Raw genomic sequence first — 112,982 nt, 5'->3', positions numbered from 1 at the left:
AACGCCTCTAGAGACAATTCTGCCCTAATGCCTAAGGGTGGCCATGCTCTCCAGATTGCTTTGTCTTGATGATCTTTCCTTACGGCATGAGCCTTGCGCAATTAGCTCAAGCTGGCTGTTACTGCATCATTACAGCTTTCTTTCTGCGGACGCTTTTGCAAATGAGTCATCCAGGCTGATGGTGTGGCATTCCTGGCGGCGGCCATGCTTCTGGGCCTCTCGATAGTCAGCGATAAGGTTCAGGATCTATTGCCCATTGGCTACGCCACGGTGCAGTTGTTTGAAGAGGGCTTTAAGTTTGTTGGGATTGCTTGCTGGCTTGCATTTTGGTGGCAGGCTTCTTTGCGAGGAGCCAAGCTTCAGCCTAGTGACTGATCTGCTGAGGATCTCAATGAGAGTTCTCTGATGCTTGGGCCATTGGTATTCCCTATCTGGTTGCGGCTCAGTCTGCTTTTGCCTCTGTTCGCCCTCAATCTTTGGGTGCTGCGTCAGTTACTAGTGCCTTTGGCTCCGTTCCCAGGGCTGTTTGTCACGGCAGCGCTGATTGCATTTTTGCTAGATATCCCCAGTCGCTGGATTAATCAGCGTCTGGGGTTGCCCCGTTGGCTGGCCATCGGTGTGGTGGCAGTTTTGGCGGTTGGCTTGTTGGTGTTAGCGGGCGTTGCGTTGGTGCCCCGTCTGATTGATCAGCTTGGCCAGCTGATCAATGAATTACCCGGTTGGCTTGTGGCTGCAGAAGGTTGGGTGAGTCGGCTGCAGGAATGGGCTTCGGGTCGGGGATTGCCTAGTGAATTTGGAGACTTCAGTAGTGATCTACTGACACGACTGAGCGGCGTGGCGACTCAGTTGAGTCAGCAATTACTCGGCATTCTTGGAGCCACTCTTGGCATCACCATCAACACGTTGTTGGTGCTGGTCTTGGCAGTGTTTCTTTTGCTGGGGGGTGATCCAATCACTGCTGGGCTGGCTCGTTGGCTGCCAGATCAATGGAGGGAGCTTGTGGTCGATACGATCACGGGCACATTCCGTGGTTATTTTGCCGGGCAGGTTTTGCTTGCGTTGATTCTCAGCGGTGGCCAAATCGCTGTTTTTACGCTGCTAGATATTCCCTTTGGAGTGTTATTTGCGGTCTTAATTGGTTTTACGACGTTGATCCCCTACGCCAGTGCGCTCACGATTGTTGGTGTGAGTGCACTGCTCGCATTACAGGACCCCCGCATGGGTCTAGAGATTCTGGCCGCTGCGATCGCTGTTGGTCAGATTGTGGATCAAGTGATCCAACCGCGCCTGATGGGAAGCATCGTTGGCTTGCAGCCTGCTTGGTTGCTGATTGCCTTGCCGATTGGTGCCAGAACAGGAGCATTATTTGGTTTTGGGCAGCTCTTGGGGTTATTGCTGGCCGTTCCCGTGGCGAGTTGTATTAAGACACTGGTTGATGCTTGGCGGGAATTACCTTTCGATTCAGCAGAGTCTTGAGCACGATCTCAACGCAACTGTCCAGGCTTTGCTCACCGGTATTGATCTTTAGTTCGGGTGACGCAGGCTCTTCATAGGGGCTGGAAATACCGGTGAAATCTTTGATTTCGCCTGCCCTGGCTTTGGCATAAAGCCCTTTGGTGTCTCGCTCTTCGCAAATGCTTAGGTCCGCTGCACAGTGGATTTCGATGAAATCATCAACATCTACAAGCTTGCGGGCTTTGTCACGGTCGGCTCGAAAGGGGGAGACGAAAGCGGTGAGCACGATGACACCGGCATCGAGGAAGAGCTTGGCGACCTCGCCGATGCGGCGAATGTTCTCCTCTCGATCTGAGTCGGAGAAGCCGAGGTCTTTGCAAAGGCTATGGCGAATGTTGTCGCCATCTAAGACATAGGTGGCAAGACCTTGCTCAAAAAGTGCCGCATTCACTGCATTGGCAAGGGTGCTTTTGCCAGAACCGGATAGGCCAGTGAACCAGAGGATTGCACTGCGGTGGCCGCGTTGTTGTGCTCGCGATTGACGGTCTACGGAGGCTTCATGCCAGACAATGTTCGTGCCCTTGGGGTTTGTGTCTCCTTGCGGGGCAGAGCTCATGGTCTTGATGTTGATTGGGCTGCCATTCTCCATTCCGCCTAGCTGATCTGTCAGCTCCTTTCAGCCACCAGCTTGTTTGGGACGGAAGCCCTCGCTTTGCAGGACGTCCATCACCAGGGTCACCTGGTCGCCCTGTAGCTCGAGTAGATCGTCTTTGACTGTTCCGCCTGTGCCAGCGCGGGCCTTAAGGCGCTTGAGCAAAGCCTTGGCTTCTGTCGCGGTGAGTGCCAGCCCAGTGATCTGGGTCACTGTTTTGCCACGTTTGCCTCCGCGTGTGCGTTGCACCCGCACAGCTTGCTGCTCCTTGGGATTGGCTTGGCTGATATCGGGGCGTTCCAGCGCGCTGGATTGCCCTGAAAAACCACCTGGGTCTGTGAATTCTTGCCAGCCACCTCGGGGCATTGTTTGATCGCCAATGTTGTGAATGTACGGGGGTTGGTGTTTTTGCATGCCATCTTCGCGGTGATCAGATGCAACTCCGCGATCCGATGGCTGCTGGTGATGCTCTGCTGGATGGTTGCTGCAACAACGATTGCAGCGCGAACGCGAATGAATTGAGCTTGAGTAGAGAGCGGATTCCTATTGCAGCGGCTGCCAGCCTTTTCGTTGTTGGTCTGGCTTGGGCAGGGCCCATGGGGCGGATGGTTGAGTTGGCTGGCAAAGACTCCCTCTAACTTTGCGGCTTCAAACGAAAGCACTCTTTGCTGCTTGGGGTGATTCTTTCGATTCCTAGGCTGGTGTTGTTCTTGCCTGGCGTACCGGTGACCAGCACTCTGCCCTCTCAGCCCAAAGATGCGGACCTCGCTGTGAGTGCGCGACCTTCTGCCCAGGGGCGTTTCGGCAGATATGGGGGCCAGTACGTGCCCGAAACCTTGATGCCTGCCTTGGCTGAACTGGAGCAAGCAGCTGCGCTGGCATGGAAAGATCCTGCCTTCACTGCTGAGTTGGATCGGTTGCTGCGTAGCTATGTGGGTCGGGCGACGCCGCTTTATGAGGCTGAGCGCCTCACAGCTCATTACTGCCGTTCAGACGGAGGACCCAGGATCTGGCTTAAGCGTGAGGATCTCAATCACACAGGCGCCCACAAAATCAATAACGCTTTGGGTCAGGCTCTGTTGGCGTTACGCATGGGTAAAAAGCGGATCATTGCCGAAACAGGTGCGGGTCAACACGGTGTGGCCACGGCCACGGTGTGTGCCCGTTTTGGTCTTGAGTGTGTCGTCTACATGGGGGCTGAGGACATGCGCCGTCAGGCGTTGAATGTGTTCCGCATGCGTCTGCTGGGAGCCACAGTGCAGCCTGTCACCGCAGGCACGGCCACGCTGAAGGACGCGACGAGTGAGGCGATTCGTGATTGGGTCACCAATGTGGAAACCACCCATTACATCCTTGGTTCGGTGGCTGGTCCCCATCCCTATCCGATGCTTGTTCGCGACTTTCATGCCGTGATCGGTCAGGAGGCCAGGCAGCAGTGTGCTGAGGCTTTCGGTCGCTTGCCTGATGTTCTTTTGGCGTGCGTTGGTGGTGGGTCCAATGCCATGGGTTTGTTTCATCCCTTCGTGCAGGACCGCTCTGTGCGCATGATTGGAGTGGAAGCTGCTGGTGATGGTGTTGAAACTGGTCGTCATGCGGCAACAATCACCGAAGGTCGAGTAGGCGTCTTGCATGGAGCGATGAGTTTGTTGCTTCAGGATGATGAAGGTCAGGTGCAAGAGGCGCATTCGATTAGTGCCGGCCTCGACTACCCAGGAGTGGGTCCAGAACACAGCTACCTGTGTGAGATTGGTCGGGCGGAGTATGCCGCGGTTAGCGATCAGCAGGCTTTGGATGCATTGCGCTTGGTGAGTGAACTAGAAGGAATTATTCCTGCATTAGAGACGGCCCATGCCTTTGCTTGGTTAGAGACGCTTTGCCCCACTCTTGCCGCTGGAACAGAAGTGGTAATCAATTGCTCTGGCCGCGGCGATAAGGACGTCAACACCGTGGCAGAGAAACTGGGCAATCAGCTTTGAATGAAAACTGCAGCCATGCGGTAATAGGCGTTTTGCTTGAGCCATGGCCTTGCGGGATCAGAGCTCGATCATTAGCAAGGGGTTAACGAGTAACTGATCACGAGAACGAATGATGCAAGGATCAATCAGTGCATGGGCCTCATTTCCAGCTTTTGTTGAACCGCTTATTTCGCCGATAACCAAGTCGCCGAACATCGGTAGTCGTATTAAAAAAGGTTGCTACTAATAGCTAGCTGTCTCGCTTAGCAGAGCAACCTTTCAAGGTGATTCGCCACGCTGCTCACGGCTGCCTTGGCTGTGGCATAAGCCATGCGCATCGGGCCAACGAGAGCAACTTGTCCGATGCCTTCCCCGGAGCTGTGATAGGGCGCTTGCACCACGGAACAGGCTTCCAGGGCGCTCTTGGGGTGCTCTGCGCCGATCCACACGCCTCCAAGCTGCTCACTGCCAACTGGCACCACTGCAGCTGGCTGGGTATCCATCAGTTCAAGTAAGGGTTGGAGGCTGGCGCTACTGCTGAATTCTGGCTGCGCAAGCAGCCTTGACATCCCATGGAACACTGCATCTGATTCAGCCGGTGTTTGAGCTTGGCTGTGGCTGTGAATCGCCTCTCGCAGTAAAGATCCGCTCAGATTGAGCTGCGGTGGCAGGCTCGACCAGTCGAGGCTGCCGTTGCCCGTTGTGGCCAGTTGATCGCGGGTCCACTCCTCGATGGCTTCGAGTTCGTTGCTGGCTTCATGGGGCAGGCGCAGATTGAGATGACTGGCTTGGTTGGAGCTTTCAACCAGCATCACCAGCAGCCGGTCGCCACTGCGCACCAGGCGTACGGCTTGAAGCGTTGGCTTTGGCCGTGCGGGCCTGGTAATCAAGCTCATCAGGCCGGTGAAATCGGTGAGGCGACGGGCCAATTGCCACATCAAGTCATCGAGAGCTGCCCAGCGCAGACTGAGGTTTGTCAGTTCCCGTTCCAAGTGCTGCGCCGCCGATCCTGGAGGCGGCAGCAAGCAGTCCACATAGTGGCGATAGCCCTGCGGGCTCGGCACTCTTCCCGCCGAGGTATGAGGTTGGGTGAGCAGGCCACGCTGTTCAAGGGCTCCCATTGCCGAACGAACTGTTGCGGCGCTGGCTTTGAGGCCAAAGCGTTGCACCAGGGTTTTGCTGCCAACAGGCTCAATCGTGTCCACGTAGTGGTGCACCGTTGCTTGAAGCACCTGCTGTTGTCGTGCCGGTAGCGACTCCAAAGCGGTGACGTCGGGATCTTGATGGTACGGGGGGGTTGCCCTTCTTTTGTGCTCTGTCACGAACTCACTAAGCCGGTCTCAGTGTTGGCGCAGCGCTTGCTTGCAACCCAGCATCACCAAGTCTCGATGCTTCTTCCCAGATTGCAGCTGTTGTGTTTCTCGTCGTGTAGCTCGACAAGATTTTGTGGCGGAAAGTGTGTGGCTGTTCGCGATTCAGTTGGCTTGCACAAAGAGACCTGTCAATCGACTCATTGATGTTGCCTTTGTGAGCGCTTCATACTGGGCGCAAGACGATCAGATGATTAATGGATAAAGATGATCTAAAGAGTCCCATTGCCGGCCCATGAAGGCCCGCCCGTTTTTGATTGCCGTGCTAGCCACGGTGTTTGTCCTGTTCTCATTGGTGGCGGGGCTTGGATGGGCTATGGCCCGCCAAAACCCTCTGCGTTTGGTTGATCAGCCACTGGAGTTGCCACGTGCTGCAAGGTTTGTGCCTCGAGATGCTGCTCTTGCCGTTCATTGGTTGATGGATCCAGTGCGTGTGCCGGCCTATGCCCAGGCTGTAGCTCCGGCACGCAACCGTCGCAAGGCTCGCGATGGTGCTCAGCAGATTCGTGATGGTGCTTTCGCACTCGCTGGTTTGGATTTTGAGTCGGAGTTGGTCGATTGGCTTGGTCCGCAAGTGAGCATGGCTCTGTTGGAACCCGACGGGCCAGAGGCATCCATGGGTTGGCTTTTGGTTCTAGAGAGTCGAGATCAGGATGGTGCGAGGCGGTTTTTGCAGCGCTTTTGGCAAGCCCGCAGCTTGGCTGGCACAGATCTGCAGATCAGCCGCTATCGGGGGATGGGAGTGATTAGTGGCAAAGGGGCTCTGAGGGGGCGCAATCCACAGCCTTTAGCAACAGCATTGATCGACGATGACCTGTTGTTGCTTGCCTCCGGCCGGGGGGTATTGGAACAGGCTCTTGATGTTTCCCAGTTGGCTGATCAGCATCAACTTGGCGATCATGAGCTTGTCGAGATCGTGCGCCAGCTTGGTGATGGTGTGGCGCTGATGGTTGCCTCGCCGCCCGCTCTTCACTCTTGGTTAGGCCTGCCTAAGCCGCTCAGCCAGCGTGAGGATCTGTTGGGTTTGGTGGCTGCCTTGAAGCCTGAAGGGTCCGATTTGGCGATGGAAGGGCTGTTGCGTTTCCAGCAACCCTTGGAAGCCGTTGCGAGTGAGGTTGGAGCAGCTGATGGACTTGCTCAGCTCACTACCTCGGCTGGTGGTCAGGCGGAGGCCCTCGCTTTGCTGAGTTCACCTTCTCGATTACTTGATCCCTCAGATCAGGATCCTCTGGTGCAGTGGTTAGGTCCCTTACTGCGTCAGCAGTTGACGGCAAATGAAGTGTCTTCGGCTGCCACGATTGCTGGTTTGGACGATGGACCGTTGTTGTGGCTTCAGCAGCCCGAAGGCTGGCTGGTTGCGACCAAGCAGGACTATCCAGCTGTCTCGGTGGTGGATGATGCGCTGACTGAGCAGGGTTTTATTCGTTCGGATTTGCCGTTTGATGACAAATCTCTGCAGGTGTGGACGCGCTTGGCACGTCAACAAAGCTCCACTAAGAACTTGCTTGAGGCTCAGTTGGGCGTTGCTTTGGCCCAAGAGCCAGACCAGGCCTGGTGGGGGCAGACCCTTGCGGCTCTGCAGCAGCGCAAGCAGGGTAAGGCGTTACAGCCTCGTCTTCGTCAGCTGAACAATCTCAATCGAGATGATCGTCCGCTTACTCAACAGCTGGTTCTTGGTGCAAGTCCTGGTCGGGTGCAGCTTCAGCATTGGCGTCCCTGGACGTTGATGCAAACGCTTGCTGATGGTTCATTGCAGCCCAGTGTGCAGGGGTTGGCCATGGCTGTGGGGCCTGATCAAGATGAACAAAGCTCTTCTCTTCGCATGCGTGCCCGCCTCAACCTCGGTTGATCTTTTCTTATTGCGCCATGGCATCGCTGAGCAGCGTTGCTATGGCGTTGATGATTCGCGACGCCCACTTACAGAGCAAGGAATTCTGCGCACGATGGAGGTCGCTCGTCGCTTGCGAAGCCTTGGCTTTGCTGCTGATCGTCTGCTGAGTAGTCCTTATCTGCGTGCGGCTCAGACGGCCGAACTTGCGCAGTAGGCAGGTCTGGCGGGGCGTGTGGAATTCGAGAGTGGTTTGCTGCCTGGCAGGGATCCTTGGCCTTTGCTTGAAGGATTGCTTGGGCGCTGCCTTTTGGTGGGTCATCAACCTGATTTGACCCATCTAGCCGCAAGGTTGATTGGCATGCCTACGGGCTGCCTGGTGTTGAAGAAGGCTGGTTTTGCACATCTCAGATGGTCGCAGCAGAAACGAAGCCCTGCTGGCAGGGCAACGCTGCAGGTGTTGTTGAGGCCGTCGGTGTTGTTGCCCTGTTCCGCTTAGGTTGCCAAGGAGTTGTCGAGATGCGGTGGGGCAGGAGCAGGTTGGGGAGATTCGCCACGATCGCAGTGGCATCAGCTTTCGTCCGGGGCTGGAGGGAGTGCCAGTAACCCAATCCGCCATCTGTGATATCGATGGACTGCAGGGGCGGCTTGCTTATCGGGGTTATCCAATTGCGGAGCTCTCAGCGCATAGCAGCTTTTTGGAAACCACCTATCTGTTGATCTGGGGCGATCTGCCAAGCCCACAGCAACTTCGTGATTTCGAAGCTGAGGTTCAGATGCACCGTCGCGTGAGTTTCCGGGTACGCGACATGATGAAGTGCTTCCCAGCTTCGGGGCACCCGATGGATGCACTTCAGTCGAGTGCGGCATCCCTGGGGCTGTTCTATTCCCGTCGAGCCATCGATGACCCGAAGTACGTCTATAACGCCGTGGTGAGGCTGATCGCCAAGATTCCCACGATGGTGGCGGCCTTCAAGTTGATTCGCAAAGGGCAAGATCCCATTCAGCCTCGTGACGACCTGGCCTACTCAGCCAATTTCCTCTACATGCTCACCGAGCGTGAACCGGACCCTTTGGCGGCAAGGGTTCTTGATCGCTGCTTGATCCTGCATGCGGAACACAGTCTTAATGCCAGTACTTTTAGTGCTCGAGTGACCGCCAGTACGCTCACAGATCCTTATGCAGTGGTGGCTTCCGCAGTGGGCACCCTTGCAGGACCCCTACATGGTGGTGCCAATGAGGATGTTTTGGCGATGCTTGAAGAGATCGGCAGCCCAGAGCATGCTGGTGATTACTTGGATGAAGCGATTGCTTCTAAGCGCAAGGTGATGGGCTTTGGTCATAGGGAATATCGGGTCAAGGATCCTCGCGCTGTGATCCTTCAGGGTCTTGCAGAGGAGTTGTTTGCCCGATTCGGTACCGATGAGATGTACGACGTGGCCAAGGCGTTGGAGCAGGCGGCTGCCACCCGTTTAGGCCCTAAAGGGATCTATCCGAATGTGGACTTCTATTCCGGTCTTGTGTATCGCAAGCTTGGAATTCCACGTGATCTTTTTACTCCTGTGTTTGCTATCTCAAGGGTGGCTGGTTGGCTAGCTCATTGGCGAGAGCAACTTGGCGCGAATCGGATTTTCAGACCTTCGCAGATTTACACCGGTCCCCAGAACAGAACTTGGATCCCTAGTGATGAGCGTTTCTCTTCTACGGGCGCTTAAGTTGCAGCCAGCTCAGCCATCACCATGGTGACCACCTTTGCCACTACAACCTCAGGCTTGGTGAGTTCTGGCCTTGATCTGGAGTTGAGCTTTAGTCAGTCATTACAAGGGCTGGGGCTTTCCCCTCAGGTGGCCCATCTCATTTGGCTGCCGCTACCGATGCTGTTGGTGTTGACAGCGGCGATGGTTGGCGTTTTGGTCACCGTGTGGCTGGAGCGGAAGATTTCGGCGGCTGTTCAGCAGCGGATCGGACCGGAATACGCAGGAGCTCTAGGCGTGTTGCAGCCGATGGCCGATGGCTTGAAGTTGCTGGTGAAGGAAGACGTGATCCCTGTCAGGGCTGATGGCCTGCTGTTCACTCTAGGTCCGGTCCTGGTGCTTGTGCCTGTGATCCTCTCCTGGCTGATCGTGCCCTTTGGTCAAAATCTGCTGATCAGCAATGTGGGGATAGGGATTTTCCTCTGGATCTCCCTCAGCAGCATTCAGCCCATTGGCCTATTGATGAGTGGCTATGCCTCCAATAACAAGTACTCACTCTTGGGTGGGCTGAGGGCTGCTGCTCAATCGATCAGTTACGAAATCCCTCTTGCCTTGGCTGTTCTGGCAGTGGTGATGATGAGCAATTCGCTCAGCACGGTCGACATTGTTGCCCAACAAAATGGTGCTGGCTTGCTTAGCTGGAATGTGTGGCGGCAGCCTGTGGGCTTTTTGATCTTTTGGATCTGTGCGCTGGCCGAGTGCGAACGACTTCCTTTCGATCTCCCTGAAGCTGAGGAAGAGCTGGTGGCGGGTTATCAGACCGAGTACGCAGGGATGAAGTTTGCCCTGTTTTATCTCGGTAGTTACATCAACCTTGTGCTTTCGTCCTTGTTGGTCGCAGTGCTCTACCTAGGGGGATGGGGCTTCCCCATCCCCGTGGAATGGCTGGCTGGTTGGCTTGGTCAGTCGGTTGATGCTCCCTTGGTGCAGGTGATCACTGGCTCGGTTGGCATTGTGATGACAGTGCTGAAGGCTTATCTACTGGTGTTCTTAGCCATCTTGTTGCGCTGGACTACTCCACGCGTACGCATTGATCAATTGCTTGATTTGGGCTGGAAGTTTCTTTTGCCGATCGCTCTTGGAAATCTGCTGATTACCGCTGCTCTTAAGTTGGCTTTCCCTGTTGCCTTTGGTGGTTGATGCAGCCAAAGCGCTTGAAGGTGCTGGATCTCGCTCCGGCAGGGCTAAGCACTTTTACTTATCCTGGCTAAAAAGCTTGTAGGATTTCTTGAATGCTCCTAGTGGGCCTCTTAGAGGTTCCTTTCGCATGTTCGGGTTCCTCAAAAAAGTTGTTGACTACACCCGCGACGCTGCGGATGCAGCGAACTATCTGATCCAGGGCCTTGCGGTCACATTCGATCACCTGCGCCGGCGTCCGATCACGGTGCAGTATCCATACGAGAAGCTCATCCCTTCAGAGCGTTATCGCGGTCGTATCCACTACGAGTTTGATAAATGCATTGCTTGTGAGGTTTGCGTCAGGGTTTGTCCCATCAACTTGCCTGTTGTGGACTGGGTGATGAATAAGGAGACGAAGAAAAAGGAGCTGCGCAATTATTCCATTGATTTCGGTGTCTGCATCTTTTGTGGCAACTGTGTGGAGTACTGCCCCACCAATTGCTTATCGATGACAGAGGAATATGAGCTGGCTGCGTACGATCGCCATAGCCTCAACTACGACAATGTTGCATTGGGTCGTTTGCCAACCAGTGTGACGACAGACCCATCTGTGCAGCCTTTACGAGAGCTGGCTTATCTGCCTAAAGGGGTTATGGATCCCCATGATGTCCCTGCAAATCAACCTCGAGCCGGACAGCTCCCGGCAGAGGCGCTCAAGAGTCTGAGCTTGCAACAAGAGTCTGTGCAAGGGGATGAGGGAGAATCCTTGCAGGATGCTTCTGATCAAGACCAGCCCAGCGGATGACGATTGCTACTTCCACAGAATTAATCTGTTTCCTGGTACTAGGCGCCGTGGTGGTTCTCGGCAGCCTTGGTGTCGTCTTGCTGGGCAATATCGTCTACTCCGCCTTTTTGCTTGGTGGAGTATTTATGGCTGTGGCTGGTCTCTATCTGCTCCTCAATGCAAGTTTTGTTGCAGCAGCACAGGTGCTGGTTTATGTGGGTGCAGTCAACGTGCTGATTCTCTTCGCGATCATGCTGGTCAACAAGCGCGAAGATTTGAAGCCTATCGAGGGATTGCCTATTCGAAGGCTGCTCTCTGGTGGAGTTTGTGCAGGGTTGTTTGTTCTTTTCTTTCGTGTGGTGATCACCACACCTTGGGCAGTGCCAGGCCCCGCAGCGATTGGAGTAGGGGCCACTGAGCGAATTGGTGAACACCTATTTACTGACTACCTTTTGCCTTTTGAGCTGGCGTCTGTGCTTCTACTGATGGCAATGATCGGTGCAATTGTGTTGGCCCGCAGAGATGTGCTGGAGACTGATGTTGGTACAGGTGATGCTGTCAATCAGGGTCTGATCGAGAAGGCTCAAACGCCTTTGCTTGTCGATAAGTCCACGCCCTGATCAGTTCAGGTCACTTTGCTTTTTCCCCTGATTGATCCCATGCTCGAGTCCTCGTCCGGTCTTGTTCCTCTTCAGGCCTATCTCTTGCTTGCTGCGATGCTTTTCTGTATCGGCGTGTGGGGGTTGATCAATAGCCGTAATGCTGTTCGGGTTTTGATGAGTATTGAGCTGATGCTCAATGCGGTGAATATCAATCTGATGGCATTCTCTTCATATATTGATGGTGATCTGATCCGCGGTCAGGTCTTTGCTGTGTTTGTGATTACTGTTGCTGCTGCAGAGGCAGCTGTGGGTCTTGCGATCCTCCTTTCCTTGTATCGCAATCGCGTCACTGTGGATATGGAGCGCTTCAATCTGCTGCGCTGGTAAGGAGACCCAGGCATGCGTCTCGATTTGGTCTGGGTGATCTATCGGGCGGGAAGTCATTCTGCGCATCGTGAAGCCTGTTGTTGTGTTGACGAGCTCCAAGCGCTTGGAGTGAAAGTGGTGATGGCCATGAGTGGAGTGACGGCCAACCCTTTCCCCGATTTATTGGCCTCAGAAGCCGGCCTGCCTGATTTGGCTGTTGTGCTTGGGGGCGATGGCACGGTGCTCGGTGCGGCCCGTCATCTTGCCGTTCATGATGTACCAATCCTTAGTTTCAACGTCGGAGGGCATCTAGGTTTTCTGACGCATGAACGCTGTTTGCTTGATGGCGGTCAGCTATGGCAGCGATTGTTGCAGGACAACTTTGCTTTGGAGCGCAGGATGATGTTGCAGGCTGCCGTGGACAGCCGCTCCCCTGCTGAACGAACTGCTCGACCTACTGCTTCGCTCCAGGATTTGAATGGGACTAAGGCACTGCATTGGGCCCTGAATGATTTTTATATGCGTCCTTATCGCGATGATGTGTCGCCTACCTGCACCCTTGAACTAGAGATCGATGGTGAGGTGGTGGATCATTACCGTGGCGATGGTTTGATCTTGGCGACACCCACAGGGTCTACCGGCTACTCGATGGCGTCTGGAGGACCGATTCTTCACCCTGGCATTGATGCCATCATCGTGAGTCCAATTTGTCCGATGAGTCTCTCTAGTCGTCCCGTCATCGTGCCTCCAGCTTCACGGCTCGTGATTGGGCTTCTGGGAGAAAACACTCGCCGGGTGAAGCTCTGGAAAGATGGGGCGAGTGGTGCCCTGCTTGAACCAGGCCAGTGTTGTGTTGTTCAGAGGGCTCGGCACCATGCATTGATGGTGGTTCTTGAACAGAGCCCCTCTTATTACAGAACTCTCACGCACAAGCTGCATTGGGCGGGAAGTCTGCTCAACAATCAACCATCTCCCAGCTGAAGCTCATGGGCCTCGAGATCGAACGGAGGTTTTTGGTGGTGGGAGAAGAGTGGCGAGCTTTAGCAGGACCCGCCTTGCCTTTGCGTCAGGGTTACCTGGCCGGGTCTCCTCAAGGGTTCACTGTCAGGATGAGAATCATGGCGATGGAGCAGGCTTGGCTCACCCTCAAGGCTCCTGCTGAGGGTATTGCTCGTCATGAGTTCGAATATCGGATCCCTTTAATCGATGCAGAGGCTCTCTGGGGTTTGGCGCCTGATCGTCTGATCAAGACACGTTATGAACTAAGCCTTAAAGGTGGTGATTGGGTGGTCGATTGCTTCGAAGGAGCGAATGCTCCTCTTGTGCTAGCGGAGGTGGAACTTGTCTCTGCGGAGGAGCTGCTAGAGATTCCCGCGTGGTGTTGGCAGGAGGTGACTGGTGCATCTGAGTGGAACAATGCTGCTTTGGCACGCACCCCGATTCAGCAATGGTCCGATCAGAGGCGCCGAGATTACGATCTGGCTTGACTAAAGCGCCCCAAGGGCCTTTATAATCTCTTAACAGTTCCGATCGAGTGAACTGGTTGTTCGGGCAGCAGAGGCTGCGGGAAGGCAACTTGTGTTTGGTTTGTACGATACCGATGGCATCCTCCGCTTTACATGCCGGGATCGTGAGGCTTGTATGGCCTATGTCGAGTTGTTTGATCTCGAGTCCGAAGGATGTTCTTTGATGTCCATCCCAGAGCCCGCTGTGCTTGGGTTTAGGAGTCAGAGTCGGAGTCGTCTGGCAAGGAGCAGCAATTGAAACCATCGCGGCAGATCTTGCCGTGATCCATGGCCCAGTTCAGAAGGGCTACACGATTTTTTGAGCCTGTTTTGGTGAACATGTTGCTGACATGATTGTCGACAGTTCGCTTGCTGATGGTTAGCTTTTCAGCGATTTCTTGGTTGGTTAGCCCGTCTGCGACAAGGTCAATGATTTCCATTTCCCTTGAAGAGAGTGAGATATGAACGGAATTGGGGATTTTGCCTGTGGCCATTTCCTCCCCATTGATTATCTCCGGTCATCTTACGCAGACTTTGGGCTAGCGATCCCTCATAGTTGGTGAGTGAGTGAAGGACATCGTGATTTGAGTTCAGCCTTGCAGCGCTCCATCGAGGCCGGAGCAGTGACGATCACTGCTGAGGTCATGCCTCCTCGTGGTGCAGATCCTGTTCATTCCTTGACGATGGCTCAAGGTTTGAAAGGTTTTGTTCATGCCATCAATGTGACTGATGGCAGCCGTGCAGTGATGCGGATGAGCAGCCTTGCTCTCTGTCGCTTGCTGTTAGATGAGGGGCTTGAACCGATTTTGCAGCTCGCTTGCCGTGATCGCAATCGGATCGCCCTTCAATCAGATTTACTTGGAGCTCATGCTCTGGGTATTCGCAACTTGCTCTGCCTTACAGGTGATCCGGTTCGGGTTGGTGATCAACCTGAGGCGAGACCTGTTCATGACTACGAGTCGGTGAAATTGCTGCATCAGGTCTCTGCCTTCAACCGTGCTGAGGACCCTGTTTCGGGATTACTCCCTGATGGAGCGACTGCTTTTTTTGCTGGGGCCGCTGCTGATCCCAATTGCCAGAGCTTGAGTGGTTTGCGTCGTCGCCTCGAACGAAAGAAGGAAGCCGGCGCTCGCTTTCTTCAGACTCAGATGGTGATGAAACCCGCTGTGCTTGAACACTTTTGCAATGAGGTGGCCAATCCCCTTGGGTTGCCTGTGCTTGCTGGGGTGTTTTTGCTGAAATCAGCTCGTAATGCAAGCTTCATTAATAGGGTTGTGCCTGGAGCATGCATTCCTGAATCACTTGTGGTTCGGCTGGAGCAAGCATCTGATCCAATGGCTGAGGGAATCGCTATTGCTGCTGAGCAGGTCAGGAGTTACTTGTCTCTTACCCAGGGCGTCCATCTGATGGCCGTGAAAGCAGAAGAGCGCATCCCCGAGATTCTTGATCAGGCTGGAATCAGCTTGGTGCCGGTGTGAGGTCTGTGCCAAGGAGTTCGGCCATGGCCTTCTGCTGAGGAGATGGTTCAACCAGGTCTTGGCGCCTTGCATCGGTGATCAGCCAATCAAGGGCTGCTTCTTGAAGGTCAAAGTGATCGCCGTTTTTGCCAACGCAGTAACGGCCAAACACCAGCTTTTCCACCAGCTGCACACCAGCTCCAATACGGGAATAGTCAAAGATGATCGAGTTGTCCACGGTTGCCCCTTCGCAGATGCAACAGCTAGGGCCGATCATTGATGGCCCAATAATTGTTGCTCCATCTTCGATGCGGGTCATGCCACCCACATAAATTGGCCCTTGCACATTGATCTTGTCCCAGTTCGCGGCAACGTTCAAGCCTGTGTAGATCCCAGGACGCACTTCCTTACCAGGAATGCCTACTTGGCGAACCTCTCCTTGCAGCACGCTGCGAATGGCTCTCCAATAATCAGGAACCTTGCCAATGTCCACCCATTCAAAATCCATGGGTAGGGCAAAGAATGGTAAGCCCATCTCCACCAGCTTGGGGAATAGGTCAGAGCCGATATCGAAGGGTTGGTCGGAAGGAATGTGCTCGAAAATCTCTGGTTCAAAGAGATAGATGCCTGTGTTGATTGTGTCGCTCAGCGCTGCATCAGTGGAGGGTTTCTCTTGGAATGCCTGAACACAATCATTCTCGTCTGTGACCACCACGCCATAGCTGCTGACTTGATCTTTGGGGACTCGTTTGGTCACCAAGCTCGCCAGAGCGCCTTTGGCTCGATGGCGTTTTACGGCTTCTGAGAGGTCGAGATCAATGAGGGCGTCGCCACAGAGCACCACAAAGGTGTCATCAAAGAATTGTTGAAAATCCTGGATTTTTTTGAGGCCGCCAGCGGAACCAAGGGCATCACCAATCAGTTCTCCCTCTTCGATGCGTCCCTCGAAGCTGTAGGCGATTTCTACGCCAAAGCGCTGGCCATCGCGGAAGTAGTTTTCAATTTCCTCAGCTAGGTGAGACACATTCACCATTACTTCTTTGAATCCGTGCTCCTTCAGCAGTTCGAGCAGAAACTCCATCACGGGTTTCTGAAGGATGGGAATCATCGGCTTGGGGATCACGTGGGTGATCGGCTGGACGCGCGTCCCTTTGCCGGCCGCCAAAATCATCGCCTTCATTGGCGTTGTTAGGCCTCAGCTCGATTAAACAACATAGACCTCCATTCAAGCGGCATTCACGACCTCGGCCGGAGTGGCAGCTGGCACGTTAAGGCTGGTAAGCGGGAGCTGAGCAATGGTTCCTGGGGCCAGCAGTCGCTTCAGTCGTAGGGGGGCATAGAGAGATCCTTCCTGTGCCAGCTCCACTTTTCCCTGTGAGCATAGAAATAACAGAGCCCAGAACACGCCCACCCGATCCGTGTCCAGGTCTGCTGTTGAGACTTGTTCCCACTGACCAACCAACTGCTCGAAATCAACCCAGTGCAGGGCCTGCTCCCAATCGTTGAGGAAAACTCCTAAGGCCGCAGTCGTTTCAGGAAGTTTTTCCCGGTGCGCTAGAGCGGTGACTTGGGCAATGGCCTCACGCTCACTCAAACGTTTATTGCGTTTGCGGCGTCGCTGTTGCAGTTCGTCGGATTCGAGTTGTTCGGCGATGGATTCCAGTTGTTCGATGAGCTCGCCAAGAGTCACTGGCCTGCGAAGGGGTGGTGGTGCTGCCGGACGTCGTAAGAGGTGGCGCTCTGGGCGCCTGGGAAGCGCAAAACTTGGATCTAGCCAGCCTTGCTCTCCAAGCTCTGCTTCGAAGCCTTCTTCAAATAGAGGTTCCGGCGGAAAGGTTTGGGCTTCGAGAACCTCTGCTTTGAGACTAACCAGGACTGATGCGGCCAAAAAGGCTTCGCTGCTGTCTGCTAAATCCTGTTCATAACTGCCACCTTGCCGTTGAACTTGTGCGGCCACTTGCTGGGGCACCTCAATTCGCTGGCGTAGTTGATCGAGGAAACCATCAACCACAGCGATCACGTCGACATCCCAGGGATCTAACTCACCTCGCTCTGCGGCATCTTGCAGCAGGCGGATTGCAAGGCGTGCGCCTGAATCAGCCCCCCTGTTCAGTCCATCATCCTGCAAGGTAAAGATCACGCTTGAAATAAGTTATCGATCTTGTTAGGCGCGCGCTAGGGGGATTCCATAGATCATCATGCCTTTAAAGAGTTATATGAATTGGGTTAGCAGGAAGCTGATGAGGTGGTTTCTAGTCAGCTTTCGTCTCAAAGTTTGATCGTTTTGCTTGGTCTTGGTCGGTTGAGTTGGTGGCTTAGAGGCTGAGGTCGGGATTGCTTGGCATGGTTGTATATCAGATACTCCCGGCAGTGAATAAGCATCTATTGTTAGCCCTTAGACCTGCAATAACATCCAAAAGGGCTCGAGAGAATTGTGAATCGCTTTGTTGAGCTCGAGGCACAAGATCAAGATGAAACTGATCTGGCGAATCCCTTAAAAAAGCAACTAGCTCATCATTAATGCTGGAGACTTCAGGGTGGGTCGCTGTGCAAAGAAAGGCTGCAGATCTTATTTCCTAGTGAGCTGCTCCGATCGCGTTTGAGTGATCGGCAGCCTTGGGGATGAGACCACAGCAGGCGTCATGGTGGTGTTTCGAATCATCAATGCTGAGGGTTTTTTGATGCGTTGCAGGGCTAAATCATCTCGCTTTACTAATTCTTGGATGGATGCGGTATAGCTATCGGTCATGAGTCGGGGGTAGAGGCCAATGCCAATGATCGGCACGAGTAAGCAGCTAATGATGTAGACCTCTCTTGGTTCCGCATCCACCAGGTTGGTATGGGAGACAAGTTGGTCATTCTCTTTGCCGAAGAAGATTTCTCTGAGCATTGAGAGTAGATAGATGGGGGTAAGGATGACGCCGATTGCCGCAAGCCCCGCAATCACAATTCGGAATGTCAGCGTGTAGGCCTCATCGGTAGCAAATCCCACGAACACCATTAATTCAGAAACGAAACCACTCATGCCAGGCAGAGCGAGAGAGGCGAGTGCACAGACAGTCCATAGGGCGAACATGATTCGCATCTTTTGACCCACCCCTCCCATCTCCTCAAGTTGCAAGGTATGGGTGCGGTCGTAGGTGGCTCCTACAAGGAAGAACAGACTGGCGCCGATTAGACCATGACTGATCATCTGCAGCATGGCGCCACTCGTTCCTAGGGCACTGAAGCTGCCAATGCCGATCAGTACAAAGCCCATGTGGCTAATTGAGCTATAGGCGATCTTGCGTTTGAGGTTGCGCTGGGCGAAGGAGGTGAGAGCGGCATAGATGATGTTGACTACCCCAAGCACGATGAGAAGTGGGGCGAACTGGGCATGGGCTTCAGGTAGCAGTTGAGCGTTAAAGCGCATCAAGGCATAGCCGCCCATCTTCAGCAGGATGCCTGCAAGCAGCATGTGAACTGGCGCTGTTGCTTCTCCATGGGCATCTGGTAGCCAGGTGTGTAGAGGCACAATTGGCAGCTTGACGCCGAATGCAATGAGCAGTCCGGCGTAACAGAGCAACTGGAAACCTGTCCCAAAGCTTTGTTGGGCGAGGTTGGTGTATTCGAAGTTGGGTGTGCCTCCGCCAAAGAACCCCATGGCTAGGGCCACCAGCAGAATGAACAGCGAACTGCCAGCGGTATAAATGATGAATTTTGTGGCTGCATATTGCCTTTTTTTGCCACCCCAGATCGCTAGCAGCAGGTAGACCGGCAACAATTCCAGTTCCCAGGCCAGGAAGAACAGCAGCATGTCTTGAACGGCAAAAACTGCGATCTGGCCGCCATCCATTGCCAGTATCAGGAAAAAGAACAGCTTGGGTTTGAACGTCACTGGCCAGGCTGCCAGGACTGCCAGTGCTGTGATGAAACTGGTGAGCAGAATGAGTGGCATCGAGATGCCATCTGCTCCGACGGCCCAGGTGAGGCCCAGATCAGGTAGCCAGCTCACCCGTTCGGATAGTTGTAAGCCGCTCAGACTGGGGTCATAGCCGTATAGGTAGGCAGCCACGGTGATCAGAAAGGTCACCAGGGCGATGCCGAGTGCAAACCAACGAACCTGCTTACCCTCCCCTTCATCAGGGATGAACGGCACCAGAAAGGCCCCCACAATCGGGAACAGAATTGAGAGGCTCAGCCAGGGGAAGTTAGCGCTCACTTGATCACTCAGCAGCTCGGCACCTGTGTCCAAGGGTGCGCTTATGGCAAACTCCAGCACGGACAGGCCTTTTCAGCACTGGTCGGAGTGTAGAAATGCTTGGCGTTCTGACACTGCATCGATAGGCGATAACACACAATTTGGTTTATCAGCTAACAGGACTGCCTAGGACGCCGAAAAGCACGACCAAGGCGATGACACCACCGAAAACGATGAGGGCGTAAAACTGAGCGCGGCCAGTTTCAAAGTACTTAAGACCTTCGCCACTTCCAAGCGTGAGTAGGCCGGTAAGATTCACCACGCCGTCAACCACCTTGGCATCCACTTCAAGCACTTCACGAGCCAGTTTGCGGCTGCCGCGTACGAAGATCTTTTCATTGATGTCATCCAAATACCACTTGTTGGCCAGGAAGGTATTGATGACAGGGAAACGATTGGCAAATAGTTCTTCGAGATCGAGGCGGTGCAGTGCATAAGCTAAGACAGCCAAGCTGATGCCTGCTGTTGAGATCGCCACTGAAGCACCTGCGAGTGGCAGGAATTCACTCCAGTTGAATGTTGCGGCCATTTCAAGAGCCTCCTCTGGGTTGAGCAGGCCTGCAAAGCGGCTGTTCCAGGGGGTGCCGAGTAGACCAATCAGCATCGAGGGCACTGCCAAGACTGCTAATGGCAGAGTCATGGACCAGGGCGACTCATGCAGGACCCCGCCTTGATGAGGATGCTCGTCTTCACTGCCTTTGCCCGCAGCAGCAATCAAATTTGCCTGAAGGGTTTTGTCGTCTCCGCGGAATGGCCCTTCAAATGTGAGGAAGTAGAGGCGGAACATGTAGAAGGCCGTCATCCCTGCTGTCAGAAAGCCCACAACCCAGAGCAATGGGAAGGTGGTGAATGCTTGTCCAAGAATTTCGTCCTTGCTCCAGAAGCCTGCTAGAGGCGGAATACCGCTTATGGCAATGCAGCCGATCAGGAAGGTGATGGCTGTGATCGGCATTTTTTGGCGCAGGCCGCCCATCAGCCTCATGTCTTGGGCCAGGATGGGCTCGTGACCAACAACGTCTTCCATGGCGTGGATTACTGAACCTGAGCCAAGGAAAAGCATGGCCTTGAAAAAGGCATGGGTCACCAGGTGGAACATTCCTGCTACGGGAGCGCCGCAGCCCATCGCCAGCATCATGTATCCAAGTTGAGACACCGTGCTGTAAGCCAGTCCCTTCTTGAGGTCCATCTGGGTGAGCGCGATGGACGCTCCCAGAAAACAAGTGATCGTGCCGATCACGGCGATCACCAAACCCACCATGGGGAACTGGCTGTAGAGAGGTTCTAGCCTGGCAACGAGGAAGACACCTGCTGCCACCATGGTTGCCGCATGGATGAGAGCTGAAATTGGTGTGGGCCCTTCCATGGCATCGGGAAGCCAAACATGAAGGGGGAATTGAGCTGACTTGGCCATCGGCCCCATGAAGATCAATAGACATAAGGTCAATGCCGCCCAGCCTGGAACGGTGCCGTTCGCGATGGCATCTGACAAGCCATTAGCAATGCCATGGAAATCAAAACTGCCCGTTGCCCAGAAGACTCCGAGAATGCCAAGGAGCAAGCCAAAATCACCCACACGGTTGACGACAAAAGCCTTTTGAGCTGCATGGGCGGCACCATCTCGGTCGTACCAGAAGCCCACCAGGAGATAGGAGCACATCCCTACCAGCTCCCAAAACACGTAGATTTCGAGAAGGTTGGGGCTGATAATCAAGCCCAGCATCGAGCTGCTGAATAGGGCTAGATAGGTAAAGAAACGCACGTAGCCCTTGTCGTGGGCCATGTAGCCGTGGGAGTAGATCATCACCAGCAGAGCGATGGTGGTGACCAGGGCAAGCATCACTGCTCCAAGGGGATCAATCACATAACCCATTGGCAGACTGAAACTGCCGGCGCTGGCCCAGATGAAGAGATGTTCGACAGGTGCAGCACCGGTCAGCTGCTCTGCGAGGACTGCATAGCTCAAGACGGCGGCAGCACCTAGAGAGGTGAGCAGCAGCACAGCTACCGGCTTACGTAGGCGGTTAATGGTGCGATTGAAACTGATTAGTCCCAGGCCTGTGGCGATCGCTCCCAGTAGGGGGAACACCGGGATTAACCAGGCGAGGTCGGCGGCCGAGTTCATCCGGTCCAGGCAGGATCATGGGAGTGTAGGCAATTCAGCTCAGCAGGCCTTCCAGCTTGGAGGAGAGGAAGGCCGCGCTGCCGATGGGGATGAAGCGATGGGCATACCAGAACACTCCCACAGCGATAGCGATGCCGAGCTGGGAAGGTCTCAAAGCTTCTTGCCATAGCAATTGTTGTCGTCCATCGATCACCGCCCTGAAGGGGATTACGGAGGTGTTTTGACGCAGTTCTTCAAAAGCATCGCCGAAGCGGGCTCGCAATCTGCGGTCCCCATGCCAAACAGCAAATAAGTGATGGCCGATCAGGCCTAAACAAGTCACCAGCATGAAGCTGCTGCCAATCCAGAGCGCATGGGAGAAACACCAGAGGATTTGGCCAATGGCTTGGGGATGTCTACTGATGCGGATGATCCCCGTGGCATAAAGCCGTACTTTCGGCTTGAGCAAGGCTGGGATTTCCAGCAGGTTGTAGGTGGCGGGATAGAGGAAGAGGAAACTGATGGCCGTGAGGGCCCAGATCATTGGCACCATGCCTGGCACTCCTTGCAGATTCCAGAGCCGCACCCCGTCATAGCGATGTGAGAGGAAGTAACCGATCACCACCACAGCGGAGGGAATGCTTGTTGCGGCAAAAATCAATCGCCATGCCCTAGCCCCGATCCTGGTTTCGGCATGGCTACGTAGGGCTGCTCCGCCGCTGTGGATCACAGCGAAGAGAAACAACAGAACAAGCATCACAAGGGTGCTGTGATGGAGCCCAGTGGATGACAATTGTGCCAAGTGGCAGTGGCAATGATTATCGATTCTGGCGTCCAGGCTTTTCCGCTTACAGTTTTTCTGTTGTTACTGCCGGGTTGGCAGGTCCTCCATGGCCGATCTGCCGTTCACACTCGATCAGTTGCGCATCCTCCACGCCATCGTGAGTGAGGGCAGCTTTAAGAAAGCAGCCGATAGCCTTTATGTCACTCAGCCGGCGGTGAGCCTGCAGATTCAGAACCTGGAGAAGCAGTTAGAGGTCTCCTTGTTTGATCGTGGGGGCCGCAAGGCTCAGCTAACCGAAGCGGGCCGACTTCTGTTGAGCTACTGCGAGCGGATTCTTAGTCAGTGTCAGGAAGCCTGCCGAGCTCTTGATGATCTTCATGACCTCAAAGGTGGATCATTAGTGATTGGGGCTAGCCAGACGACTGGCACCTATTTGATGCCGCGCATGATTGGCTTATTTCGCCAAAAGTACCCGGACGTGGCTGTGCAATTGCAAGTGCACAGCACTCGACGCACCGGCTGGAGCATTGCCAATGGTCAAATTGATCTAGCGATCATTGGAGGCGAGCTGCCATCGGAGCTCAACGATCTTCTTCAGGTTGTGCCATACGCCAGCGATGAACTGGCCCTGGTTCTTCCGGTGAAACATCCTTTGTCGAGGCTTGTTGAACTCACCAAGGAAGACCTCTATCGCTTGGGTTTTATCAGTCTTGATTCCCAGTCCACCACTCGCAAGATGCTGGACCAGCTTCTAGCTCGATCTGGCTTGGATGTGCAGCGCTTGCGGATAGAGATGGAGCTCAATTCTCTTGAGGCGATCAAGAATGCAGTTCAATCTGGTCTTGGGGCAGCCTTTTTGCCTGTGGTATCGATTGAACGTGAACTCACCGCCGGCACAGTGCACAAACCGTTGGTGGTTGATCTGCAGGTGCGTCGTCAGCTGAAGTTGATCAGCCATCCTGCGCGTTACTGTTCCCGCGCAGCAGAAGCCTTTAGGCGTGATGTGCTGCCAGTGTTTGCTAGTGCCGACAGCCCCATTCGTCAGAACAGGGCCGTTCTTGCAGATGTCAATGGTTAAGAGTCGACTCAGAATTGATCTGCTTCCGGTGTTACGCCCACGGAATCGTCAGCAACTCCTTTAGTAATAAATTTATTCTCTCTGATATCTGTCTGGTAGACGCAGCGGACGATGGGTTTATCGCGGATTGAACCGATATAAGCGAAGGTGTTCATGCGTTGCTTGCACTCTCTAACCTGGCTATTGGTGACTGCACCTTGTTTTTCCAGCACCGTCCAGTTTTCCCGACGAATGACACAGCCAGGCTGCAGGCTGGGCTGTGTGACAAAACTGCTGGAAGGATTAAGCGTGGTGTACATCTCAACGTCGATGACGAAGGCGCTGGCCCCCCACTGTCGACAGAATTCAGGGTCAGGCACAGCCATGTCCAGCTGCTGACTGCTGGCAATGTTGCCTTGGTCGCCTTGGGTGGTGCTAGTGACAGCACTGCCGATCCCGATCCCAACGATCAGAACCCCTGCGAGTACAGCCAGGCTGGCTGTATTTAAGCGGATGCCATTGCCTCCTGGTGGGGTGGGAGGGCCAGAACGACTTGAAGGGGAACGGTCATAGCTGGAGTCATCGCTTTCATAGCGGTTGCGGCGCGAGTAGCGGTCCCCGCGGCCTCCCTCTTGGCCATAGCTCTCAGGAGGTGATTGGCGGTTGTAACGGGAGCGATTCACAACAGCTCAGGGGTACGCGGGAGCCCCATGGAGTAATTCAGCACGCGGCACTCTGGGTTGTAGCTTAATTTTCCAGCCTGAAGCAGCTTTCGGATTGTTCCTTCGAGTTCTGAGCCAATTCTGCGCAGGTTGTAGTCGCTAAGTTCGCCTCCGGCATGCGAGGCCACCAACTCTGCGAAGCGTTGCTGGATCTCTTTTGTGACGGATTCTGTCCAAAGAAACTCGTTGTCAGGATCGAGATCAAGCGTGAGCTGGTTGGGGTCTGGAACGAGATCATTGTTTTCAACCCTGGCCGTGAAGATCCTGACGTGACGGGTCGTGCACTTCAATAGGGTCTCGTTCATGGCATGGACCGGTCCCGCAATGGGGCCCGCTAGAGCAAGTGAAGGGACTCTAGGAAGAGAATGGGGGAGGGCTCCTTTTAGGGTTGATGTTTACTTGTCGTGAGAAGCATGCGCGTTGCCATCGCAGGAGCAGGTCTGGCTGGACTCTCATGTGCCAAATATCTAGTTGATGCGGGACACATTCCAGTTGTTTATGAGTCCCGCGATGTGCTTGGCGGCAAAGTTGCGGCTTGGAAGGATGATGATGGTGACTGGTATGAGACTGGTTTACATATCTTTTTTGGGGCTTATCCAAATATGCTCCAGTTGTTCAAAGAATTGGGCATCGAGGAGCGTTTGCAGTGGAAAAGTCACTCGATGATCTTCAACCAGCTTGAGGAGCCTGGAACATACAGCCGCTTTGACTTTCCGGATCTTCCAGCTCCATTCAATGGAGTGGCTGCAATTTTAGGGAATAACGATTTGCTCAGCTGGCCAGAGAAGGTTGCCTTCGGCTTGGGTCTCGTACCGGCAATGTTGCGAGGCCAGGATTACGTGGAGGAGTGTGATCAATATTCTTGGACTGAATGGCTGAGGCTCCACAACATCCCTGAGCGGGTGAATGAGGAGGTTTTCATCGCCATGAGTAAGGCATTGAACTTTATTGACCCTGATGAGATTTCAGCCACTGTCATCCTCACGGCGCTCAATCGATTTCTTCAGGAAAAGAATGGTTCCAAGATGGCCTTCCTTGATGGGGCCCCTCCTGAGCGGCTTTGTCAACCGATGGTGGAGCATATTCAGTCTCATGGTGGCGAGGTTTATCTCAACAGCCCCTTGCGGGAGATCAAGCTCAGTGAAGACAGCAGTGTGGAGAGCTTTCTGATTGGAGGTGAGCCGGGCAGTGAACCTAGGAATGTTCAAGCCGATGCTTATGTCAGTGCTCTTCCTGTGGATCCGCTCAAATTGCTTTTGCCGGCCCCTTGGAAGCAGATGGAGGTGTTTCGCAAACTCGATGGACTGCGCGGTGTTCCAGTGATCAACATTCATCTCTGGTTCGACCGCAAGCTCACGGATATCGATCACCTGCTCTTCAGTCGTTCCCCTCTTTTGAGTGTCTACGCCGATATGAGCATTACCTGCAAGGAGTACGAAGATCCAGATCGCTCTATGTTGGAACTGGTCTTTGCTCCAGCCAAAGATTGGATCGGCCGTAGCGATGAGGACATCATCGAAGCCACATTGGCTGAGCTAAAGAAGCTTTTCCCGATGCACTTCACAGGCGAAAAACAGGCCAAACTGCGCAAGTACAAGGTCATTAAGACACCCCTGTCGGTTTATAAGACCACCCCTGGGTGTCAGAAGCTTCGCCCGAGCCAGGAGACTCCGATTGCCAACTTTTTTCTCGCTGGTGACTTCACAATGCAGCGATACCTTGCGTCGATGGAGGGTGCGGTGCTCAGCGGCAAGTTGTGTGCAAATGCCGTGGATAGCTGTGGGGAGAAGTTATCCACGGCCCAGTCTGTTAGCAAGCCTCTCCAGGCCTGAAGAATGACTCAGCTAGCGCCGGATTCGTCGATTATCAATGCTCAGGCTTGCTTGAGTCTTGATGAGGCTTATGAGGCTTGTCGGAAGGAAACAGCTCAGTGGGCGAAAACCTTCTATCTCGGCACCATGTTGCTTCCTTCGATCAAACGCAGAGCGATTTGGGCCATCTATGTGTGGTGTCGGCGAACTGATGAGCTGATGGATAGCGCAGAGGCTCAGACGCGTCCTGTTTCAGAATTAGCGAATCGGCTTGATCAATGGGAAGAACGCACTCGAGCCATGTTCGCTGGCCAGGTGCTGGATGGCCTCGATGCGGTCATGGCAGACACTCTTGAACGTTTCCCTCAGTCCATACAGCCTTATCTGGACATGATTGAGGGGCAGCGCATGGATCTGAATCAGCATCGATACGCCACCTTTCAGCAGCTAGAGCTCTATTGCTATCGAGTGGCAGGCACTGTGGGTTTGATGACCCAGCACGTCATGGGTCTTGACCCTGCATACACAACAGCCCCTTGGAGTTCTTCTCCAGAGACATCAGATGCTGCTATCGCTCTGGGAATTGCCAATCAACTGACCAACATTCTTCGTGATGTCGGAGAGGACCGTGGTCGTGGCCGTATTTACATTCCCCAGGAAGATCTCGACCGATTTGGTTATTCAGAAGCTGATTTGATGGCTGGACGTTTGAATAGTGCTTGGAAGGATTTGATGGCTTTCCAATTGGAGCGTGCTCGCGAGTGGTTTGCCCGGTCGGAAGCTGGAGTGCGCTGGCTATCTCAAGATGCCCGTTGGCCAGTATGGGCTTCATTGCGGCTTTATAGAGGGATCCTCGATTCCATCGAACGCTTGGACTATGATGTTTTTAATAATCGGGCTTATGTGAGTCGCTGGATGAAGTTGGTTGATCTTCCTCTGTCATATCTGATGGCCCAAGCACGCTGAGGCTAGACAAACCTCTTTTGAAAGAGGAGTAACGGTTCAGTTCAAACAGTTGTCTTTTGATTGGCGAGGAGATCCTTCAGTTTTGAAAGTTCTCCAGCCCAGCGTGGGTCGGGTGCTTCTTCAGCAGGCGCATCACTGTGTACAACTTTGTTGGCCGATTTTCTGGCTGATCCTGGGGCATTGCCGCTTGAATTTGTACCGTTGCGGCGTGAACCACCACCGGATCCTTCGTTTGTATTGCGGCGTTCAGAACGCTCAACCCGCAAGTTGTTTCCGTTGAATTCTCGGCCATTGAACTGTTCAATTACCGCATTGGCAATTTTCTCATCATTGACATTGGCGAAGCCGAATCCACGACAACCTCCAGTTTCTCGGTCGAGAACTGCCTTGAAGCGAATCCCATCTCCAACGCTGGCCAGCTGCGTTTCCAGCTCTTTGCTTTCAAAAGTTTGCGGCAGGTTGCCGATGTAAAGGCGAACGCTCATGAAAAAGAGAGGGGAATGAGAAAAGGATGTGGATCAGGCCGATCGATGTCCTTATTGCCAGTGCAGTTAATCACAGCAAGGTTTGTTTTTGTTCCCACCAGTAAGTTGCCGCCTTAAAAGCTTGCTTTCGATTCTGTACCCGACCAAAGGCTTTTTCTTGGCAGAGATGGCGAAGCAGCTCACCTAGAGCTTGTCCTTTGGGGAGTTTGAGGGTCTTTTGCAGTGCATAGCCGTCCACAGGTGGTGACGGGTGGAACAGAGGATCATCCGCGTTCCGCCAACGCTCTAGCCACTGCACCTGGCTGATGTGCGGGAGCTGCAGGATGAGGGCTGGAAGGTCTGTTTCTAGATCGAGGTGCAATTGCAGCCGATCCAATTCGCTGAGGCTTGCAAACGCCATACCGTCGTTGCGTTCTTCCCAGTGACGAAGGAGTTGGCATCGTTGACATTGTCGTCGGCTGAAGCGCAATGCGCTCAGCCCGTCATTGCTGAGCAGATGAGTGAGACGAGCCAAGGGAAGGGCAACGGCTTGCTCTTCAGGTTTGAGGGATTTGGCAACCTTTAAACATGGTGCTGGTCGGCTGATTCTTTCAATGGTGTTTTGCCAACAATCCAGTAGGCCAGTGCGCAGCAGCAGCGGCAGCACGTCATCGGCCCAAGGCGCAGCCACGATCCGTTGTAGTTCTGCCTGAATTCGTTCAGGAGCTGCTTGGGGCAGAAGTCTGTGGTGGCAATTGATCCATGCCAAGGTTTGCTTTCCCAGGCTGAGCTGCAGTTCGGCCATCAGTCGCAGACCGCGCAGCAACCTCAGGGGATCGTCGAGCAGGTTTTGCTCACGTACCGCAACAAGTTTTTTTTGCTCCAGATCACTTAGCCCTCCCGTTGGGTCCACGAGCTGAGGGGTGGCCTCGAGGGTGAGGGCAATGGCGTTGAGACGGAAGTCCCGCCGCCAAAGGTCCTCGTCAAGGTTGGATCCCTCTTGGGCGGCGATGTCGATGGTCCAGCCTTTGATGACCAATCGCGCCATGTCCCTTTCGGCGTCCAGCACCACACATGTGCCTCCCAGTGTCTTGGCCAGGCTGCGGGTGATCTCTAGCGCCTTGTTTGGCACAATGAAGTCGAGATCTGGTTGCTGCTGAAGTCGGCCAAGCAGGCCATCACGAACGGCACCTCCTACTAAGACCGTTCCAGCAGGAAGGTCTTGAATCGATAGTGGCCAGTGATCAGGATGTAATTGTTCCCAAAGGGCCTGGACCCGGATGGTGGGATCACCCTCCAGAATGGGTGCAGCAGAGCGAAGGGAGGGCATGTGTATTTGTGTCGACTGCCGCTGGGTTGATCGTTGCCAGGCCTATCACGCGGTGGAGCGGCAGCACGGGGTTGCCCATCTCAATGCGGCACCGGATCTGGAGCCTCAGAACCCACGCATCCATATCAGTGTGATTGATTTGCCTGAAGGAGTGACAGGGGTGGAATGGGATGTACGGAACTGCGGTAGTTTTCTTTTAGATCATGGGCGCTGGAAGCGATTGTGCCCTGGTCAGGAGCTGCCTCGATGAGCTGTCAGCCCGGTTCATCCTTGGAAGAAGATAAGGCTTTTTTGCTTTTGGCACTCCACAGTTCTTCAGAAACGCTTGGTGTCGCTGTTCAAGATTGCCGCGATCCCAAGACCAGTCGGCGAACTGCAACTTTCCCACTGGGCCGCGGGCTCTCAAATAGTTTGCTCAATTGTGTAGAGGAGCTTTTGCCAGCAGCCTCTTGGCCTCAGTTGGCTCGCTTGGCCGTGGCCATTGGTCCTGGCGGATTTACCGGGACTCGTTTAACCGTCGTGATGGCAAGAACTCTGGCCCAGCAGCTTGGTTGTTCCCTCGATGGGGTAAGCAGTTTTGCTTTGATGGCTCCTCGCTTGGCGGTTGCGTTAAGCCATGAGCAAATGGAGCAGCCATTTTGGATCGTGAAATCCCTGCCGCGGCGAGGAACTGTGGCCGGTCGTTATCAGTTGCAAATGGCTGCAGACGTTGGCGCTGCAAAGGCTGTTGTGGAGTTGGAATCGCCCCATTTGTTAGCAGAGGATTTCAAGGCCTTCCCTGCCCTTGATGCCCAAGATGATGTGGCTAAGGATGTGGAGCATTTGCTTGAACTGTGCGCTGTGGCGCACAGTTTGGGCCAGGAGGTCGCCTGGACTGATGTGCTGCCTGTTTATCCCACATCTCCGGTGGTGGTCTCGTCTTGAGGAGTTGGTGCCGTCCTGGGCCGATTGTTGTTGTAGGCCTCTTGTTCTGGCTGATTGCTGCCGGACCTTTGCGTCCTTATCGGCAAGCGCTGACGAATGGGAAACCTCCTCAGTTGATCTTGGTACTAGGAGGTGATGTTGACCGTGAGCATCTTGGAATCCGATTAGCGAGGGATTTGAATTTGCCTCTGGTGGTTAGCGGTGGTAGCAACCTGGAATATGCCCAGTGGTTGGTTAGTGAGGTGGGGATTCCTCTGAGTCAGGTTCAGCTCGACTACCGCGCTAAGGACACCCTGGGTAACTTCACGTCTCTTGTGGATGAACTGCGGTTAAAGGGCATCCAACATGTCTTATTGGTGACTAGTGAGGATCATTTGCCCCGTTCCATGGCCGTCGGTCATGTTGTGGCTGGTAGCAGAGGGATCCGCCTGACAGGCATTTCTGTCTCTTGCGCTAATCAATGTCGGGAGGAGGGGTTGCGCAAGCGGATCAGCGATTGGTTAAGGGCTTGGGCTTGGGTGGCTACAGGCAGTGATCTTAAGGAGTGGGCGCAGCGGCGCTGGCCAGAGGCACTCAGCGCTGGCGGCGGAGACGCTCTTCTGCCGAACTCAAAAGTCCTTGATCCAGCAGCGCATTGATTCTTTTTTGAAGTTCTGCGCTGGTGGCTTCCAAGTCGTGTTTACGACGGCTGGAAGGTGGGGGGATCGGTTTGCCGATTCGAAGTTGTATTGGTATGAGTCGGGGTAATTGTCCACGTTTACCAAGGGCACGGTGGCTATTGATGATCGCTACTGGAAGTAGGGGCGCATCGCTGCGAGCCGCTAGCAGTGCGGCCCCAGGCATGGGGGCATTGACGCGGCCGTTGGCTTGGCGAGTGCCATCAAGGAAGACCCCTATGGCCCAGCCTTCGTTCAGGCGGGCAGTGGCCATGCGAATGGCTTCCCTGTCACTGGCGCCGCGTTTCACCGGGTAAGCACCACAGGCACGGATGATTGCTCCTAAGAAGGGGATCCGGAACAGTTCTGCTTTGGCCATGAAGGCCACAGGCCGCCCAAGAGCATGGCCAAGGAGGGGCGGGTCAAGGTGAGAGCCGTGGTTGGCGACGACCACAACAGCACCTTGACGCGGAACATTTTCGTTGCCAAAGGTGCATCCCCTAAATAGAACCCGGAAGATGGGAAACACCAGTAGATAGCTCACGAGTCGATAGGTGAGACTTGGCTGCGGTGTCATTAGCACCGGCATGCTTGAGCTCAGGCGGGGTTTGGTTTGGGTCAAAGTTCAATTCCCCAGGTCTGCAGCACAGCTCAGCTGGATGGTCGCAACTCCTGGAAGAGATCGCTTGACCAGACCACTCAGCACATTGCCAGGGCCGATTTCGACCACTGTGTTGACGCCTTGGCTGGCCATGGTATCCATCGTTTCGCGCCAACGGACGCCTGTTGTCATTTGATCTTTTAGCCGTTGCTTAAGCAAGTTGGCATCGCAGGTTGGGATTGGATCGGCATTGCAGAGAACGGGGACACGGGCGTCTTTGAAAGTCACTTGATCCAGTTCAGCTGCAAATTCAGTGGCCGCTGTGGCCATGAAAGGCGAATGGAAGGCTCCCGAGACTGGCAACGGAATCGCTCGCTTGCAGGTCAGCTGGCTGCTGACCTTGCTAACAGCCTCTGGGGTGCCGGATAAAACCACCTGGGCAGCACTGTTGTCATTGGCGATCACGACTCCTTCTGTGTCTGCTACCAGAGCTTTTAGCTGTGTGCGGTCAAAGCCCAAGATGGCTGTCATGGCCCCACCACCGGCTGAGGCCATCAGTTCTGAGCGGCGTCGCAGAAGCAGCAGGGCGGTGTTTACGTCAAAAACCTCAGCCGCATAGAGGGCTACAAGTTCACCCAGGCTGTGCCCTGCGATGAGCGATGCCTCACGACCCTGCCTGCGCAGTTCATCCACCAGTAATGATTCAACGACAAAAAGTGCGGGTTGGGTATTGCGGGTGTCATTAAGGTCGGCCGGGTCATGATTGGTTTGGTCGCTACCACGGCAAATCGCAAGGAGATCACGTCCCAGTAGTCGAGAGGCGAGGGCAAAGCGCTCTTCGGCATCGGGCAGGCTGATGATCGGGTCAGCCATGCCCAGCTTTTGTGAGCCCTGACCAGGGAACACCCAAGCGATCGACATCAGAATGGTCTAGCGATTTAGCGCGAGCCTAGATGGGCCCATGCCAGCGGATTAATGCTGCACCCCAACTGAGACCAGCTCCAAAACCGCTGCTTGCGATCAGTTGACCAGGTTTAATTCTTCCGTCTTGTACGGCTTCATCAAGCATGAGTGGGATGGTTGCTGCCGATGTGTTGCCGTACTCAGCCAGGTTGCTGAGCACCTTGGCCTGCGGAATGGCGAAGCGATTTGCTACTGCATCGAGGATGCGTTGATTGGCTTGATGAAGCAGGAGCCAGTCCAGTGACTCCGGGGCTGTGTTGGTGGCTTTGAGAAGGGTTTGGAGGATGGCAGGTACTTCTCGGACGGCGAATTTGTAGACCTCCTGTCCGTTCATCTGAATTGGCTTAAAACCGCCTTGCTGATGGCTATTACCCGCTACCAGGGATAGATGGTTTTGAACTTGCGGCAGGTTGAGGCAGTCGCCGCGGCTGCCGTCAGATTTCAGCTGAAAGCCCAGCAGCCCGTTCTGAGCAGCACTCGTTGCTTCCAGAGCAACAGCTCCGGCTCCATCGCCAAACAGCACACAACTGCGACGATCGTCCCAGTCGACCCAGCGGCTTAGTTGGTCCGCACCGATCACGAGTGCTCGCCGCATTGCACCAGTGCGAAGGAACTGGGCGGCAGTGATCAGGGCGAATAGAAAACCACTACAAGCGGCTGTGAGATCAAAAGCCACTGCTTGGCGAGCTCCCAAAATGGCTTGCAGTTGCGGGGCTGAACCAAAGAGATCATCAGGGGTTGATGTGGCCAGGATGATCAGATCAACACTTTCGGGTTCCCAGCCAGCCATTGTTAGGGCGTTGGCTGCAGCTTGATGGCTTAGGCCTGTCAGCGTTTCATCCGGTCCGATAACACGTCGGGCACTGATTCCAGTGCGGCTACGGATCCATGCATCGCTGGTGTCAACCCTTTGTCCGAGTTGGTCGTTGCTAATCCGTTGGGATGGTGTGGCACTGCCGCAGCCCACCAGAGCTACTCCACTACCGATTGTGGACGTTTCAGCCAAGGGGCAAGTGGTCCAAGGTGGCGTCAGTCAATCACAGCGTTTCGGCAGAGCGCCTTTAGGCGCTTTCAACAGGTGCCTTTTGCAGTTCGGCTAAATCGTCCATGACACCATGGCTCGCTGCGGAGTGGGCTAGTCGTAGTGCACTGACCACCGATAGCGCCTTGCTGCTGCCATGGCCGATCACACAGATGCCATTCACACCCAGCAATAGTGCCCCACCATGTTCTGCATGGTCGAGGCGTTTCTTAATTCGTTTGAGGTTGCTGCGTAGGAACGCAGAACCCACCTTGCCGCGTCTGCCTCGTGGCAGTTCGGCTCGTAATACATCAAGCAGCACGCTGCCGACAGACTCCAGGAATTTGAGGAGCACATTGCCGGTGAAGCCATCACATACCACCACGTCGAAAGCCCCTGAAAGAACATCACGACCTTCGCAGTTGCCCGCGAATTGAAGCCGATGCTCTTCGCTGAGTAGCTCATGAGTGCGAATGGCTAGATCGTTGCCCTTGCACTCCTCTTCGCCAATATTCAGAAGCCCGATGCGTGGGCGAGCCACCTGGAGAACGTCGCGGGAATAGATATTGCCAAGTAGGGCAAATTGGTGGAGGTAGATGGGCTTGCAATCCATGTTGGCGCCCACATCCAGTACTAGCACTGGTTGTGTTGGATCTTTTGTTGGGAATAGAGCACCGATGGCCGGACGGTCTATCCCTGCTAGACGCCCCAGTCGGAAGATGGCTGAGGCCATCATGGCTCCGGAATTTCCAGCTGAATACATTGCTAGAGCTTCGCCCTTTTTGACCAGGTCCATGGTCAGGTTGATGCTGGCGTCGCGTTTGCGGCGCACCACAGTGGCCTCTTCATCCATGCCCACAGAGGGACCGCTTGCGACAAGCTCCAGATGACCAGCGGCTGTGGCTTGGTTGAAGAGTTCGGTGAGACCCATGGCTTGGACAGCGCCTAACACTTTTTCGGTCTCTCCGACGAACTTGATGCGGAGGGGAAGTCTTTGAATCGCTTTTAGACAGCCATCAAGAATGGGGCCAGGAGCCTCGTCTCCACCCATGCCATCGACGGCAACCCAGAGCCGATCGCTATTTTTGATGTCCTCCGCTTCTGGGTTGTTTTCGCTGCTTTGTAGTCGCCGCAGGGGATCAAAAACGAGTGGCTGAAGCATGCTTCCTGCCATTGATCCAGCATTCGACACCACGGATCCAGCACTGGAAACAACTGTTCCGGCTACGTTTCCAGCGGCGGAAGCTGAGTTTGTGGCACTTCCTACCAGGCTGGTAACGGCAGCATTGCGGCGATACCAGATCACCAGACGCCTAATGGCTCTGGGGCGGGTGGTCTTGCTCCGGGGCCCGGAGGCCGTGGAGGAATCAGAGTCCTTCGGGGGCAAGGGAGTCGATGATGCGCTGGAACAGGTAGCCGGTACCTCGAGCGGTGAGGATCAGCTCGGGATTGGCGGGATCGTCTTCGAGTTTGGAGCGAAGACGTGAAATATGAACATCCACGACTCTGGTGTCTACATGTCGTTCAGGTGTATAACCCCATACCTCCTTGAGGATTTCGCCGCGACTGAAAGGCTCCCCTGAGCGGCTGACCAGTAGCTCAAGCAGGCTGAATTCCATACCGGTAAGGCGAATCCGCTCATCTCCTCGGAAAACCTGTCGCTTGTTGGTGTCGACTCTTAGTTCAGCCACTTGAATCACCCCTGAGTTAGGGATGCCGGCAACGTGCTCTTTCTCGACTCGTCGAAGCACGCAGCGTATGCGCGCTTCAAGTTCCTTAGGGCTGAAGGGTTTGACGACGTAGTCGTCTGCACCCAGCTCAAGCCCCGTGATTCTGTCAGCGACATCTCCAAGGGCCGTGAGCATCACGATCGGCACATCCGATTCTTTGCGAAGCTCTTGACAAACGCCATAGCCATCAAGCTTTGGCATCATCACGTCGAGCACAACAAGATCAGGCTCACAGTTGTGGAAGATATCGAGAGCTTCGTTGCCGTCACATGCCGTGAACACTTGATAGCCGATCATCGAGAGACGGGTTTCGAGGATCCGACGAATGCTGGCCTCATCGTCGACCACGAGGATCGTCTCTTTAGATGGGCTGGTGGCCGTCATTTTTTTCTTTGGCGGCTGCAATCAATGAATCTTAGATAAGAGCTGTTAAGGCGTACCGGCCTTTTGGTTCATTTAAAGCCAACTTTCTTTACCTATCTTAGTAAGTGCGCACTGCTTCCGTCTACGTCTGTCAGAGCTGTGGCGCTAAGACCAGCCAGTTTTTTGGTCGCTGCGCCAGTTGCGGGACTTGGAATTCTTTGGTCGAACAGGTCGCTCATTCAACCGATGGCCGCCGCCGCAGTAACAGTTTTGATCCGGCCGTGGAACCAGTGGCGCGGCGCTCGATGGCGATGGCTTCTCTCGGGGATCAACCCGTTCGCCGTCTTGCCAGTGGCTACGAAGAGTTGGATCGAGTCCTGGGCGGCGGGCTGGTGCCTGGATCAATGGTGTTAGTTGGAGGTGATCCTGGGATTGGCAAGAGCACGTTGCTGTTGCAGAGCGCCACGGCTATGGCACTGCAACACTCTGTGCTTTACGTGAGTGCTGAGGAGTCTGCCCAGCAGGTGAAGTTGCGTTGGCTGCGCCTTGAGGGGGTTACGTCGGACCTGCAGCTTTTGGCGGAAACGGACTTGGAATTGGTGCTTGAGGAATTGGAAGCACTGCGGCCTGCGGTGGCAATTATCGACAGCATTCAGGCTTTGCATGATGGGTCGCTTTCCAGTGCGCCTGGCTCTGTCGCTCAGGTGCGCGAGTGTGCAGCAGCTTTACAGCGTTTGGCTAAGCGTCAGGAAACAGCCTTGGTTTTGGTGGGCCATGTCACCAAGGAGGGGATGCTGGCGGGCCCCAAGGTGCTTGAGCATTTGGTCGATGCAGTACTCACTTTTGAGGGCGATCGATTTGCCAGTCATCGCCTTCTGAGGGCTGTAAAAAATCGCTTTGGAGCCACCCATGAGCTTGGGGTGTTCGAGATGCAGGGGAAGGGCTTAGCTGAAGTCGGGAATCCAAGCGAGCTCTTTCTCAAGGGTGAGTCTGCTTCTGGGGTGGCCACCATCGTGGCCTTTGAAGGCACCCGTTCATTGGTGGTGGATCTGCAGGCTTTGGTGGGTGTAACCAGCTATGCCAGTCCTCGCCGTACCGCTACAGGATTAGGCACCAACCGCTTGCACCAAATTCTGGCCGTATTGGAGAAGCACATGGGCTTGCCATTGTCACGCTATGACTGTTATCTGGCTGTTGCTGGCGGATTAGAAGTCGAAGAGCCTGCTGCTGATTTGGGTGTCGCCGCTGCCGTTGTTTCCAGTTATCGAGATCTCATGCTGCCAAAAGGCACAGTTTTGCTTGGGGAGTTGGGCTTAGGGGGGCAATTGAGGCCAGTGGGGCAGCTTGGGCAGCGTCTTAAGGAAGCAGTTCGCTTAGGTTTTCATCGTGCAGTAGTGCCGCAGGGCAGTGGCCTAGGACCCATCGGCAAGGAGCTGGAGTTGGAACTACTTGAGGCTGCGAGTGTGACTGAGGCTTTGGTCATGGCCCTCGGTGTGAATCCAGCTGATGATGGCTGCTGAAGGATGTTTTCGCTTTAGAAATAGACGTCTATGTTGCTTCGGCCTGTTGTTTTCAGCCAGTTCTCAATATCTAGGTAGCCGCCGGGATAGAGCCTTACCGCTTGGGTCCACACGTCTGCAGCTCTGTCGAACAACCGATCAGCTTCGTCTTGCAGACCAGCTTCTTGCGCTGTGCGGCCGCGTTTTTCGTAAATCAAGCCCATGTTCTTTAGGCAGGAGGGCTGATTTGAGTTTTGGTCAAGGGCCCTCTGATAGGTATCAAGAGCGAGGTCCTCGTCCCCGTTGCTCATATAGATGATCGCCATGTTCTTGAGGGTTTCACTCCGGTCGAAGGGGCTTTCCTCAAGCTTGAGACTCTCTTCATAGTTTTCCAGTGCCTCTGCATAGTCGCCTGCGTTCTGGGCTGATAGGCCATCGCGGTAATACACATAGGCTCTTTTCGCCTTATCGTTGATTGGCATCATCTTCACGATTAGATCGGCCATCACCGTGAAGGTCTTGTCAATGAAGTTGTCTTTGTTTTGGGTGCGTGGCACGGCGTGAATAAAGGAATCACACCATTATCCTCGTCTTATTCTGAAAAGACTGTTTTGAGTCTCTGGTGAGATCTTTGGGCTGCTGTTATGGGATGGGCTATGCGTAACGATTGTCATTAGCGTGCGGGAACATTTCACCGATCTGTGAGCCGCAACGACCGTCCATTGGCTCATCCATCCGTCGCACTCGATATCGAGGGGATGAAATGCGGCGGCTGCGTTCAATCGGTAGAGCGTATTTTGCTTGAGCAGCCCAGTGTTGCTCGTGCCAGTGTCAACTTGGTAGCCCGCACTGCGTGGCTGGATCTCAACGATCCAGGCCAGTCTCTTGAGCCGATCCTTGCTGCTCTGGCAACCCGGGGTTTCTCTGCTCAGCCAAGAAATACGGGCTCATTAGAACAGCTAACGCCTTCAACGCGTGACTCCCTAGGGGCTTGGTGGAGTCAGTGGCGTCAGTTAATGGTGGCCTTGGTGTTGCTGTTGCTGTCTGTTCTTGGCCACCTTGCTGCCGGTGGACATCTTGAGCTGGTGATTGTAGGGGCCTTGCCCTTCCATGCCGGATTGGCCACGGTGGCTTTGTTGGGCCCTGGTCGGCCGATTCTTGTTGGCGGAGCGCGGGCGGCTCTTGCCTTAACCCCCACCATGGACACCTTGGTGGGATTGGGCGTTAGCAGTGCCTATCTGGCGAGCCTGGTTGCTTTGCTTTGGCCTCAGGTGGGTTGGCCTTGCTTCTTCAATGAACCCGTGATGTTGCTCGGCTTTGTTTTGTTGGGAAGGTTCCTTGAGGAGCGTGCTCGTTTCCGCACTGGGCGGGCCCTCCAACAGCTGGCTCAATTGCAGCCAGATACTGCCAGGTTGCTGGCAGGTGATGGGACTATCCGTGAGGTAAGAGTCGGTGCTCTCAGGCCTGGGGAGAGGGTTCAGTTGTTAGCAGGGGATCGCATTCCTGTTGATGGCATGGTGCTGGAGGGACATTCCGCTGTCGACGTGTCATGCATTACTGGTGAGCCATTGCCGTTGGAGGCAGCTCCAGGAATCGAGCTGACTTCAGGCAGCCTCAATCTTGAAGCCACCTTGTTGCTAGAAGTGCGACATGTGGGAGCTGAGACAGCTCTGGCAAGAATCATTAGTTTGGTGGAACAGGCCCAGGCGCGTAAGGCTCCTATTCAAGGCCTGGCTGATCGGGTTGCAGGTCGCTTTTGCTATGGCGTTGTCAGCCTGGCACTGCTGACTTTTCTGTTTTGGTGGCAACTGGGTGCACGTCTTTGGCCAGAGGTGTTGCACGCTTCGGGTCAGGGGTTGGTGCATGGATATGGTCATCATGTCCCGCTTGGAGGCGTCGCTGAAACCTCCTTAGGATTGGCTTTACAGCTTGCCATCGCTGTTCTAGTCGTGGCCTGTCCCTGTGCATTGGGATTGGCAACGCCCACAGTGATCACAGTGGCCTCTGGTCAGGCGGCCCGCCGGGGGTGGTTATTTCGCGGTGGGGATGTGATTGAAATGGCAGCCTCGCTGAGGCAAGTTGTCTTCGACAAAACTGGCACTCTTACCCTTGGCCGCCCTTTGGTGGCAGGGGTTGTTGGCACAAAAAAACCTGATCAATTGTTGCAGCTAGCTGCAAGTCTTGAGCAAAACAGTCGCCATCCCTTGGCCCATGCTGTTTTGCAAGAGGCTCAACGGCATCGGCTTTCGCTTCTGTCCACTTTGGCAACCCGTACCTATCCAGGCTCCGGCCTGGCCGGTGAGCTTGAAGGTGTAGAAGGAACGGTTCGAGTAGGTACACCGGAATGGCTTCAGGCTGAAGGGGTTCATTGGACAGCTGAACTTCAGGCTGATGTTGAGCTGTCGTCTCTTCAGGGGCAATCGGTGGTAGCCGTGGCTCTGGGGGAAGAGCCTTTGGGCCTTGTGGCCATTGATGATCGGCTTCGACCTGATGTGTCTGTTGCTTTGGATCGATTACGAGAGCAGGGGATGACTCTGGCCATGCTTAGTGGTGATAGACGTCAGGCGGTGGAACGCCTGGGGCAGCAGTTGGGTTTTCAACCCCATCAACTGGGCTGGCAGTTGTTGCCTGATCAGAAGCTGGAGCGCTTGCAACGTCTTCGCAAGGCTGGACTGTTGGCAATGGTTGGCGATGGCATTAATGATGCCCCAGCTCTGGCGGCAGCAGATCTTGGTATCGCTGTGGGTACCGGCACGCAGATAGCCCAGGATTCTGCTGATCTGGTGTTGCTTGGGGATCGCCTGGAGGGTTTGCCGGAAGCCCTTTTGTTGGCTCGCCGCACCATGGCAAAAGTGCGTCAAAACCTGACTTGGGCCTTTGGCTACAACCTCATTGCTTTGCCAATTGCTGCAGGATTGTTGTTGCCGGGCTTTGGGTTATTGCTCTCCCCACCCATCGCAGCTCTATTGATGGCCCTTAGTTCAATCACGGTGGTCGTGAACGCTTTGGCACTGCGTACTACATGAGTGGTCGCTTTCTTGTTCTGGAGGGTATTGACGGCTGTGGCAAGACCACTCAGCTTCGTCACCTTGCCAACTGGCTGCCACGCAGCGGTTTGATGCCTGAGGGTGCAAGGTTGCATCTCACCCGTGAGCCCGGTGGTACGGCTTTGGGTATTGCCTTGCGCAAGTTGGTTCTTCACCCGCCTGGGGATGCCTCCCCAGAACCCCTTGCGGAACTGTTGTTGTATGCGGCTGATCGAGCCCAGCACGTGGCTCAGTTGATCCGACCGGCGCTTGAGCAGGGGCACTGGGTTCTCAGTGATCGTTTTAGTGGCTCTACCCTTGCTTATCAGGGTTATGGAAGAGAGTTGGATCTGGATTTGATTCAGCAACTCGAGCAGATCGCCACGGCTGGACTTGTCCCGGACCTAACTTTTTGGTTGGAGTTGCCTGTAGAAGAAAGTCTGCTTCGGCGTGATGCAAGATCTAACGATCGAATCGAAGCGGAAGGAGTTGATTTTTTAACCAGGGTGGCAACTGGATTTGCTGTTTTGGCTAGGGAACGATCTTGGGTGCCGTTGCAGGCGGATCAACAAGTTGAGTCAGTTAGTTCTGCTTTGGAGAGCCAGCTGAAGCACCATTTTGGGCCTTTGCAAGAGAGCATGCGATGAGCCTTGAGATTGAGTCGCGTGGGCTGTTTGAAGATTTGATCGCTCAGCCGTTGGCAGTTGCATTGCTGGAGGCAGCGTTGAGTCAGGGTCGACTGGCTCCCGCATATCTCTTTTCTGGTCCAGATGGAGTGGGTCGCAGTTTGGCGGCATTGCGTTTTCTCGAGGGCCTCATCAGCAGTGGTAAGCCGGCCCTGCGTGAACGCCGTCGTCTAGAGGCGTTCAACCATCCTGATCTGCTTTGGGTCGAACCGACTTATCAGCATCAAGGCCGCTTGGTCCCTAAGTCCCAGGCAGAGGAAGAAGGTGTCAACCGCCGTTCCCCCCCACAGGTGCGCCTCGAACAGATTCGCGGGGTGACAAGATTCCTAGGACGACGACCTGTTGAGGCCCCAAGGGGCATGGTCGTGATTGAAGCTTCAGAGTCTATGCCCGAAGCTGCTGCCAATGCTTTGCTTAAAACGCTGGAAGAACCAGGTCATGGCTTGTTGATTCTGCTTTCGACCGCTTCTGAGCGCTTGCTCAAGACAATTCGCTCTCGATGCCAACAGATTCTTTTTGCTCGTCTTGAAGCAGCTGACATGCAGGCTGCTCTGGCCAGGACGAGCACAGCTGAGATGGGGTCGTCCTTGTTGGCATTGGATCAGCCGGAACTGGTTGCGATGGCCGCTGGTTCTCCTGGGGCGCTGTTGCAGAATTTTGGGCTCTGGCAGGCAGTCCCAGAGGAGTTTTGGCTACGGCTTGAAGAGCGTCCCCAAAAGCCAATGGAAGCCTTAGCTCTGGCGAGGGACCTTACGGAGGCTCTTAATGGGGAGCAGCAGCTTTGGCTGATTGATTGGTGGCAACAACATTTTTGGATCCAACGGCCTGATCCAACACCACTGAAACGTTTGGAAAGGCTGCGTTCACACCTGCTGGGGTTTGTGCAACCCAGGCTGGCCTGGGAAGTGGCTTTGCTGGAATTGATTCCTCGCGCTTAAGCGCTGGCGCGCTCTCCTTGCTTGTTTTGTGCTTCTCTGGCTTCCCTCTCTTGGCGTGCTTGGATTAGGAGGTCTTGGATCCCTTCGAGTTGTCCTCCTGTAGGCAATTCAAGGCAGTAACCAGCACCGTAGACGGTTTTAATGAAGCGGGGTTTGCGCGGATCGGGTTCCAGCTTGGTGCGCAGGTGGCGAACATGTACTCGGATGGTTTCGATGTCATCATCAGGTTCATAGCCCCATACCTCCTTAAGGATTAGAGAAGGTGCCACGGTCTGTCCATGGCGCTGAAGTAGGCAGTGGAGCAGCTCAAATTCCAGGTGCGTGAGCCGTACGGGACGCTCAAACCAAATCACTTCAAATCGCTCAGGCACGAGTGTGAGAGGGCCATAGCTGAGGATCTCGTGATGAGCGTTGGTGCCCACCGGCGCTCGATCGGTGCGACGTAGTAGGGATTTCACCCTCACTTGCAATTCTTCAAGATCAAAAGGCTTTGTTAGGTAATCATCCGCGCCTGAATTGAAGCCGGTGACCTTATCTTTTGTGCCTGCCAAGGCGGTGATCATCAAGATCGGAATCCCCGCGGTGCGCTCGTCTCGACGCAACCTCTGGCAGAGAGTTAGCCCATCTACGTTGGGAAGCATCAAGTCGAGCAAAATCAGGTCTGGGGTGTACTGAAGGGCAAGAGCCTGACCTTTGATGCCGTCTTCAGCGTTCTGTACGTCAAAACCATTGTGCTCTAAATGGCTGCTTACCAGTTCACGCATGTCCTGGTCGTCTTCGATCAGCAGGATGCAAGGCTTCATTTAGATCGGAGTCCAGGAGGAATTTGAAATCATCGGGGTGCTGTGAAGTCAGCGCTTGTCAGATTCTCTCAAGATTTGCTTTGAGGTGCATCATTGGCATCTCTGTGGGGGCATAGAGGCCAATCACTGAAACTCCCATGCAGACTGACCTTTTGACTGGCTGACGAATTCCTTAAAGGTGTCCTCTTTTTAGGAAGTCTTCCGAATCTGTCCACGCACTGTTGTGGATGCCCTCTAACAGTCAATCAAAAACCACAGCCACCGGCTGTGGATCTGAAAACTCCCCGGGCGGGATTCGAACCTGCGACCAATCGATTAACAGTCGACCGCTCTACCGCTGAGCTACCGAGGATTGCAACCCGAAGAACCTACCCTTCATCCCCGCCGACCTGCAAGGGGTTGGAGGTTTTGTCGTAGCAGATGGCCAGATTGCCAGGCTCCTACTCGGCCGTTTTCCATCCTGGCAGCCCCATCAGCATGGTCGAGTTCTTCTAGGCGATGGGTGACCCAAAGGGCGGTCAGGGGTGCGTGGGAGCGATGGCAAAGTTGTTGAACTGTTGCCAAAATCCTTTGTTGGCTTGCTGGGTCTAGTAGTGCTGTTGGTTCATCCAGCAGCAGCAGTGTGGCCTCACTGGCCAGGGCGCCGGCAATTGCTAGGCGTTGTTTTTGGCCTCCGCTAAGGGTGTGAATCGGGCGCGATTCCATGGCGGCCAAACCAACCTGCTCTAGGGAATCGCCAATGCGCTGTTGGCGTTGTTTGATTGGGATGTCGCTAGGTAAATTCAGCAGCAAGTCGCTGCCGCAACTTGGCAACAGCAGTTGATGGTCAGGGTTTTGAAACACCAGAGCAGGTTTGAGCATGCAAGTCACCTGACCATGCTCTGGCTGTAATAAACCGCTGATCAGCTTGGCAAGGGTGCTTTTGCCGCTGCCATTGCTGCCTACGAGCATCCATAGGCCTGGTTCTGGAATTGAAAAACTGCATTGGTCCAAGGCTTTTGTGCCGCAGGGCCAAATGAAGCTCACCTGCTCAAAGCTTAGGAGGGGGGCCATCTCTAAAGATGCTTTGATCAGCGTTCTCGTCCACCATGGCCTCAGGTTTCAAAGGAAAAGCCAGGCCGCTTACTGCCTCCAGTTGCTGCTGTTTTCTCATAGAGCTGAACAGCAACTATTTCACTGACCAAAACAGTGACTTTCTTGTCTTCGACTTTTTCGCAACTGAGCTCGAGAAGGTGAGGCTGACCTCTCTCCAGGCACTTGCGCACTTGCTGGTAAACGGCTTCCGCATCTGTTAATGCTTTTCGCTGCACCGATACCGGCAAGGGGCTCAATTTGAGGGCCAGCTCAATGACGTACACGGACAACGTTGACAGGATTGCATCATTCTTGCGAATCACGCCCCACCATTTGCCATGTAGGCCAAAGTGGATAAGTATTTACACTTAATAATGAGCCGTTCGCTCGAGTGGTCTTCATTCATCCTCTCCATTTGGCCAGTGCCCTCAGCGTCCAGTTTGAGTGATGTGGACAGTCAAGGATCTTTTGCTCGGATGGGTGCTGTGTGTCCCTTTAGGCTTTGATCTTGTCGTGTCGGCATTGTTTGTTTGGGTGCCGATCTGCAGCTCACCGATTTCGTCTCAAAGGAAATCTGCGCCCCTGAGGAGTTAGAGCTCGACAGCTTCTCGCTTGAGTATTGATTTTTGATTGCAGTAATTAGAGCCTGGAAGCCCTTTGTGGGCAAGTATTTTTAAAATTGTCTTCCCCATTATGATCTGCTGGCTGCAGGCAATGCCGTGAGATTTATGGCATCAAGGGCTGGATTTTAATTTTAAATCAATCCCTAGTAAGCAGTGAATTTATTGATTGAAGTCCTTTGCTATGAGTCTTTTGGCGAGGTCAATGGCCTAGGTGGCTGTCATGGGCTTCTTCTCTTGACTATCACATGGCCAATTAAGATTGTATTAATCTTCCCTTAAGACACAGAGCAGTGCCTAATGAGTACTCCCCTTCCGTCGAATTCCCAGGTTCAGCGAGATGCTGGTGATTCTCTTCGCGAGAGCGTGGTTAGACAAAAGCTTGTGCAACGTATTTGCGGCCAGGCTGTTATCTATTTTGGGGCATTTATTGTTGCAGTTTCGCTGTATAAATTTGTCAGCGCTTTCTCGTTAGATGTCTCTCCTTGGCCTGAGCTGCAGCTTGGAGTCGCTGGTCTGTTGTTAGTTTTTTTAGGGAATTTTCTGCGACGCTCAACCTTCTTAAGGTCTTTGCTTTCGGAGTTTAGTCCTTCGGCTAGAGCAAGTCGCTCTCTATTGATGTTGATCCTTGCATTATTTATTATGGGATCTGTAGCTCTATTCAAGCTGTCCGTTCAGGATGTTTTGCGTTACAAACGGCTGCTTGGAGAAGGAGGAATTCTTGAGTACTTGCAGGCTCTAATTCTGTTCACTTCTGCTTGGGTCTCTTGGCTGATTTCTAGGGACTTATGGAGGCGTCTCTTGATGCGCTTGCATGGAGCCATTTATGGGATGATTGCTTTGGGAATGCTTTTTGTTGGCTTAGAGGAGCTTGCTTGGGGTCAGGTTTTGTTCGGCTGGAGAACACCTGATAACATAGCTGCTCTTAATGCTCAAAATCAGACAACAATTCATAACCTCGAGTTTTTTCAAGATTATCTCGATATTAATCTTTTTCTGGTGTCAGTATTGATTCTGGTTTTGGTGTTATGGCGGCCATCTTTTGGATTGTTTAAAGCAAGATCATCTCGAGAGGATGTAATTCCTGCCGGAACATTTTTTCTGCCCAGGTATTTCTGGCCTCTATTCTTTTGTGCTGCGTTTTTGTCTTATTTTGTTGCTACCAGGTCAGCGACAGCTATGGTTCTGAATATTGATCAGGAGTGGGCAGAGTTGATGCTTTATCTCTCCTTCGGCCTAGGGTTGCTGCGAACCTATGTCTTGCTAGCAAATCCGTCAGGGCGCTAAAATGGTTGATAGATATCTGCCGGTATTGAGCAAGTTACCGCCTGAGTCAGTGATGTTATGAGTGAAGGTTGTCTTTTGGTGTTAAGTATAATTTTTTTCGCCTATTATTCCATTGATGACTGGATTTGGGAAAGTCTCTAACCAGACTGTCTCTGCCCTTTTCTCCTGGTCTTTATCCTTCCTTAGGATGGTATTTGGCGGCTCTCTAGTATTCATTTCGGCAGCTGAGGAATGATGCGAATGTCATCTCTTGTCAGTGGGTTGATGTCTTATCGCAGAGACAACTTCCCTTGGGTGGTTCTTGGGATGGCTGGCGGCTTTTGGCTGGTCGGACTGCTGATTCAGTTTTGGCGCCTTGAAAGTCTGACTGCTACTTACGACCAAGCTCTTTTTTTGCAGGAGCTTTGGTCTACTGCTAGGGGTCATTTTTTTGAAAGTAGCCTTTCGTCGGAGTTGTCGGCAGCTGTTGCGAATCAAGATGCTTTGCCAAGCATCGACTATCTCCATCTTGGCCAGCACGCCAATGTGCTGACTGTGTTGGCAGCGCCCTTAGTTGCACTCTTTGGTCGCTGGGCATTGCCGTTGATTCAAGTGGGCCTGTTGGCTCTAGCAGGTTTGGTGTTGTGGCGGATGGCGTCGGCCCGATTGTCGCGACCCTTGGCGATTCGCTTGACCGCGTCCTACTACCTCAGTGGAACCGTGATTGGCCCACTTGTTGAAAACTTTCACGACCTTTGTTGGTTGCCATTACTGGGCTTTTTGGTTGTTGATGGTCTCCTGAAGCAGGGGTGGCGCCAGGTTATGGCTTGCAGTTTCCTGATGCTGTTGGTGCGTGAAGATGCGGGTCTCACCCTGTTTTCACTTGGATTGTGGGCATCGCTTCGTCGACCTGGTGCACGCGCTATCGGCCTCATGGTCATGGCGATGTCGTTGGTTTATGTGGCAGTGATGACTGGCTGGATTCAGCCCCAGTTTGATTCCTCCCTGTCTGATCGCTTCCTGCAGGAAAAGTTTGGGCATCTTTTGCAAGGCCGCACTGGTGGGACCTTCACCGTTCTATGGACGATGGTGACCCATCCGCTTCGTTTGCTGGCGGCCTTGGTGTCTCCCCCTGGAACCACCTTGGCTTTTCTGCTGGCGCCAGCGTTGCCTTTGGCCTTTATCCCCTTTGTTTCGCTGGATGTGGCCCTGATGGTGGCTGTGCCTTTATTCATCGCCTTGGTGTCCCAGGGCATGAGTGCGTTGTCGGTAACGCTCAGGTATGTGCTTGCTTTGGTTCCAGGGTTATTTATGGGCGCAATGCTTTGGTGGCAGGCCCATTCAGGTTTCTGGTCTCATCTTTGGTTCCGGCGTTTCTGGACAGGATGTCTTGCCCTAGGGCTTGTTTTGACTTTGGCAAGCAATCCCCATCGCACGTTCTCCGCTCTGGTACCAGATAGCTTTAGTCCATTGGTTCATGTCTCGCCGGGCGCCATGCTGCAGCGAGCTGCAACGGCCCGTCATGCCGTTGGGCTTGTGCCAGATAACGCCTCGGTCGCTGCTGATACTCCCTTGTTGCCGCTGCTGGCGGAACGGGAAGTTGCCTTGCGCTTCCCGAAACATATCGAGTACTACAACCGTCAGGATCAAATTGAATCGGTTCAATGGGTCTTGGCTTTCCCTGGCTATTACCGTTCGTTGATGCCACTGTTTCGCCAGGAAACGTCTCGTTGGCGATCTATCAATAAGGCCTTGCAGGAACTCATGGAAGAGGGGCGTTACGGGGTGGTGAGCTGCGCGGATGGGTTGGTGGTTTTGCGCAATAGCGTTGATTCCTCTCCTGATGCAAGACGTTGCCTTGATGCATTGCTAGCACTTGAGCCTGGATGAAATAGAAGGTTCAGAACGTGCCTTCTGCTCGATTCCGGTTACTGTTGATTTGCTTTGGCAATAGCGAAGTGACTTTGCCTGACATAGGCATGCGTCGCATGCTTCGTGAATTGTCGTTATCCCCAAAGGAGGAGGTGCTCATGAGTTCCAGTTGTTCGATGCAGGGTCTGCTGATCGCGGAGAACGCCGGCTGATTTTTACACCTGTTCCCTGATCAAATGGTTCCGCGCCAGAGTGGACCCGACGAGAGCCCCCTCCATGCATTCATGGAGGGGGCATCGTTTTGCAGGCTTTTAATCCAGTAAGGCGGTCTTAAGGTTGTTTGATCGATTTGTGCTCGGATCGCTGACAAAGTTCCAAGCCGTTGTCCCAGCTTTCGCACCACCAGCCAGCTTGTTTGGCTTTGCTTAATAGCTTCTGTTGATGTTTTTGGCTGGATCCCCAACCTGGATCTTTTGGGTTGAGAAGCAGTACATCAAAGCTTTCTAGATCTAAAGACTTTCCTTTGCGGCGGGGGAAGTCAATTGCAATGCGTTGGCTGAGATGGGGGGCGAGATAACTGGTAGTGGCAAGGCGGCTACTGCTAGGAATGTTTGCGATGGCTTCATGGGATGGGGTCAATGCATTGAGTCTTTCCAGATAAGGCCCACTAAAAAACCAGGGCTTAGCAAGGGCTACCCAGCAGATGGTGCTCCAGGTCAGTAGCCGCCAAGGAACAGCTTGTTTTGGGCGTACAGCCAGTCCATCGATGGCAGCTACAACAGCTATCACCGCAATTGGCAGGCTGTAGTGATGGATCAGTGTTCGTTGCGGTGACTCTTCCGATAGCAGATTCACCAGAACTAGCGGTAAACCTCCCATCAGAACGGGTAGGGAGTTTCGGCGCCAGAATGGAGCGACGGCAATACTGATTAACAGCAGATAGATCAGTCCGCCGATCCAATCCACATGCTCGATTAGCAACTGAGGCTTTGTGATCAGATTGAAGAGAACCTCATCGAAACTGTCGCCTAGGTAAGAGAAAAGGGCTCCGGCTGCCTTAGGGCCTCCAGTACTTCCTTTCAGCCAGGGGTAAAGCCAGTGATTGAGCATGGCCAACCAGCCCAAGGCCAATCCAATGGCTGCAAAGGCCCAGATCCATCGCTTACGCAAAGCCTGCTCTAACCCCAGGCCTACCACCACAAGCACAAGTCCATCACGGCAGCCAAGCAATAAGAGCAGTAAGCCAAACCAGAGCCAGGCTTTTTTGGCTCGACTGGCCCAGTAACAAGCTGCCAGGGCCGGCATCACCCATACCTCTGGGTGGAAGTCGAACAGATTGGCGTTGAACACCACTGGCTGCAGCCACCAAAGTGTGCAGATCAGCCAGCACAGTTTTGGAGTAAGGCCTGCTTGTCGGCCCACCCACCAAAGGGGTAGTGCTGTCAGGCTTAGTCCAGCCGCCTGGCTGGCGAGTAGCCATTGAACGCTGGCATGGAAGTGATATGGAATGGCTGCCAGATAGAGAGCCCAGGCGCCGTGATCAGCTAGCAGATGCACCCCTTCCATCGATGAATAGGGTGGCAATCCTTGACTGGCCAACCAGATCCACTGGTCGAACAGGCCAAGATCGTAAGCATTGCTCTGCAGCAGAGCATGACGAGTTGCGGCGGCGGCCCAAAGCAGCAGGAAGATTGCCAGGCAGGCGAGGCTCAGGCGGCGGGGTGGGCAGGCCTTGGTGTCCAAGCAGGAATGCTCAAGATGTTGGTGAGCATCTCATAGGCTTTCGCCTCTGCTCAGATAAAGCATGTTGGCGGTGTAGATGAGCTATCGGATGAGTTCTTTGATTGGTACTAGATAGGTTTGATGCGGTATCTGTGGGCAGTAAGTGGAGTTTGGCTGGTTACACAAAAGAACCTGCAGGTTCTTTCTTGCATGTCCTTGAGTGAGAGGTTTAAAGCTTTCTTCCCAGTTAAGGCTCCCTACTAGATGGGTAGCACCTTGTGCAGCCCAGGCTTGCAGCTGTTTCTGATTAATACTTTTGGCACTGGTGAGCCATCCTTGACGCTGTGCAAGGTTCAGCAAACTGGGATCACTGCCAGTCACGCTTACGATCCGAGCCTTGCTTGGTACTTCTTTGCGGATGCTTTGGGCTAATGGCATCCAGATTTCTGTTTGTCGACGCTCGAGAGCCCAATAATCAAAATTGAGTACAGTGAGGCTGATGGCAACAATTAGAGCAAGGTTGATGTTGATCAGCCATTGGTCATGTAGTTTTTTGGATGCAATTAGCTTCGTTAAAGAATGCCAGCCCCTTCCCATTAATGGGCAGAGAAAAATCAATAGGGGCAGTTGGTAGTACTCATGAATGGAGCTTGCTCGTAAGAAAACTGCTGTGCAGGCTCCCATGCTGAGTAGGCCTGCTGCCAGAATTTGACCACCTGCATTTCGGCGGCATTCCCACAGGCCAAAGATCACGATCGGTACACCCAGCACAGCCAGGTTTCGTACGCTGATTCTCAGTAATAGGTTTAGCCAGAGATTGACATCCAGCAGCAGGCTCAGGCTGCTGCGATCAGAGTTGTTGCCCCAGAATCCGAAGCTCAAGTCACTGGTTTGGCCAAGTTGAAAAGCATGGCCATACCAAAGGGCTCCAATCAGTATTGAGCTACCCGCATAGAGCCAAGGACCAGGCGAACGTGCAAGTTTTCCTAAGCCTCGAATTAACGTCGCAAGTGGCAGTGCTGGTCCAAGTGGTTGAGGCTGCATTTGCACGACCAAAAGGGGTATGCCGAGCCAGATCAAGGGCAGCACTTTGATCAAGCAGGCAAGGCAAAATGCCAGCCAGCTGGTGAGCAGAGCCCACCGAGAGCGCCGCTGTTTCCAGACAAGCAGACGCTCGATACTCATTGCTGCTAGTAGCAGTAGCAGCGCTTCTGCCTGCAAAGTGCGGCCGTAATAAACCCCTAGTGGCAGGACAGCGAAGAAGACCCCGCCCCACCAAGCGCTAATCGGATCAAGCAGGCGACGCCCAATGCGGATGATGAGCAAGATGGTTAGTGCGCTACATAAAACCGAAAGGCCTCGTCCCAACCATTCGTGCAGACCCGCAAGCTTGTAAAGCTGGCCAAGTAGATAGGGATATAAAGGAAACTCGCATTCCACATATCCAGGGCTGGCTCCACTCCAATCAATTTGCGGTAACCAGATCGGTGTGCCTTCCAGGGCAAAATGCCTCGCCATGGCTGCTGTATCCGCCTGGCGCCAGCTATGGATGCCGAGGATGGGAGCCTGTAATTGGATAAGGCGCAGGATCACCCCTAAGCCCACGGGAAACCAGATTTGTTGAGCCCAGCGGGCAACAGACTTCGCCATCAGCAATTGTTTTCAATCAAGGGGTATTCCGGATGCAACTGGATCAGGTGACATCGTTCCAGACAACCATCATCAGGATCACTGCTATTTGAGCCCAGAAGGTATTTGCGAGAATGTTTTTGTAGTCGCAGTTAGCTACGTCGACGTTGGCCAGTATCCCTAGACAATGGCTTCTGGTAAGCAAATTCTGCCTGTTTTCTCTCAGTCGCTGGAATGCATAGAAGGATGGCAGCTTGTTCATGCTGTCGATGACGGCTACCAGGCCAACTTTGGTATCGAGCAGTCTTTCTTTCATTGTCTTCGTTAAGTCTTAGTTGCTGAAACGATGCATGCGTTGGATGCGGTGATCTTGCTGGGTCAGCGCCATGATGAATGCTGCGGTGCCATGGTTTGAAATGTCAGCCACTACGGGTTGTTTGAGCTGATAGGGCTTCGTCAGAGCAAGCATTTCCTTGAGCTGTGTAGTGAGGTTGTTGTCGCGTTCGTTGTGGTTTCGCAGAACCGCCTAAAGGCGTTCTGTTTGGTGTTGTCGGCAGAATGCGTTTTAGGCAACGGTTGCCCTAGATCGAGGAACGTTATTGGTTTGGTGGGCCACAAAAAAGCAGGGCCCAGTCTTCCTTGTTTTTCGCAACCTTGCACTGCCGTTCCTGAGCCATGCTGCTGATTCGCTGGGGATTGCGCGTCAAGATCCATTCAGCGTCGGGAACAGCATCTAAGGAGCTGATGCGCTGGCCTGCATACCAGTTGAGGCTGGGCCTTTCATCATTCCCCTCGAGCACCACCTTCGCTCCCTTTGCTTGTGCGGCGAGTTGGGCGACAGGCTCAACGGGCCAATTCTCATTGAGTTCCCAGAGCCAGAGTGAGGAGCCCATTAATAGGTATAGAGCTGCGACGCTTCCAGCCACCATGCTGATTGCGCCCAATTTGCGTTTGGCATGGGTTGGGCGCAGCATCAGCCAGCCGCCGATACTCCAGCCCACCCCAGCAGCGAGTGCAATACCGCTATAGGGATAAAACTTGAGAACTCGCCCTGATGCGCCGATGAGCCCGAATAGAACAAGAGTGGTTCCTAGGGCCAGCCAGAGGAACGGAACATGTTTTAAAACTGCTGCACCAGGAGGATTTGTCACATCCTTCCTGTTAATGAGCCAGGCCAGTGGTGCTCCACAGAGCAGTGCAAATGGCAGCCAAAGGGGGTGGCTATACCAGGGGAGTTGGGTCTTAAGTGGCAGGATTGCAATGGCCAAAATGACCTGCGTGCCCAGTGCCCATTTGCCCCAACGGTTGTGTCGTTGACGCCAGGCCCAGGCCATTGCGAAGGGCCATAGCAATAGCCATGGCCAACCACCCTCCAGCAACTCAATGGCCGGGACTCTCCAGCCGAGGTCACTGCCTTCTCCAGCATCAAACAGGACGCGGCCTGCACCATCGCCTCCCCAGAGCCACAACGCTCCAGTTCCTCGATGTAAGCCATGCCAGAGGTGCCAGGTCAGACCAGGGATCAGCCCTACTGCAAACCAGCCTGTAAGTGGCCATCGCCACCATCGCCTGAATTCGCCACCCCAGAGGATAGGAATCAAGGCTGCTACTGCTGTTGGCAGCAGTAGAGGGGCTTTGAGCAGCAGCATGCCACTGCTGATGAGTCCTGCCCCCAGCGTTCGCCAGCGGTCCATTTGGCTGCGGTCGAGGCTTAAAATGAGTAACCACAACAAGGCCATGGCACTGAGTTGTGGACCATCGAGCATGGCTAGCCGACCATGTCGTACCACTGGCATCAGCGTTAGCAAAATTGCAGCTGTAGCAAGGCAGCTCGTTCGATCATTTGGTCTTAGATGCCATTGCACGAGCCCCCCTAAGGGAACAATCAGCGTCGATAGCAATGCCGGCGTCAGTCTCACCAGAGTGTTTGAGGGGAGCCATGTCAAAGAGGACCCGCCGTTGTTGTTGAGTTGTATTGCTGCAGCAACCAGCCAATGCAAGCCTGGTGGTTTGTTGAGGTAGGGCGATTCCCACAGGGTGGGTAGTAGAGCTTCTGGGCCTTGTTTTTGGCTTAACTCAAAGGCCACTCTGGCAACGATGCCTTCATCAAAATCGCGTAGGGGTAGATCTCCTAGCCCCACCAGTGCAAGCACGCATGCCACAAGCCACAGCAGTAGCAACCCCATAAGAGGTGATCTACGAATTAATGGCCTGTGATCAGCTGATGGCAAAAGCAATGGTTAGAGCTGGTAGGCGAACATGGCATGGGGATAAGTGATGAGCGCTATCGCCCAAATGTTCCTAGTGATTGGTCATTCACATTCTTTTTCTGCTTCAGTTTGGTTCAGTTCGCCAGTGCTGACTTCAGGGGGCAAGTCAGCGCTTGCCAGGACTAGAAGGGATGCTGGCTGGCATGGTTTGACTTGGTGTTTCTGATACCCACCATTGAAACCATTGATACATCTGTCACACCAAGAGGTGTTTAAACAGAGAGTAAGGGCCAACATCGAATCGGCGCATTGCGCCCATCCGTGTGAGGAACCTAATGAAACTCTTCCAGCAATTGCTGGTGGCACCTGCTGCTTTGGGCCTTATGGCACCAATGGCTGCTAATGCCGCAGACCTAGACATCAAAGGTGTGTCCGATTATTCGGCCTCCAGCGAGCAGGTCACCAGCATCTCCCAATTCCAAGATGTTTACCCAACCGATTGGGCTTACCAGGCGCTGAGCAACCTGATTGAGCGCTACGGCTGTGTAGCTGGCTATCCAAGCGGAAGCTACCTCGGCAACAGAGCAATGACCCGCTTTGAAGCGGCTGCTCTATTGAATGCTTGCCTCGATCGCATCACTGAAGTCACCGACGAACTGCGTCGTCTGCTCAACGAATTCGAGCAGGAGCTCGCAATCCTCAAGGGCCGTGTTGATGGGCTAGAAGCCCGCGTTGGTGAACTCGAAGCCACTCAGTTTTCCACCACCACCAAGCTTGTTGGTCAGACATCCTTCGTGATTGGCGCCAACAGCTACGGCGGTGACGCTAGACAAGGCTTCCGAGATGAGGTTTTCACCACATCCGCGTGGGCTGGCTCAAACTACCGCTCTGGAAAGGCCGGCGACGAGCGAGCTGATGAAGCTGCCGCTGCCTCTGGCGCGACCGTCTTCAACTACGACATGCGCCTTGAGCTGAATACCAGCTTCACGGGTAAGGATCTCTTGAAGACTCGTCTGCGCGCGGGCAACTTTGCCGAATCCCCCTTCGGCAGTAATGGCTATGTCGGCCTCTCAGCCATGGAAGTGGCTTTTGGAGAATCTGGTGACGAGAATGAAGTCACCGTTGATCGCCTCTGGTATCAGTTCCCACTCGGCGAAGAGTTCACTGCGACCATTGGTGGCATGGTTCGCCAGGACAACATGCTTGCCGTATGGCCAAGCAACTATCCTGCTGAAACTGTCATCGATTTCTTCACCTACGCGGGTGCACCTGGTGCTTATAACCTCGCCAAAGGTGGTGGAGCCGGTATCTGGTGGGATGACAACGACAGCGGTTGGAGCATTAGCACTAGCTATCTCTCTACAAATGCTGATGATGGCAACCCCAATACTGGTGGAGTTGCTACTGATGGTGCTGGCTCCAATGCAACAGCCCAAATCGCTTACGCCGATGAGCGTTGGGGTGCTGCTGCGGCCTACAACTACGCCTCCACTGATAATGGCGTAGGTTTGTATGCTGGAAATGGCACACCACTTGCTAATGACATTCAAGGCTTTGGAACTACCAACTCCTTTGCTTTAAGCGCTTGGTGGGCTCCAGAAAATACCGGTTGGATGCCAAGCGTCAGTGCTGGTTGGGGTATTAACTCCGTAAGTAGCAACAGCAACTCCGGCAACACACAGGTGCTGGGCGTTGACACTGACGACATCTTAGATAGTGCTACATCTCAATCCTGGTATGTAGCTCTTCAGTGGGAAGATGCATTCATCGAGGGCAATGTCCTAGGTGTTGCAGGAGGTCAACCCACCTTCGTGACCAACCTTAATTGGGACGGGAAATTCGAAGATGCGTATAAGAAAGCATACGGCGAAGATCCAGATGACAATGTTGCTGATGGCAACTATGCATTTGAACTCTGGTACAAGTTCCAGGTTACAGACAACATTTCTGTGACTCCTGCCGTGTTCTATCTCAGCCGTCCTTACGGTGAGCTGACTGATGGCTCACTTACCAAAGGCGGCGAAGACGACACCTTTAGCAACTTTGGTGGTTTAGTTAGAACCACATTTAAGTTCTGATCAATTGGCCCAACAATATGTTGGGCCATTACTACTACCCCTCACAATCTCGATCAATTTCAGCCCTCCGGAAACGGGGGGCTTTTTCATGGCTTGATCCCCATCGCTTTGTTTGGATGGGTCCGTGGCTCTCCCTTCACTATCGTTTATGCCCATTGCTGCGGACATCACGGCCCTGGTTGGCCGAACCCCAATAGTGCGGCTGAATCGCTTGCCACAGTTGAGTGGTTGCCATGCGGAGGTGCTGGCCAAGTTGGAAAGCTTCAACCCCACTGCCTCGGTTAAAGACCGCATCGCGGGGGCCATGATTCAAGCAGCGGAGGAAGCTGGAACCATTGCTCCGGGGCGCACCGTGTTGGTGGAACCCACCAGTGGCAACACTGGGATCGCCTTGGCCATGGTGGCTGCCGCCCGAGGCTATCGCCTCATTCTCACCATGCCGGACACGATGAGTACAGAGCGTCGCGCCATGCTTAGGGCCTATGGCGCTGAACTGCAACTCACCCCAGGCAGCGATGGAATGACTGGTTCCATTGAGTTGGCAAAGGAGTTGGTGGCAACCATCCCTGAGGCTTATCTGCTGCAGCAGTTTGATAATCCTGCGAATCCGCAGGTGCATGAGCGTACAACCGCAGAGGAGATCTGGAATGATTGCGAGGGGCGGTTGGATGGTCTGATCACTGGAGTAGGAACGGGGGGCACACTCACAGGTTGTGCGCGTTTGCTCAAGCAACGCAATCCAAGCCTGCGAGTGTTTGCGGTAGAGCCAGCGTTAAGCCCTGTTTTGGCAGGCGGGAGCCCTGCTCCCCATCGCATTCAGGGGATTGGTGCTGGCTTCATTCCTAGCGTTCTTGATCTCTCTTTGATCGATGAGATCCTGCCGGTCTCTGATGACGACGCGATGGAGATGGGTCGGCGCTTGGCGAGGGAGGAGGGCTTGCTAAGTGGGGTAAGCAGTGGCGCTGCTGTTGCGGCTGCACTGCAAGTGGGTAGTAGGGCTGAGATGGTGGGCAAGCGTCTTGTTGTTGTCTTGGCAAGTTTTGGTGAGCGTTATCTATCAACGCCGATGTTTAGCGCTGCTTCGGCGGTGCCGGCGCAGCGTGATGGATACCTTTGATGTCTTCAAAGCCGCTGGCTGCTATGGCTGCAGATCCTTACCAGGTGTTGGGAGTAACCTCCACCGCTAGCTCGGCTGAGATCAAGGCTGCCTATCGCCAGTTGGTGAAAAGGCATCACCCTGACGCTGGTGGGGATGAGCAGGAGATTCTTGCGCTCAATGCAGCTTGGGAGGTTTTGGGGGATTCAGAGCATCGACGCGCCTATGACCGCATAAGAACGCATGGTGTTTTAGTTGCTGACGAAGCGCATCAGCGTGGCGTTCGCAATGCTCGTGCTAGTGCTGCTGCTCGAGCGACCAAAGGCCAGGCAGCAGCAGCAGATGAGGCTCTTTTGCAGTGGATCAAGCAGGTTTATGTCCCAATTGATCGATTGTTGGGGCAAGTGATCAATCCTTTTCCTGCTCAGTTTCGTTCTCTTTCGGCTGACCCTTACGACGATTCGTTGATGGAGGTCTTTTGCACTTACCTGAAAGACAGTAGCAATCGGATTGAAAAGGTGAATAGCCTTTATCGAGCTTTGCCTATCCCTGCGTCCGCCCAAGGTTTTGGCTTGAGCTTGTATCACTGCCTCTCCCAAGTAGAAGACGCTTTGGCCGAGTTGGAGCGCTACACGATGGGCTATGTCGATAGTTATCTCCACGATGGTCGAGAGATGTTGCGGGAAGCCAAAAAGCGGCGTTTACGCTTAAAGGAGGAACGCCGTCGGCTGGAGATTTCGTGAAAGCTGCCTGGCGCTTTTGGTCGTTTATTGCTCTGATCTGGTTGCTGTCTACGGGCATCGATCGGATCTGGTGGCATCACTACGCCAGCATTCCCTCTTGGGATCAGGCCGATTATCTCAACAGCGCTCTTGATCATGGACGGGCATTAGGCCTGTTACCAGGAGGCCAATGGCAGGGATGGAACGCTTTACTCGACCTTTCTCCCAAAATTCCGCCCTTGGCTTCGCTGGTGAATGGCACTGTGATGGCAGTGGCTGGTGATGCTCCGGAGCAGGCTGCTTGGAGCCTTAGCTTTTGGCATGGGCTGCTCCTTGTTGCTGTTGCGGCATGGGGGTTGCGTTTGCGTGGGCAGGGGATGGCATTGCTTGCCGTTGTCTTTGTTGCCATGGCTCCAGCCTTGTTGGAGTTGCGCGCGGATTATGTGTTGGAGATGCCGCTCACTGCTGCAGTCACCTTGGCGTTATGGCGGCTGGGGTGTTGGTGGGATCCACAGCGAGGTGGACGTTGGGTACAGGCCCTTTTTGCTGCGGCTGCTTGTACGGCGGCACTTTTGGTAAAGCAAAGCGCTTTGTTGGTTTTGCTTCCGGCGCTGTTATGGGCCAGTTGGTGTGCCTTATGTCGTACCAATCGCACCCGATTTCAGCTGCTGGCAGGTGTGGGTGTGTTTTTGTTCGGCGTGGGCCCTTGGTTACGTCACAACTGGATCACAACGCTTGGAGGAACCAATAGGGCCGTGATCGAATCGGCGGCTAGGGAAGGGGACCCTTCTCTATGGACCCTTGAAAACTGGCTTTGGTATCCACGTTTGTTGCCGGCGCAGTTAGGCCCTGTTCTGCTCATCGTTGGCCTCAGTGGTTGTGTGCTCTGGTTGGGTATTCACTGCCGCAGCCTTGGATCTTCAACACAGAGAGCAGTGTCTTCTGATGATCCACTGGCTTGGCGTTGGCTGATCGTGACTCTGCTGGCTGGTTGGTTGTTCACCAGCCTCAGTCCGAATAAGGGTGATCGATATATCACTCCACTGCTCCCACCATTGCTTTTGTTGCTTGCTAGGGGTTGGTGGCAATGGGGGTTGTGGGCGAAGCGTCGCTGGCTGAAGGGCTCCTGGCTGATTTTGCCTACGACCCTCTTGGCGGGGTTGTTGGCCATCCTTCCTTCAGCTTTGTCGGCTCAGATCACTCGTTTGTCAGAGCGCCACAAGGGGCCTGTGGAGGCCATTGTCCGGGCGGCTGGAGGCGCTGATCCCAATGGCTTGCCCACCACAATCATCGTGGTGCCCAGTACTCCGGATCTCAATCAGCACAATGTCAGTTATTTCGGTCGCAGACGGGGTGGACGATTGGTAGGTCGCCAGCTTGGTAGTAGTGCAGGTGATGTGGAGCCGGTGCTGCAGCAGGCTGAGTGGGTTGTGCTTGCAGAGGGAGATCAGGGCTCAGTTCGAGACACTGCGGCACGCCTTGATCAGGCTGTTCGCAGCAGTGGTGTATTTGTTGAGCTGCGCCGTTTTTCACGGCAATCTGGCGGCAGCTATTCCCTTTGGGCACGCAGTTCTGGGGCTCCTAGGGCAGCAAGCTTTGCTGAGCGTTTTCCCTCTCTGGCCCAGGGGTTGGCGAAGGGACCTCAAGGGCTTGAGCCAGTCTTTGCTGCGGTCTCTGTCGAACATATGTTGGATGGCCATTTCAGTTATCGAACTGAAGTGCGAGAAGCCGCAATGCGGCGTTTGCTTGATAATCCTGTTGATACCGATGCCCGCTGGACATTGGCGCTTTTGGCAGTGTTGGCGAATCGCCCTGTTGAGGCAGCGACTCAATTCGCCGTCTTGGAGAAACGACTACCAGAGAGTCCTTGGCCCAGTGTTTATCGCAGTGGGGTGATCCTGGCGGGCTTGAATCCCTGGCAGGCATCAGCTGTGGCTGATAGAGCCCAGCGCAAGCATCCCAATGATCTATTGGCCGGTCTTGGTGATCTCAGTGGGGTTTTGGCAGGAGCTTTGTGGCGTTTGCCTGCGGCCTCAGGCTCGATCCCTAAGGCTGTGGAACAGGTTGAGGAAGCGCTAAAGCCCTCTTCTCATGAGAAGGGTTCCAGCTGATCGATCCTTAGCCACACGTCCGGAACAGGCATGCGCCAGCGCACTTGCCCATAGCCCTCTTTGACGGCCAGCAGTTCACCTGGACCTTCGAAAATGTAGTCGGGGGGAGAAGGATCACTGGCCGCTGCTTCAGTGCTGCTGCTAAAGGCGTGCCTATTGACCCGAACAAGGGCTCCTTTTTTGAGGGCTGCCGTGGCCTTTGCTGGTGCAGATGTTTCGGCCATGACGTGGTTTTCTCTAAGACTCAGGCTAGAACCTCCTCAGGAACACCAACATTCTGATTTGGGTCATTCACTCGCCCTCTATTTTTTGGCCTTCGGAGCTCTGTTGCTTGTAGCCGTGCTTCTCGATGACATGGCGGCTCGCGTGAGGGTTCCGGGGATCCTGATGGTGCTGATTCTTGGTTTGTTGGTTGATAACCATTTGACTGTGGCTTCGGATGCGGCTGATGCGCTCCCTCCCTTGCTTTCCTTGGTCCACGCAGACCAAATCACGCAGGCAGCACTTGTTTTAGTGCTTTTCTTCGGGGGGCTCACGACGAATTGGGCAGAGATGCGCTCTGTGATCCCATCGGCCCTAAGGCTGGCAAGTTTTGGTGCTTTATTCACAGCCCTTCTGATCACCTTGGCGATGCTTGGATTTGGCTTGGCCGAAGGGAGTGCTGGTTGGGTGGTGTTGTTCCCGCAGGCTTTGTTCGTGGGCGCGATGTTGTCCAGTACGGATGCATCTGCGACCTTTGCTCTCTTGCGGCCTCTCGCTGGACGCCTACCTAAGCCTGTTTTGGACCTGATTGAGACGGAGTCGGGCTTCAACGACCCTGTCGCTGTGGTTTTGGCAGGGGTGGCAATGGCTTTGGCAGGCGGGGAGGGTGTTGCTCCGGCTGCTTTGGTGACTGTGGTGTTACGTCAGTTTCTGTTGGGCATCTTGCTTGGCTTTCTCGGGGGGAGTCTCACCACTCAGGTGCTCGGTAGTCGTAGGTCTCTAAATACCAATTCCATGTTGCCAGTTGTGAGTCTTGCTTTGTTGATGGTGCTTGCAGGTGGAACCACCTTGATGGGTGGCAGTGCCTTGTTGGCTGCTTATGTGGCGGGGCTTGTGCTCGGCAATGGTTCAAGCACCGATCAGTTGGTGCTTGCGGAGGCCCATTCCAGTTTTGCAAAAATGGCTGAACTGCTTTTGTTTCTTTGTATGGGGCTGGTGGTTTCCCCTGAGGACGTTGTTCGAGCAGCTGGCGGAGCATTCCTACTGTTTCTCTTAATGCAGGTGGTGCGTTGGTTGATTGTTCACTTTCTGCTCTTACGCAGCTCATTTTCGTTAGGGCAGCGGACGTTTGTGTGCTGGGCTGGCCTGCGTGGTGCGGTGCCTATTGCTTTAGCGATTCAGGTCTGGGCTTCGTCGTCGGTGAGTTGGGGAAAAACCATGCCTCCCCTCGCCCTGGCGGTGGTTTTGTTCGGATTGTTGTTCCAGGGGTTTGCTTTAGTGCCTATTGCAAATCGCCTTGGGCTAGCTAGTCCACTGAAGGCTCCGCTCTCAGCCCCTTAGTCTCGCGGCCAATGCCGTCAGTTCTTTTATGCGCCTTCTACTTGTTGGTTGCACAGGTTTTGTCGGCCGTGAGCTGGTCCCCCAGTTGTTGGCAGCCAAGCATCAGTTGATCTTGGTCAGTCGCAAGGCTGCCTCTGGGTTCGATCAAGAGCGCCAGGCAGGGCAGTTGGAGTGGCTGCAGATCAATCCGGCGGATCCAAACAGTTGGCTTGATGGCCCACTACTGACTGCCTTGGCCCAAGTAGAAGGAGTGGTGAACCTGGCCGGAGAACCTATCGCTGAGCAGCGCTGGACAGCTGCTCATTGTCAGAAGCTGGAGTCGAGTCGTTTGGACACAACCAGGGCATTGGTGAAAGCCATGAGTCAACTCAAGACACCACCAAGAGTGCTCTTGAATGCCTCTGCAGTGGGCTATTACGGCACCAGTCCAGATGGCTACTTCACGGAAAAGAGTCCTTGTGGACAAGATTTCCTCGCTCACCTTTGTGAGCGCTGGGAGGCTGCAGCTGCTGCTAAACCGTCTGCTACCAGATTGGTAGTAGTGCGTATTGGCATCGTTCTAGGGCCCGACGGAGGGGCTCTAGGCAAGATGCTGCCAGTGTTCAGGCTTGGTATTGGTGGTCCGGTGGGCAGTGGCCTTCAGTGGATGAGTTGGATTCATCGCACTGATCTGTGTCAGTTGATTGAAAAGGCTCTTAAGGAACGGGCTTGGTCCGGTGTGGTGAATGGGGTTGCTCCTGAGCCTGTCCCTATGGCTTCGTTCGCGGAGGTTCTCGGCAAGACTCTTGGTCGTCCAAGCCTCTTGCCGGTTCCAGGTCCGCTCCTCAAAATCTTGCTTGGGGATGGCGCTCGTGTCGTCCTTGAGGGTCAACAGGTGGTCTCAGAACGACTTGCAGGGTTGGGTTTCAGGTTTAAGTATCCCGATCTATGCCAGGCCTTATCCGCAGCCACCATGCCCACACCCCATTGATGAGGGCAGCGGTCATTAACAGGCTGATGGCGGGCAAAAATAGGGGCATCCAGAGTTGCTGAAACAGTCCTATTGGTTTCTCCACTCCCTGGCTTGCGGCCAGGATCGCTGTGACAAACCAGAGTGCTCCGGCAATCACTAGGAACACATCGATGATCAGCAGTCGGTCCAACCACTGTTTCCATTGGGGATCGGCAGAAGGAGTTGTCATTGATGTCTTTCAGTGAGCATGTTTGTAATGGCTTGGGCTAATCGTTGCCCGCCACCTGCCACCCCGAGTCTTTGCAAGGCCTGCTTCTGGCATTGTTGTTGCAGGTCAGGGTCCGCTTGGCTGCGTTTCAATAGCTCCAGAGTCAGTTTGGCAGTGTTCTGCAGGTTGAGCGCTTCGCCAGGCTTCCCACCAGCACAAAACACAGTGGGCCCGAGTAGTCGGCGCTGAGCTTCTGCGAATGCGGCGGTGAATTGGGGCCCCATCCCTGGAAGTTGTAGCACTGGCTTAGCGAGTCCTACCGCTTGTTCAGTCGCCGTGCCCGCCATGCTGATCAGGAGGTCGCTGCTCTGAAGGACCGCAATGAAACAGTTGCGTTGCAAGGTGATGTGTCGTTGACCGAGCACAAGCTTGGTGCGTGTTGCGTTGCCAATACCAGGTTGCATTTGCCAGCCTTTTTGAGCGACTAATTGAGCCAGGCTGCTGTCGTCTAGAGCTGGGACCAGTGCAAGATCTAGGCTTATTTCATCGCAGGCTAGTAGTTGTTCTGGAAGATTTTCCACCATCGCCAACAGCAACAGCAGGTTGTGTTCTAGTTCTGGGAGGCGGCTGCCAGGCAGAAGTCCTAGGCGATAACGGCAGCTTGGTAAGGGTGCTTGAGGTGTGAGGACTGGATCCATAAAGGGATTGCCCAGAAAGCTCACTGGGCGTTGAAGTTGAGCCGTGAGGTCTGTTGCGGTGAGCTCGTCGCGGCTGTAAACACCCAAAAACCGCTTACTTTTCAGACAGCTGCCACAAGGCCAAGGCAATCGCAGCCGACCTTCATAGTGACTGGAATAAGCCACTAGGTAGATCGCGACGGGACGGCAGCTAAGCCAAGCTGCCATCACAGGGATCACATCGCCAATCACCACCAGCAGGTCGTAGTGGTCTGCCACCTGCAACAAACGTCCCAGGCGCCTTAGGAGATAGAACACTTGGCCTTGTAGCAGTTCAGTCAGCCTGCCTCGAAGACTGGTGTATCCAAGCCCGCCTGTGCTGAATGCTTTGGCCTGTCCAAGGATTTTGATTCCTGCCTCGGTATAGGCATGACCATGACCGACCAAAGGCAGGGCCTCTAGTTGATGGCCGAGGTTGAGCAGGGTTTTGCCTAGTAGGGCACCGGAAAGGTCTTCCCCGTGTCCATTACTCAACAGCAGCAGCTTCGCCAAATCAGAGCTCCAGCCAAGCCTTTACTTTCTTCAAAGCATGCCAATTTGGTCTGCGAAGTAACCCATCGGCGATTGAGTCCTTGAGGTCTTTTGCAAACTCCGGTGCAACAGCAAGAATTTTTTGCACCATGTCGATTTGATCTCTTACACCCTTGGAGTTGGTTTCCAGCAGGGCCAGGCTGAGGTTGATACGAGCTTGGGGATCCTGGGCGTTGAGCTTTACCGCAGTGCGCGCGCTGCGCAGGGCCTCATCGGGTTGAGCATTTAGAAGCTGTAGCCAGGCTAGGCATGTCCAGCCAGCCGCTTGATTGGGCGTCGTTGCTGTGATGGTTTTGAAGTCTTCGATCAGCTCACTGGCTTCAGCTCCGGACTGATACCGGGCCATGGCTGTTTCGAAGAGGTTCTCGTTGGTGGACGCCATCTGATGCAGCAGAACTGCTTAGGTCTCTTCAGATTCCCACGGAGCGGTGGCCATTGACTTCAGACAGCGAATGAGCTGCCGCAACCGCAGGTTTGGCTGGCGTTGGGATTGGTGAAATTGAAGCCGCCGCCAATCATTTCAGTGCTGAAATCCAATTGCATCCCATAGATGTACAGCAGGCTCTTGGGATCACAGATCACACGGAAACTTGCGCCATCGGTTGCGGTGTACTCATAGACCTCATCACCCTCTTGGATATCGGCTGAGGGGACAAAATCCATGGTGTAGCTCATGCCGCTGCAGCCGCCCGAGCGCACGCCTACTCGCAGTACCTGATCATTCCCCTTCTCAAGGCAGAGCCTGGCCAACTGCTGCATAGCTGTGTTGGTGATTTGGATGCCTTTGCCGTCAGTCGCTGTGTGGTGGGTTGCAGGATGAGTGGTGCTGGTCATTCAGTGCTGGCACAGACCTCAATTCATTTTATGGAGGGATGTCTCTCGTTGCACTATCCAATGCAGTCAACCTATCCGCCATATTTATAGAGTCGGAAGGATTTTTGTAGGAAGCGCGTGCGGGTCGCCATTGTGGGCGCTGGGCTTGCCGGATTGGCTGCAGCGGTTGATCTCGTTGATGCCGGTCATACCGTGGATCTCTACGAAGCTCGGCCGTTCATTGGTGGCAAGGTTGGTAGTTGGGAAGATCCAGATGGCAACCATGTCGAAATGGGGTTGCATGTTTTCTTTTTCAATTACGCCAATCTTTTTGCGCTGATGCGCAAGGTGGGTGCCATTGACAATCTGCTGCCAAAGGACCACACCCATTTGTTCGTCAATCGTGGTGGTGATCTTCGATCTCTTGATTTTCGTTTTGCGCTAGGGGCTCCTTTTAACGGTCTCAAGGCATTTTTTACCACTCCTCAGCTGAACTGGATCGATAAATTGCGCAATGCCCTTGCTCTGGGAACGAGTCCCATTGTTAGGGGCCTGGTGGATTACGAGGGGGCCATGAGCACAATCCGTGCTCTCGATGCAGTGAGTTTTCAACAGTGGTTTCTCAGTCATGGCGGCAGCCTGCAGAGCATTCAGCGCATGTGGAACCCGGTTGCCTATGCCCTTGGCTTTATTGACTGTGAGGCGATCTCTGCCCGTTGCATGCTCACCATTTTCATGATGTTTGCAGCTCGTACGGAAGCATCCAAGCTGAATTTGCTTAAAGGCTCCCCTCATCGTTGGCTTACCGCGCCGATTCTTGATTACATCCAGGCAAGGGGTGGTCGTCTTCATCTCCGCCATCGTGTTCGTGAGGTGCACTTTCGCGATGACGACGTTCCCGTGGTTACCGGGCTCAGCCTTGGCACACCAGAAGGGGATGTCATGGTTGAAGCTGATTGCTATTTGGCCGCTTGCGATGTGCCAGGCATTCAGCGCTTGCTTCCTGAAGCATGGCGTAAGTTCCCCCAATTTGATGACATCTACAAGCTCCAAGCCGTGCCAGTCGCCACCGTGCAGCTGCGTTACGACGGCTGGGTGACTGAGTTGGGTAATGACCCCATACACGAGGCTGCACGCAGGGATCTTCGGAGTCCTGTTGGCTTGGATAATCTTTTGTATACAGCTGATGCAGATTTCAGCTGCTTTGCGGATCTGGCTTTGGCGAGTCCTGAGGACTATCGCCGGGAGGGTCTGGGCTCTTTACTCCAATGTGTACTCACTCCTGGTGACCCCTGGATTTCTAAATCCGTAGAGACGATCGTTTCGCACACCGATGCTCAAGTGCGTGAATTGTTCCCTTCGTCTCTTTCTCTCAAGCTGGTGTGGAGCAACGTCGTCAAACTTGCTCAGTCTCTTTATCGAGAAGCCCCAGGGATGGAGCCTTATAGACCAGATCAGTGCACGCCTGTCAGTAATTTCTTTTTGGCGGGGAGTTATACCCGCCAGGATTACATCGACTCAATGGAGGGTGCCACGATGAGTGGCCATTTGGCTGCGGCGGCGATCCTTCATCAACCAGCGATGTTGGCCACCAATGAGGCGGTGGCTTAACGATGGGACGCTGGCTTGAACATACAGTTTCTAGCGATATCAATGCTCCCGTTGAGCAGGTATGGGCTGTATGGATGGATCTCGAGGCCATGCCTCGCTGGATGAACTGGATTGAATCTGTCAAGACTCTTGATGATCCGAGTCTCACTGATTGGACCTTGGCTGCTCAGGGCTTTCGTTTCCATTGGCAGGCAAGGATCAGCAAGCAGGTTGAAGGCCAGCAGTTGCAATGGGAATCCATAGGAGGGCTACCTACGAAAGGTGCTGTGCGTTTCTATCCGGAGAGCGAGAACCGTACAGCTGTGAAATTGAGCGTTACTTACGAGTTACCGAGGCCCTTGGCACCCTTGATGGAACCGAGCATCCTGGGAGGGATTGTTACTCGTGAGCTCCAGGCCAATCTTGACAGATTTAGGGATCTTGTGGAAAGCGGTTACTGCGTTTCTTCCTGAGTGCTCGAGGACAGCCGCCTGGCGGCTGATGAGTGGATTGATCCTGCTCACGGTTGCGCTAACGGGATGCAGTACCGATCGCTCCACTACCGAGAAGTTGGCTACAACACCGCGATCGGCTACGGATAGTTCTGAGCAGCTTTTGATGCCGATTGATCTTTCTGATCGGCTCACGCCACTGCCTTCGGCCATAGAGGTTCAGGATCGAGTGGTTGCAGGTCGAAGGGATCCTTTTCAACCGCTTGTTGGCTCAACGACTTCAAATGGCTTCATCCTGAAAGGTGTCCTGGTTGTTGGCGGGCAGCAGCGGGCATTGGTTCAAACATCAGATGGATCAGGAGCATTGTGCGTGGGGCCTGGAGGTCGTTGCCCCGGTCAGGTTGAGGCGGACCAGCTGTTACCGCCAAGCTGGTCGCTGCTATCGATCGACGTTCAGCGCGGGTGCATCACCTTGAGCCAGGGGGGCAAGTCTCAGCCTCCGACCTGCATGCTTTAACACAAGCACTGATAAGCCCCTCAAGGTTGTGGGGATCGGCTTCTTGATCGACCCTTCCAAAATGCTGCTCACAGCTGAGGCTTGTCTGGGGGCCGATGGAGATGACTTTGACTGTTTCAAGTTGCTGTAGCCAGTCGCTGCCAAAACGATGGCTGAGCAAACTTGCTGTGTGTGCAGCGGTCTTGCCGCTGCTGAAAGCAATTGCATCCACATTGCTGTTTGCGAGGGCTGTGGCCGTGTCATCCGGGATTGCTTCTGGGCAACGGGATTCATAAGCTGCCACTTCAATCACGTGTGCTCCGCTTTCCCGGAAGGCTTCTCCCAGAATGGTGCGGCCACCGCTCTGCACTCTTGGCAGCAGCATTTTCAGTCCAAAGCCTGACACTGGGAAATGATTGATCAGGCTGTCAGCCACAAAGTTGGGTGGAACAAAATCAACAGCAGCTCCTAGGTGTTCAAGATATTGGGCTGTTTTGCGGCCTACTGCTGCAAGTTTTAGTCCCTTGGGACGATTGGCAAGAGATTGGCCGATCCGCTGCAGCCGTTCTTCAACGGCCCGTACTCCATTGGCACTGGAGAACACCAACCAGTGGAATGTCTTGATGTCGGCTAAGGCATCATCGAGGGGTTGCCAATCGTCGGGTGGGCCAATTACAAGAGCGGGCAGATCCAGAACGTTTGATCCAAGGGCATGAAGCTGACTCCGAGCCTCACTCTGTTGCTCCTGGGCACGGGTCATGATGATTGTGCGGCCATGAAGGGGAGCTATGGGTTTGCTGCTCATTTCTCTTCCTCATTCAGTTTCACAATGCCTGCTACCTGATGGCGCAGCCCTTCGCTTTCCTTGCTTCGTCCTTGACGGTGCAGCAGCGTAATCGCCTTGTTAAAGCTGTTGCGGGCACCATTGATGTCCCCAGCGACGAGCATCGCGACCGCATGATTTTGGTGGGTCTCAGCATGTTCAGGATTAAGTTGCTTCGCTTGTTCGTAGGCGTATAAGGCTTCTACAAGATTGCCTTGGCGACGCTGCATTAATCCGAGGTTGTACCACGCCAGAGCGACTTCCGGGGCTTGTTGGGTAGCGGTGGTGGTGAGTGCGATGGCTTCATCCAGTTGCTCTTGTTGCATGAGCAGGGCTGCCAGGTTGAGGCGAGCTCCCAGGCTCACTCTGATGTCCATGGGTAGAGCCACGGCTTCGCGGTAGGCGGTGACGGCTCCTTGGGGATCGTCTTGGGCAAGGGCAATGCCTAGGTGCAGAAGAAGTTCGTAGCGTTCGATCGGATTGGCATTCGTGTTTTCGTTCTGCTTTAGGCCTTGCCGCAAGAGTTGGATGCCGCGCTCTTTTTGCCCTTCGTCCACCTCGAGAGCGCCGAGCTTTGCACAGGTATATGGATCGCCTGGATGCTCAGCCAGCCAGGCCTCCATTGCTGTCCTCAACCGTTGGGATTTGTTGCTGCTTTGGAGTAGATCTGGCCGGTAGCCTTCGTGGAACAAAGTCGGCTCAAGGTAATCGACGATGCGCCAATGGGGTTCTTCGCTGAGCAGATCCCTCACGCTGTCGTCAATCATGGAGTGGTATGGGCGGCTCCAGTGGATTCGCGGGTGTCGGCGGAACAGACGGCTGACGTTGGAATAAGGGGACATCGTTGCTCCCTGCTCAAAGCGCAGCAGGTTTATAACCAGAACATCTGGCTGAGCCATCAAGTTTTGTAGGCCTGAGATGGCCTCAGCGCGTAGTTGTTCATCGGCATCAAGAACAAGGACCCAATCCCCCGTGATCAGGTTCAGGGCGGCATTACGGGCTGGGGCAAAGTCCCCTGGCCACGGCAGGTGCTCTATTCGTGCACCGGCGGCTTCAGCTATGGCCACTGTTGCATCCGTGGACCCCGTGTCGACTAGCACGATTTCGTCTACGAACCCTTTCACGGACGCCAGGCAGGCTCCCAGGCGACTCTCTTCGTTGCGTACGACCATCGAGAGGCTGAGCATTGGAGCTGGTTCGTAGGTTGGCTCGAGGATATAGACGTCAGTCAGTGAAGTCTTGGAACAGCGGCGTTTGGGCACTTGATTGCACCTGCGCTGGTTGTAGCAGGCAGGTAAGAACCTGGCGCTGCGCTTCAGGCATCTGACCAGGGCTGTAAGCCGCGGGGATGCCGATATTTAACACTTCAATCAGCTCATCCCAGATGTAAGGACTGCCGTAGACAACTAGGCCTGCGAGGCGTTTTTGCTGTTGGAGTTGCTTGACGGTTGCCACCCATGGCTCGTGGCGATCCTGGTCGCCACGGAAGGGGTTCCCGCGTAAGAAAAGTTGCAGCATTACTGGGCCGATGCCCAATCGTTCTAGAGCTAAAGGCTGATCTCGGTCGTCTTGCCAGGGAGAGATCCCTAGGGGGTGATAGAGCAAACTTTGAAACCCAGCTTCAGAGGGCAGTACGAGTGCTGGGGCCGTGGCTGTGAGTACCGAGCAGGGCAAGACTCCATCCACCCGCAGGAGATTGATGCCTGACTCAGTTGGGGTGACCGGTCCTGGATGGTGGATTTTTAGCGATGCAGTCACCAGTTCTCTGGCGAGAGCACGGTCTTCATCTCGTTCCAGGGGTTTGTCAATGCTTGTGCTGTCTTTGAGGGCCAGCTTTGCAGTGGAGGTACCAACTTTTTGTAAGGCTTCTCTCCGGCGCTCTTGGGAGGCGTGCAAACGTTGCATTGGAATTTGGCCCGACTGGAGGGCCTCGCATAGGGCCTCGATAGCGTCATCTGCGTTCTCGGGCATTAAAATCAGATCAGCTCCGGCGGCAAAGGCCATCACGGCGGCTTCGCCAGCGTTATAGGACTGAGTGATTGCTCGCATGACCAGGGCATCGGTCACGACCAAGCCCTCGAACTTGAGTTGGCGGCGTAAAATGTCTTGGAGAACAGCTGGGGACAGGGTCGCCGGAGAGGAGGCGTCGAGGTTTCGCATCAATAGATGGGCCGTCATGATGCTGTCGATGCCGGCTTTCATGACGGCCTGGAAAGGCACGAGTTCAAGCTCCATAAGCTGGCGGAGGTTGTCATCCAGTACAGGCAACTGCAGATGGGAATCCATTCCCGTATTGCCATGACCTGGGAAGTGTTTGGCGCATCCCAGCACACCTTCTGCTGCAAGGCCTTGTTGGAAAGCACAGGCCAAAGAAGAGACGGTGGCAGTGTCTTCTCCCCATGCCCGCACATTGATGACAGGGTTGGCTGGGTTGTTGTTGACATCGCAGACGGGTGCTAACACCCAGTTGAGTCCGCAGCGTCGAGCTTGGTGTCCTGTGCAGCGGCCGTAGCGCTCGGCCAGATTGGCAGCACGACGTTGGTCTTCTTGATAGAGCCGTCCAAGGGCCATGGGCGGTACGAGCCAAGTACCGCCTTCAAAGCGTTGACCGACACCCTCTTCCACATCGGCACATAACAGGAGGGGTGCTTTCGCCCATTGTCTAAGTTTCTTGCAGCGATGCCTTATTTCGTTGCTTGTGCCGCCCAGCAAAATCACACCGCCCACACCTTCAGCGAGCAGACGTTTGAGCTCAGCGTTGCTTAGTTCCCATTTTGGATAACGGCGTTGATCATCGCTGGCATGACCACTTGCTCGCACCACCAGCAACTCAGCGACTTGACGTCGAAGGGGGCTCTGGATCGGCGGGCTCACGTTTTGTTGACAGTTGTTGTCTCGTAAGTCGTTGGTTGATCACTCTCTGATTGCACTTCTCCAAGGGTTTCTCGCTGTTGTTCCAATTGCTCAAGAAGGTTCAATACCGAAGTTCCCTTCTCGATTCCGCGATCCAAATGAAAGTGCACTTCAGGTGCACGTCGCATCTGCAATCTGCGGCCAAGCTCGCCTCTGAGGAAACCACTGGCGGCTTCTAGACCCTCTAGCACTTCAGAGCGTTGGATCTCTTCGCCGTAAATGCTCACAAAAATCTTGCAGTGCTGTAGATCGCCGGAGACTTCCACATTCGTAATACTCACCATGCCCTGATGCACCCGTTCGTCGCGGATGCCATGGATGAGTAATTCGCTTGTTTCTCGGCGGATTAGGGCAGCGACCCGCTCCACTCGTCGCCCAGGTGCCATATCTATGTCAGTGATGTTGGATACACCATGGCATGCATGATTAAGACAATGCTGATCAATCCACTTATTAGGGCTCCAATGATGGCTATTGCTGTCACGGGATTACTGCGTCGCTTGGCGAGTGGCTCGATGTAGTTGTTGAGCAAACCAAGACAGAAGGCGATGAGGTATCGCGGATAGCGTGACAAGTTGAGAAATAACTCTCTCATCTTCAGTTATTGCAGAGGGTTTTTGGGAAAGGGGTTAGCCCAAAGTGAGGATGAAGCTACTTCTGAAGTCACAGATCAGCTGAGAGCGAAGCTTGCCTGTATCGTGCATCCTCAGTGTGACCAGTTATACGACGTTAGTTTAGTGAGGCAGAAGTCACTGCGGCAGTTCCTTTGAGAGACCGCAGAGCAGCGCCTTAGGGCTTGCTGTTGCCTCTATTGCTTAGAGCGGTGAGCGGGGGGCTCAGATCTCAGCCCAGTTCGTGCGGCCATTCTGGTGATAGTCGTAGCCAGTGTTGCTCCAGAAAAGGCAATTGGTGAAGCCTTTAAAGCGGAAGAAATCTGGAACACTTCTCTTCGGCGCGCAGTAAACTTCTGTTGATTTATTGCTCAGCATCCACCATTTGCGGTTGCTAAATTGAATTATTTGCCTAGAAGAAACTGTATGATTGGTGTCTTAAAATACAGCCATTTTGCTATCTTTTAAAGTCAATTGTATTGACTTGGCTTGATTGAATCTGTATACAACACCTCTTTTCATTTTTTACTCTCAGCCGAAAGTGAAATGCGATTATTGCCCTCTTTGCCTTAGCGGGCTTTTGACGCTGTTAGCTACTCTGCCGTTCTTTTGGCAGAGCAAACGATGATGGAACTGCATCAATTCCGCCATTCCGCCTTCTGTCTCAAGGTGCGGATGGTCTTGCAGGCCAAGGGTTTGACTTACCAGGTGGTGGAAGTTACCCCCGGGTTAGGACAGCTCAACGTGTTTCGCTTGTCAGGTCAGCGTCAGGTCCCGGTACTTGTCGATGGCGATGTTGTTTTGGCAGATTCCAGCACTATTGCTCGACATCTAGAGGCTAAGCAGCCGGAACCACCCCTCATTCCGGTTGATCCACAGCAGGCCGCGCAGGTGTACTTGATTGAAGATTGGGCTGATACGACATTGGCGCGGGCAGGCCGGTCAGCTTTGTTGCAGGCTGCTGCCTTGGATTCTGAGTTGCGTTTAGCTCTTCTTCCAGAAGATTTGCCAACTCCCTTGCGTCAGGTCATGGGAGATCTCCCTGGGGGGTTGTTGAACGGTGCCTCTGAGATCATTGGCAAGGCAGAGAGGGTTGAGTTATTAACGAGCCTCGAACAATTGGCTGATTTGATGCAGAAAAGGTCCTGGCTAGTAGGAGATGCGATGAGCTTGGCTGATTTAGCTGTAGCCGCTCAGATTTCTTTAATGCGTTTCCCAGCCTCGGCTGGGGCAGCACTTGCCGGTAAAGGTGTGTTCGGCCTGAGTGATCACCCGCGGCTGCAGCCCTTATTCCACTGGAGGGATCAGCTTGAGTTGTCATTGCTTGAGAAGGATGACTCAGCCCGATGAGCCTTGCTTGAACATCGATCCAGAAATGGCTGTCTAATGTCTGATCCCTTGATTCGTGATTCTGATCACTACGTCGTTTTGGAGCCTGGCCAGTCTGAGCGGCTTCTGAGCGCTGCTGACACACTTGTTTGGTTGCAGACTTGGCTCCAGAGTTTGGATGTCTTGCCAGAGGATTTGCAGAGTCAGAACTCACTCGTTGCAGCGGCCCAGCGGTTGCTTGATACTGCTTGTGAGCTGGAGGTGGGTCAAGGTCTCTGCCTGCAGTGGTTTGCGGTACGCCTGGAACCTCCTGGATCTGTTCAAGGTTGAGTTCATTTGGATAGGTTTAGTGTGCTTTGACAAGATGTTGCTGAACTCCGATGCAATCGTGCAGGCATTACGTATCGAGAAGACAAACTCAAGCCAAGCTCTCTTTAACATCATTAGCCTTGAAAGCATCACTTATAATTGTTCTATTTCGCGATTTTTTTAAGGAGCACTACGATGTTAATCTAGAGTTGAATGCATATTAGCCAATTGATCATTTCTCGATCTGCTGACTGAAGGAAGTATTCTGTAAATGAAAATCTGTCTCGAGAGGATATAGAATGGCTGGAGACTATGTTGAGTCATGCGAGATAGATCCATCACATCAATTGCAAGTCTGCAATGGCATTGTCCTAAAATATTTTTGTGTCACTAATGAAGAGCAGAAGTTATATGGCTATGGAGTATTCCAAACAAATTTGCTGCTTGCCACATAGTTCCAAGTAAATGCAAAGATGATGCCAAGCAGTTGTGCGATCAGCTCGTTGGAAGAGATGTGCTCGTAATAAGCAGATGCCAATCCAATATTGGCCAAGAATGGTAAAGAGGAAACAAGTAAAAACTTTGTAAGGCCCTTTATTAATTTTAAACCATTAAGACGTGCAAACCTAAAAGTCAAAATATTGTTGATTAAGTAGTTGGATGTTGCTGCTAATATGACAGCAATAGGCAGAGAGGACTGAAAGGAATAGCTAAGTGTATTGGTAAGAATGAAAACACTAAATAGCTGTACAAAAACACCACTTAGGCCAACGAGTGCAAAGCTTATTGCTCGACGAGGAATAAGCTTTAAGCTGATTGAATGTAGAAATGATAATAAGAAATCCCATGCGACTGCGATATCCAGTTTAGAGCTACCATGAAGCCTTTTCTCGAAGATCAGGGGTACCTCGCCAACTAATAAGGCTCCATTGCTTTTGGCTAGTAATTCATATAAGAACTTAAAGCCATTGACATCAACAGAGCGAATGATTGGCATGGCCTGCTTCAAGTCGACTGCAAAAAATCCACTCATGTAATCAGTTAGATAGCGATATCTTTTTGAGAGACTTTTTTTGGCAAGAAAGTTTGCAAAAGTAGAAGCGCTTTCGCGATCATTGGTGAGACCATTGATTACAGATCCTTGAAGAAATCTGCTGCCAACAACAAGGTCTAAGTCTTTATCTCTTAGATGACTTATTGCTTGTTTGATGACTGACGTAGGATGTTGACCATCGCAATCCATGACAAGAGCATATTCATGGCAAGCATTTAAGAGCCCTTCTTTGATAGCGCTGGAAAGGCCACTTCTGCCTACTCGCCTAACTAATCGGATAAATGAATATTGACGAGCCAATGCCAATACCACCTCAGAGGTTCCATCTGGCGAATCATCGTCTACAACGATAATCTCTAACTTGCATTGCAAGGATAGATTAATGATTGATTCGATGATGGTGCAAATATTATCCCTTTCATTGAAAGCAGGTAGTATTATTGATAGGCTGGCAGTCTCTGCCATCTCAAAGCATTGGTTCATCACTTTCTATTTTAACATCCTTAGATGCTCTGCAAGGCAAGCCCCTGTAGAGCATAGATCAATATTTTCTTTAGTGCTTGTCTGTTGTTGGACCCGTGTTATCCTTGATAGTTTATTTTGGCAAATGGGATTGTCTGGTTGATGGATAATGTTTGAATTTGCCTCGGCCAGGATAAATTCTATTGCTTAATTATTTTATAGTTGCTTGCGAAACCAGTCGATCGTTCTTGTTAGTCCATCTTCAAGTTGAATCAATGGTTCCCAGTCCAGTTCTTTTTTTGCTAAGTCGATTATTGGCTGGCGTTGCATTGGATCGTCTTGAGGCAAGGGCTTTGAGATTAAAGGCAGATTGGGTTGGATGCTATTGCGAACTAACTCTGCTAGTTGGCGAATCGTGAATTCACTGGGGTTGCCGATGTTAATGGGTCCAGTTGTATCACTGTTCATGAGGCGCAACATGCCTTCAATGAGATCATCCACATAACAGAATGAACGTGTTTGTAGGCCATCTCCGTACAGGGTTAGTGGTTCACCACGTAGTGCCTGCATGATGAAGTTGCTCACCACCCTGCCGTCATCGGGCAACATTCGGGGGCCATAAGTATTGAAGATGCGCATCACTCTGATCTCCGTGGCATGGATGCGCTGGTAGTCGAAGCAGAGTGTTTCTGCGATTCGCTTTCCCTCGTCGTAACAGCTGCGAATCCCGATTGTGTTAACGCAGCCGCGATAACTTTCTGGCTGGGGATTAATTTCTGGATCGCCGTAAACTTCGCTGGTGCTGGCGAGTAGTAGGCGTGCGCCTACTCTGCGTGCGAGGCCAAGCATGTTGTAGGTACCAAGAAAACTGGTTTTGGCTGTTTTAATCGGATTAAACTGATAGTGAACCGGTGATGCAGGGCATGCCAGATGCCAGATCCGATCAACTTCGAGCTTGATTGGTTCGGTGACATCATGTCTGATTAATTCGAAGCGTGGATGCTCGATCCATTGCGCAAGATTGACTTTGCGCCCAGTGAAATAGTTGTCGAGGCAAATCACTTCCTCATCCGCCTGCATGAGCCTGTCGACTAAATGCGAACCAAGAAAACCAGCGCCTCCGGTAACAAGATTGCGAGTCGGTTGCAAGGCGTCAGTGTTAGATATTTAGATCTGAGTCTAGGCGGAGATGTCTGCTCACTTGATATCAATAACAAAGCTCCGCACCTGTAGAGATGCGGAGCAGAAACGGGGCTTGCTAGAGCTATTGATTCACTTGCAGATCAATTCAGCAACGCTTTTGACTTCGCTACCACATTCTCTACGGTGAAGCCAAATTTCTCCATGCATGTGCCACCTGGTGCAGAAGCGCCAAAGCTGTTCATGGTCACACTGTCGCCATCAAGGCCGATGTACTTGTACCAGCCAAATGATTCGGCGGCTTCCACCACGATGCGCTTGCGTACAGCGTTTGGCAGCACCTCTTGTTTGTATGCGCTGCTCTGCTCTTCGAAAAGTTCTACGCAAGGCATCGAGACCACGCGAATCTTGTGGCCTTCAGCACTGAGTTGCTTGGCGGCTTGCACGCAAAGGTCAAGCTCTGTGCCTGTACCGATCAGGATCAGATCAGCTGTGCCTTCGCAATCTTCCAGCACGTAGCCGCCGAGAGCGACATTTTCGATGGATGAATTGGCTTGGTTGGCCATGCCCTGACGGCTCAGGCAAAGAGAGCTGGGGCGTTTGCGATTCTGGATGGCTACTTTGTACGCTCCGCTGGTCTCATTACCATCTCCGGGACGGAACACCAGCATGTTTGGCATGGCGCGCAGGGAGGGAATGGTTTCGACCGGTTGGTGGGTAGGCCCATCTTCACCGACGCCGATTGAGTCATGGGTGAGTACGTAGATCACGCCAAGCTCACTTAAGGCTGAAAGGCGCATTGATCCGCGCATGTAGTCAGCAAAAACCAGGAAGGTTCCGCCGTAGGGGATTAGGCCACTGTTGTGGTAAGCGATGCCATTGAGGATGGCGGCCATGGCGTGCTCGCGCACACCGAAATGTAGATAACGCTTTTCGGGTGTTTCCGGTTGGAAGGAGCCGGTTTCACCTTTGATATCGGTGTAATTGGAGTGAGTGAGGTCGGCAGAGCCGCCGATGAGTTCCGGTAGGTTTGGGCCGAGAGCGCCCAGGCAGATCTGGGAGTGCTTACGCGTTGCGAGGCCGCTGTCTGCAGGGGTATAGGTCGGTAGATCTTTTTCCCACCCCTTGGGAAGCTCACCGCGCAACATCCGCTCGAATTCAGCTGCTTCATTTGGGTATTGACTTCTGTAGTTGGCGAGTGCTTGATTCCACTCAGATTCAAGGCGAGCGCCTTGATCGATGGCCTTGCGGTATTGGTCGTAGGCCTCTTGGGGAATTTCAAAAGGGCCATAGTTCCATCCCAGTTGTTGGCGAGTGAGAGTGGCTTCTTCTTCGCCAAGGGGGGCCCCGTGCACGCCGGCAGTATCGCTTTTGTTAGGGGAGCCGTAACCAATGGTGGTGGTCACCTTGATAATCGAAGGCTTATCGGTCACGGCCTTGGCGGCAGCGATCGCCTTGGCGATGGCATTCACGTCGGTGTCGCCATTGGCGACATGTTGTACATGCCAGCCATAGGCCTCGTAGCGCTTGAGCACGTCTTCGGTGAAGGAAACGTCTGTGCGGCCGTCGATCGTGATGTGGTTGTCGTCGTAGAGGGCGATCAGTTTTCCTAGCTTGAGGTGGCCGGCAAGGGAGCAGGCCTCCGAGGCAATACCTTCTTGGTTGCAGCCATCGCCCATCACCACGTAGGTGTAGTGATCAACGATCTTTGCTTCGGGTTTATTGAATTTGGCCGCAAGGTGAGCTTCAGCGATCGCAAGGCCAACGGCATTAGAGATCCCAGCACCAAGGGGGCCTGCGGTGACTTCGACTCCAGGGGTTTCAAATGTTTCGGGATGTCCAGGAGTGCGGGAGCCCCATTGGCGGAACTGCTTGATGTCCTCGATGCTTACCGAGTCATACCCGGTGAGATGCAACAGCGCGTAAACCAACATGCAGCCGTGACCTGCTGAGAGGACAAAGCGGTCGCGGTTGAACCACTGAGGATTCTTGGGGTTGTGATGCAGAAATTGGTCCCAGAGGGTGTAGCCCATGGGGGCACAGCCCATGGGAAGACCAGGGTGGCCGCTGTTGGCCTTGTTGACCGCATCGACGGCCAGCATGCGAATGCTGTTGATGCAGAGCGTGTCTAGGGAAGCAGTCGCAGCGACCATGGTGTTGAGATGGGATAGCAGGGAGTCTGAAGGATGGAGGCGGTAGAGCCGCTTAGGGCATTTGGCGGAAGGCGAGGCAGACGTTGTGGCCGCCGAAGCCGAAGGAATTGGAGAGCACCACGCTTAATCTGTGTTCTCTGGCCATGTTGGGGACATAGTCGAGATCACACTGTGGATCTGGGTTGAGGTAATTAATTGTGGGAGGCACCATGTCGTGCTGAAGGGCAAGCACGCACGCCACAGCTTCAATGCCGCCCGATCCACCAAGAAGGTGACCCGTCATGGATTTTGTGGAGCTCACAGGAATCTGAGAAGCCCTTTCGCCGAGAGCATTTTTGATGGCTGCTGTTTCGTTGCTGTCATTGGCAGGAGTACTGGTGCCATGGGCATTGATGTAATCCACGCTGGTGGGCTCCAGCTTTCCGTCTTTTAGGGCCAGGCGGATTGCTTCTGCACCACCAACGCCGCCAGGGGTTGGGGCAGTGATGTGGTGGGCATCGCAGGTCATGCCATAGCCCACAATCTCAGCATGGATCGTGGCATCGCGATTTTTGGCGTGCTCAAGGGTTTCAAGGACCAGGACGCCAGAGCCTTCACCGATGACGAATCCATCTCGTTCTGCATCGAACGGACGGCTAGCCGTGGTGGGGTCGTCATTGCGGAAGGAGAGGGCCTTGGCACTGGCGAAGCCAGCCACACCTAGTGGTGTGATGCTTGCTTCTGCACCACCACACACCATGACATCCGCTTTGCCGAGTTGCAGCAGCCGGAAGGCATCGCCGATGGCATTGGATCCAGCTGCACAGGCTGTGGCCACTGCTGAGCTGGGTCCTTTGGCCCCCAACGCAATGGCGGCAAGCCCAGTAGCCATGTTGGGGATCATCATCGGCACTGTGAATGGGCTGACCCGACCGGGACCTTTCTCATTCAAAACGTGGGCTTGGGTCTCCATGGTGAGCAGACCACCGACACCTGAACCAATAATCACCCCGATGCGGGAGGAATTTTCCTCTTCGATGCTTAGCCCGGCATCAGCAACTGCCTGCTTGGCTGCTACAACACCGAATTTGCTGAATCGATCCCATCTTTTTGATTCCTTCGCTTCGAGGAAACCGGTTGGGTCAAAGTCTTTGACCTCTGCGGCAAAGCGACATGCATGGGCTGACGCGTCAAACAGGCTTATGGCGCCTACGCCATTGTTGGCTGTCTTCAACCCTTCTAAATAGTCCGCGACCGTGTTGCCAATCGGTGTGACCGCTCCGAGACCGGTGATCACAACCCGATGGAGATCCTCCATCATGCCGATCCTCAGGCTTGCTTGTCTTCGATGTACTTGACGGCATCACCGACGGTCGTGATGCCCTCAGCCGCCTCGTCTGGGATCTCGATATCAAAGGCCTCTTCGAGGGCCATCACGAGTTCCACGGTGTCGAGGGAGTCGGCACCAAGGTCGTTCTGAAAACTCGATTCTGGCTTCACTTCGCCGGCCTCAACACTCAGTTGCTCCGTAACGATTGAACGGACTTTCTCAAGGATCGCTTCCTGGGACATAGCCGTGAAGACGGGACGATGCATCCTACGAGCTGGCGGTAGTGGGGTTAACAACGGTGACGGCAACACGTCGAACTTGTCTCACTAGGAGTCTTGCCAGTTACCGTTACTTCAAGCCTTTTGTTCCGGACCAGGCTCATGTCTCACGCTGTCAAGATTTACGACACATGCATTGGTTGCACTCAATGCGTTCGTGCATGCCCTCTCGATGTTCTCGAGATGGTTCCCTGGGATGGCCATAAATCCGGCCAGATAGCTGCATCTCCTCGCACTGAAGATTGTGTGGGATGCAAGCGATGCGAAACCGCTTGCCCCACTCATTTCCTCAGCATTCGGGTTTATTTAGGCGATGAGACCACGCGCAGTATGGGCCTGGCTTACTGATTTGAGTTCAACGTCTCAGTTTCAGTTGTCCCTGTTTTGCGCATCTACCCCATAAGCTCAGCCCGGCAGGTGCCGGGCTTTTTTTATGTGCGGAATCGTTGCGGTTATTGGCTCTCGTGAGGCGGCCCCGTTGCTGTTAGAAGGGCTTAGGCAGCTCGAATACCGCGGTTACGACTCTGCTGGTCTTGCCACTGTTGAACTGTTAGCTGAGGATGGTTCCAGTCGGCTCACTTGTCAGCGGGCTCAAGGAAAGCTGGTAAACCTCACAGCATGTGTGGAAGAGAAGGGTGCGCCAGGGCATTGCGGTATCGGCCACACCCGTTGGGCCACCCATGGCAAACCTGAAGAGCGCAATGCTCATCCCCATAGGGATGGCTCTGGTCTTGTGGCGGTAGTGCAGAACGGCATTATCGAGAATCACCGTTCTCTCCGCGAGGCACTTGAGGCTGAAGGGGTGAGGTTTGTTTCAGAGACAGATACGGAAGTCATTCCTCATCTCATCTCGCTTGAACTTCGTGCTCTGCAGGTTCAGGACCGTGTCGTGAATGGAAGGATGTTGTTAGAAGCTGTGCAACGGGTGTTGCCCCAGTTGAAGGGTGCCTATGCCCTGGCAGTGGTTTGGGCGGAAGTACCAGGTGCTCTTGTCGTTGCACGCAAGCAGGCGCCGCTGTTGATTGGTCTTGGCGAAGGTGAATTCCTCTGCGCAAGTGATACGCCAGCTTTGGCAGGCTTCACGCGCACGATTCTTCCTATGGAGGATGGTGAGGTGGCCTTGCTCACGCCTTTGGGGATTGAGCTTTACAACGCACAAGGTGAACGGCAGCAGCGAAGCCCTTCACTGCTCAGTGGCGGTGATCAAGTGGCCGATAAACGTCACTTCCGTCATTTCATGCTCAAGGAAATCCACGAGCAGCCTGAGACTGCGGAGCTGTGGGTAGCACGTCATTTGCCTCCAGATCTCTCGTCTGATGAGCCTGTGGCTTTGCCCTTGGATCATTCCTTTTATGCCGATCTAGAGCGAATTCAGATTTTGGCCTGTGGCACGAGTCGTCATGCGGCACTTGTAGGGGCCTATTTGTTGGAGCAGTTCGCGGGGATTCCCACTTCTGTCTTTTATGCAAGTGAGTTTCGCTATGCACCGCCTCCACTAGCACCCCACACACTCACGATTGGTGTGACTCAGTCTGGGGAGACCGCAGATACTCTCGCGGCATTGACGATGGATGCTCAACGTAGGCAGGCTCATGGGGAGCCTGCATTTGCCCCTCGCCAGTTAGGGGTCACGAATCGGCCAGAAAGCTCCCTGACTCGTCAGGTTCCATACATTCTCGACATCGGCGCAGGGATTGAAGTGGGGGTGGCAGCTACAAAGACCTTCTTGGGGCAGTTGTTGGCTTTCTATGGGCTTGCACTGGCATTTGCTGCTCGTCGTCGTCAGCGCTCATTGAGTGAGATTGCCAGCCTCAAAGACGAACTAAGGGCTTTACCGGATCAGCTGCGCTCGCTGGTAGAGCTCCATGATCAACGCTGCGAAGTTTTAGCTAACCGCTTCGCTGATACTCAGGATGTGATCTTTTTGGGTCGTGGCATCAACTATCCCATTGCCCTTGAGGGAGCTCTCAAGCTTAAGGAGATCAGCTATATCCATGCAGAGGGCTACCCAGCTGGGGAAATGAAGCATGGACCGATTGCTTTGCTCGATGCGCGTGTGCCGGTGGTCTCGATTGCGATGCCTGGAGTGGTTTTTGAGAAGGTGCTCAGCAATGCCCAGGAGGCGAAAGCGCGTGATGCAAAGCTGATCGGTGTGGCGCCGGAGTGTCCGGATACGGCCTTGTTTGATGCTTTGCTTCCTGTCCCTGAGGTGAGCGAGTGGATCAGCCCCTTGCTCACGCTTGTTCCGATACAGCTACTGAGCTATCACATTGCAGCTCATAGGGGTCTTGATGTGGATCAGCCACGCAATCTCGCCAAAAGTGTGACGGTGGAATAGCTCAAGCTCAATTGACGATCACGCTTTCACTACGTCCGTAGCGGTCCTCAAAGCGCACGATGTCATCTTCACAGAGGTATGGGCCACTTTGTACCTCAATCAATTCCATAGGCATTCGTCCTGGATTGGTGAGTCTGTGTTTGCAGCCCAAAGGGATGTAGGTGCTCTGGTTTTCTCCTACCAATTGCTTGTCTCCGTCCTTTTCGACTAAGGCGGTTCCCTTGACCACGATCCAGTGCTCAGCACGGTGATGGTGCATTTGTAGTGAGAGGCTTGCACCAGGTTTTAACTCGATATGTTTGACCTGCCAGCGACTGTCTTTCACCACAGAGGTGTAATGCCCCCAGGGTCGATAGATCTTGCGGTGAGCTTTGCCTTCCGGGCTTCCATCCGCCTCCAATTGCTTCACAATCGTTTTTACGTCCTGGGCTTGATTACGGTTGGCAATCAGTACTGCGTCGTCCGTTTCAACCACAACAAGGTCTTCTACTCCTAGGCCTACCACCAGGCGATGTTCGCTACGTAGGTAACAATTTCGACTGCTTTCAGCGATGACATGACCTCGTAGAACGTTGCCGTTCAGATCTCGATCAGTGGTGTTCCATAGGGCACTCCAGCTGCCCACGTCACTCCAGCCAGCATCGAGAGGCAGCACCGTGCCCAGCTCAGTTTTTTCCATGACGGCGACATCGATAGCAACGTTTGGACATTTGGCGAAGGCTTCACGTTCCAGCCGCAAGAAGTCGAGGTCTGGCACTTCCTGCTCCAGGGCAGCACGGCAACAGCTCACCACCTCGGGAGATAGTCGCTCCAGCTCGCTCAGGATGGCGCTCGCTTTGAACATAAACATGCCACTGTTCCAGGTGAAGCATCCATTTGCGAGGAACTGCTCTGCGGCGATGCGATCAGGTTTTTCCACAAACCTGGCAATGGGTACGGCTTTGGGTTCACCGTTGCCGAATGATTCTGCTGCTTCGATATATCCGTAACCTGTTTCAGGGGCGGTGGGCACGATGCCGAAGGTCACAAGTCGCCCGGCTTCTGCGGGGATGCGCCCGGCTTCGATGATATGACGGAACTGGGTTGCATTGCGTATGACATGGTCTGCAGCCAGAACTAGCAGGATCGGATCTTCGCCTCGTTCTGTGGCTTGCAGTGCCGCCACTGTTACTGCTGGAGCGGTATTGCGACCCATGGGCTCGAGCAGGATTGCATTGGGCTCCACATCGATTTGGCGCATCTGCTCGGCCACGATGAAGCGATGCTCTTCGTTGCAGATCAGCAGTGGCGCACTAAGCCCCTCGATGCCTTTCAGTCTTTGTTGTGTTTGCTGAAGCAGCGTTTCTTCACTGGAGCCGCTTAGAGCCCAGTACTGCTTGGGGTAGCTCGCGCGCGACAGCGGCCAAAGGCGGGTACCTGTTCCCCCACAGAGGATTACTGGAATCAGGGGGGGGGTCGCCACGGTTTGCTACTTCAGTGTTCCCAGAATCGCTTAGATATCTTGCTTCTGTCGATTGCTTAGAGCTCTAGCAGTCCAGGAGGTGGGGTGAGTCGGAGCCAGCCTTGATTGAGTTGCACTTCTGGAACGATGGCTTCTACGAATGGAACCAGAACCCGCCTTCCTGTCAGTAATTCGATCTCGAGGAGGTCGTTCCCGGCGGTGGTGAGGTCGATGACATGACCGATTGCAGGGCCTTCGGCTTGCAAACGGGCTTCGAGGCCGACTAAATCAAGCAGGTGAAACTCGCCTTCGGCCAGGCTAGGACGATCACTTGAAGGCACCAGTAGTTTTTGGCCTACAAGCGCTTCGGCCGCATTGCGATTGTTCACCCCAGCAAATTTCACGACATAGAGCGACCTGCCAGGTAGTTGACGTCCAGTCAGCAATTCAATAGGTCGTGGCTCACCGTTGCGTTCTTTGAGCCAGCGTTGACCAGGAAGAGTGAAGCGTTCAGGGAAGTCACTGCTGGGGTTGATGCGTAGTTCACCTTGCATTCCTTGGGCGGCCACCACTTTTCCCACGGTGAGCCAGTCTTCGTCGCCGTTCATGGGCGGAGAAAGCATGTCTGCTGATAATGGCGCTAAGACTGCCAAAAGTTGATCTCATGGCCTCTGTAGAAGCACTGATCTTGCCTGGTTCCAATGTGGTTGTGAATGAGATTCGCTCGATCTACAACGGCTATAGCGGATGTGTGCAACGTATCAGTGGAGATCGAGCTGCGGTCTTGTTTGAGGGGGGGAACTGGGACAAGTTGGTCACGATCCCTCTGAAACATCTTTTGCTGGCTTGAGGTTTTTGGCAGTCCCTTCACTGCTGCCACTGATTTTCTCTAGTCAGCAAGGAGATTGATCTCCATCTTTCAGGAGCATGGCTTTCTGTTCAGTTCGGCTTGAGTTGTCGTTGGCTGATTGGGTGAGTGCCTGTAGTGAGCGGCGAGCTGCCTCTTGCTCGGCATTGCGGCGGGAGCCTCCCCAACCCTCTCCAATTGGCCGATCATCGAGATGAACTTGGCAAACATAACGTTGAGGATCTCCATGTTGCTTGCTGCGTTCTGCACATTCGTAGCGGGGTAGCCCGAGCCCCCTTGCCTGGCTCCATTCCTGCAGCGCGGATTTGCTGTTCAGTCGATGAGGATCGGTTAGCACCGCACTGCTTGCCTCTTGCCAGTGAGGTGTGAGCCAGCGGTGGATTGGCTCAAGGCTTTGCCAGCACTCATAGAGCGCTCCAATCAACGCTTCGGTTGCTTCAGCCTGCAGGGTGGGTTTAGCAGAGGCATCCCCTGCAGCCATGGGTCCGATGATGAGTACTGATTCGATGCCGATACGTTGACCGACTTCGGCTAGCCAGCGATCACTCACAAGGTGAGCTCTTAATGCCGAGCGCTCGCCTACATTCATGCGCGGGAAGTGGCGATCGATATATTCCGAGGCGGCTAGCCGCAGAACTGCGTCGCCAAGGAATTCCAGGCGCTCGTGGTTGATGATTTCTTGAGCTGAGGTGTGCGTCAGTGCTTCATCGATAACGGCTAGACCTCTCGGTTCAGTTCCAGGGCAGCTTTTTGATCGTGCAGGATCCACCAGCGCGAGTTTCTGCAGCAGGTTTTGTAGTTGCTGGACCCGTTCGTTAGAGAGGTTTTTTGGGGTTGTTCGGGATGTTTTCGTCTTCGATCGATGAGTCATCACGCTAAGGATGGATTGTCTGGTCTTCTCTGCAGATTGATCAACAGCGTTAGGGAAGAGGGTGAAAGCAGTTCGTAAGCCGGGTTCTGTTCACTGCTCAAGAGCAGTGGGTGCTCATCTATCTAGGACCGCCGTTACCGACGGCCTCAAGCGGCGCATTTATGTGGAACGTGGCAGATGGCCAGCCATCGCCCCTTGGCCTTGCTCCCAACCGGGGTTTACCGAGCCAGCACCTCTCGATGCTGCTGGTGCGCTCTTACCGCACCTTTGCACCCTTGCCTGTGCCCGGAGTAGAACCCCATGAGGCCATCGGCGGTGTTTTTCTGTGGCACTCTCCTCACGGTCACCCGCACTGGGCATTACCCAGCAAGTCTGGCCATCGGGGAGCCCGGACTTTCCTCAACCAAGCTCGTCTTGCCAAGGGCAATGACAACTTGATCGCGAACACCTCACCTGCTTTCAGCTTCCATCATGCATTGAGGGCATAATTCCCTGTGATGGGGCTGTAGCTCAGCCGGATAGAGCGACGGTTTCCTAAACCGTAGGTCGTGGGTTCGAGTCCCGCCAGCCCCGTTTTTTGCCAACTGTTCGCGGTAGCCGGTACTACATCTGGTGGGCTAGGCAAATGCCACGCTCTCGCTAGTGTTGATTCGGTGGATCAGGCGTCATGACCCAGCTTCACGATCTGCGGCTACGGCTACTTGTGCAGCAGGAAAGCGAGAGCATTGCAAATTCACAGCCCATGGACCTGGACCTCTCTGTGGTTCAGGCACGCTGCCTCTGTTGGTTGGCTTTATTGGCTGAGGCTCATGAAGATCAGGCCAGTGATGCTGAACGTCGAGGTGATACAGAGCAGGCGATGGGTTGGTTTGCTGATTCGATGCGACTGCGCGACGTGATCCAGGTGGTGTCCACCATTGAGATTCCCTTGCCGGCTCCAGGCGATACAGATTCGGGGCAGGGCAGTTTTTCAAGCGAGCCTCCTCTTGCGGCTTAGTAGATGGCATGATGGGATCTGAGCTAGACGGAGTGCGGTGCCTGAAGAGCCCTGTCAATGCCCGGACTGTCAAAGGTTTTACCGGGAGCATGATCGGCTGATTCGTGAGTGCCCTACCTTGCGTCATCAGCAGGAGCTCAATTGGGCTGCTTTGCAGTCTTTTCGAACACTTTCTGGTCGTGTTCTTGAAGATCTGCAGAAGCAATATGGCTCCCAAGCCAATGAGGCTGCTAATACTCACGCCACTCCTGTTAGTGGGGGAGAAGAGCCAGCTGATGCAATCCAGCAATCGATCGCTGATTTGGAGAACATCAATGCGCACCTGTTTTCCATCGAAGCCCTGATGGAACGCATCTTTGATGTGAAGGTGCCAGAAGCTGTTGAGCAGAAATTCCGAGAACTTGCAGGTGAACTAGCTCCAGATCCTCTCAATGCAGATCGGCTTCGCCTCAACCGTCTTCTGCATCAGACCCCTGATTTGCCTGATCGCAATTAGCTTTCCTAATCCATCGTTTATTGATTCTTCAGGGCACATCGCAGGTAATTTCTACAGGGAAGGGCTCAGCTTTCCAGATTGTCTGACAGTAGTCTTGGATTGAGCGGTCTGAGGAGAAGAAGCCAGTCCTTGCCGTGTTTAACAGTGACATCCGGTTCCATTGTTTCCGGTTGGTCCAGGCTTGGTTGACCTCGTCCTGGGCGCGCAGATAATCGGCGAAATCCGCTAATACGAAGAATGGATCGAAGCCAGTTAGGTTGTCGAGCAGGGGGCGGAACAGTTCTCCATCGCCGTTGCTGAAATGGCCAAGGCCGATCAGCCTTAAGGCTTCCGCTAGCTCGGGCAAGGTTTCAACAATTTGCCTGGGTCGATAGCCCTTGGTTTGGAGTTCCATGATTTCCGTCTCGGTTTTGCCAAACAGGAAGAAGTTCTCAGGGCCGACTCGCTCACGGATTTCAACGTTGGCACCATCAAGGGTGCCGATGGTGAGAGCTCCGTTCATCGCGAACTTCATGTTGCCGGTGCCTGAAGCTTCCTTGCCTGCGGTTGAGACCTGTTCGGAGAGGTCTGAGGCGGGATAAATCTGCTCAGCGAGTTTTACGTTGTAGTCAGGTAGGAAAACGACCCGAAGGCGGCCCTCCATATCGGGATCAGCGTTGATTGTTTCGGCAATGCCATTGATGAAGCGGATGATCAGTTTGGCCATGTAGTAGCCAGGTGCTGCCTTGCCTCCAAAGATCACGGTGCGCGGAGCCATTCCATTGGCCTGGCCGTTCTTGATGCGCAGGTAGTGGGTGATCACCTGCAGGGCATTGAGGTGTTGGCGTTTGTATTCATGGATTCGTTTGACCTGCACATCGAAGAGGCTCGAAGGATCCACCAGAACACCGGTTTGTCGATGGATGTAACCGGCAAGTTTGCGCTTCACCGAAAGTTTGGTTGCTCCCCATTGCTCTAGGAAGGCGGTGTCATGTTGCCGCTCCTCCAGCTTGGTGAGTAATTCCATGTTGGTGATCCATTCAGGACCAACGTGTTCATCGAGTAGTCGTGAGAGGGCTGGGTTGGCAAGGGCTACCCAGCGCCGTGGCGTGACGCCATTCGTGATATTGGTGAATTTCTCCGGCCAGATCTCAGCGAATTCCGGCATCAGCTGTCGCTTCAAAAGATCAGAGTGCAACGCCGCAACACCGTTCACATGATGGGCTGCAATGGTGGCCAAGTTCGCCATGCGCACGGCCTTGCCACCATCCTCATCGATGATCGACAATTTTCTCTGGATCGCATCATTGCCTGGGTAACGCAGGCGTACCTGTTGTAGGAAGCGGCGGTTGATCTCATAGATCAGCTCAAGGTGGCGGGGCAGCAGGCTGGCAAAGCGAGTGAGATCCCACTTCTCTAGGGCTTCTGGCAACAACGTGTGGTTGGTGTATGCGACTGAGCGGGTCGTGATGTCCCAGGCGGTGTCCCAATCCAGATAGTGCTCATCAATGAGCAGTCGCATCAGCTCTGCTACCGCAATCGCCGGGTGGGTGTCGTTGAGCTGAACGGTCCAGTGATTAGGGAACTCTTCAATGGGAATGCCTCGGTTTCCAAGACTGCGCAGCATGTCTTGGAGTGAGCAGCTCACAAAGAAGTGTTGCTGCTTGAGGCGCAGGCGGCGTCCTTCATCGGTGCCGTCATTGGGATAGAGCACCTTGGAAAGGGTTTCTGAACCAACCTTTTCTTCCACAGCGCCGTAGTAGTCACCGATGTTGAAGGCGTAGAAATCAAAGCTTTCAGTCGCGTCTGCTCGCCAGAGGCGTAGGCGGTTACAGGTGTTGACCCGATAGCCAAGGACCGGCACATCGTGGGGAATTCCGATGGCATGCTCGGAGGGGATCCAGCGTGAGCGGTAGTTGCCCTTGCCGTCGGTGTAGCTCTCGGTGCGACCACCAAAGCCTACGAAGCAGGCCTCCTCGGGTTGGGGGAGTTCCCATGGCCAACCACCCTTGAGCCATTTGTCTGTGACCTCTACCTGCCAGCCATCTCGGATCAACTGGTTGAAGATGCCGAATTCGTAGCGGATTCCATAGCCGATAGCTGGCACCTGCAGGCTGGCCAGTGATTCCATGTAGCAGGCGGCAAGACGGCCTAGACCTCCATTGCCGAGACCGGGCTCTTCCTCGACCTCAAGGATCTGATCGAGTGATTCGATCCGGAAGCGGCGTAAAGCTTGCTCTGCGATTTCTTTCGAGATGCCAAGGTTGAGCAGGTTGCTGTTCAGCTGCGGACCGATGAGGAATTCAGCAGATAGATAGGCCACCGTCTTGTGGGGTCTGGCTCGGATTGCCTCAAGACTTGCCAGGTAGCGAGTCATCAGCCGATCCCGCACGGCATAACTCAGGGCCATGTAGAGGTCATGGTTACTTGCTGTGGGAGCAAGTTTTCCGAGGGTAAAGAACAGATGTTCTGTCATGCCGTCGAATACAGCATCGGCATCCAGCCCGGCTCGTTCAGGGTCGGCGAAGCACCCCGGAGTGGGCAGGCGTAGATCTAGGGGGTGGGAGCTGCTCATGACGGCGGAGAGAAAATAATGTTGGAGGGCTGGAGGCTCTCCTTGTAAGGGGTATTAAGGGAACGAGTAATCAGGCGTAGCAGGAGTCAGTGGCCAATCGGCAGCTCAAAAGGTGTCAAGGTGATTGATTTGTTCATCCTCGTCACGTGTGTTGAGGATGCTCATCCTCTTGAGGCGAAGGGTTTAGGCCATCGAACCCAGCTGGGGAATCTCTGGAAGTTAGCTGCGATGTGCGGCTTGTTTGCCCTAGCAACCGCACATCAACACCTGCAGGTTCTCCTCACGCTTCGTTTTGAGCCCACCAAAGCAGGATTTGCCTTTCCTTTAATCTCGCTCACAAAGACTGAAATCCGGCTCCATGGTTTTGCATTCAGTGTTGTCCGTGCTGAGCAGCCACGACGTGGAGGTGGCTGAAACTTTGATCGGTGTGCTGAATTTCCTGCTGATTTTTGTTGCAGCACGCACTCTGGCTGAGCTTTTGGTGCGTTTGCATCTACCTACGATCGTCGGCGAACTGCTGGCAGGGGTTCTGATCGGGGCCTCAGGTTTGCATCTATTGGTGCCGCCGAGTACTCATTCTCATTTGAATGAGGGTTTGGTCAGCCTGATCAGCGCTTTGGCCTCGATTCCTCCTGAGGCAGTACCAGACCTCTATTACGAAACCTTCCCCTCTCTGCAAGCGGTTGCCACGCTCGGCTTGTATGCCCTGCTTTTCCTCACCGGGTTGGAAAGTGAGTTGGAAGAGTTGGTCGCTGTAGGAGTCCAGGCCTTCACAGTGGCCATGGCTGGCGTGGTGCTGCCTTTTGCCTTAGGCACCTTTGGTTTGATGGCTCTCTTCCAGGTGGAATTGATCCCGGCGATTTTTGCTGGTGCTTCGATGACTGCTACCAGCATCGGCATCACTGCCAGTGTGTTTGGCGAACTCGGTTATCTCAAAACGCGAGAGGGCCAGATCGTGATTGGTGCGGCTGTGCTTGATGACATCCTTGGCATTGTGATCCTGGCTGTTGTTGTGGCCTTGGCCACAGGAGGCAACCTCGAGATTGCCCCGATTGTGAAACTTGTCGTAGCAGCGACAGTGTTTGTGGTCTTAGCAATCGTGCTTAGCCGTACTGCGGCTCCAGCCTTTGATTGGGTGATCGACCGACTTAAAGCGCCTGGAGCGGTTGTTGTGGCCTCGTTTGTGATTCTTGTGCTGTGTTGCTTTATCGCTACGGCGATTGGTTTGGAAGCCGCTTTGGGGGCCTTTGCCGCTGGATTGATCCTCAGCAGCTCGAAGAACAATCACGCGATTCAGCAGTCGGTTTTGCCGATCGTGACCCTCTTCGCCACGATTTTCTTTGTTTTGGTTGGCGCTGGCATGGATCTTTCAGTGATCAATCCTCTGGATCCTGCGAGCCGCTCTGCACTCGTTGTGGCTGGATTCCTGGTTGTTGTAGCGATTGTGGGCAAGATTGCTGCTGGTTGGGCTTTCTGGATTGACAAACCCACCAATCGTTTGGTTGTTGGTCTTGGAATGATGCCTCGCGGTGAAGTTGGTTTGATTTTTCTTGGGCTGGGTACAAGCGCCGGACTGCTTTCTCCTTCTTTAGAAGCTGCCGTTCTATTGATGGTGATTAGCACCACCTTCCTTGCACCGTTGCTTTTGCGTTTGGTGCTTAAAGACAAAACGCCTGGAGGCGGCAACTCCATCCCTGATGACGTTGCTGCCAATCCTGTTGGCCTGGTTTAGTGCAGCTTTTTTGATTGCATAGCCCTGATAAGTAAAAGAATTGCCTACCATCAACTTTCGCCACCGTCGCCGTTGTGACGTCAGCTCCATCTGCCGTTCTTAATGCTTCCTGGAGCCATCTGGGGCACGATGTTCATTGCTTACAACGCATCCCAGATCAGGATGTTGAGCATGGGGGACGCCAACGGCCGGCATTGTTGTTGGTGCATGGCTTCGGGGCTTCTACCGATCACTGGCGCCACAACATTCCAAAGCTTTCTCTCACCCATGAGGTGCATGCCATAGACCTGCTTGGCTTTGGTCGTAGTGCCAAACCTGGTGGGCTCGATTATGGCGGGGACCTTTGGAAAGACCAGTTGGTTGCATATGTCAATGAGCGGATTGGAAGGCCCACTGTGATTGTTGGCAATTCGCTGGGAGGTTATGCAGCCTTGGCTGCAGCTGCTGCTCTTGAATCGCAATCGGCCGGAGTGGTTTTACTGAATGCTGCTGGTTATTTCAGCGATGAGAAGTTTTCTCCAAAACCAAAAGACATGAGTTCGAGGCTTCGCCAGATGATTGGGCAAGGTCTTTCAAGGGATCTTGTGGTGAAGTGGTTGATATATCCCTTGATCCAGAGAATGATCTTTGAGAATCTGCGCAGGCCTGGTGTCATTCGCAGGACTCTCCAGCAGGTTTATATAGACCCTGCCAATGTTGATGATGATCTAATTGAGTCGATTCGTAGGCCTTCTCTCGATCCAGGCGCATTCCAAGTGTTTCGCAATGTTTTTCAGGCACGTGGGCTTAGGGGTAAGGCTATTGATGAATTGTTCAATGACTTGCAAGCTCCTCTTTTATTGCTCTGGGGTGATGGTGATCCTTGGTTGAGGAATGCAAAAGCCAAGCAAGATAAGTTTCGCACATATGCCAGAGAAGCTTCTTTGGAAGTGAAAGAGGTGCTTTTAAATGCTGGACATTGCCCTCATGATGAGGTGCCTGACTTGGTGAATTCTGAATTACTGGAGTGGCTAAATGGTTTGAGTATTGCTTAAATTAGGAATGATTGACGGCGATAGTTCTCCTCTTCTACGCAAGCAGAGTCCCTATCCTCATTGGCAGTATCTGCACCCAGAAAGTGGTGATCGTTTGCGGATTGTGCCTGAGCGAGGTGGTTTAGTCACTGATTGGTGTTGTAACGGCCATGAGCTGCTCTATTTGGATCAGGAGCGTTTTGCAGATCCAGAGAAAAGTATTCGCGGAGGCATTCCAGTGTTGTTTCCCATCTGCGGAAACCTGCCAGGTGATTTATTACCCTTGCCAAGTGGTGAGTTCATTCTTAAACAGCATGGTTTTGCTAGGGATCAGCCTTGGGAATTACAGTTATTAGAAGATCACAGTGGCGTGAAGCTTAGCTTTGTTGATAGTGAAGAGACGCGTGCTGCTTATCCATTTTCTTTTTTGCTTGAGATGGTGGTGCGCCCTATTCGCAATGCTTTAGAGATCGACGTAAATGTACATAACCGTAGTCAAAGTGCGATGCCCTTCAGTTTTGGTTTACACCCTTATTTCAAGGTGACTGATTTGAACAAGGTTCGCCTCGAAGGCTTGCCAAATTCATGTCTCAATCATTTGCAGATGGCAGAAGCTGAAACCGCCATCCAATTGGCAGCTTTAACTGAGGGGGTGGACTTCTTGACTCGCCCTGCGGGGCCAGTCACCCTTGTGGATGAAGCCTCTGGGAGATCTCTGCAGCTTCAGCATGAGAATCCCATGGATCTCACTGTTGTGTGGACTGATCCGCCGCGGCAGATGTTATGCCTTGAACCTTGGACTGGTCCGCGGGAGGCATTGATTAGTGGTGATCGCAAGTTGGAGATCGAAGCTGGTGGCCAGCAGAGGCTGAGATGCTCCTTTTCAATAAATCTTGAGAAAACTGTTCGTGCGGCTAGTTGTTAACAACATCTTTGGATTAGAAGGTGGCAACGACTCCGAGGGGCTCCAGCCTTCATGTGTTCTAAATCGTCGAGGACGGCTGGAACACCTTGTGTAAAGCTTCCTGGAGTTTTTAATTTCCAAATCCTGGAGGGGTTGATCAGGCAGTGGAACGCCGCCGACTTGATCAGCGACGACTCGGCTGGAAAACGGAACACCACTGCTCAAGATTGCTGATCTTGCTGCTAATAAAAAAATACCCCGTGCGAGACGGGGCATGAATGTTTTAAGGATCACATAATTTATCTGCCAGTAATTACTTCTCTAAGAGCTTCATCCCTATAAAGATTAGCCGTGGTTCCTTGCGATACTTTATTATTTCGATAGAAGGAGAAAACCTTGTTGTTGTTACCATCGATTGCAATTCCAACAATATCACTTGGCGAATAGCCTGGTGGTAATTTGTATTCGTATGGCTTCCTAAACTTGTCTAGATCGTTAGTCGTTCCAGACGAAACCATGCCATTCTTGTAAAAGGCATATACGTGGTTATCGTCATCATCGAGTGCCATTGCTACAATATCCTTAGGCGAATAACCTTTGGGCAATGAATATTTATATGGAGCGCGATGCTTGCTAAGATCATTTGTGCTTCCAGAAGTAACGATTCCATTGTCGAACCAGGCGTAACTGCTATTGATGTCACCATCAATTGCCATGCCTACAATATTGGAGCTGGAGTAGCCATTCCTAATGGAGTACTTGTATGGAGAACGATAGTTATGAATACGCGTGCTTGAACCTGCAGTAACAGTTCCATCTTTATACCATGCAAAGAAATGATTGTTGTCTCCATCAATCCCAATCCCTACGACATCCTTTGAGTTATATTTATCATTTCCAAAACCATTGTAGTTATTGGGACTACCTTTCAGGATGCATGCCTCAATTTGTGCAGGAACAGTATTTGGATGCAGTGGGTGATGAATATCTTTAATATGTTTAAATCCACTATAGTGCATTAGCGCATGGGCAATTTTGCTAGCAACTCTCTTGGTTGTATTAGTATCAACAAAGCTATGATCGAATTTAATGTAACCTCCTTTTTTGCCTAGCCATTTGGTGGCTGCCTTCATAACGGGTTTGCCTTCAGAATTCTTGTCAAAAACATTTCCCATTCCAACGTAGAAAATCGCAATAGGGAGCTCGAACCGCTTTGATAAAAAGCTTACGATTTTAGCTGGTCCATGTCTTTTATGCTCAATAAGATAAGCTTTATCCATGCATTGAATAAGGCTTTGCTTTTGTAACTTAACGTGCAGTCTCAAATGCACATGGGCTGCTGTAATCTTATCCTCAAGCCCAAAGCCGCAGTTGTGGACGCACCAGCCCAACCCCATTGCGTCTGCGAATGCTGGAGCCGTAGACAACCCCAAAATTGTGCCAGCAACTCCGATGGTAAAAGCGCTCTTTGTAAGACTGCTTTGATAGAAAGCTGAACTGAGAGACTGAAGCTTAGTTTTGCAGGAAGTCATTCTTTATAGTTTTTAATTGATAAAAGTCTTTTCCTCCATGGAAACAATATCGGTTGAAACTTTGAAGGGTATATGTTCTGCCTTACATATTGCTGTGATCTTGCTCACATTAATTCTAAAAGTAAGCTGAAATTTTTGTAGTTGTTATGTTTTCGTCGCACACCTTCTATGTTTTGATTTAGGATTGGTATGGAATGAAATTAAGCCAGATTTAGTTGAGGGTCCGTGAAATCAAGCAATAGCATCTATTCCAAGCAAACTTTTCAGTTGCGAATCTCAAGAGGCTATTGTATGGCCACCATTTACTCTTTGGCAATGACAAAAGATCTAGATTAAGGATATTATTCCACCTCCTTATGACTGCCTTGAATTCAGAAAGCCAATGCTCCGGAATTCAGCTCATATGACTATTCTGATATCAAGATCATCGCTTTCTTTTTTTCTCATGAGCCTTGGTAGTTTGCTCATGACAAGTCTGCAAAATTCTTCGCCTATTGCCACTTGGATCTGCATGAAGTGAATGATTAAGTGCTGCATTTATTAGATGCAATTATTGCATCTAATAATCATCCTCGGCTTTCGCACCTTAGTATAATTGCCTTTCGTTATTTGTTATCCAGCAACTCCTGGCAATCGGCCTCTCGCTAGCTGTTGCTTTGGATCGAATTGTTGCTTCACAGCTTCAATCAGTGGCCTTGATGGTGCATCCAGCCAAGCAGGCAGGTGATCGCCAGCTTGGCTGGGTTGCTGCAGGAGCGTGAGCTGGCCGCCGAGGCGAGCAATCTCGAGGCGCAGCGCTTTGAGATCCTCGCTTTGGCTGATCCCTTTGGCGTTGTCTGCTGATATTTGCCAGCCGTCGCCGATGCCAGCGCCAGCGGCAAGCTGCCAATGCCAGCCGTTGAGAGCTTGCAGTTCTTTGCTGGCGATCAGCCGGTGAATGTTGCTTGGTTGCAGCGCTACCCGTACCAGCCAATGGTTGCTATCGAAGGATCCTTCAGATGGGTGTGGCTCTTGATGGGGGCCGAGCCAGTCGAGCTGTTTTGTGCCCAGTTGATGTTGATTGGCGAGGGCTTTGAGATGGCCTATTTGGTCGTTGACGGCTTGATCGCTCACGCTGGCCACACCGATGTTGAGATGCCAGTTTGCTAAATCTGTTTTGATCCAATCGCAGTATTCCGGGGTGAAGCTGGTGCGCAATAGTGCAGCTCGCCATGCTTCCAGCGCTTCCAGAGAACCATCAAGGCGAAGGCCGATGTGTGCTGGGCGGATTGGTTGGCAGCGCAGAGTGAGTTCCGTGATCAGAGCCAAGCTGCCCCAACTGCCGCACAGCAGGCGCATGAGGTCATAGCCAGCCACGTTTTTGACTACCCGGCCTCCAGCATGCGCAGCAATGCCATCGCTACGCAGGAGTCCGATTCCGATCAGTTGGTCGCGGATACCAAGATGCCGCTGTCGCAAACCGCCGGCGAGGCCACGAGCCACCAACCCGCCCACACTGCCAGCACTGTTGGGATCTGTGTTGGCTTGGCTTCCCCTGGGCCAGTTGACGGCTAGCCATTGATGGTGTTCTTTCAAAACCATTTGTAGCTCTGCCAGCGGCAGGCCTGCTTCAACAGTGATCGTGAGGTCGTCGACAGCGTGATCAAGGATGCGCTTGAGACCACTCACACTGATTGGTTGTGAAGGTATCTCCACAGGCGGCCCCCATTGCAGACGGCTGCCAAGACCACAGGGCAGCCAGGGGGTTGCCGCTGCATGCAGCTCTGCAACAAGAGCGGCCAGCTCCTTTGCCGTAGCAGGTGCTGGCACGTTGGCGGTATCGGCGAAGAACGTTTTCACGTCACGATGGTGCCATGAAGATTGTGGTGCTTGATGACGACCCCACCGGCTCCCAGACTGTGCATGGCTGTCTGCTGCTGCTGCGCTGGGATGTTGATGTGTTGCGGGATGGGTTGCGCCACCCTTCGCCACTCTTGTTTGTGCTGGCCAACACACGTGCGTTAGCCCCTGATCAGGCGGCATCCCGCAATCGTGAGATTTGTTCTGCTTTGCGGCAAGCATTCGCGGCGGAAGGGATGTCAGCAGCGGAAGTTGTTGTGGTCAGTCGCGGTGACTCCACGCTGCGCGGTCATGGCGTTTTGGAGCCTGAGGTGATCGCTGAGGAGCTCGGCCCCTTCGATGCGACGCTGCATGTTCCTGCCTTCCTCGAAGGAGGGCGCACCACGGTGAATGGCGTGCATTTGCTTGATGGCAAGCCGGTGCATTTCAGTGCTTTTGCCAAAGATCGCTTGTTTGGTTACAGCACCAGTGATCTCCCTGCTTGGCTAGAGGAGAAAAGTGGTGGGCAGATCCGAGCGCAAACTGTTCAGCGCCTCTGCCTTGCGCAGTTGGATGCGGCTGTTGAAAATCAAGATGCTGCGAAGCCATTGAAAACAGGCCGCACAGAGTTGCGTCGTTGGTTGGCTCGGCTTCATCACAATCAGTCTGTGGTGGTGGATGCGGAGCGTTCTGAGCAATTGCTGGCCTTAGCAGAAGCGGTAAGGCAGTTGGTTGGTCATAAGCGTTTTCTGTTTCGCTCTGCAGCAAGTTTGCTCAATGCTTTGGCAGATCTTGTACCTCAACCTCTTGCTGCTGATGGTTTGGCTGGCATGCGACGTAGCGATCACTCAGGTCAACGATGGCCTGGGTTGGTGATGGTTGGTTCCCACGTTCCTCTGGCTGATGCTCAGTTGGAATGTTTACTCGAGGCGCCAGAGTGCATGGGGGTGGAATTGCCAGTTCCCCGCTTGGCGCAGATCTTGCAGAGGGGCTTTTCTGATGGGCGCTTGGCTGATTTGGAGCAGCATTGCTTCAATCAGCTTGGTGAGGTGCTTGCCATCGGTCGTACACCGGTGTTGTTCACGAGTCGTGGTGAATTGGATTGCTCAACATCAGCTGCAAGGCTGAGCTTTGGCGTTGCTTTGGCTCAATTGATGGCTCGTCTGGCGGCTGCTCTTGCGCCGAGGTTGGGCTATTTGATCAGTAAGGGTGGAATTACAACCCATACTCTGTTGGCAGAAGGGCTGGGCTTGGAGATGGTGCAGCTGGAGGGGCAAATCTTGCCAGGCTTGTCGTTGGTGCGGCCTTTAGCTGGAGATGGCTTGGTTGATCTGCCGATCCTGACCTTCCCCGGAAATCTTGGTGATTCTCAAACCCTTTTGGATGCCTGGCGATTGATGGAGGCCGGCAGCACAGGCCAGTAGTTCCATTGGATGGGCGACTGCCACATCACCATCCAGATGGCGGCGGAGTTGCAAGGTGCAGCCAATGTTGGCGCTGGCAATCAGCTCAGCTCCAGTGTTGCTGAGGTCAGCAACCTTGATTCTCCCCAGCTCGGCAGCTTCTTGAGGGTTGACCAAGTTATAAATTCCGGCGCTTCCACAGCAAACTCCGGCTTCTGTGGCTTCGCTCAAAACTAGATGTGGAATGGCCTTCAATAGTTTTCTTGGTTGGGCTTGGATTCCTTGGCCATGAATCATGTGGCAGGCATCGTGGTATGCAACTTTCAGAGGAGTTTGGGGGCTTGCAGGCTGTCCATTGTGATGGGTAAGAGGCTGAAGGCTTTGCTGAAAGTTGCTGGCGAGGCCGTGTTCCGCAAGGAATTCATGCACATCGAAGACGGGAATGTTGAACCCTTTTTTCTCATTGAGGAGTTCGCCGTAGGCCTTCATGGTGTGGCCACAGCCCGAGGCGGCCACCAGCACAGCCTCTAAGGGCTCGGCTCCAGCAGGTCGCCCTGGGCCGACAACATTGGCAAAGCTTTTGACAAGCTTCTCGGCTAGCTCTCGGGTTTGGTTGAGTTGCCCCTGGTGGTGGGAGACGGCGCCGCAGCAGCCTTGATCTTTTGGCACAACGACTTCAAAGCCATTGGCTTGCAGCACGGCAATAGTGGCTTGGTTCACGTTGGGATCGAAGCAACGTTGCACACAGCCAAGAACAAGCCCCACTCTGCTGCGGCGTTGACCTGTTGCGGGGTGGAGAACCTGCAGATCATCCTGAAAATTTTCTGCTGCAAGAGTAGGCAACAAGGCCTCCATCGCTTCCAGTTGGGGCCCAAGAATTTTGTTGATGCCTAGGCGGCGGCTGAGCGCTTGTATTGGTGTCCCCGCGTAGGCACGCAAAGGTTGCAGAAGGGCGCGCAGTCGGCCGGGATAGGGGAGCAACTTCAGTAGAACTTGACGAAAGTGGTTCTGGCAGGGGCTGCGAAGTTCTGCTTGGTTCAGTAAAGGGCGCGTCGCCTCGATGAGCTGGTCGTAGCGAACTCCTGAGGGGCAGGCACTCACACAGGCAAAGCAACCTAGGCAGGAGTCGAAGTGGCTAGCGACGGTGGCATCAAGCTCCAGCTCACCGTTGTCGATAGCCTTGAGGGTGTGGATTCGCCCTCGCGGTGAATCCATTTCAGTGCCTAACACTCGGTAACTTGCGCAGGTTGGCAGGCAGAAACCGCAGTGCACGCAGGGGTCGGTGGCGTCTGCTGGGAGGCTGCTCAGGGCCTTGTCAGTTTGGTTTGGCGTGACGTCAACAGAAGTCATGCTTTGAGTCTGGCGACTTCCATGCCGCTCTGTCGCATGCTGGCAGGATGTGCCATCACTATTGGCGATCGTTCTCAATACCGTTGGCTGTTGCCTGAAGATTTGCTTTTCGGTACCAGCATTTCGTTGTTAGCTTTGAATGAAAAAATGAGCGAAAAATAGCACCTAATTTGCTGGCATTGATCTTTCATTAATTATAGCCAGGCAACTCGATTTCGCGTTTAAAATGAATCTCATGCTTGCGGCTTGCTCGCTATTGAGAACATCTCGATCATGTCGTTGCTCACGGCAGAATTGTTTCTTTGCTTTCGGTATTTTGGGGTTACTGGGAAGATTGAATGCCTCAAAGATTTGATTCGCTTCGGCCTGAATATTTTCATGGCGACATGTTTGATTGACAGCGGGCTTGCCGTTTAATGTATGCATCTCTTGGTTGCGTCTTGCGATGCCTTCGATTTTTGAGCTGTTGAGAAATGCATCAAGGCTTCATCGCTGAGACTTTGCCTATTGACGAGAACTATTGAGAAATTGCGAGATGCCATGGATTGCAGGGGAAGCAGAAGTTGAAATAGGATTTCCAAATACTTGGCTAGAAGTACTTTAAGGTTTTCCTGGGCATGATATGAGTATGGTAGTCAATTTCCTTCACCTTTTCAGATAGCTAAAGGCAGGCCAGCTTTCGCTGCGTGAGCATTGATAGGTAGAAAAATTTTTACACTAAGGTGTTAAATATATTGGCTTTGTGTGGCCTAGCTTTCTTCTATTTCTTTGTCTTTCCCTAATGGCGTAATGATGTTTTTTGATTGCATGTGCTAGGAAGGTAATTCCTATTGCAGTCGATCTAGTCTTGCGTTTGCCGATAAAAATGAACCTTTCACTATGGCTAATAATCATTGATTACAGCTGGAAATTTTTAGGGCGTTAGCCTTAGAAGTGGCTGATGACGGCCTCAGAGAAGCCACTGCAGCTCACAGGGTCTACGGGTGGGTCCATGAGGCGAGCCAGGTCATAGGTGACCTGTTGATTGGCAATCGCAGCACTGAGCCCTTTTGTGATCAAGTCTGCGGCTTCTTGCCAGCCCAGAAACTCCAGCATCATCACGCCGCTGAGGATCACCGATCCAGGGTTGATGCGATCAAGGCCGGCATGCTTGGGTGCTGTTCCGTGGGTCGCCTCGAAGATGGCAGCGTTCTCGCCGATGTTGGCTCCCGGGGCCATGCCTAATCCGCCCACCATCGCCGCGGCTGCGTCGGAGATGTAGTCGCCATTGAGGTTGAGTGTTGCCAGGATTGAGTATTCCTGCGGCCGTGTTTGGATCTGTTGGAAGATGCTGTCGGCGATGCGGTCATCGACAAGCACCATCGCTTTCCATTGGCCGTTGCCATGACTGGTGCCGATGGCATCCAGCACGCCGTGCACTTCGGCATCGATGCTGGCCTTTCTCTCAGGCGTGAGGCTGTCGTAGCCAGGCTCGATCATGCGGGCATTGGCTTGGATGCTTAGTTGTGGATCGTTTTCAAGATTGCCGAGAATCCAGCTCTCCCTTTCGGTGATGCACACGTCGCGGAACTCACTTGTGGCGAGTTCATAGCCCCAGTCACGGAAGGCTCCTTCAGTGAACTTCATGATGTTGCCTTTGTGCACCAAGGTGACGTGGCGCTTGTCGCCCTTTAGCCGAAGAGCATGTTGAATCGCTTTGCGGATATGACGCTGGCTGCCGTGCTTGCTTACCGGCTTGATGCCGATGCCTGAGCCTTCAGGAATCTGGCGTTTGCCGAGCTTGCCGTTGGCGGGAATGACGACAGTGTTGAGATGTTCGCGCAATGTCTTGCCGACTGGATCATCGGCTTCCCATTCCACCCCCATGTAGATATCTTCCGTGTTTTCTCGGTAGACGATGACATCAAGATCCTGAGGCCGTTTGTGGGGACTGGGTGTGCCCTTGTAGTAGCGACATGGGCGGACGCAGGAATACAAATCGAAGATTTGACGTAGGGCCACATTGAGGGAACGGATGCCCCCACCAATTGGAGTCGTGAGGGGACCTTTGATGGCGACCCCATAGGTTCGGATCGCTTCAAGGGTGTCCTCTGGTAGGTACTGGTAGGTGCCGTAGAGATCGCAGGCCTCGTCGCCTGCATAGACCTTGAACCATTCGATACGACGCACGCCTTGATAGGCCTTTGTTACAGCTGCATCCAGCACTCGTTGGGTCGCCGGCCAGATGTCCACACCTGTGCCATCACCGCGGATGAAGGGAATGATTGGCTCGTTGGGTATGACTGGCTGACCGTTCACGAAGCGGATGGCCGTGCCCTGGCTTGGTGGGGAGAGTTTCTCGAACTGAGCCATGGGAAACGTTCGCGACGGTGACGCGTGCTCAGGCGAGCCTATGTCTTGGTGGTGGCCCTGACGACCAGACTTAAGCGACTTAGCTTGAGCTTGCCAAATTCTTCTCGAATTCAGTAGTGCTGTTCTACGTCCATAGTGAGTGATGGAGAGATCATCAATTTCAGAGCGTTTGCCTGGTCAGATCTGGGTAGTAGCTGCCTGTTTCAATGAAGAGGCTGTGATCTGCCACTTCATCGAACGAGTGCTTGCCTTGCCGGAAGTCAGTCATCTGTTGCTGGTGGATGATGGCTCACGTGACGCCACGGTGGCTCAGATCCGCTCATGGCAGCAGCGATTTGTTGGCTCTAAGGCTTCTACTCCAGTCACTTTGTTGGAGCTCACAAGGAACTTTGGTAAAGAATCGGCAATGCTGGCCGGCTTGGATTATGCCCAGGACCACTGCGATGCTGTGGTGCTGATTGATTCAGATCTTCAGCATCCGCCAGAGTTGATTACGCAGATGGCTCAGGCTTGGCGTGGTGGTGCTGAGGTTGTTACTGCAGTCCGTGACGATCGTGATCAGGAATCAAGGTTGAAAGTAACAACTTCCTCCTGGTTCTACAGCGTTTTCAACCGGGTAGTGGATTCCATTCAACTGATTGATGGGGCAGGAGATTTTCGTTTACTCAGTGCACCGGTTGTGCAAGCCCTAACTCAAATGCGTGAATTCAGTCGTTTCTCCAAAGGTTTACTTCCTTGGACCGGATATCGCAGTGTCGAGCTTAGTTACAGCAGGGTGAAACGAATGGGAGGTCGTAGCTCCTGGAGCCCCCTGAAGCTATGGAGCTATGCCCTTGATGGCATCTTTTCCTTCTCAGTGATTCCTCTAAAGATTTGGAGTTTTTTGGGCCTTGTAGTTTCCTTAATTAGTTTGCTTTACGCCGCAGTGATCGTTTTGATCACGATTTTTAATGGAGTTGACCTTCCTGGCTATGCCTCACTGATTGTGGCGGTTCTGTTTTTGGGGGGTATTCAATTGATTGGTATCGGTGTACTTGGCGAGTACATCGGTCGGATCTATGTGGATACTAAAGCCAGGCCACACTATTTCATTAGGGCCATTCATGGTTCACTTTGAGTGGAGGCACTGGCTTGTATTTTTTTGACTGCTTGCCACTCCAGTTGACGCCATGTGGAGGAGAAAAATGTACGAGATAAAGGGAAATCTGTTAGGCCCTTATGAATCTCTTCTGGCTTTAGCGGTGCAGCTGGATGCGATAGCAGCAAAGGTTGTGTTTGCGGTGGTGAGAATGAAACAGATGTGAGTTCTTCCCAAGCAGCTTTGAGCGGAGCATCCACCATTCGCCCTGTGAAAAGCACGCCGGCAAATCGGGCGTTGGTCGCGACTAACGCTTTGCGCAGTCGTGGTAAAGCCATGCGAGTGAGGTTCTGCAGCACAAGCCACTTCAACCAGCCACCATTCGTTAGAGCTGTTAGCCAGTAGCGTGATGACAGCCCAATAGGCAAGGGCTCAGCAGTGGTGCGTAACCAGCTGATTCCTTGCTCAGGGGCTAGTTCGAGGATCACATCGAGCACGATTGGCACCAGATGCACATGTTGATGGCCATCAATGGCGATGATGGTGAGTCCAGTGAGTTCTCGAAATCGCTGGATTTGAGAATTCAGTTCACAGCGAAGTTGCCTCTCAAGTCTTCGTCGTTTTGGCGCATTTTTAGGTAGGCATGATGCCAGCATTAACGTCCCAAAAGAGCATTTGAGCCGCCCTGCATCATCAATGAGTTCAGACACTTGTTGAGGGGGCGCTACTGCTCGACCTTCGCTTAGGCAGAGGTGCAAGCAAAGTTGAAGGCTGGGGTAGCTTCTACTTTGTTCAATAGCGGACTCAACGGCATTGCCGTTTACCAGCAGGCTGGCGCTGTCCAACTGCCTGGCCGCAGCAAGAGCAAGGATGGCGGTGTTGGTCGCGTTGGTGAGACCTAGGTCATCGGCATGCAGTTGAGGCTTCGTCTTGTTAGATCGTTGCTGCCGGCGCACGCTGAATCGGGCTGCCCTTGACCAGATCAGAGCATTGAGCAATGTCGGTGTAAAAACCAGCATCACTGTGGTGATCGGTAGTGAAGCCCAAGGGCTGAGCGCCAATGGCAATAGTGCGCTCACGCTGACATTGACACTGAACTGCAGAAGCAACCAGCGACGTGCGAAGCGCTGTCCAGTTGTTTCTGAACGGAAGGTGTATAGGGCATGGCCTAGATAGCTGACCAATGAGGCGGCTAAGAAGCCACTGAGGTTGCTCAGCCAGAACGGTATGAGCTTTGCCATGAGCACCAGCACCGTTGCGTGTATGGCTGCAGCTGCTAGTCCGACTAGTCCATAACGCCCTACCCGTTCAGCCAATGGCTGCAAATTCATGGCAGCACAGTCTCAAGGATTGCATTCATCGCCTTGAGATGATCGAGTAGCAATAGACATGACATGGCAAAGCGATTCCTCATCAGGGACAACATCAAAGTGCCGCAACCGTAATGGCATGGCACTGATTGATCCTGCAAGATTGGTACGCTTCAGGAGACTGGATGCAGTCGCTACAAGATGCATCACTTGGAGTTTGCTCAGGGCCAGATTGAATCGTCATGCCTTGAGTCTGTATATGCCAGCTACTCAATCCATCTTCACTTGCTGAAGGCATGATCCACAGATTTGCAGTTGGTTTGAGGGTGAGACCCTTGATCTTGCGCTACTAATACAGCCGTGGAGCTTGTGGCTTTAGTGCCGCCTTCTTGATGCAAATCAGTTCAGCGGGGAGGGTGTTCTCTTAACTCTCTGCAATCGATGATTTCATGACGCACCAGCTATTTTTAATGCCCTTTCACCTGTAAAAGGTTTGTGTTCCAAATGGTGGTAGTCCTGGCGAGCGCACTGAGAGAAGGCATTAAGGCAGCCCATACGATGGCCGAGAACACTGGTTTCGTGAGCTCTTTGCTCAAAGGCGTGGTTGATCTCTCCAGTTATTGCAACTTGGTGTCTGCAATTGGGAAGGTCCTGTTTGTGGATTGTTCACGTGCCGCCAAGGAGGTGGCAGCACCGAGGATGTGGTGGTCTGAGGGGATTGCAATCGTCAGATTTGATCAAACTGCGGCATAGTTCTGCATCGGTTAGTCCCCTCGCCCCTGTGCGTCGCGTCTTTTTTCTGGTTCCGGGGACTATTGATCGCTATCGCTGCGGTGGTCTTTCAGTGGCGCTTCATACCGCAAGGTTGGTGAACAGGCTTCTACCTACTGATTTGGTCACCTATCGGACCCGTCAGGACGATTATCTGTTTTTGGATGATCTTTTGCAGCAAGAACCAGCTCCAGGAGAAACGCTTTGGGTGGTGAGCTGGGGGTTTGAAGTGCCGAAGTTATTACGGCGTCTAAGGGGGCGGCATGTGATTTATCACGCCCATAGCAGCGGCTATGGATTTGATCTTCCATCAGGGGTTCCTGTCTTCGCGGTGAGCAGGAATACCCTTGGCTACTGGGCTGACCGGGCACCTCGCAATCCTCTTTTTTTGGTGCCTAATGCCTTAGAACCCCATTGGTTGGAGAGAGGTGCTCGGCTTGGAGTAGCTGTGGCTGAAGCTGGAGATCGCTCCATCGATGTCTTGGTGCAGGAGCGAAAGAGTAGCCGTTATGTGTTGGGGCAATTGGTTCCTGCCTTGAGAAAGCTAGGGCTGAAGGTTGTGGTTCAGAGTGGCTGGGTGGAGGACCTGGTCGCTCTGTTCAACGCTTCCAAGGTTTATATCTACGATTCGGCTGAGTATTGGCGGAGTAATGGCCTGAGTGAGGGCTTTGGCTTGCCCCCTCTAGAGGCGATGGCTTGCGGCTGCGTTGTGTTCAGCAGTTTCAATCATGCGCTCGCCGATACCCTTGAGCCGAGTGTGGTTGGCCATCAGATTGGTTGCGGCAGTCTCGCCTGGGATGTGCGACGGATTTGCGAATCTGTGCGAGAGCCGTCGGCTTGGCGTCCAACGCAGGAGCGGCTCAATCAGCTGTTAAGTGAACATACGGAAACGGCTTTGATGTCGCGTTGGAGATCGGCGCTGGCTGCTATTGAGACCATGCCGTCAGATGAAGTGCCCCTCAGGAGGTCTCCAACCTTTCTGTTGCGATTCAATCGAAAGGTTGGCCGAATATTGAGGTTTTTGAGACGGCTGATCTCTCGCTGCTAATTGTGGCTTGTGTCTTTCTGATGAGCTGCTGCATCGACTAGGGGGCTTGGGGAGGGTCAATCGGTTACCTGGCTGGCCGACCTGTTGCTGATTGTGGAGGTTGGCAACCGGTAACTTGCGCTTTAAGGATGCTTGCGTTTCGTCTGCCTCCGAGAAGAATTGTGCGGCGTGTCCATGCTCTTGCAAAGCCAGACCTGGAAGGAACTAAGAGAGCTACTCCGTCAACTTCCCTCTAAGCGCATCAACCTTCTGATTCTTGTTTTGCTGGCCTCCTTTTTTCAGGGCTTGCTTGACATGCTGCTGGTTGGTCTGCTGGCCAGGTTGGTAGGGGTGATGTCGGGAGCGACGTTGCATGATCGCATTCCGGGTATCCGTTTTTTTGGCGGTGGCATTCTTGATCAAACCGGATGGTTGTTAGGGCTATTAATTGCCTCTTTTTGGTTCACCTCGGCGATCCGATTTGGTGTCTCTTTGATGCAGAGTTTGCTCAGTGCGGAGATTTGGACAGATTTAGTTAATAAGGTCTATGCCAACTTGATGCTGCAGCGTTATGAGTTCTTTACTCACAATCGAACTGCTCATCTTTCGGAGAGATTTAATAGAATACTTAACCGTGTTTCGACGACAGTTGTTACACCTCTGATTACAATTGTTGGTAACACGCTTTCAGTTTTAGTGCTACTTGTTGGAGTGGTATTTGTACTTGGCTGGGATGCCCTGTTGATTTTCGTTTTGATGTTGGCTGCCTATGTCATTGCTTCAGTAATCATTACCCCATACTTGCGTTTGTCAACGAAGCAGAAGTTGCGTTACTCGCGGCGGATCAATTTATATTTGATGGAGTCTCTGAGGTCAATGAGAGATGTGCAAATTTATTCTGCTGATGAATTCTTTGTTCGAAGATTCTCTCGAGATGGAGTTGTCGCGAAGCGTTATGACCGTCTGTCCAAGCTTTTGCCTGATGTGCCACGGTTCATCATTGAGCCTGCAGGTATCACCATCCTGTTTTTGGTTGGTCTGGCTCCGGCATTGCTGGCTGGTGATACAGAGAAAATTCGTGAAGCTGTGCCGATTTTGGCAGCAGTCCTGGTCACGTTGTTGCGCATCTCGTCTCCCCTGCAATCGATGTTTCGTAGCATTAACAAGCTCAGAGGCGGCCTGCCTGAAATTAAGGATGCTTTGCAGTTGTTGAGCATGACCCCTGATCGACTTGTGTTGTCGTCCCCCGGGGTGCCCACTCCCGAGGGAGTCATGCCACGCAGATTTATTGAACTGGAGGGCGTGGGTTTTACTTATGGCGGTACTGAGAAAGAGGTGCTTCGAGATGTCAATCTGACGATTCCCGTAGGTTCAAGGATTGCTTTGGTTGGCCGAACAGGCAGCGGTAAGAGCACATTGGCTCATCTCTTGCTGGGGTTATTTCTTCCCACGCGAGGTGAACTCTCGCTAGACGGTGTTCCGCTCAATGAAGAGGAGGTGCCAGCATGGCAGGCCAATTGCGCACTTGTCCCCCAGGATATTCGCCTTCTTGATGCAAGTATTCGGGAAAATATTGCCTTCGGTCAAGATCTTGAATCCATCAATGATGATGATGTTTGGGTCGCTTTGGAGGCTGCTCAGTTTGATAACTATGTGAGTCAGATGCCTTATGGATTATTTACCATGGTTGGTGAGAATGGTGTGAAACTTTCTGGCGGTCAGCGGCAAAGACTTTCTCTGGCTCGAGCTTTCTTCCGCAAGGCAAAAGTACTTGTGTTGGATGAGGCGACAAGTGCCCTCGATAACAAAACTGAGCATGATGTAATGCAGGCTCTTGATATTGTTGGACGCCGCTGTACCACAATTGTGATTGCGCATCGCTTGTCGACGGTCAAGAAGTGTGATCAAATTTATGAAATGGCAAACGGCAAAATTATTGCCAATGGCACGTTTGAAGAACTGCAGAGAGAGTCGGCCAGTTTCCGAGAAATGGCGTTAATCGAAGTTGAATAGTTCTCATGGCCGATTTTATTGTTCTTTCCACCGCAGACTGGGATCATCCACTGTGGACCAATAAGCAGCATACGGCTCTTGCGCTGGCTGAGGCTGGCCACCGTGTGTTGTATGTGGAATCGCTTGGGATTCGTGCACCTCGGGTTGGAATTGCGGACCGAGCCCGAATCATTCGGCGTCTTCGCCGAATGATTCGGTTGCCCTATAGGCGTCACAAAAACCTCTGGGTCTGGTCGCCCCCAGTCATCCCTGGTGGGCATTCAGGTTTGAAATTGGCTTTGAATCGTTTTCTGCTGCGAATTGGATTGTTTGTGGCGACTCGATCGTTGAAATTCCGATTCCAGATTTTATGGACTTATAACCCCCTCACAACTCTCTATCTCGATCTCAGCCGTTTTGCAGCTTCTGTTTACCACTGTGTCGATCGCATTCAGGAGCAGCCAGGTATGCCTTCTCAGCTGATCGAAGTCAATGAGCGGCAGTTGTCGCGTCAGGTTGATGTGCTGTTCACCACCTCGCCTGAATTGCAGGCCACTCATCTTCGCTGGAATCAAGCTGCTCGAATGTTTGGCAATGTGGCCGATTATCGTCATTTCAATCATGCGCTTCAGCCTTTAACTTGCCCACAATCTTTAAGATCAAGTCCTCGTCCTCGACTCGTATTTATGGGGGCGATTGATGCCTACAAGTTAGATCTCAGGCTCTTGAATTATCTGATCAGTCGTAATCCTGGCTGGGATTTTGTGCTGATTGGTCCGGTTGGCGAATGTGATCCGTCTACGGATGTGGCTGCTCTGGAGAGTTGCCCAAATGTTCAGTTGGTTGGTCCACAGCCCTATGAAGCATTACCAGCCTGGTTAGCCCACGTGGATGTGGCCCTTCTGCCTTTGCAGCTCAACGGCTACACCCGCAACATGTTCCCGATGAAATTCTTCGAGTATTTGTCTGCAGGGTTACCTGTGGTGGCCACAGCGATTCCCGCTTTGATTGCTCATGCCGACGTGGCTTGCCTTTGCGAGCCTCAGGTCGAGATCTTTGAACAGGCGATTCGAGCAGTCTTGGCTGGTCAAGGGCCCAATCTGGATCAACGCCTTGCCAGAGCACGGACTCAGACATATCAAACTCGAACGGAGGCGATGCTCGAGATCCTTCAACAGCAAGGGCTGCTCGCGCGCTTTGGGTCGCACTCGCGAGTCCAGGTGACCGGTGCATGAGCAGCAGCGAGGTGTCGATGCGGCGCGTGGTGCTCTACATCGATAGTTTCAAACTCGGTGGTGCTGAGCGCATCACCCTTACTTGGTCGTCATGGTTGCGGGATGCGGGTTGGTCGCCAGTTCTGCTGACGAGAAAACCACTTAATTGGGATTTCTATCCCTTGCCTGATGGTGTTGAACGTTTGGTGGAAACCTCCGACAGCAGGTGGGTTCGATGGCTTGGTGTTGTCGGATTCCCTGTGCGGGTTTGGCGCTTGCGACGCTGGCTCAAGCGTGAGCAGATCAGTCTGGCCATTGGCGTCACCTCGATCCCTGCTGTCAAATTGCTTTTGGCTTCTCGGGGGCTGGGGATCCCCACGGTGGTGTCGGAGAGAAATTTCCCGCCATTGAAACGGATTGGTTTGGTCTGGCGCCTGTTACGTCGATGGGTATATCCCTGGGCTGCACTGCACCTGGTGCAGACACAGGTCGTGGCCGATTGGCAAGCAGCTCATCTCGGTGTGCGTGATCAGTTGTTGTTGCCAAATCCGGTGCAGTGGCCCCTCGATGTGTTTGATCCGCAGCTGGATCCTTGCAGTTGGCTTGCAGATGCTGGTGTGAGCGGTGACGCTCCTGTGCTTCTTGGTGTTGGAACGAAGGCCCATCAAAAGGGTTTCGATCGCCTGATCGATTGGTTTTTGGCGCTTGCCGACCGTCATCAGGATTTGCAGCTCGTGCTCGTTGGTTTGGATCAGCGGCCCTACCGAGGCCGGGACCAACAAATCGAGCTCTTGGCGCGGGTGCACGATCGCCCTGACTTGGTGGATCGGATTCATTTGCCTGGTCGAGTCGGCAACATGGCGGATTGGTATGACAGAGCGACTCTGTTTGTGTTGGCCTCTCGTTATGAGGGGTTTCCGAATGTGTTGCTGGAGGCCATGGCAGCAGGCTGTTGCTGTGTTGCAGCGGATTGTCCCCAGGGGCCTTCGGAATTGATCACGTCTGACCATGACGGGATCTTGATACCGGCAGAGAGGCCTGATGCTTTCTGGGTTGATCAACTTGACGCCATGCTGATTGACTCTGATCTGCGCCAACGCTTGGGGCGGGAAGCTCAGGCCGTGCGTCAGCGCTTCGCATCGGAATTGCTTCGGAAGCGATGCCTCGAACGCTTGGAGCAACTCCTCCCTTCCGAGTGACGACGTCATGACTGATTCTCGCCAGCGCTTATTGGTGTTTGCGCCAACCCGCCGGGTTGCCTCGGAAACGTTTGTTCGTGCGAATCTGGCCGGCTTGCCGTTTGAGGTCAGCGCTTACTTCGGCGATGAATTCCCCTTGGATCAGCCAGGCAGGTTTGCTTATGGCTTGGGAGTGCTGCTCAGCAAAATCTTCACTCGCTTGGGTTGGCTTCGTTTGGCCGAGCTTCCTGCAGCGTTCGTAGCGTGGATCTTGATCCGCAGGCATCGACCCGATGTGGTGTTGGCCGAGTTTGGCTTCCATGCGGTGCGGGTGATGCAGGCGGCTGCCCGTGTCGATGTGCCTTTTGTGGTTCATTTCCGGGGCTCGGATCTTTCTGCAAATCGGCGCCTTGGTGTTTTGCGTTCTCGCTATCGGCGGCTCGTTAGCATTGCCTCTGGTGTGGTGTGCAAATCGAGGCCGATGGCCACCACGTTGGAGCAGCTGGGAGCGTCACCGTCGACGATTTTGATCAGCCCCTCGGGCGCCAATCCAGCCTTGTTCTCAGTTGGTGATCCGGCCCTCGCAGCGCCGGTGTTCCTTGCTGTGGGGCGATTTGTTGCCAAGAAAGGCCCTCTCCAAACAATTCGTGCTTTTGCGGGCCAACCCCAAGGTGAGTTGTGGATGGTGGGTGAGGGACCGTTGCTTGCGGAAGCTCGTCGTTTGGTGCAGGCGTTGCAGGTGCAGGATCGGGTTCGCTTCCTGGGCGTTAAAACACAATCGGAGGTGGCTGCATTGATGCGTCAGGCGAGGGTGTTTGTGCAGCACTCCCAGATTGCTCCCGATGGCGATAGTGAAGGCAATCCTGTTTCGGTGATGGAGGCTCAGCTCTGTGGTCTACCGGTGGTGGCGACACTCCATGCGGGGATTCCTGATGTGGTGCTGGATGGCAGCACTGGGCTGCTGGTGGAGGAAAACGATGTGGACGGGATGGCTGAAGCGATGACAAGGCTGATGGCCGATCCCAATCTCGCCGCTCAGTTCGGGCTGGCTGGCCGGGAGCGGGTGTTGGCTGCATTCACGCTCGAGCATCATTTGCAGGATCTGACACGATTTCTGCAGCAGCAGATTCGTTCCACTACCCACTTTTGATCTGTGTGGATACCCCGAAACGCAAGTTGTTGTTGATTCGCTCAGAGATGGACCGGCATCATCACCCTGGTCTTGGCACCTGGGGTGGCTGCCTTGAATGCTCAATGGGTGACTTCCAGTCAGCAGTAGGCAGCAATCAACTTAGAGTTGATCTTCAGTTTGTTTAACTAGCTCACCGAGAGAGTTGGGAGTGCTTTCACAACCTCATCGATCGCTTTGACCTGCTGGAGAAAAGGTTCAAGCAGCGCCAGTGGCAACGCACTTGGACCATCGCAGCGCGCCTTGTCGGGGTCTGGGTGAGATTCTAGGAAAAGTCCTGCCAGGCCTACTGCCATGCCAGAACGTGCTAGATCGACCACCTGGCTGCGGCGGCCACCGGAGGCAGCTCCACTTGGGTCGCGACACTGGAGCGCGTGGGTCACATCAAAAATCAGGGGTAGGTCATTGCAGCAGTGCTTCATTACTCCGAAGGCGAGCATGTCAACCACAAGATTGTCATAGCCGAAGTTGCTTCCCCGCTCGCAGATAAGCAAATTCTCGTTGCCGCATTCGCGGAACTTTTCCACCACGTTTGACATTTGCGATGGGCTGAGAAACTGCGGCTTTTTGATGTTGATGACTGCGCCAGTTTTGGCCATTGCTTCAATGAGATCGGTTTGTCTCGCGAGGAAGGCGGGCAACTGGATGATGTCGCAGACTTCTGCCGCTGGGGTTGCTTCTTCCGGGCTGTGCACATCGGTAATCACGGGGATCCCGTGGGTGTCTTTCACCACTTGAAGAATCTCGAGCCCTTCCCTGAGGCCAGGCCCTCGGTAGGAGTGAATGGAGGAGCGGTTGGCCTTGTCGAAGGAAGCCTTAAACACCAGGGGAATTCCGAGCTTGGTGCAAACCGTTTTGTAATGGCCAGCAACCTCAAGTGCAAATTCCCGCGACTCGAGCACATTGATGCCTCCAATCAGCACGAACGGTGCATCGTTGGCAAAACGAATGGTGCCGAGGGCGATGCTGCGGGCAGCCATGGCTTAAAGCTTTGATGTTTAGGAGCCTAGGGCTCTTGCAGTAGCAGCCTTAATCTCAATCCATCACGTGATGAAGGCGGATGTTGACGGCTCCAATCCCGATTTTCATCGGCTATGACTCGAGGGAGAGGGCTGCAACAAATGTGCTGATTGACAGCCTCTATCAGCACAGTTCGGTTCCCCTCGCGATCACGCCGCTGGAGACGCCTCAACTGGAAGCTCAAGGGCCTCTACCGACGCGAGCGCGACCCGAAGCAGAGCACAGCCTTCTCCTTCACACGGTTTCTCGTTCCCCGCTTTATGGGCTATCACGGCTGGGCGCTTTTTATGGATTGCGGCATGTTGTGCCGCGCCGATATCAAGGCACTTTGGGATCAGCGGGATGACCGCTATGGCGCAATGCGTGTGCAGCATGAACATTTCGGGGGAGACCGTGAAGTTCCTCGGGGAGGTGCAGAGCGCTTATCTGAAGAAGAACTGGAGTTCGTTGATGCTGCTGAACTGTGGTCGTTGCAACAAACTCACTGTGGATTACGTGAATACGTCCACAGGCTTAGAGCCGCATCGCTTTCATTGGCTGGAGGGCGACCATAAGATCGGAGTCATCGAGGGCGGTTGGAATCACCTTGTGGATGTGCAGGTTCCGCTGGCTCCCATGCTGCTGTTGTTCTGGTCCCTTGCTGGCCTGGGCCAGCAGTGCAAAATGGGACCCTTGCCGAGATCTGTTCGACAAGCGTCTTAGCCAGTGTGCCGATGCCTGCGAATGACATCACGACCTGGAGGGAACAGTGGCTTATGCCACTGAAGCGACTCAATCGATTCAGACTTTGGCTTTGGGAAACACCACCCGTCTATGAAATTCGCGGACGTTGCTTTCAGATCAAAGAGCGTCTTTGTGGCTACCCAGAGTTACACCGAGCGTTTCGAGAACGAACTGGGTATGAGCTAAGTCTGCATCATCCATGCACCTTTCACCACAAGATCACGGTTCTCAAAATTAGGCGATCTCCAAGGATTTTTGTTCGGGCTGTTGATAAGATTTTTGCCAAAGAATTGGCGCTGGAGTGGGCTCATCAGCATGGGTTCCGTCTCTATGTTGCGCGCACTTTGGCTGTGACGAAAGATGTTTCAGAGATCCGTTGGCATGAACTTCCTCAACGCTTTCTGATTAAGGCCACCCATCGATCGGGCGCGAATCTCTTTGTCGATCAGAGTCAAGCCTTTGATCTTGACGCGTTGCGCGTGCAATCAAGGGCATGGCTTCAATACCCCTATGGTGTCTACAAGCATGAATGGGCGTACTGGCCAGTTCCGCGGCGTCTTCTGATTGAGGAACTGATTGAACCTGTGGATGGAGAGGAGCTGGTTGATTATAAGTTTCACATGAGTCGTGGGCGCTGTTTGATGATTCAGGTCAATCAGGGATTGCGCTCTGGTAAACGAACGATCGCAATACTTCATCCTTCATGGCAGCTTCAGCCTGTGAAATGGGTTTATCCTCAGCCTGAGGTCATACCTCAGCGACCTGACACTTTTTATGAGATGCTGGAGATGGCTTCCGCTTTCTCTCGCGAATTTCCTTATTTGCGTGTGGATCTTTATAGTGTCAAGCAGGTGATGTCTGGAGTGATGGTGTCTCGTGTGATGTTTGGAGAATTCACCTTTTTCCCTGGAAGTGGAAGTGAGTCTGTTGATCCCTTTGCTTTCGATCTCGCCATCGGCAAGGAGATAAAGCTGTAATCATTCATGGCCTCAAAAGGCGTACTCAGCGCTTGAGATATGAAGCACGCTTTTGGGTCTGTCGCCTGAGCTCAGGCTGGTTGTGTCCTCGATCTGGTTTTTATCGACTGTTTGAAGCCAGTCTCAAGTTGCATTTTTATCGGCGAGCAGCAGTCGTGGCCCATCTAGCGGCCTGTCGTCGCCCTGGGGATGCTGATGTGCAATCCATGCAGTGCACGCTGGCCTTTCGAGCGGGACAACTCGATCAGGCATTTTCTTTGTTGGTTCCTCGCTTGCAAGATGGCGATTATCGCGCCGTTGAGCGTCTGCTCTTTCGAACGGGATCGCGTCCGCAAGATGCACAGGATCGGCTTTTGGCTTTGGAGGGTTTGTCCACACTGCACGACTTGTTGCCGAGCCATCGTTGCTACTCGCTGATTGCTCAGAGCTATTTGGTGATCAAGCTGAGTGATACAGCGAAAGCATCATCATTACTTCTGTCTATTCATCCTCTTGTCAACCAGCTCGCTGCTGATGACGCTGTGTATGGATGCACAGCATCGAATCGGCGCAATCAGGCCAAACTTTTAATTTCCCTGTGTACCTGCTTTTATCATCTTGCTGTGTTAGTGGGGAATGATCAGGCTCTCGCCTGGGTCTGGTCTGAGGTGATGGAGGTGGCTTCGAAGTTGCGTTATCCGCAGCTCAATGCCGATGCTTGTCTGCGCATGTCAAGCAATCTGTCGCGTTGTTTGGCAATTGGCGCCTTAATCCCTGCTTCCAATGTTCCTGATGCCATGGAACGGACGCAAACGGAGCTCCGTGTCGTTGAGGAGGCTGTTCGTCGTGATTGTCTCAGTCAGTCCGGGGATAGCTTCTCTAAAACTCAGGAAAATCACCTCGGTTTAATGGTGAACTTGCAAGAGTCTTTGCAGCAACTACGTAGTACGGATGTTGTCACGCGTGACATGGGCATTCGGCGCACATCCCAGTTGCTGAATCATTCTTCTTTCAAGGAATTGAATGCACTCTTGGCAAAGCGTCTTCAGCAGTGCCACGCATCAATGAACTGATGACGGCGGCCTTGCCTGCTGGTAGCGATCTTGTGATCGTCTTGCCCCATCTGGGGCCAGGTGGAGCCCAGAAAGTGGCGTTGATGGCAGCGGAGCATTTTCTGGTGCAAGGACGCCAGGTGACGCTTGTCACTCTGTTGCCTGATAA

At 53.4% G+C, this 112,982-nt stretch carries 111 protein-coding genes, 2 tRNA genes, 1 other RNA gene and 2 pseudogenes (1 of these 116 cut by a window edge); 62 read left to right on the top strand and 54 right to left on the bottom strand.

Annotated elements, in window-relative coordinates; genetic code table 11:
- Positions 1-183: 183 nt before the first annotated feature.
- A complete protein-coding gene (locus AKG35_RS10810; protein ID WP_052646197.1) occupies positions 184-375 on the top strand; it encodes a hypothetical protein in 192 nt (63 codons plus the stop codon).
- Positions 376-405: 30 nt separating this feature from the next.
- Entirely contained in the window at positions 406-1,476 is a 1,071-nt protein-coding gene (locus AKG35_RS10805; RefSeq protein ID WP_011131395.1) for an AI-2E family transporter, read from the top strand.
- Here the strand turns inward: AKG35_RS10805 and cysC are convergent.
- Together cysC and AKG35_RS10795 are read right to left on the bottom strand one after the other, a co-directional pair.
- Positions 1,421-2,071, bottom strand: a complete 651-nt coding sequence (cysC, locus tag AKG35_RS10800; protein ID WP_197524588.1) for an adenylyl-sulfate kinase — start codon at positions 2,069-2,071, stop codon at positions 1,421-1,423. The two genes, AKG35_RS10805 and cysC, sit on opposite strands and share 56 nt — an antisense overlap.
- A 60-nt stretch (positions 2,072-2,131) precedes the next feature.
- Positions 2,132-2,473: a translation initiation factor gene (locus AKG35_RS10795; protein WP_041384719.1), complete on the bottom strand. Its 342-nt coding sequence runs from the start codon at positions 2,471-2,473 to the stop codon at positions 2,132-2,134.
- Between AKG35_RS10795 and AKG35_RS10790 the strand changes: the two genes are divergently transcribed.
- Both AKG35_RS10790 and trpB read left to right on the top strand, forming a co-directional pair.
- Entirely contained in the window at positions 2,473-2,745 is a 273-nt protein-coding gene (locus AKG35_RS10790) for a hypothetical protein (RefSeq protein WP_041384718.1), read from the top strand. The genes AKG35_RS10795 and AKG35_RS10790 overlap by 1 nt on opposite strands.
- 87 nt (positions 2,746-2,832) lie before the next feature.
- Positions 2,833-4,083 carry a tryptophan synthase subunit beta gene (gene trpB, locus AKG35_RS10785; RefSeq protein ID WP_041385249.1) on the top strand — a complete coding sequence of 417 codons (1,251 nt, stop codon included), beginning with the start codon at positions 2,833-2,835 and terminating at the stop codon, positions 4,081-4,083.
- Positions 4,084-4,325: 242 nt separating this feature from the next.
- Here trpB and hrcA read toward each other — a convergent pair whose 3' ends face one another.
- Positions 4,326-5,384 (bottom strand): heat-inducible transcriptional repressor HrcA, encoded by a 1,059-nt coding sequence (gene hrcA / locus AKG35_RS10780; RefSeq protein ID WP_011131391.1) that lies wholly within the window; start codon positions 5,382-5,384, stop codon positions 4,326-4,328.
- Between the two features lie 283 nt (positions 5,385-5,667).
- Between hrcA and AKG35_RS10770 the strand changes: the two genes are divergently transcribed.
- The 10 genes from AKG35_RS10770 (at position 5,668) to AKG35_RS10730 (ending at position 13,372) form a co-directional block, all read left to right on the top strand.
- The gene (locus AKG35_RS10770; RefSeq protein WP_011131389.1) at positions 5,668-7,281 is read left to right on the top strand and encodes a DUF3352 domain-containing protein; all 1,614 of its coding nucleotides are present in this window, start codon (positions 5,668-5,670) and stop codon (positions 7,279-7,281) included.
- Positions 7,259-7,477 carry a SixA phosphatase family protein gene (locus AKG35_RS13715; RefSeq protein WP_328284560.1) on the top strand — a complete coding sequence of 73 codons (219 nt, stop codon included), beginning with the start codon at positions 7,259-7,261 and terminating at the stop codon, positions 7,475-7,477. The genes AKG35_RS10770 and AKG35_RS13715 overlap by 23 nt, the downstream gene beginning before the upstream one ends.
- An 18-nt stretch (positions 7,478-7,495) precedes the next feature.
- Positions 7,496-7,759, top strand: a complete 264-nt coding sequence (locus AKG35_RS13710) for a leishmanolysin (RefSeq protein ID WP_011131387.1) — start codon at positions 7,496-7,498, stop codon at positions 7,757-7,759.
- Positions 7,760-7,784: 25 nt separating this feature from the next.
- On the top strand, positions 7,785-8,975 hold the full coding sequence (locus AKG35_RS10760) for a citrate synthase (protein WP_041384716.1): 1,191 nt from the start codon (positions 7,785-7,787) through the stop codon (positions 8,973-8,975).
- A gap of 60 nt (positions 8,976-9,035) precedes the next feature.
- Positions 9,036-10,154: an NADH-quinone oxidoreductase subunit NuoH gene (nuoH, locus tag AKG35_RS10755; protein ID WP_197524618.1), complete on the top strand. Its 1,119-nt coding sequence runs from the start codon at positions 9,036-9,038 to the stop codon at positions 10,152-10,154.
- Positions 10,155-10,281: 127 nt separating this feature from the next.
- Positions 10,282-10,938 (top strand): NAD(P)H-quinone oxidoreductase subunit I, encoded by a 657-nt coding sequence (gene ndhI, locus AKG35_RS10750; protein WP_011131384.1) that lies wholly within the window; start codon positions 10,282-10,284, stop codon positions 10,936-10,938.
- Positions 10,935-11,537: an NADH-quinone oxidoreductase subunit J gene (locus AKG35_RS10745; protein ID WP_011131383.1), complete on the top strand. Its 603-nt coding sequence runs from the start codon at positions 10,935-10,937 to the stop codon at positions 11,535-11,537. Before ndhI ends, AKG35_RS10745 begins: the two co-directional genes overlap by 4 nt.
- Positions 11,538-11,576: 39 nt before the next feature.
- A complete protein-coding gene (gene nuoK / locus AKG35_RS10740; RefSeq protein ID WP_011827260.1) occupies positions 11,577-11,906 on the top strand; it encodes an NADH-quinone oxidoreductase subunit NuoK in 330 nt (109 codons plus the stop codon).
- Between the two features lie 12 nt (positions 11,907-11,918).
- Entirely contained in the window at positions 11,919-12,866 is a 948-nt protein-coding gene (locus AKG35_RS10735) for an NAD(+) kinase (protein WP_011131381.1), read from the top strand.
- Positions 12,867-12,871: 5 nt separating this feature from the next.
- Positions 12,872-13,372: a CYTH domain-containing protein gene (locus AKG35_RS10730; protein ID WP_041384714.1), complete on the top strand. Its 501-nt coding sequence runs from the start codon at positions 12,872-12,874 to the stop codon at positions 13,370-13,372.
- A gap of 233 nt (positions 13,373-13,605) precedes the next feature.
- Here AKG35_RS10730 and AKG35_RS10725 read toward each other — a convergent pair whose 3' ends face one another.
- A complete protein-coding gene (locus AKG35_RS10725) occupies positions 13,606-13,884 on the bottom strand; it encodes a helix-turn-helix domain-containing protein (RefSeq protein ID WP_011131379.1) in 279 nt (92 codons plus the stop codon).
- 90 nt (positions 13,885-13,974) lie between these two features.
- Between AKG35_RS10725 and AKG35_RS10720 the strand changes: the two genes are divergently transcribed.
- Positions 13,975-14,868: a methylenetetrahydrofolate reductase gene (locus AKG35_RS10720; RefSeq protein WP_011131378.1), complete on the top strand. Its 894-nt coding sequence runs from the start codon at positions 13,975-13,977 to the stop codon at positions 14,866-14,868.
- On the opposite strand, the gene AKG35_RS10715 is transcribed toward AKG35_RS10720, so the two are convergent.
- The 5 genes from AKG35_RS10715 to AKG35_RS10695 form a co-directional block, all read right to left on the bottom strand.
- Positions 14,849-16,027: a nucleotidyltransferase family protein gene (locus AKG35_RS10715; RefSeq protein ID WP_011131377.1), complete on the bottom strand. Its 1,179-nt coding sequence runs from the start codon at positions 16,025-16,027 to the stop codon at positions 14,849-14,851. The genes AKG35_RS10720 and AKG35_RS10715 overlap by 20 nt on opposite strands.
- A gap of 45 nt (positions 16,028-16,072) precedes the next feature.
- A complete protein-coding gene (locus tag AKG35_RS10710) occupies positions 16,073-16,975 on the bottom strand; it encodes a segregation/condensation protein A (protein WP_011131376.1) in 903 nt (300 codons plus the stop codon).
- 441 nt (positions 16,976-17,416) lie between these two features.
- The gene (locus AKG35_RS10705) at positions 17,417-19,108 is read right to left on the bottom strand and encodes an NAD(P)H-quinone oxidoreductase subunit 4 (RefSeq protein ID WP_011131375.1); all 1,692 of its coding nucleotides are present in this window, start codon (positions 19,106-19,108) and stop codon (positions 17,417-17,419) included.
- An 88-nt stretch (positions 19,109-19,196) separates the two neighbouring features.
- Positions 19,197-21,209, bottom strand: a complete 2,013-nt coding sequence (locus AKG35_RS10700) for an NAD(P)H-quinone oxidoreductase subunit 5 (RefSeq protein ID WP_011131374.1) — start codon at positions 21,207-21,209, stop codon at positions 19,197-19,199.
- Between the two features lie 34 nt (positions 21,210-21,243).
- Positions 21,244-21,945, bottom strand: coding sequence for an NnrU family protein (locus tag AKG35_RS10695; protein ID WP_011131373.1), 702 nt, complete (start codon positions 21,943-21,945; stop codon positions 21,244-21,246).
- 133 nt (positions 21,946-22,078) lie between these two features.
- Here AKG35_RS10695 and AKG35_RS10690 point away from each other — a divergent pair, with 133 nt between their 5' ends.
- Positions 22,079-23,050 (top strand): LysR family transcriptional regulator, encoded by a 972-nt coding sequence (locus tag AKG35_RS10690; RefSeq protein ID WP_011131372.1) that lies wholly within the window; start codon positions 22,079-22,081, stop codon positions 23,048-23,050.
- Positions 23,051-23,058: 8 nt separating this feature from the next.
- Here the strand turns inward: AKG35_RS10690 and AKG35_RS10685 are convergent, their stop codons facing one another.
- Together AKG35_RS10685 and AKG35_RS10680 are read right to left on the bottom strand one after the other, a co-directional pair.
- A complete protein-coding gene (locus AKG35_RS10685) occupies positions 23,059-23,712 on the bottom strand; it encodes a DUF3172 domain-containing protein (RefSeq protein ID WP_011131371.1) in 654 nt (217 codons plus the stop codon).
- A complete protein-coding gene (locus AKG35_RS10680) occupies positions 23,709-24,056 on the bottom strand; it encodes an NAD(P)H-quinone oxidoreductase subunit M (RefSeq protein WP_011131370.1) in 348 nt (115 codons plus the stop codon). The genes AKG35_RS10685 and AKG35_RS10680 overlap by 4 nt, the downstream gene beginning before the upstream one ends.
- 108 nt (positions 24,057-24,164) lie before the next feature.
- Between AKG35_RS10680 and pds the strand changes: the two genes are divergently transcribed.
- Both pds and AKG35_RS10670 read left to right on the top strand, forming a co-directional pair.
- Complete coding sequence (gene pds, locus AKG35_RS10675) at positions 24,165-25,583, top strand: 15-cis-phytoene desaturase (RefSeq protein WP_011131369.1); 1,419 nt, start codon at positions 24,165-24,167, stop codon at positions 25,581-25,583.
- A 3-nt stretch (positions 25,584-25,586) separates the two neighbouring features.
- Complete coding sequence (locus AKG35_RS10670; RefSeq protein ID WP_011131368.1) at positions 25,587-26,528, top strand: phytoene synthase; 942 nt, start codon at positions 25,587-25,589, stop codon at positions 26,526-26,528.
- 41 nt (positions 26,529-26,569) lie between these two features.
- On the opposite strand, the gene AKG35_RS10665 is transcribed toward AKG35_RS10670, so the two are convergent.
- Positions 26,570-27,013: an RNA recognition motif domain-containing protein gene (locus AKG35_RS10665; protein ID WP_011131367.1), complete on the bottom strand. Its 444-nt coding sequence runs from the start codon at positions 27,011-27,013 to the stop codon at positions 26,570-26,572.
- Between the two features lie 70 nt (positions 27,014-27,083).
- A complete protein-coding gene (locus tag AKG35_RS10660) occupies positions 27,084-28,322 on the bottom strand; it encodes a tRNA nucleotidyltransferase (protein ID WP_011131366.1) in 1,239 nt (412 codons plus the stop codon).
- Here AKG35_RS10660 and AKG35_RS10655 point away from each other — a divergent pair.
- Genes AKG35_RS10655 through AKG35_RS10645 form a run of 3 tightly spaced genes read left to right on the top strand, consistent with a single transcriptional unit; the run spans position 28,321 to position 29,884 of the window.
- Positions 28,321-28,572 carry a Ycf34 family protein gene (locus AKG35_RS10655; protein ID WP_041384710.1) on the top strand — a complete coding sequence of 84 codons (252 nt, stop codon included), beginning with the start codon at positions 28,321-28,323 and terminating at the stop codon, positions 28,570-28,572. The two genes, AKG35_RS10660 and AKG35_RS10655, sit on opposite strands and share 2 nt — an antisense overlap.
- Positions 28,569-29,246, top strand: coding sequence for a tRNA (adenosine(37)-N6)-threonylcarbamoyltransferase complex dimerization subunit type 1 TsaB (tsaB, locus tag AKG35_RS10650; RefSeq protein WP_011131364.1), 678 nt, complete (start codon positions 28,569-28,571; stop codon positions 29,244-29,246). Before AKG35_RS10655 ends, tsaB begins: the two co-directional genes overlap by 4 nt.
- Positions 29,243-29,884, top strand: a complete 642-nt coding sequence (locus tag AKG35_RS10645) for a YdcF family protein (RefSeq protein ID WP_041384709.1) — start codon at positions 29,243-29,245, stop codon at positions 29,882-29,884. The genes tsaB and AKG35_RS10645 overlap by 4 nt, the downstream gene beginning before the upstream one ends.
- On the opposite strand, the gene AKG35_RS10640 is transcribed toward AKG35_RS10645, so the two are convergent.
- The 5 genes from AKG35_RS10640 to rpaB are packed head-to-tail and all read right to left on the bottom strand — an operon-like array spanning position 29,820 to position 34,601.
- Positions 29,820-30,491, bottom strand: coding sequence for a lysophospholipid acyltransferase family protein (locus tag AKG35_RS10640; RefSeq protein WP_197524587.1), 672 nt, complete (start codon positions 30,489-30,491; stop codon positions 29,820-29,822). The two genes, AKG35_RS10645 and AKG35_RS10640, sit on opposite strands and share 65 nt — an antisense overlap.
- A 36-nt stretch (positions 30,492-30,527) precedes the next feature.
- Positions 30,528-31,424, bottom strand: coding sequence for an ACP S-malonyltransferase (fabD, locus tag AKG35_RS10635; RefSeq protein ID WP_011131362.1), 897 nt, complete (start codon positions 31,422-31,424; stop codon positions 30,528-30,530).
- Between the two features lie 28 nt (positions 31,425-31,452).
- Positions 31,453-32,472 (bottom strand): beta-ketoacyl-ACP synthase III, encoded by a 1,020-nt coding sequence (locus tag AKG35_RS10630; RefSeq protein ID WP_011131361.1) that lies wholly within the window; start codon positions 32,470-32,472, stop codon positions 31,453-31,455.
- A 55-nt stretch (positions 32,473-32,527) separates the two neighbouring features.
- Positions 32,528-33,874 (bottom strand): phosphate acyltransferase PlsX, encoded by a 1,347-nt coding sequence (gene plsX, locus AKG35_RS10625; protein WP_011131360.1) that lies wholly within the window; start codon positions 33,872-33,874, stop codon positions 32,528-32,530.
- A complete protein-coding gene (rpaB, locus tag AKG35_RS10620; protein WP_011131359.1) occupies positions 33,855-34,601 on the bottom strand; it encodes a response regulator transcription factor RpaB in 747 nt (248 codons plus the stop codon). Before rpaB ends, plsX begins: the two co-directional genes overlap by 20 nt.
- A 104-nt stretch (positions 34,602-34,705) precedes the next feature.
- On the opposite strand from rpaB, the gene radA reads away from it, so the two are divergent.
- Positions 34,706-36,100 carry a DNA repair protein RadA gene (gene radA, locus AKG35_RS10615; protein ID WP_011131358.1) on the top strand — a complete coding sequence of 465 codons (1,395 nt, stop codon included), beginning with the start codon at positions 34,706-34,708 and terminating at the stop codon, positions 36,098-36,100.
- A gap of 14 nt (positions 36,101-36,114) precedes the next feature.
- Here the strand turns inward: radA and AKG35_RS10610 are convergent, their stop codons facing one another.
- Positions 36,115-36,636: a photosystem I assembly protein Ycf3 gene (locus AKG35_RS10610; RefSeq protein WP_011131357.1), complete on the bottom strand. Its 522-nt coding sequence runs from the start codon at positions 36,634-36,636 to the stop codon at positions 36,115-36,117.
- Between the two features lie 144 nt (positions 36,637-36,780).
- On the opposite strand from AKG35_RS10610, the gene AKG35_RS10605 reads away from it, so the two are divergent.
- The 3 genes from AKG35_RS10605 to AKG35_RS10595 are packed head-to-tail and all read left to right on the top strand — an operon-like array spanning position 36,781 to position 40,729.
- Positions 36,781-39,105, top strand: a complete 2,325-nt coding sequence (locus AKG35_RS10605; RefSeq protein ID WP_011131356.1) for a heavy metal translocating P-type ATPase — start codon at positions 36,781-36,783, stop codon at positions 39,103-39,105.
- Positions 39,102-39,752, top strand: coding sequence for a dTMP kinase (tmk, locus tag AKG35_RS10600; protein ID WP_011131355.1), 651 nt, complete (start codon positions 39,102-39,104; stop codon positions 39,750-39,752). Before AKG35_RS10605 ends, tmk begins: the two co-directional genes overlap by 4 nt.
- Positions 39,749-40,729: a DNA polymerase III subunit delta' gene (locus tag AKG35_RS10595; protein WP_011131354.1), complete on the top strand. Its 981-nt coding sequence runs from the start codon at positions 39,749-39,751 to the stop codon at positions 40,727-40,729. Before tmk ends, AKG35_RS10595 begins: the two co-directional genes overlap by 4 nt.
- Here AKG35_RS10595 and AKG35_RS10590 read toward each other — a convergent pair.
- From AKG35_RS10590 to AKG35_RS10575, 4 genes are all read right to left on the bottom strand, one after another.
- Positions 40,726-41,532 (bottom strand): response regulator transcription factor, encoded by an 807-nt coding sequence (locus tag AKG35_RS10590; RefSeq protein ID WP_011131353.1) that lies wholly within the window; start codon positions 41,530-41,532, stop codon positions 40,726-40,728. The genes AKG35_RS10595 and AKG35_RS10590 overlap by 4 nt on opposite strands.
- A gap of 280 nt (positions 41,533-41,812) precedes the next feature.
- Positions 41,813-41,884, bottom strand: a tRNA-Asn gene (locus AKG35_RS10585).
- Positions 41,885-41,907: 23 nt separating this feature from the next.
- The gene (locus tag AKG35_RS10580) at positions 41,908-42,585 is read right to left on the bottom strand and encodes an ABC transporter ATP-binding protein (RefSeq protein ID WP_011131352.1); all 678 of its coding nucleotides are present in this window, start codon (positions 42,583-42,585) and stop codon (positions 41,908-41,910) included.
- Positions 42,586-42,626: 41 nt separating this feature from the next.
- On the bottom strand, positions 42,627-42,890 hold the full coding sequence (locus AKG35_RS10575; RefSeq protein WP_041384706.1) for a hypothetical protein: 264 nt from the start codon (positions 42,888-42,890) through the stop codon (positions 42,627-42,629).
- Positions 42,891-43,526: 636 nt separating this feature from the next.
- On the opposite strand from AKG35_RS10575, the gene AKG35_RS10570 reads away from it, so the two are divergent.
- The 3 genes from AKG35_RS10570 (at position 43,527) to AKG35_RS13075 (ending at position 46,576) form a co-directional block, all read left to right on the top strand.
- Positions 43,527-44,513 (top strand): hypothetical protein, encoded by a 987-nt coding sequence (locus AKG35_RS10570; RefSeq protein ID WP_011131350.1) that lies wholly within the window; start codon positions 43,527-43,529, stop codon positions 44,511-44,513.
- 240 nt (positions 44,514-44,753) lie between these two features.
- Positions 44,754-46,382, top strand: coding sequence for a DUF2079 domain-containing protein (locus AKG35_RS10565; protein WP_157859888.1), 1,629 nt, complete (start codon positions 44,754-44,756; stop codon positions 46,380-46,382).
- A 17-nt stretch (positions 46,383-46,399) separates the two neighbouring features.
- The gene (locus AKG35_RS13075) at positions 46,400-46,576 is read left to right on the top strand and encodes a hypothetical protein (RefSeq protein ID WP_157859887.1); all 177 of its coding nucleotides are present in this window, start codon (positions 46,400-46,402) and stop codon (positions 46,574-46,576) included.
- Positions 46,577-46,694: 118 nt separating this feature from the next.
- Here AKG35_RS13075 and AKG35_RS10560 read toward each other — a convergent pair whose 3' ends face one another.
- The 5 genes from AKG35_RS10560 to AKG35_RS10545 form a co-directional block, all read right to left on the bottom strand.
- On the bottom strand, positions 46,695-48,107 hold the full coding sequence (locus AKG35_RS10560; RefSeq protein WP_011131348.1) for a DUF2079 domain-containing protein: 1,413 nt from the start codon (positions 48,105-48,107) through the stop codon (positions 46,695-46,697).
- An 81-nt stretch (positions 48,108-48,188) separates the two neighbouring features.
- The gene (locus AKG35_RS10555) at positions 48,189-49,736 is read right to left on the bottom strand and encodes an ArnT family glycosyltransferase (protein WP_011131347.1); all 1,548 of its coding nucleotides are present in this window, start codon (positions 49,734-49,736) and stop codon (positions 48,189-48,191) included.
- Positions 49,737-49,779: 43 nt separating this feature from the next.
- The gene (locus AKG35_RS10550) at positions 49,780-50,031 is read right to left on the bottom strand and encodes a hypothetical protein (RefSeq protein ID WP_011131346.1); all 252 of its coding nucleotides are present in this window, start codon (positions 50,029-50,031) and stop codon (positions 49,780-49,782) included.
- A 15-nt stretch (positions 50,032-50,046) separates the two neighbouring features.
- Positions 50,047-50,184, bottom strand: coding sequence for a hypothetical protein (locus AKG35_RS13070; protein ID WP_157859886.1), 138 nt, complete (start codon positions 50,182-50,184; stop codon positions 50,047-50,049).
- Positions 50,185-50,311: 127 nt separating this feature from the next.
- Positions 50,312-51,901: a 4-amino-4-deoxy-L-arabinose transferase gene (locus AKG35_RS10545; RefSeq protein WP_011131345.1), complete on the bottom strand. Its 1,590-nt coding sequence runs from the start codon at positions 51,899-51,901 to the stop codon at positions 50,312-50,314.
- A gap of 359 nt (positions 51,902-52,260) precedes the next feature.
- On the opposite strand from AKG35_RS10545, the gene AKG35_RS10535 reads away from it, so the two are divergent.
- The 4 genes from AKG35_RS10535 (at position 52,261) to AKG35_RS10520 (ending at position 57,932) form a co-directional block, all read left to right on the top strand.
- The gene (locus AKG35_RS10535; RefSeq protein ID WP_011131344.1) at positions 52,261-54,003 is read left to right on the top strand and encodes an iron uptake porin; all 1,743 of its coding nucleotides are present in this window, start codon (positions 52,261-52,263) and stop codon (positions 54,001-54,003) included.
- Between the two features lie 148 nt (positions 54,004-54,151).
- The gene (cysK, locus tag AKG35_RS10530; RefSeq protein ID WP_011131343.1) at positions 54,152-55,120 is read left to right on the top strand and encodes a cysteine synthase A; all 969 of its coding nucleotides are present in this window, start codon (positions 54,152-54,154) and stop codon (positions 55,118-55,120) included.
- A 23-nt stretch (positions 55,121-55,143) separates the two neighbouring features.
- Positions 55,144-55,842, top strand: a complete 699-nt coding sequence (locus AKG35_RS10525) for a J domain-containing protein (protein ID WP_011131342.1) — start codon at positions 55,144-55,146, stop codon at positions 55,840-55,842.
- Positions 55,839-57,932, top strand: a complete 2,094-nt coding sequence (locus AKG35_RS10520) for a phospholipid carrier-dependent glycosyltransferase (protein ID WP_011131341.1) — start codon at positions 55,839-55,841, stop codon at positions 57,930-57,932. Before AKG35_RS10525 ends, AKG35_RS10520 begins: the two co-directional genes overlap by 4 nt.
- Here AKG35_RS10520 and AKG35_RS10515 read toward each other — a convergent pair.
- Positions 57,911-58,156 carry an NAD(P)H-quinone oxidoreductase subunit O gene (locus AKG35_RS10515; protein WP_011131340.1) on the bottom strand — a complete coding sequence of 82 codons (246 nt, stop codon included), beginning with the start codon at positions 58,154-58,156 and terminating at the stop codon, positions 57,911-57,913. The two genes, AKG35_RS10520 and AKG35_RS10515, sit on opposite strands and share 22 nt — an antisense overlap.
- On the opposite strand from AKG35_RS10515, the gene AKG35_RS10510 reads away from it, so the two are divergent.
- Together AKG35_RS10510 and AKG35_RS10505 are read left to right on the top strand one after the other, a co-directional pair.
- A complete protein-coding gene (locus AKG35_RS10510) occupies positions 58,155-59,474 on the top strand; it encodes a cation:proton antiporter (protein ID WP_080502870.1) in 1,320 nt (439 codons plus the stop codon). The two genes, AKG35_RS10515 and AKG35_RS10510, sit on opposite strands and share 2 nt — an antisense overlap.
- 28 nt (positions 59,475-59,502) lie before the next feature.
- Positions 59,503-60,444 (top strand): TIGR01777 family oxidoreductase, encoded by a 942-nt coding sequence (locus AKG35_RS10505; RefSeq protein WP_011131338.1) that lies wholly within the window; start codon positions 59,503-59,505, stop codon positions 60,442-60,444.
- On the opposite strand, the gene AKG35_RS10500 is transcribed toward AKG35_RS10505, so the two are convergent.
- From AKG35_RS10500 to AKG35_RS10485, 4 genes are read right to left on the bottom strand one after another with little or no spacing between them, the layout of a single operon-like run.
- Complete coding sequence (locus AKG35_RS10500; RefSeq protein ID WP_011131337.1) at positions 60,386-60,655, bottom strand: hypothetical protein; 270 nt, start codon at positions 60,653-60,655, stop codon at positions 60,386-60,388. The two genes, AKG35_RS10505 and AKG35_RS10500, sit on opposite strands and share 59 nt — an antisense overlap.
- Complete coding sequence (locus AKG35_RS10495) at positions 60,652-61,863, bottom strand: lipid-A-disaccharide synthase-related protein (RefSeq protein ID WP_011131336.1); 1,212 nt, start codon at positions 61,861-61,863, stop codon at positions 60,652-60,654. The genes AKG35_RS10500 and AKG35_RS10495 overlap by 4 nt, the downstream gene beginning before the upstream one ends.
- 1 nt (position 61,864) lies before the next feature.
- Positions 61,865-62,284: a hypothetical protein gene (locus AKG35_RS10490; RefSeq protein ID WP_011131335.1), complete on the bottom strand. Its 420-nt coding sequence runs from the start codon at positions 62,282-62,284 to the stop codon at positions 61,865-61,867.
- Between the two features lie 59 nt (positions 62,285-62,343).
- The gene (locus tag AKG35_RS10485; protein ID WP_011131334.1) at positions 62,344-62,736 is read right to left on the bottom strand and encodes a HesB/IscA family protein; all 393 of its coding nucleotides are present in this window, start codon (positions 62,734-62,736) and stop codon (positions 62,344-62,346) included.
- 117 nt (positions 62,737-62,853) lie between these two features.
- On the opposite strand from AKG35_RS10485, the gene zds reads away from it, so the two are divergent.
- Genes zds through AKG35_RS10470 form a run of 3 tightly spaced genes read left to right on the top strand, consistent with a single transcriptional unit; the run spans position 62,854 to position 65,274 of the window.
- The gene (zds, locus tag AKG35_RS10480; protein ID WP_011131333.1) at positions 62,854-64,326 is read left to right on the top strand and encodes a 9,9'-di-cis-zeta-carotene desaturase; all 1,473 of its coding nucleotides are present in this window, start codon (positions 62,854-62,856) and stop codon (positions 64,324-64,326) included.
- Positions 64,327-64,328: 2 nt separating this feature from the next.
- A complete protein-coding gene (locus AKG35_RS10475) occupies positions 64,329-64,778 on the top strand; it encodes an SRPBCC family protein (protein WP_011131332.1) in 450 nt (149 codons plus the stop codon).
- 28 nt (positions 64,779-64,806) lie between these two features.
- Positions 64,807-65,274: a hypothetical protein gene (locus AKG35_RS10470; RefSeq protein ID WP_052646196.1), complete on the top strand. Its 468-nt coding sequence runs from the start codon at positions 64,807-64,809 to the stop codon at positions 65,272-65,274.
- Here AKG35_RS10470 and AKG35_RS10465 read toward each other — a convergent pair.
- The 5 genes from AKG35_RS10465 to AKG35_RS10445 are packed head-to-tail and all read right to left on the bottom strand — an operon-like array spanning position 65,225 to position 69,584.
- On the bottom strand, positions 65,225-66,058 hold the full coding sequence (locus AKG35_RS10465; RefSeq protein WP_011131331.1) for a uroporphyrinogen-III synthase: 834 nt from the start codon (positions 66,056-66,058) through the stop codon (positions 65,225-65,227). The genes AKG35_RS10470 and AKG35_RS10465 overlap by 50 nt on opposite strands.
- Positions 66,055-67,338 (bottom strand): glycosyltransferase, encoded by a 1,284-nt coding sequence (locus tag AKG35_RS10460; RefSeq protein WP_011131330.1) that lies wholly within the window; start codon positions 67,336-67,338, stop codon positions 66,055-66,057. The genes AKG35_RS10465 and AKG35_RS10460 overlap by 4 nt, the downstream gene beginning before the upstream one ends.
- Positions 67,301-68,950: a glycoside hydrolase family 3 N-terminal domain-containing protein gene (locus tag AKG35_RS10455; protein WP_011131329.1), complete on the bottom strand. Its 1,650-nt coding sequence runs from the start codon at positions 68,948-68,950 to the stop codon at positions 67,301-67,303. The genes AKG35_RS10460 and AKG35_RS10455 overlap by 38 nt, the downstream gene beginning before the upstream one ends.
- The gene (gene rbfA, locus AKG35_RS10450) at positions 68,947-69,375 is read right to left on the bottom strand and encodes a 30S ribosome-binding factor RbfA (protein ID WP_011131328.1); all 429 of its coding nucleotides are present in this window, start codon (positions 69,373-69,375) and stop codon (positions 68,947-68,949) included. Before rbfA ends, AKG35_RS10455 begins: the two co-directional genes overlap by 4 nt.
- A 2-nt stretch (positions 69,376-69,377) precedes the next feature.
- Entirely contained in the window at positions 69,378-69,584 is a 207-nt protein-coding gene (locus AKG35_RS10445) for a DUF751 family protein (protein WP_011131327.1), read from the bottom strand.
- A gap of 640 nt (positions 69,585-70,224) precedes the next feature.
- Between AKG35_RS10445 and AKG35_RS10440 the strand changes: the two genes are divergently transcribed.
- Both AKG35_RS10440 and AKG35_RS10435 read left to right on the top strand, forming a co-directional pair.
- The gene (locus AKG35_RS10440) at positions 70,225-70,950 is read left to right on the top strand and encodes a glutathione S-transferase family protein (RefSeq protein ID WP_011131326.1); all 726 of its coding nucleotides are present in this window, start codon (positions 70,225-70,227) and stop codon (positions 70,948-70,950) included.
- Between the two features lie 36 nt (positions 70,951-70,986).
- Positions 70,987-71,259: a chlororespiratory reduction protein 7 gene (locus AKG35_RS10435; protein WP_011131325.1), complete on the top strand. Its 273-nt coding sequence runs from the start codon at positions 70,987-70,989 to the stop codon at positions 71,257-71,259.
- Positions 71,260-71,653: 394 nt separating this feature from the next.
- On the opposite strand, the gene AKG35_RS10430 is transcribed toward AKG35_RS10435, so the two are convergent.
- The 5 genes from AKG35_RS10430 to acpP form a co-directional block, all read right to left on the bottom strand.
- Positions 71,654-72,757: a glycosyltransferase family 2 protein gene (locus AKG35_RS10430; protein ID WP_041385237.1), complete on the bottom strand. Its 1,104-nt coding sequence runs from the start codon at positions 72,755-72,757 to the stop codon at positions 71,654-71,656.
- A 213-nt stretch (positions 72,758-72,970) separates the two neighbouring features.
- Positions 72,971-73,903, bottom strand: coding sequence for a UDP-glucuronic acid decarboxylase family protein (locus tag AKG35_RS10425; RefSeq protein ID WP_011131323.1), 933 nt, complete (start codon positions 73,901-73,903; stop codon positions 72,971-72,973).
- Positions 73,904-74,037: 134 nt separating this feature from the next.
- Positions 74,038-76,047 (bottom strand): transketolase, encoded by a 2,010-nt coding sequence (gene tkt / locus AKG35_RS10420; RefSeq protein ID WP_011131322.1) that lies wholly within the window; start codon positions 76,045-76,047, stop codon positions 74,038-74,040.
- A gap of 52 nt (positions 76,048-76,099) precedes the next feature.
- On the bottom strand, positions 76,100-77,347 hold the full coding sequence (gene fabF / locus AKG35_RS10415; protein WP_011131321.1) for a beta-ketoacyl-ACP synthase II: 1,248 nt from the start codon (positions 77,345-77,347) through the stop codon (positions 76,100-76,102).
- A gap of 8 nt (positions 77,348-77,355) precedes the next feature.
- Positions 77,356-77,598, bottom strand: coding sequence for an acyl carrier protein (acpP, locus tag AKG35_RS10410; protein WP_011131320.1), 243 nt, complete (start codon positions 77,596-77,598; stop codon positions 77,356-77,358).
- Between the two features lie 138 nt (positions 77,599-77,736).
- On the opposite strand from acpP, the gene psaC reads away from it, so the two are divergent.
- Positions 77,737-77,982, top strand: coding sequence for a photosystem I iron-sulfur center protein PsaC (gene psaC / locus AKG35_RS10405; RefSeq protein ID WP_011131319.1), 246 nt, complete (start codon positions 77,737-77,739; stop codon positions 77,980-77,982).
- Between the two features lie 85 nt (positions 77,983-78,067).
- Positions 78,068-79,972, top strand: coding sequence for a glutamine--fructose-6-phosphate transaminase (isomerizing) (gene glmS, locus AKG35_RS10400; protein ID WP_011131318.1), 1,905 nt, complete (start codon positions 78,068-78,070; stop codon positions 79,970-79,972).
- A 7-nt stretch (positions 79,973-79,979) separates the two neighbouring features.
- On the opposite strand, the gene AKG35_RS10395 is transcribed toward glmS, so the two are convergent.
- Together AKG35_RS10395 and rimM are read right to left on the bottom strand one after the other, a co-directional pair.
- A complete protein-coding gene (locus AKG35_RS10395; protein ID WP_011131317.1) occupies positions 79,980-81,434 on the bottom strand; it encodes a mannose-1-phosphate guanylyltransferase/mannose-6-phosphate isomerase in 1,455 nt (484 codons plus the stop codon).
- 56 nt (positions 81,435-81,490) lie between these two features.
- On the bottom strand, positions 81,491-82,036 hold the full coding sequence (gene rimM, locus AKG35_RS10390) for a ribosome maturation factor RimM (protein ID WP_011131316.1): 546 nt from the start codon (positions 82,034-82,036) through the stop codon (positions 81,491-81,493).
- Positions 82,037-82,077: 41 nt separating this feature from the next.
- Here rimM and AKG35_RS10385 point away from each other — a divergent pair, with 41 nt between their 5' ends.
- The gene (locus tag AKG35_RS10385; RefSeq protein ID WP_011131315.1) at positions 82,078-82,263 is read left to right on the top strand and encodes an NAD(P)H dehydrogenase subunit NdhS; all 186 of its coding nucleotides are present in this window, start codon (positions 82,078-82,080) and stop codon (positions 82,261-82,263) included.
- Positions 82,264-82,306: 43 nt separating this feature from the next.
- Here the strand turns inward: AKG35_RS10385 and rnc are convergent, their stop codons facing one another.
- Both rnc and rnpB read right to left on the bottom strand, forming a co-directional pair.
- Entirely contained in the window at positions 82,307-83,152 is an 846-nt protein-coding gene (rnc, locus tag AKG35_RS10380) for a ribonuclease III (RefSeq protein WP_011131314.1), read from the bottom strand.
- Between the two features lie 59 nt (positions 83,153-83,211).
- Positions 83,212-83,613: RNase P RNA component class A (gene rnpB, locus AKG35_RS12130), an RNA gene on the bottom strand.
- Between the two features lie 38 nt (positions 83,614-83,651).
- Between rnpB and AKG35_RS10370 the strand changes: the two genes are divergently transcribed.
- The 3 genes from AKG35_RS10370 (at position 83,652) to AKG35_RS10360 (ending at position 84,645) form a co-directional block, all read left to right on the top strand.
- A tRNA-Arg gene (locus tag AKG35_RS10370) sits at positions 83,652-83,725 on the top strand.
- A gap of 94 nt (positions 83,726-83,819) precedes the next feature.
- Positions 83,820-84,149: a hypothetical protein gene (locus AKG35_RS10365; RefSeq protein ID WP_011131313.1), complete on the top strand. Its 330-nt coding sequence runs from the start codon at positions 83,820-83,822 to the stop codon at positions 84,147-84,149.
- Between the two features lie 37 nt (positions 84,150-84,186).
- On the top strand, positions 84,187-84,645 hold the full coding sequence (locus AKG35_RS10360; protein WP_011131312.1) for a hypothetical protein: 459 nt from the start codon (positions 84,187-84,189) through the stop codon (positions 84,643-84,645).
- Positions 84,646-84,673: 28 nt separating this feature from the next.
- Here AKG35_RS10360 and AKG35_RS10355 read toward each other — a convergent pair whose 3' ends face one another.
- Positions 84,674-87,199: a glycogen/starch/alpha-glucan phosphorylase gene (locus tag AKG35_RS10355; protein WP_011131311.1), complete on the bottom strand. Its 2,526-nt coding sequence runs from the start codon at positions 87,197-87,199 to the stop codon at positions 84,674-84,676.
- 120 nt (positions 87,200-87,319) lie between these two features.
- Between AKG35_RS10355 and AKG35_RS10350 the strand changes: the two genes are divergently transcribed.
- The 4 genes from AKG35_RS10350 (at position 87,320) to AKG35_RS10335 (ending at position 90,869) form a co-directional block, all read left to right on the top strand.
- On the top strand, positions 87,320-87,613 hold the full coding sequence (locus tag AKG35_RS10350; RefSeq protein WP_011131310.1) for a hypothetical protein: 294 nt from the start codon (positions 87,320-87,322) through the stop codon (positions 87,611-87,613).
- The gene (locus AKG35_RS10345; RefSeq protein ID WP_011131309.1) at positions 87,558-88,931 is read left to right on the top strand and encodes a cation:proton antiporter; all 1,374 of its coding nucleotides are present in this window, start codon (positions 87,558-87,560) and stop codon (positions 88,929-88,931) included. Before AKG35_RS10350 ends, AKG35_RS10345 begins: the two co-directional genes overlap by 56 nt.
- Before the next feature lie 74 nt (positions 88,932-89,005).
- Entirely contained in the window at positions 89,006-89,965 is a 960-nt protein-coding gene (locus AKG35_RS10340; RefSeq protein WP_011131308.1) for an alpha/beta fold hydrolase, read from the top strand.
- Positions 89,966-89,972: 7 nt separating this feature from the next.
- The gene (locus AKG35_RS10335) at positions 89,973-90,869 is read left to right on the top strand and encodes a galactose mutarotase (RefSeq protein WP_011131307.1); all 897 of its coding nucleotides are present in this window, start codon (positions 89,973-89,975) and stop codon (positions 90,867-90,869) included.
- Between the two features lie 278 nt (positions 90,870-91,147).
- Here AKG35_RS10335 and AKG35_RS10330 read toward each other — a convergent pair whose 3' ends face one another.
- Together AKG35_RS10330 and AKG35_RS10325 are read right to left on the bottom strand one after the other, a co-directional pair.
- Positions 91,148-92,380: a hypothetical protein gene (locus AKG35_RS10330; protein ID WP_011131305.1), complete on the bottom strand. Its 1,233-nt coding sequence runs from the start codon at positions 92,378-92,380 to the stop codon at positions 91,148-91,150.
- Positions 92,381-92,992: 612 nt separating this feature from the next.
- The gene (locus AKG35_RS10325; RefSeq protein WP_011131304.1) at positions 92,993-94,219 is read right to left on the bottom strand and encodes an FAD-binding oxidoreductase; all 1,227 of its coding nucleotides are present in this window, start codon (positions 94,217-94,219) and stop codon (positions 92,993-92,995) included.
- A gap of 14 nt (positions 94,220-94,233) precedes the next feature.
- Between AKG35_RS10325 and AKG35_RS10320 the strand changes: the two genes are divergently transcribed.
- Positions 94,234-95,622 (top strand): four-carbon acid sugar kinase family protein, encoded by a 1,389-nt coding sequence (locus AKG35_RS10320; protein ID WP_011131303.1) that lies wholly within the window; start codon positions 94,234-94,236, stop codon positions 95,620-95,622.
- Here the strand turns inward: AKG35_RS10320 and AKG35_RS12495 are convergent.
- Both AKG35_RS12495 and AKG35_RS10310 read right to left on the bottom strand, forming a co-directional pair.
- The gene (locus tag AKG35_RS12495; RefSeq protein WP_011131302.1) at positions 95,506-96,951 is read right to left on the bottom strand and encodes a (Fe-S)-binding protein; all 1,446 of its coding nucleotides are present in this window, start codon (positions 96,949-96,951) and stop codon (positions 95,506-95,508) included. The two genes, AKG35_RS10320 and AKG35_RS12495, sit on opposite strands and share 117 nt — an antisense overlap.
- Positions 96,952-97,878: 927 nt before the next feature.
- Positions 97,879-99,303: an NADP-dependent isocitrate dehydrogenase gene (locus AKG35_RS10310; protein WP_011131300.1), complete on the bottom strand. Its 1,425-nt coding sequence runs from the start codon at positions 99,301-99,303 to the stop codon at positions 97,879-97,881.
- Positions 99,304-99,445: 142 nt separating this feature from the next.
- Here AKG35_RS10310 and AKG35_RS10305 point away from each other — a divergent pair, with 142 nt between their 5' ends.
- Positions 99,446-100,420 (top strand): glycosyltransferase family 2 protein, encoded by a 975-nt coding sequence (locus tag AKG35_RS10305; RefSeq protein ID WP_011131299.1) that lies wholly within the window; start codon positions 99,446-99,448, stop codon positions 100,418-100,420.
- Here AKG35_RS10305 and AKG35_RS10300 read toward each other — a convergent pair.
- Entirely contained in the window at positions 100,405-101,712 is a 1,308-nt protein-coding gene (locus AKG35_RS10300; protein ID WP_011131298.1) for a ChbG/HpnK family deacetylase, read from the bottom strand. The two genes, AKG35_RS10305 and AKG35_RS10300, sit on opposite strands and share 16 nt — an antisense overlap.
- 483 nt (positions 101,713-102,195) lie before the next feature.
- Between AKG35_RS10300 and AKG35_RS13570 the strand changes: the two are divergent.
- The 7 genes and pseudogenes from AKG35_RS13570 to AKG35_RS13250 form a co-directional block, all read left to right on the top strand.
- Positions 102,196-102,327, top strand: a pseudogene (locus AKG35_RS13570) (biliverdin-producing heme oxygenase); the annotation flags it as partial.
- Between the two features lie 145 nt (positions 102,328-102,472).
- Entirely contained in the window at positions 102,473-103,510 is a 1,038-nt protein-coding gene (locus AKG35_RS10285; protein WP_011131296.1) for a glycosyltransferase, read from the top strand.
- 174 nt (positions 103,511-103,684) lie between these two features.
- On the top strand, positions 103,685-105,502 hold the full coding sequence (locus AKG35_RS10280) for an ABC transporter ATP-binding protein (RefSeq protein ID WP_011131295.1): 1,818 nt from the start codon (positions 103,685-103,687) through the stop codon (positions 105,500-105,502).
- 5 nt (positions 105,503-105,507) lie between these two features.
- On the top strand, positions 105,508-106,716 hold the full coding sequence (locus AKG35_RS10275) for a glycosyltransferase family 1 protein (RefSeq protein WP_011131294.1): 1,209 nt from the start codon (positions 105,508-105,510) through the stop codon (positions 106,714-106,716).
- Entirely contained in the window at positions 106,713-107,894 is a 1,182-nt protein-coding gene (locus tag AKG35_RS10270) for a glycosyltransferase (RefSeq protein WP_011131293.1), read from the top strand. Before AKG35_RS10275 ends, AKG35_RS10270 begins: the two co-directional genes overlap by 4 nt.
- A gap of 7 nt (positions 107,895-107,901) precedes the next feature.
- The gene (locus AKG35_RS10265) at positions 107,902-109,023 is read left to right on the top strand and encodes a glycosyltransferase (RefSeq protein WP_011131292.1); all 1,122 of its coding nucleotides are present in this window, start codon (positions 107,902-107,904) and stop codon (positions 109,021-109,023) included.
- A 5-nt stretch (positions 109,024-109,028) separates the two neighbouring features.
- Positions 109,029-109,190, top strand: a complete 162-nt coding sequence (locus AKG35_RS13250) for a hypothetical protein (RefSeq protein WP_162009618.1) — start codon at positions 109,029-109,031, stop codon at positions 109,188-109,190.
- Here AKG35_RS13250 and kdsA read toward each other — a convergent pair whose 3' ends face one another.
- Positions 109,191-110,042, bottom strand: coding sequence for a 3-deoxy-8-phosphooctulonate synthase (gene kdsA, locus AKG35_RS10260; RefSeq protein ID WP_011131291.1), 852 nt, complete (start codon positions 110,040-110,042; stop codon positions 109,191-109,193).
- Positions 110,043-110,122: 80 nt separating this feature from the next.
- Between kdsA and AKG35_RS10255 the strand changes: the two are divergent.
- The 4 genes and pseudogenes from AKG35_RS10255 to AKG35_RS10240 form a co-directional block, all read left to right on the top strand.
- Positions 110,123-110,784, top strand: a pseudogene (locus AKG35_RS10255) (hypothetical protein).
- 11 nt (positions 110,785-110,795) lie between these two features.
- Positions 110,796-111,782 (top strand): ATP-grasp fold amidoligase family protein, encoded by a 987-nt coding sequence (locus AKG35_RS10250; RefSeq protein ID WP_080502869.1) that lies wholly within the window; start codon positions 110,796-110,798, stop codon positions 111,780-111,782.
- A gap of 80 nt (positions 111,783-111,862) precedes the next feature.
- Positions 111,863-112,834, top strand: a complete 972-nt coding sequence (locus tag AKG35_RS10245) for a hypothetical protein (protein ID WP_157859880.1) — start codon at positions 111,863-111,865, stop codon at positions 112,832-112,834.
- Positions 112,834-112,982, top strand: partial view of a glycosyltransferase family 4 protein gene (locus AKG35_RS10240; RefSeq protein WP_011131286.1) — the 5' end (the start) only. 1,120 nt of this gene lie beyond the right edge of the window; only the first 149 of its 1,269 coding nucleotides appear in the window; its start codon is at positions 112,834-112,836; its stop codon lies off the right edge, out of view. Before AKG35_RS10245 ends, AKG35_RS10240 begins: the two co-directional genes overlap by 1 nt.

It is taken from the genome of Prochlorococcus marinus str. MIT 9313, from assembly GCF_000011485.1.
In the GTDB taxonomy this organism is placed as follows: Bacteria; Cyanobacteriota; Cyanobacteriia; order PCC-6307; family Cyanobiaceae; genus Prochlorococcus; species Prochlorococcus marinus_D.
The sequence above is the reverse complement of the archived record's forward strand: the minus strand, read 5'-3'. Positions and strand labels throughout refer to the sequence as shown.

Coding starts and splice junctions, on each gene's coding strand:
- pds (WP_011131369.1), top strand. CDS start 24,165: ATGCGCGTTGCCATCGCAGGAGCAGGTCTGGCTGGACTCTCATGTGCC.
- rpaB (WP_011131359.1), bottom strand. CDS start 34,601: ATGACGGCCACCAGCCCATCTAAAGAGACGATCCTCGTGGTCGACGAT.
- AKG35_RS10525 (WP_011131342.1), top strand. CDS start 55,144: ATGGCTGCAGATCCTTACCAGGTGTTGGGAGTAACCTCCACCGCTAGC.
- AKG35_RS10730 (WP_041384714.1), top strand. CDS start 12,872: ATGGGCCTCGAGATCGAACGGAGGTTTTTGGTGGTGGGAGAAGAGTGG.
- AKG35_RS10570 (WP_011131350.1), top strand. CDS start 43,527: ATGAGTACTCCCCTTCCGTCGAATTCCCAGGTTCAGCGAGATGCTGGT.
- AKG35_RS10385 (WP_011131315.1), top strand. CDS start 82,078: ATGGCCTCTGTAGAAGCACTGATCTTGCCTGGTTCCAATGTGGTTGTG.
- AKG35_RS10580 (WP_011131352.1), bottom strand. CDS start 42,585: ATGGCCCCCCTCCTAAGCTTTGAGCAGGTGAGCTTCATTTGGCCCTGC.
- AKG35_RS10550 (WP_011131346.1), bottom strand. CDS start 50,031: ATGAAAGAAAGACTGCTCGATACCAAAGTTGGCCTGGTAGCCGTCATC.
- fabF (WP_011131321.1), bottom strand. CDS start 77,347: ATGATGGAGGATCTCCATCGGGTTGTGATCACCGGTCTCGGAGCGGTC.
- tsaB (WP_011131364.1), top strand. CDS start 28,569: ATGAGCTGTCAGCCCGGTTCATCCTTGGAAGAAGATAAGGCTTTTTTG.
- AKG35_RS10700 (WP_011131374.1), bottom strand. CDS start 21,209: ATGAACTCGGCCGCCGACCTCGCCTGGTTAATCCCGGTGTTCCCCCTA.
- AKG35_RS12495 (WP_011131302.1), bottom strand. CDS start 96,951: ATGACTTCTGTTGACGTCACGCCAAACCAAACTGACAAGGCCCTGAGC.
- AKG35_RS10430 (WP_041385237.1), bottom strand. CDS start 72,757: ATGGCAGAGACTGCCAGCCTATCAATAATACTACCTGCTTTCAATGAA.
- AKG35_RS10300 (WP_011131298.1), bottom strand. CDS start 101,712: ATGAATTTGCAGCCATTGGCTGAACGGGTAGGGCGTTATGGACTAGTC.
- AKG35_RS10275 (WP_011131294.1), top strand. CDS start 105,508: ATGGCCGATTTTATTGTTCTTTCCACCGCAGACTGGGATCATCCACTG.
- AKG35_RS10355 (WP_011131311.1), bottom strand. CDS start 87,199: ATGAGCAGCTCCCACCCCCTAGATCTACGCCTGCCCACTCCGGGGTGC.
- psaC (WP_011131319.1), top strand. CDS start 77,737: ATGTCTCACGCTGTCAAGATTTACGACACATGCATTGGTTGCACTCAA.
- cysK (WP_011131343.1), top strand. CDS start 54,152: ATGCCCATTGCTGCGGACATCACGGCCCTGGTTGGCCGAACCCCAATA.
- AKG35_RS10470 (WP_052646196.1), top strand. CDS start 64,807: ATGAGTGGATTGATCCTGCTCACGGTTGCGCTAACGGGATGCAGTACC.
- rnc (WP_011131314.1), bottom strand. CDS start 83,152: ATGACTCATCGATCGAAGACGAAAACATCCCGAACAACCCCAAAAAAC.
- AKG35_RS10440 (WP_011131326.1), top strand. CDS start 70,225: ATGATGGAACTGCATCAATTCCGCCATTCCGCCTTCTGTCTCAAGGTG.
- fabD (WP_011131362.1), bottom strand. CDS start 31,424: ATGTCGATCGCTTGGGTGTTCCCTGGTCAGGGCTCACAAAAGCTGGGC.
- AKG35_RS10365 (WP_011131313.1), top strand. CDS start 83,820: ATGACCCAGCTTCACGATCTGCGGCTACGGCTACTTGTGCAGCAGGAA.
- AKG35_RS10305 (WP_011131299.1), top strand. CDS start 99,446: ATGGAGAGATCATCAATTTCAGAGCGTTTGCCTGGTCAGATCTGGGTA.
- AKG35_RS10690 (WP_011131372.1), top strand. CDS start 22,079: ATGGCCGATCTGCCGTTCACACTCGATCAGTTGCGCATCCTCCACGCC.
- AKG35_RS10435 (WP_011131325.1), top strand. CDS start 70,987: ATGTCTGATCCCTTGATTCGTGATTCTGATCACTACGTCGTTTTGGAG.
- AKG35_RS13070 (WP_157859886.1), bottom strand. CDS start 50,184: ATGCTTGCTCTGACGAAGCCCTATCAGCTCAAACAACCCGTAGTGGCT.
- AKG35_RS10280 (WP_011131295.1), top strand. CDS start 103,685: ATGCTCTTGCAAAGCCAGACCTGGAAGGAACTAAGAGAGCTACTCCGT.
- AKG35_RS10670 (WP_011131368.1), top strand. CDS start 25,587: ATGACTCAGCTAGCGCCGGATTCGTCGATTATCAATGCTCAGGCTTGC.
- AKG35_RS10735 (WP_011131381.1), top strand. CDS start 11,919: ATGCGTCTCGATTTGGTCTGGGTGATCTATCGGGCGGGAAGTCATTCT.
- tkt (WP_011131322.1), bottom strand. CDS start 76,047: ATGGTCGCTGCGACTGCTTCCCTAGACACGCTCTGCATCAACAGCATT.
- AKG35_RS10665 (WP_011131367.1), bottom strand. CDS start 27,013: ATGAGCGTTCGCCTTTACATCGGCAACCTGCCGCAAACTTTTGAAAGC.
- AKG35_RS10465 (WP_011131331.1), bottom strand. CDS start 66,058: ATGAGCAGCAAACCCATAGCTCCCCTTCATGGCCGCACAATCATCATG.
- nuoK (WP_011827260.1), top strand. CDS start 11,577: ATGCTCGAGTCCTCGTCCGGTCTTGTTCCTCTTCAGGCCTATCTCTTG.
- AKG35_RS10535 (WP_011131344.1), top strand. CDS start 52,261: ATGAAACTCTTCCAGCAATTGCTGGTGGCACCTGCTGCTTTGGGCCTT.
- kdsA (WP_011131291.1), bottom strand. CDS start 110,042: ATGGCTGCCCGCAGCATCGCCCTCGGCACCATTCGTTTTGCCAACGAT.
- AKG35_RS10680 (WP_011131370.1), bottom strand. CDS start 24,056: ATGAACGAGACCCTATTGAAGTGCACGACCCGTCACGTCAGGATCTTC.
- AKG35_RS10695 (WP_011131373.1), bottom strand. CDS start 21,945: ATGCTTGTTCTGTTGTTTCTCTTCGCTGTGATCCACAGCGGCGGAGCA.
- AKG35_RS10715 (WP_011131377.1), bottom strand. CDS start 16,027: ATGAAGGCGATGATTTTGGCGGCCGGCAAAGGGACGCGCGTCCAGCCG.
- AKG35_RS10655 (WP_041384710.1), top strand. CDS start 28,321: ATGTGTATTTGTGTCGACTGCCGCTGGGTTGATCGTTGCCAGGCCTAT.
- tmk (WP_011131355.1), top strand. CDS start 39,102: ATGAGTGGTCGCTTTCTTGTTCTGGAGGGTATTGACGGCTGTGGCAAG.
- acpP (WP_011131320.1), bottom strand. CDS start 77,598: ATGTCCCAGGAAGCGATCCTTGAGAAAGTCCGTTCAATCGTTACGGAG.
- AKG35_RS10310 (WP_011131300.1), bottom strand. CDS start 99,303: ATGGCTCAGTTCGAGAAACTCTCCCCACCAAGCCAGGGCACGGCCATC.
- AKG35_RS10565 (WP_157859888.1), top strand. CDS start 44,754: ATGTCATCTCTTGTCAGTGGGTTGATGTCTTATCGCAGAGACAACTTC.
- AKG35_RS10475 (WP_011131332.1), top strand. CDS start 64,329: ATGGGACGCTGGCTTGAACATACAGTTTCTAGCGATATCAATGCTCCC.
- AKG35_RS10505 (WP_011131338.1), top strand. CDS start 59,503: ATGCGCCTTCTACTTGTTGGTTGCACAGGTTTTGTCGGCCGTGAGCTG.
- ndhI (WP_011131384.1), top strand. CDS start 10,282: ATGTTCGGGTTCCTCAAAAAAGTTGTTGACTACACCCGCGACGCTGCG.
- AKG35_RS10320 (WP_011131303.1), top strand. CDS start 94,234: ATGAAGATTGTGGTGCTTGATGACGACCCCACCGGCTCCCAGACTGTG.
- AKG35_RS10725 (WP_011131379.1), bottom strand. CDS start 13,884: ATGGCCACAGGCAAAATCCCCAATTCCGTTCATATCTCACTCTCTTCA.
- AKG35_RS10515 (WP_011131340.1), bottom strand. CDS start 58,156: ATGGCCGAAACATCTGCACCAGCAAAGGCCACGGCAGCCCTCAAAAAA.
- AKG35_RS10345 (WP_011131309.1), top strand. CDS start 87,558: ATGGTTTTGCATTCAGTGTTGTCCGTGCTGAGCAGCCACGACGTGGAG.
- AKG35_RS10745 (WP_011131383.1), top strand. CDS start 10,935: ATGACGATTGCTACTTCCACAGAATTAATCTGTTTCCTGGTACTAGGC.
- cysC (WP_197524588.1), bottom strand. CDS start 2,071: ATGAGCTCTGCCCCGCAAGGAGACACAAACCCCAAGGGCACGAACATT.
- AKG35_RS10590 (WP_011131353.1), bottom strand. CDS start 41,532: ATGAAGCCTTGCATCCTGCTGATCGAAGACGACCAGGACATGCGTGAA.
- AKG35_RS10595 (WP_011131354.1), top strand. CDS start 39,749: ATGAGCCTTGAGATTGAGTCGCGTGGGCTGTTTGAAGATTTGATCGCT.
- AKG35_RS10335 (WP_011131307.1), top strand. CDS start 89,973: ATGATTGACGGCGATAGTTCTCCTCTTCTACGCAAGCAGAGTCCCTAT.
- AKG35_RS10445 (WP_011131327.1), bottom strand. CDS start 69,584: ATGAGAGAGTTATTTCTCAACTTGTCACGCTATCCGCGATACCTCATC.
- AKG35_RS10660 (WP_011131366.1), bottom strand. CDS start 28,322: ATGCCCTCCCTTCGCTCTGCTGCACCCATTCTGGAGGGTGATCCCACC.
- AKG35_RS10805 (WP_011131395.1), top strand. CDS start 406: ATGCTTGGGCCATTGGTATTCCCTATCTGGTTGCGGCTCAGTCTGCTT.
- AKG35_RS10330 (WP_011131305.1), bottom strand. CDS start 92,380: ATGACTTCCTGCAAAACTAAGCTTCAGTCTCTCAGTTCAGCTTTCTAT.
- AKG35_RS10490 (WP_011131335.1), bottom strand. CDS start 62,284: ATGGCGTCCACCAACGAGAACCTCTTCGAAACAGCCATGGCCCGGTAT.
- AKG35_RS10250 (WP_080502869.1), top strand. CDS start 110,796: ATGCCTGCGAATGACATCACGACCTGGAGGGAACAGTGGCTTATGCCA.
- rbfA (WP_011131328.1), bottom strand. CDS start 69,375: ATGGCACCTGGGCGACGAGTGGAGCGGGTCGCTGCCCTAATCCGCCGA.
- AKG35_RS10500 (WP_011131337.1), bottom strand. CDS start 60,655: ATGACAACTCCTTCTGCCGATCCCCAATGGAAACAGTGGTTGGACCGA.
- AKG35_RS10770 (WP_011131389.1), top strand. CDS start 5,668: ATGAAGGCCCGCCCGTTTTTGATTGCCGTGCTAGCCACGGTGTTTGTC.
- AKG35_RS10555 (WP_011131347.1), bottom strand. CDS start 49,736: ATGGCGAAGTCTGTTGCCCGCTGGGCTCAACAAATCTGGTTTCCCGTG.
- AKG35_RS10265 (WP_011131292.1), top strand. CDS start 107,902: ATGACTGATTCTCGCCAGCGCTTATTGGTGTTTGCGCCAACCCGCCGG.
- rimM (WP_011131316.1), bottom strand. CDS start 82,036: ATGCTTTCTCCGCCCATGAACGGCGACGAAGACTGGCTCACCGTGGGA.
- AKG35_RS10510 (WP_080502870.1), top strand. CDS start 58,155: ATGACGTGGTTTTCTCTAAGACTCAGGCTAGAACCTCCTCAGGAACAC.
- AKG35_RS10640 (WP_197524587.1), bottom strand. CDS start 30,491: ATGCCGGTGCTAATGACACCGCAGCCAAGTCTCACCTATCGACTCGTG.
- AKG35_RS10545 (WP_011131345.1), bottom strand. CDS start 51,901: ATGGGGTTGCTACTGCTGTGGCTTGTGGCATGCGTGCTTGCACTGGTG.
- AKG35_RS10270 (WP_011131293.1), top strand. CDS start 106,713: ATGAGCAGCAGCGAGGTGTCGATGCGGCGCGTGGTGCTCTACATCGAT.
- glmS (WP_011131318.1), top strand. CDS start 78,068: ATGTGCGGAATCGTTGCGGTTATTGGCTCTCGTGAGGCGGCCCCGTTG.
- AKG35_RS10485 (WP_011131334.1), bottom strand. CDS start 62,736: ATGACCAGCACCACTCATCCTGCAACCCACCACACAGCGACTGACGGC.
- AKG35_RS10795 (WP_041384719.1), bottom strand. CDS start 2,473: ATGCCCCGAGGTGGCTGGCAAGAATTCACAGACCCAGGTGGTTTTTCA.